Consider the following 111,573-nt stretch of genomic DNA (forward strand, 5'->3'; position numbering starts at 1 on the left):
ATTGATGCTGGCAACGTATCGCTTGCTTTAAAACAATTAATAGTTGCTTGATCAAACGTCTGCAAGATGGACAATCATCCTTCCTGCAGGCGCCTTCACAAGATACCTGCGCATACTTTCAAAGATCCGGGGAAGTGGCCTCAGCGCCGTTCCCGTGTGCTGCGAAGTTTCCTTCGTAGCGAGCCGCCCATTATGCCAGACTTTTTCAGTCCGTCAACACCTTCGTTCGATCATCTCGTCCGGCGGTGGTGGGCGCCCTGTTGTCGCTGAAGCCCCTTGGCGGCGACCCCTGCGACGGGGGAGGAGAAGTATGTCCCCATTCCCATCATTTGTGAAGGGGGTGTGGCGATTTTTTTCACCGGATGTTGCATCTGTTCATGCGCCGCGCTGCGGTAGGAACCCGTGAAGAGCAGCCGAGCGTGGGCTTGGCTCTACAAGAGCATAAGGAAGGGCCGGCTGGCGCCGGCCCTTCCTTGATGTCAGCCAGCGATCAGGCGTACGCGGGCGAAGGTGCGCTTGCCTACCTGCAGCAGGCCTTCGAAGCCCGGCTGCAGCACCTGCTGGCCGTCTTCGACCACTTCGCCATCCACCTTCACCGCACGCTCCTTGAGCTTGCGGTTCGCTTCGGAGTTGCTCGGAGTCAGGCCGGCCGCGGTCAGCAACGCGGCGATGCGCAGGCCCTCGGCCGGAATCGCCACCTCCTGCAGCGGCAGCTGGGTGATGTCGCCCTGCCCGGTCACCGCCGCTTCCCAACCGGCGATCGCCTGTTCGGCCGCCGCGGCGTCATGGAAGCGGGTGGCCAGTTCACGCGCCAGGCGCAGCTTGACCACGCGCGGGTTCAGGCCGCCATTGGCCACCTGCTCGCGCAGCTGCACGGCCTCGGCCTGGCCGATGTCGAAGGACAGCAGCTCGATCCAGCGCCACATCAGGGTGTCGTCCACCTTCATTGTCTTGGTGACGATGTCGATGGCCGGCTCGCTGATGCCAATGTAGTTGCCCAGCGACTTGGACATCTTGTTGACGCCGTCCAGGCCTTCCAGCAGCGGCATGGTCAGCACCACCTGCGGCTTCTGGCCGTGGTGTTCCTGCAGGCCACGGCCCATCAGCAGGTTGAACTTCTGGTCGGTGCCGCCGAGTTCGACGTCGGCCTCCAGGGCCACCGAGTCGTAGCCCTGCACCAGCGGGTACAGGAACTCATGGATGGCGATGGACTGCTGGGCGGCATAGCGCTTGGCGAAATCGTCGCGCTCGAGCATGCGCGCCACGGTGTGCTGGCCGGCCAGACGGATCATGTCGGCCGCGCCCATCTTGCCGAACCACTCCGAGTTGAAGCGGACTTCGGTACGGCTGCGGTCCAGCACCTTGAAGACCTGCTCCTCGTAGGTGCGGGCGTTGGCCAGCACATCGTCGCGGCTGAGCGGCTTGCGGGTCAGGCTCTTGCCGGAAGGGTCGCCGATCATGCCGGTGAAGTCGCCGATCAGGAAAATGACCTGGTGGCCGAGGTCCTGGAACTGGCGCATCTTGTTCAGCAGCACCGTATGGCCCAGGTGCAGGTCGGGGGCGGTGGGGTCGAAGCCGGCCTTGATCCGTAGCGGGCGGCCTTCCTGCAGGCGCGCACGCAGATCCTCGAGCTTGAGGATCTCGTCGGCACCGCGGCCGATCAGGGCAAGGGCTTCTTCAATCGAGGACACGTGACTACTCCCGGCAACGCCGATTCTTGTGTGGGGTGTTAAAGCAAAGTTAACCCGATTGGCTTCACAAAAGCCAATGGGCACAAGGGTTTGACGCGCTTTTATCAGGTGTCTATGGTAACCGGCGATCAGGCCCGCGCTCCCGGGCTGCAAGGAAAGAACCGCCGATGCACAACTCCGAACAAGGGCGCGCACGCAAGCAGCGCTTCCAGGAACGCCTCCACGTCCTGCACGACAACGCCCTGCATCGGAAGCTCAGGCAACACCTTCCCGCGGCCTTCAATGAGCGCTGGACCCGCCGCCACTGGGTGCATGCCAGCCTGTTTGCCACCATCGGCGCCCTGGTGGCGACGATCGTGCCGGGCTTCTCGCACACCATCGACGCCCCCTTTGCCGACAGCCATACCAGCCTGGCACTGCCGTTGCCGCCGCTGACCATGGCCCGCCAGCAGCAGGTGCCGGGCGACAGCTGGCAGGTGCTGCGCGTGCAGCGTGGCCAGACCCTGAGCGACCTGTTCGACAAGGCCGGCATTCCGGCCACCACCCTGCACCGGGTACTGGACCACCCGGGGGCGCGCGAGGCGCTGACCAAGCTGCGCCCCGGTGCCGAGATAGCCTTCGACATGCCGCTGTCCGGCGACCTGCGCAGCATCCGTTTCGACCGCGATGCCGACAACCGGGTGGAACTGAGCCTGGTTGGCGATGACATCAAGGAGAAGGTGACCCGACGCGAGACCTCCACGCGCACCGTGGTCACCAGCGGCGAGATCACCAGTTCGCTGTATGCCGCGGCCCGGCGGGCCGGGCTGTCGCCCTCGGCGATCGCGACGATGACCGACGAGATCTTCAAGTACGACATCGACTTCTCCAAGGACCTGCAGCCGGGCGACCGCTTCAGCGTGGTGATGGATGAAACCTGGCGCGAAGGCGAGAAGGTGGACACCAGCAAGATCCTGGCAGCGACCTTCACCACCGGCGGCAAGACCTATTCCGGCTTCCGTTTCGACCGCAACGGCAAGGCCGAGTACTACGACATCAACGGCCGTTCGTTGAAGAAGAGCTTCATCCGCATGCCGATTCCGTTCGCGCGGCTGAGCTCGACCTTCGGCGCGCGCAAGCACCCGGTGCTGGGCAAGATGCGCATGCACAAGGGGGTGGACTACGCCGCGCGCACGGGCACCCCGATCATGGCCGCCGGCGACGCCCGCGTGCAGTTCGCCGGCGTGCAGCGCGGCTATGGCAACGTGGTGATCCTCGATCACGGCCGCGGCCATACCACCCTGTACGGGCACATGTCGCGCTTTGCGAACATCAGGACCGGCCAGCGCGTGGCCCAGGGCACGGTGATCGGCTACGTCGGCTCGACCGGCCTGGCGACCGGGCCGCACCTGCACTACGAATTCCGCGTCAACGGCGAACACCGCAACCCGCTGACCGTGACCATGCCGCCGCCGGAGCCGCTGAAGGGCGCCGAGCTGGTCGCCTTCCGCGCGCAGACCGCGCCAGCGATGGCCCGCATCCAGGGCATGGAGAAGCTGATCTACGCCGATGCCAGCCCGGCACCGACCAGCCGCGACGAGGCCGCCACCGAGGTGGCCAGCGCCAAGGACAAGCAGGCAACCGGCCGCAAACGCGGCTGAGCCCCTTCGTTGACGAAGAAGGACGCGGCAGCACAAGCTTGCCGCGTCCTTTTTTTATGCCTGCCATGAACACACCTGCCGACGCTGACGCCCCCCTGTATCTTGGCCTGATGTCGGGCACCAGCGCCGACGGCATCGATGCCGCGCTGGTGCAGTTTCCCGCGGGCGGTGGCTGCCGCTTCGTGCACGGCCTGACCGCACGCTGGGAACCGGTGCTGCGCGCGCGGCTGGTGGCGCTGGGCGAAGGTGGCCCGTTGGATTCGCTGGAGGAGCTGGGCGAACTGGACGCGCGGATTGCGATCAACTTCGCCGAGGCCGCCAACCAGCTGCTGGCCGAAGCCGGCGTGGACCGCAGCCAGGTGCGCGCGATCGGCTCGCACGGCCAGACCGTGCGACACCGCCCGCTGGCCGATCCGGCGTTCACTGTGCAGCTGGGCGACGGCAACCGCATCGCCGAACTGACCGGAATCACCACAGTATCCGACTTCCGCCGTCGCGACGTAGCGGCCGGGGGGCATGGTGCGCCGCTGATGCCGGCTTTCCACCTGGGCATGCTGGGTGCGGCCGATGAAGACCGCGCGGTGCTCAACCTGGGCGGCATCGCCAACCTGACCCTGATCCCGCGCGAAGGCGCGGTGCGTGGCTTCGATACCGGCCCGGCCAACGCGTTGATGGATGCCTGGTGCCAGCGCCATACCGGCCGCACCTTTGATGCCGACGGCGCCTACGCCGCCAGCGGCGCGGTGGACGAGGGCCTGCTTGCCGGCTGGCGTTCGGACCCGTGGTTCGCGCTGCCGCCGCCGAAGAGCACCGGGCGCGAGCAGTTCCACCTGACCTGGGCCGAGGCGCACATGGGGGAAGGCCAGTACGCCGCCGCCGATGTGCAGGCCACCCTGCTGGAGCTGACCGTGGCAACCGTGGCCGATGCGCTGCTGACGCAGCAGCCGCAGACCCGGCGCCTGCTGGTCTGTGGCGGCGGGGTACGCAACCGGCAGCTGATGACGCGCCTGGCGGCGCGGCTGCCGGGAGTGCAGGTGGAGTCCAGCGCGGTACACGGGCTGGACCCGGAATACGTGGAGGCGATGGGTTTTGCGTGGCTGGCGCAGCGGACCATGGAGGGACTGGCCGGCAACCTGCCGAGCGTGACCGGGGCCAAGGGGCCGCGGATCCTGGGGGCGATCCACCTGGCGTGAGGTGGCGCCATACACGCATGGCGTGGCTCTACCGGGCAGCCGCGCGTGGGCTCGGCTCTACAGCATTGCGGCGCGGCCGCTAATCGAAGCCCTGCCCTGCCGGCAGGGCCTGCAGGGCGGCGATGGCGTCGGAGAGTGCGTCCACTTCGGGATCGCCGAAGCCGGAGCGGACCTCCAGTTCACTGCTGAACAGGCCCTGCTCCAGCAAGGCGGCGCAGGTCTGTTCGTGAGTCCAGCCGCGGGCGACCGCGACGCGTTTGATGCGTTCCAGCAGCAGCGGGTCCAGGTCCCGCAGCACAACGTCGGCCATGCTCGCTTCCCCGTTCGCAAGGCACCGCCCCCTCGGCGCGTCGGGGCGATGATCCCGCAGACCGGACGGGCAGGCAATCAGGTCGAGCTGGCGGCCTGGCGACGACGCTGCTGCAGGATCAGCAGGGCGCACAGGATCACCACCGGGATCGCCACCAGCGCGGTACCGACGAAGAACAGCGCGTAGCCTTCCAGCAGCGTCCGGCCTTGTGCGAGCGCCTGTACCGACCACCCCGAGAGCCCCTTGAGCGCCTTGCCGGGCATCGCGTAGAACGAACTCAGCAGCGCGTACTGGGTTGCCGTGTATCCGATGCTGGTCAGGCTCGACATATAGGCGATCAGCGCCGTACCGGCGAAACCGCTGGCGAAGTTGTCGATGGCCATGGCCACGGCGAAATGGGTTGTGTCCGGGCCGGAATAGGCCAGCCAGGCAAACGCCAGGTTGGAGGCCGGCCCCAGCACGGCGCCCACCATCAGCGCCGCCAGCACGCCCCAGCGCACCGAAACCAGGCCCGCCGCAGCAATGCCGACGAAGGTCGCGACCAGGCCCACCGAGCCACGCACGGCGCCCACGGTGTCCTCGTCCAGGCCGAGATCGACATAGAAGGGGTTGGCCATCGGCCCCATGACGAAGTCGGCCATGCGATAGATGCTGATGGCCACCAGGATCAGGATCGCGCCGCTGCGGTGTTCGCGGACGAAGGCGATGAACGGCCCGGCCACGGCGTCGAACAGACCGCGTGGCGTCCACAGCGAGGTCGCCTGTGCCTGCACGGCAGCCACTTCCCGCGCGGGCTCGCGGGCCATGAGCACGGCCACCACGCCAAGCGCCATCAGCACGGCCATGATCTCGTAGGAGACCTGCCAGCCGACACGGGCCGCGATGATCAGGATCAGCGCATCGGTGACCAGCAAGGCAGTGCGGTAGCCCAGCGCCGAGGATGAGGTCAGCAGGCCGAGCTGCTCGCTGTTGTCAGCGCTTTCGATGCGCCAGGCATCGATGACGATGTCCTGGGTGGCCGAAGCAAACGCCACGATCACGGCCATCACGCCGAATACGACGATGTGCTGCCAGTCGACACCCAGGAACTGGATCTGGCCGCCCTTGGGCTGGACCAGTGCCATGCCGACCAGCCCCACCACCACGACCAGCTGCGACAGCAGCATCCAGCCGCAGCGGCGGCCGAAACGACCGAACAGAGGCACGTCGGTCTTGTCGACGATCGGCGCCCACAGGAACTTCATGGTGTAGGCCAACCCGACCCATGACAGGAAACCGATCGTGCTCAGCTCGATGCCTTCCTTGCGCATCCAGAAGCCGAGCGTGTTGCCCACCAGATAGATGGGCAGGCCCGAACTGAAACCGAGCAGCAGCATCGCCAGCACCTTGCGCTGGCTCAGGTTGGACAACACCTGCTGCCACGGTCGGCGCGGCTTGGCGGCCTCGGTCACAGGTCGTAGTCCACGGTGAACGGGGCGTGGTCGGAGAAGCGCTCGTCGCGGTAGATCGAACAGCTACGCAGTTTGTCGCGCAGGCCCGGGGTGATGAACTGGTAGTCGATACGCCAACCGACATTGTTGGCACGGGCGGCGCCGCGGTTGCTCCACCAGGTGTAATCCTCGCCGGTGGGGTTGAGCAGGCGGTAGGCATCGGCCCAGCCACGGCCGGCGGCGACATCGGTGGCCTGGCCATGGTCGGCGCACAGGGCGTTGAGCCAGTCGCGCTCCTCCGGCAGGCAGCCGGAATTCTTCTGGTTGGACTTCCAGTTCTTGATGTCCAGCGCCGAACGCACGATGTTCCAGTCGCCGCACAGCACGTAGTCGCGGCCGCTGCGCGCCCACTCCTCCAGGATCGGCCGCAGCCATTCCATCACTTCGAACTTGAAGCCCTGGCGCAGGTCGCCCGAGCTGCCGGACGGGATGTAGAAGGAGACCACGCTGAGGTTGCCGTAGCGTGCCTCGATATAGCGGCCTTCGTCGTCGAACGGGACCCAGCCCAGCGAGGTGATGACCTGGTCCGGTTCGCGCTTGCTGTAGATCGCCACGCCGCTGTAGCCCTTCTTGGTGATGGCATCGCGATAGAAGCAGTGGTGCCCGTCCGGACGGAACATCGGGTCGGTCAGCTGGTCTTCCTGGGCCTTGGTCTCCTGGATGCACAGGACGTCGGCGTCCTGGGCACGGAACCAGTCGAGGAAGCCCTTGGTCGCGGCGGAACGGATGCCATTGGCGTTGAAACTGATGATGCGAAAAGTCACAGCAACCTATTGTTCTTAAAGGAGGTCTATGGAGCTTCGTGCCTTCCGTACCAACACCAGTACCAACTATTTCAGGCGCTGCGTACCAACACATTGCGTCGGTAAGCCTACTTCCCACGAGCGCGCAGTGCCATACGCTCGCATGGCGATCGAGGACATGCGTGAACCCGCCTGGACTATGATCCGCCGATCAGACTTCCGAACCAATACGAGGGAACGAGATGGCAACAGAGGACGAGCCGGCGCCGGATTGGCTGAGCGGCGAAGGGCCTTGGTGGCTGACTGGATACACGTGGCCGGTTCTACCCGGCGTCAGCTGGCAGCCTGACCATTGGTGGCGCTACGCCAGCGGCTTCAGGGAGGCCGGGGACAGGCTTCTGAGCACCGTCCTCAATGATGGGCGGCGAGATGGCCTCGATATCCTGGTGATGCCGACGCTCTTCCTGTACCGCCACTACATCGAGCTAGCCCTGAAGGCCGCGGAGAGATCCATTGCTCAGTACCTGGGCGACGAACCTCCCACAAGCAAGAGGCCAGACCACGTTCTGCTGGAGCGCTGGGATCGAACATTCGAGAGTCTCGCAAGGCTACCAGGCGGCGAAGCACACAGGTTCCCGGAAGCCGACCGGGTCATAAGGGAGTTGGACCAGCATGATCGGCAGTCATTTGCCTTCCGCTACCCAGAGTCGCTCAAGGGCGAGCCCCATGCCCAGGCACTGCCATGGGTGAACTATGCCCGTCTGGATGAGGCGATGACGCACGTAAAGGAGGCGATCGACTACTTGGACGGCAGCATTTCATACGCCAACGACTGCCGGCCCTGAACAACCCGACGTCCATACCGTCCGCGCGGGCGTGCGGATCGCCCTACCCCATCCAGCCGAACGGCGGTTTCAGGTCGGCCTTGGCCAGCCGGTTGCCGCGGACCTTCTCCTGCCAGGCCAGGATAGTGGCCACATCCTCCCGCAGCCTGGCCTCGTGCCTGGTCACCCACAGTTCGGCCCCCACGCGGCCCTGCTCGTAGCTGCTGCACACGCGGAACGGACCGCCCGGGCCATGCCGATGCCGGTCCAGCGAGGCAATCCAGATGCCGTCGTTCACCCGACGGATCATGGCCACCACCCAGACGCTGTGGCAGGCGATCACGGTCAACGGGTCATCCGGGAGGCTTGCAGACCGAGTTGTCCAGCGAAAGTCAGGGGGCAGCGTCATGGCCGGCAGCATACGGCCGGTCGTCGCAAAGGCCGCGATCGCGTTGCCGGCCTGCCTGAATCGTTTGGGGAACGAGTTGTTAAGCGCTGCACCGGCGATTTGACGAAATCGTCAATTTGACCGAATTGCGGGGGTCGAGCCGGGCTCGCCCCCCGCACGTCCCTCAGGCAGCAAGGGCATATGGCTCGACCAACCCCGCCAAGAGATCCATAGCCGTCGGGTTAGGGTCTTCGGCGTCACCGCGCTGGTTGAACCTGGTCCAGTCTGCGCGGGCCAATCGCCGCAGCTCGTCCGATTCAACGGGTAGCCACTTCGTCGGCCAGAACGGCAGCCGACGCTGCCCCACCCTGCCCCTCTGCAGCTCGACAATACCGTTGTGGCTGCTGGCGCCAAGCACGCGGGAATAGGCCACTGACAGCCCGTCCTCGGGACCCTCCAAGTACTGGAGGAAGCGCTCGCCGTCGAAGAGAAGCACCCCCGTGACTCCAGCATCTCGGTTGAACCGGGCCGCGTCGTCCACAATCTGATCGAGCTTTCCATTGGACAGGCCCAGCTTGTCGCCGGCGATCTCCACGTCGGCGCCGCTCACGTACACGACTGCCTGGATAGGCATAGCCCACCTCCTTGATGAGCAGTAAACCGTAGCAGCCCTTAGCGAACGCGAGGGTGAGGATCAGCGCCGCGTGATGAACAGTTCATCGGCATCTGCAAATGAACAGGGCGACCCGTCACCCGGCCAACGCGACGGACCGCGCAAGATCGCGCCGACTTTGGAGGTTGCGGCTATGCCTGACACAGGAATGTTCTACGTGCTGGATATAGATGCGGTGCTCGATGAACAGGGGCGCATCGCATGCATCACGAGCCTGACCGTGCAATGCCCGCGCTGTACTCACGTCACACGCTCCGCGGGAGCGGACCTCGAGTCAACGCGCGGCGGCACCGTTCTGGCCTGTGGAAAGTGCGGCGCACGGCAGATGGTCAGCAATGCGCGCTTGGTCGAGTGTGATCACATCCTCAGTGACGGCGGTCCCGCTCCCCGCGCAGCTTGACCTTGGCCGCCTAAGCCGCCAGCCGGTGCTCGTAGAACGGGTGCCGCTTGTCATCGAAGATCCGGTAGAGCGCACCCAGATCGGATGGATCCGGGTTGAGCCAGGCATCCACGTGCTCGGGCTTGATGTTGATGATGGTCCGGTCGTGGCCGGCGGCGGCCACCTCGGGCTCGGGTTCGTCAGTGATGGCGGCGAACGACAGCAGATCCGGCTCTTTGCCGGCCGGATCCTCCCAGTGCGACCACAGGCACGCCACCAGCATCGGCTCGCCCGTGCGCGGGGTGAACTGCACCACCTGGTTCTTCCCGTCCGGCCCCTCGACGTTCTCGTAGAACGTGTCGACCACCATCAGGCCGTGGGTTTGTCCGAACGCCGGCGCCCAGAACTTCTCCAGGCTGTCGCGGCGAGCGTTGTAGGTGCCGGGAAAGCGCTGGTCGTAGTTGGCCGGCTTCCCCGCCAGGCGGCACTGGTAGCGCATCGGCTTGATGACCAGCTTTCCGCCCTCGGAGACGATCACCGGGGCATAGACGCCAGGGAAGATGCGACTGTCGCGGTCCTTGGGCTCGGTGCGCTTCAGGTCGGCCAGCTTGGCCAGGGCCCGCTCGATCTTGTTGCCGGCAATCCGCACGTCCTCGCGGGCCTTCTTCGTCTCCTTCACCTGCAGCGAGCGCTCAGCGTCAGCCAGCCGCTTGCGGTTGGCGAACAGCTCCTGCTCCAGTATCGCGGCCTCGGCCCGGTTCCACTGCTCAACCTCAGCCCACACCGCCAGCTCCGCCGGGCTCGTCCCGGCCCGGAACGCATCGTCCATCGCCTTCGGGGTCTTGGGCCGCTTCTTGCCCGGGTCGTGGGCGTAGAGCGCTGCGAACTCCTGCAGCGACAGCGTGGCGCCGGTCATCCGGACCAGCTTCTGATAGGCGGCGGTGATCTGGGCGGAATAGCACATGAGCGCAATCTGACACGCCCCGTCGTTCATTCACCGTGACGCTGCAGCTTAGTGGCCGGTCACGTCGATCAGCACGAAGTGGCCGGATGCACTGAACTGTGTGGCGTTGTCGGACTGCGGGATCAGGGCAGTCGCCCCGGCATAGTAAAAGCGTCCCGACCCCGCTGCGCCCGTTCCATCGCCCTGCGGCCCGGTCAAGCGGAAGCCCACGCCACGCTCAATCCGCTGACACGAACGAGACGAGATCACAGCGTAGCGCCGACCAGCCGGGACCTGAACGTACGCACCCTCGGCCGCCCCGAACGGGGCAGTTGTCACGCCTACGATCCGAAGGGGCTTTGCCCAAGAAGCAAAAGCCAGCTCGCCGGTGTGCTCTCGGTACACCTCGATGCCGGTCTTGCCCGGCGTTCCAGTCACAACCGAGTCGTATACCCACACCGTGCCGAACACAAACGATGAACCTGTGTAGGCTGACACGCGCCAGTTGTTGCCGCCGAGATTCGTCAGAATCACGCTGAGCCCGAAGTTGTTGTTCGGACCCGTGACGGCAACCACCGGGCTCTTGGCCTGGAAGTCACGCGTGACGTACCGGGTTACTACGATCCCCGACACCTGGTAGGCAACGGCGCCCGCCTCGTTGATATCGAACTTGTGGCGCAGGTGGAAGTTGAGCAGATCGCTGCGGACCTGCACTGTTCCAGATGGGGTGTACGCCTCAAAGCCTGCTGGCATATCAGTGCACTCCGTACAGCACAGTTGCAGGGACCAGGGAGAAGACTGGTTGCCCGTTGGCATCCACATCCGTTCCCCAGTAGACCCGGCCATCCGAGTACCAGACGGTTGGCGTGCGGCCAGGCTGCGCAGGCGGAGGCACCACGTAGAAGAGGAAGTCCCCTGGCGGCAGCGGCCCTACCCACGTCGAATTGCCGTGCACGGCGTCGGTCTGAACCGTGCCGATGAACAGCCCCAAGCGGGTCGTGTAATCAATCTCCAGTGACCCGTCGAGATTGAAGGTCTGGATGCCCGCAGGCATGCGCTCAACTCCTTTAATGATTGGCGGGAGGTTGTAGCCTCCCGCCCATTGCTATGCCCACCAGCCCATGCGCGTGGCGAGCTGCCCATTCGGGTAGTAGGTGCGCCAGTTCCCATCGCTGTACTCCGTACGCTGACCGGCGCCCGAAGACGACACCCTGAACATGTCGGCCACCACGTCGAAAGCACTGATGCCGTTGTTCGTCGCAAGCCTCACCCCCGCGACCTTGCCATCTGACCGAACGCTCACGTTCCAGGAAGCCTTCGATTCCATCCCGCCGATGTTGAACGCGCTCGGCCACGTCTGACCCGGCGTCGCCGCTTCCAGCTGCGGCTGCACGATGCGGATAAATCCTCCGGTCTCGCCAGGCCCCACCGAGTAAACAAAGTGCGGGCGAACCGCGACGGCGTCGCTTGGTGCCCTACCGCGAACCCAAAGCCGTGCATAGCCGGATAGAGTGTTACCGCCAGCTGGCAGCGGCTTCACCATAGGGCAGCGGGCCTCGCCGACACTATTGCCACTGGCGTTGAGGAACACCATCACCAGCTCTAGACCCCACATGCTCCCGCTACCATAGGTCGAGAATATGTAGTCCTTGCCAGCCTCGATCGGTACGTCCTGCTGCCACACCAGGGCGTTGCCGGCTCCGTTCGCACCCACGAAGATCAGCCCCCACATGCCCCACGGGATACCGCCGTCAGTGGTGAAGTGCGCCGCGTACTTCGCACCGATCCCGATGTTGCCAGGTGAGTACCATCCGTCCCAACCGTCAAAGCTGGTGAACCCAGCGTTGCGCAGTAAGTTGGGCGAGCCACCGGTGACCCCGATGCTCGCCTCCATCTGCTGCACCACCGTGGCGTCCGCTTTACCTCCGAGCGAGGTTTGGATGCCGGTGATCTGCTGCGCCTGCGACGCCTGCGTCTGACCCTGCTGCGTTACCTGCGTCTTCAGCTGGTTGAAGCCGCTGGCCGACACATCACCTACCTGCGTCTTCAGGCTCACCAGGTCCTGCGCAGTCGCATCCAGCTTGCTTCCCTGCTGGTTCACCGCCGTGGTGAGCCCGGCCGTCGCCGAAGCATTGGCGCTGATCAGTAGCTCGTCGGTCACGTCGTAGAACTCAATGCGATCGACAAGGACCGTTGCGTCGCCAGTTCCGCGGTTGGTGATCCAGACCTGGCTCATTACCTCAGTGCGAGCGTCGCCCACTGGGTGCTCCAGCACAAACCGCTGCCAGGCACTCGTGAGGTTCGGTGTGGTCTGGTCGTTGTTGCCCTCGCCTGTGGCATCCCGAGCCCGGCAGCGCGCGGTCAGCGTTGCACTACCGCCCACCACCTTGGCGACGACTACCGTACGCAGCTTGCGACCAGCGCGCCCCGTCTTCAGTGGAACCCAACGGCCGCCATTGGCGTAAACGAACGGCGAACCGGCTGCACCTGCCTTGTGCACCATCTGAATTGCGCTGCCCTGCTGTCCGCCACCAGAGACCCAGGTCACATCACCGTTCTGCTGATTGCTGTTCCCCTTGACGAACGGCGCCATGTCACCGTCGAACATCGCGTTGACGTTGAGGTTCTCGCCTCGGTTGAAGGATGCATTGAGCGTGCTGGACAGGACGGTCAGCTGCTCCGCCTGCGCCGCAGCCTTGTTCTCTGCGCCCGTAACACGGGTGGTCAGGCCGGTCACGGCATCTGCAGTGGCGTTGACCCCCTGCTGGGCGGTGTACGCGTCGGTTACATCGATGACGAACGCGTCGTCGTAGATCACGTCGCCGCTGGTCACCCCGCCGCGGATTGTGGCACGGACGATGAAGCTCCAAACGTCGTCCCCCACGGGCACGTACCCAGATAGTTTGGTCCATTCCGACCCCACGTTTTTTGCAGGAATCACCTGGACGTTCGGATAGGCCACCGTGCCATTGTTGCGGCGCACGGTGGCCTGCAGCCCGACAGTGCCGTCACCCGATCCGGTGGTCAGTGGGTTCGCGGGATCGTTGCGGACCCAGACTTCCGCGTAGAACACGCGGCTGCCGTTCGTACGGAACTCGATCAGGGACACGTCGCGGATCGCGCCCGTGGCGGTCAGGCTTAGAGCCTTGGTCCCGGAACGCGCGAACGTGTCCGTGATGCGCCCTATCCCATAGGCGTCACCCGCCTTACGCGTCTCAAAGCTCCCGTCCTGAATCAGGTTAGCGCCGCTGAGGATCGACGTAGACAGGTCACTCTGCAGCTTGGTGATGCTGGTCGAGGTGGAATCGATCTTGCCCTCGGCGGTAGTCACCCGGGTGGTCAGGTTCTGCAACGCGGATGCGTTGGCGTCCGTCTTGCCGGAAACGCTGGTCAGGTCGCTGCGAAGCGAAGTCAGCTGCCCAGCCTGGGAGGTGAGCGTGTCACCCAGCTGCGTCACGCTGGTGCTGAGGTCCGAGATCGCTTGGGCATTCGCCAGCAGCTCGGTCACTTCCTCCAGCACAACGTCGTCAACCCATAACGTACCAGCTGTGTGATCGCTGTTGACGTACACACGCAGTGCGCTGATGGTGGTTGCGGTGACGGTGGATTCCAGACGCGTCCACTCGGTACGATTGGCAGCGAACGCCAGCCCTGCGATCAGCCCATCATCCTGATTGGCGATACGAATCTTGCCGTTGCCGCTGGTCCCGTTGTACGCCGCATCGGTCTTGTAATAGGCGCTGATACGGTATTTCTTTCCTATTACGACCGGGATGTTGCGGTCCGTGGCACCGTTTGCGGTCATGCTGCGGCTACCGCTGGGTGCGGTGACCTTCAGGCACTTACCGTTTCGACCTTCAGCCACAATGCTGACGCCGCCCATGTTGCTGTACGACCAGCCCACGGTATTACCCTGATCCCAGCTGCCGTTCAGGACCATGTTGCTGCCCTGCGAGATCAGCGCCGGCAATGTGGCGTTGATCGTCGTGATCGACTGAGCCAGCGCGCTCGTGGTGGTGGCGGTCGCCTCCTGCAGCGCCGTAACCGATGCAGCAGTTGCCAGCGAACCGGCACCGGCCGGCATGCGGGCCTCCATCGTGCTGATGCGCTGCACCTGCGCCGAGTCCGCAGCCACACGGGCCTTCAGCTCCTCGTAGGCCAGCCCTGCAGTCAGCTGCAGCGGATCCGTTCCGGTGTAGTTGCCACGCATCTGAACGGCCAGCGTGTTGCGCTGGAGAGCCTCAGCGGCATCTGCGGTGATACGCGCTTGGGTTTCTTCCTGTACCAACGCCACCGACGCGCCGGGCTGCGGACGACCGACGGCGATGTAGTCGATCAGGTAGTAGTTGGCGACGGTCTGCGCCGCCCCCAGCTGCAGGCGAATCGCATCCACCGTGGCCGGCCACCACGCAATGTCCTGCACGTCGACGGTCGCCACGCCGTTCACGTCCCACGCCGGTTCCGGGATGGCCACACGCTTCTGCGTGTTCCATGCCTGGTCCGTGGTGGTGATCCACTGGAGGAATCCGTTCCACGTCGGCGAGCCAACGCGCTTCACGCGCAGCTTCACGAAGCGGTATGCGCTGCCGTCTACGGCCAAGGCCACCGGCGACTGCACCCAAGGCGCGGTGGCGTGGTTGGCGGGCCGCAGCCAGCCATCCACGAGGGTTGGCGCGCCGTTGCCCGTCCACCCTTCAATGGTCTGGTTGAACGGCCAGAGCTTGATGCTGTCGAACTGCGTCCCGCTGCCGGCCGCAACCTCCGACACCGCGCGCGCCAACGATTCGTCGGCGCTCTGCCGCAGCTGCTCCTCGCGGCTGATCGCTGCCTCGCGCGCCATCTTCTCGTTCAGGAGCGCATCGATCCGCGCCTGGGCCTCGGCGCTGATCGCCTGCATGGCTTCAGTCACGCCCTGCTGCCGCAGCAGCGCCTCGGCGACCAAGTCCTGTGCGGCCTGCGCCAGGCCGGCGGCGCGAGCAGCCGCCTCGTCTGCGATCGCTTGGATGCGGGCACTGATCTCCGCCGCCAGCTTGGCCTGCTGTTCGGCCAGGTCCTTCGAAGTGGTGGGCGGAACAACACCCACCACGGTTCCGGTGCCTGCCTTGCCGCGAACGGTCGGGGTGATCTGGAACCACCACGTCTTCCCGCTGCCGTCGCTGTAGACGTACCGCGTCTCGGTGGTGCGGTGGATCTCCGTCCAAGGGCCGTCCTGGCTCTCGCTGCGCGAGATGACGTAGATCACACCCTCCAGATCGACGGCGTCCCATTCGAGCACGACGCCGTCGGCTACCGGCGTGGGATTGACCCCGTTCGCCGGCGGCACGTCCGGCGCCTTGAAGGGCACCGGGAACCAGGTGGAAAAGCGCGGCGCCACCGGAGACGCGGACGGCAGCCCGCCCACGCCGATTTCTACCAGCGTGAGTTTCCTTGCTTGCATTGCTGATTACCTCGCGTTGAGTGCTTCGCGCAGCGCTGAACTGCTGGCGTTGCGTACGCCCTGGGTAGTGGTAGACACGAGCTGGCGTAGCAGCTGGTTCTGTTCGGCGAGCAGAGCGTTGCTCTGCTGTATGGCGGCGGTGGTCTGCGTCTGAGCTTCGTTGTTCACGACCAGGTCGAACACGGCCCGGCTGAAGTTGTCCGGCAACGCCTCGATGGCGTCGGCCAGCGCACCCATGCTGGTTCCGTCAGGCTGATTGAGATCTCCGACCTTCATGCCATCGATGAGGCCGGTGACCCGGCCATACAGGCTGTTGTAGTCCTGCCCGCTGGCGTACAGGTTCCGTCCGAAGCCCAGTGCGGCCTGAGCGGCCGCCTGCGCGGCGCTGGTGTCGCCACCGGACACCGCCCGCTCAAGCTCCTTCATCGCTTCGCCCAGCTTCTCCTGGTCCGTCAGCGGCGACAGGTCACTGATCGACAGGCCGTACTGCATGGCCTTCTTGTCCTTGTCGATCTGCGCCTGCAGCTTGCCCATGTTGGTGGCACGCAGCGCCTCGATCTTGGCCAGGTCCTCCGCCCGAGCGCCAGACAAGCCGAGCGCCTTGGCGTAGTCGTTGGCCGACTTCACCTGCTGCCGATACGTGCGCTCGATCGACAGTGCCTGCGACTGGTACTGCGTCAGGTTGGCCGTCATCAGCTGAGTGCTCACGTCGGCCATGAGGCTGGCGTAGTTCCCGAGCAGCCCGGTCACCTTCTGCACCTGGGTGGCCAGGTCCGTGCCGGCGACGGCGGCTAGATCCTGGAAGTAGTCGACTGCCTTGTTGACCTTGTCGACCTCCAGGCCATTGAGCGCCCGGCCCAACTCATCGGCGTTGCCAACGGCCAGCGCGATCGACGCACTGAGCGCGGTGAAGACGTCCGCCGATTCGAAGTAGCCGTCGAGCTGGCCACCGAACCCCGCCGCCTTGACCGCCTCGGTGTACAACCGATTGGTCATGTCGCTGAGGTATGCCTCCAGCTGCGCCTTGGCCTCAGTGGAGTCGGCCGACAACTGGAGCTTCCCCAGGTCCACCTTCACGCTGCCGAGCTTCTGGGTCAGATCCACACCCAGCTGCTTGGCCAGATCGGTTGCAGCGCCCCGGACCTGGCGCGCGGCCATATCGAACGTGCGATCGATGCCGGGGTCCAGCGCGCCGAACTGCGTCCACTTCTTGTCGCTGCGGAACAGACCGCCCTTGGCCTTGATATCGGCATAGCTCTGGCCATCGAATCCGCCGAAGCCATAGCTACCCGTGATGCCCTGCCCGGTGACCTTGGGAGCCTGCCGACCGAACAGCTTCGCGTGGATGCTGGAGCCGGACAGGATCGACGCGACTTTGTCGTTGAAGCCCAAGGCGCGGAACCCCTTGTCGGCCAAGCCGACAGCCCCGGCGGTGGCGATTTTGCCGGCCCAGCTCTCACCATTGGCGATGTTCCAGCCCTGGTCGAACAACTGGGCGTTCTTCATCATGCCGGCGACAATCCAGCCGATGATGGGGACCGCCGCCGCTGCCGAGCCAGCAGCGCCTGCACCCGCCGCACCTGCGCCGGCTCCTGCACTGCCACCCCCGATCAACCCGGAGAAGCTGGAACCGGTCATCCCGGCCATGCTGGTCACGTCGCCGAAGCCTGTCAGGGTTCCGGCTGCGGCCCCGGCGGAACGGCCGAACCCGAACAGTCCCTGGCCCTTGGAAAGCAGCCCGGCCACCGTGCTCACGTTCTGGCCGCCGGCCGCAGAGCCATTGCCGCCGAACAACCCCATCAGACTCTGCAGGTTCAAGCCACCGCCCTGCCCGTTCATCCCGTTGAGGATCTGCGTCTGGATCGGGATCACGATCTTCTGCTGCAGGAACTCACGCGCCAGGTCACGCAGCCCGCGCTTGGCGGCATCCTTCAGGTCGTCCCACAGGTTGTCGAAGTCCCGCATGCCGCCGGCAACGAAGTCGGCCATGGCGTCGGCGGCATCGCCCACGCCGTTGATAACCACGCCGGCCCACGCCTCAACGTTGGCAGCAGCCTCCTCCGCACGCAGCGACAGATCGGCCGATGCCCGGGCGGCGCCAAGCATGGACTGCTCGTACTGCTCGTAGCTCGCCGCCCCCTTGGACAGCGCCAGCGCCTCCTTGCCGCCAGCGGCCTCCACCGCCTTTTGCAGCTCCTGCCGCATGTCGCGCTCGTTCATCATCTCGCGCCGCGACAGCTCACGCGCACGGCCGACCTTGCCCAGCATGGCGACCTCGGCATCCATCGTCGCAAGGAGCGCCTCGGGGCTGGCTAGGGCCTTCTTGATCTCCGCGCTGGACTGCTCCAACGCCTTCTGCGACTCCAGGATCAGCGTGTTGTACGCGGCCCGCTCGATGCGCCCTTCCTTCAGCGCCTCCTTCAGCTTGTCCTCGAGCTGCTTCTGTCGCTCGGTGGCCTCGGCCAGTGGCCCGGCCATCGTTGCCGCGGCCATTGCAGCCTGCTCGTTGTAGCGCTTGATCGCTTCCGCGTCTGCCTTGCGATCCTTGGCGCCTGCGCGCTCAGCGGCTGCCGACGCCTTGCGCGACTCCGTGAAGTTCTTCTGCGCAGCGGCCAGCTCCGTCTGGAGCCGGATGTACTGTGCGCCCTGCTCGATGTACTGCTTGACCTTGGGGTCATCCCGCTTGGAGAAGTCGACGCCGCTGGCTTGGGCCTCCTTGAACCAGTCATTCACGTCCAGCTTTGCGACTTCGGCCGCACTCTTGCCGACGCGCGCGAGCTGACCCGGCAGCGACTGCATTGCCGATGCGATGCGCTTGCCTGCGGCGCCTGCCGAGTCGCCCAATACGTTGAAGGAGCCAGACAGGGCATCCGTCGCGCTCTTGGCCTGGGTGGTGGCGGCATTCAACGATTCAAGAACATTGCCCTGACGCTCAGTTTCACGTGCGAGCGTTGCGACGCTTGCGGTCTGTTCCACCATGCGACCGCGGAACCTTTCCGCGCCGGTCGCACCCTCGAGCACTTTGGCATTCGCCTGTTCAAGTCGTGCGCTGAACTCGTCAGCGCTGAGCTTGCCGGCCTTGAGTTCGTCGGCCAGACGCCGGATCGAAGCCGCGTATGCGTCCGAGTAGGAGTTCGTGATACTCCTCTGAGACTCCAGCGCCATGTCACGGATCGTTGCCGTGATCTCCTTGTAACCATCACCGATTTCCTTCTGCAGTCGCAGGATCTCGCCAGCCTGCTGCTGCCGGTTCAACTCCCGAAATTTCTCAATCGCCACATCGGCGGCGCCACCGAAGTCAATCAGCGCAGCTGATGCGGTGTTAGTGTTGTCTCGGAAGAGCAGCCAGCCGGCTGCCGCCGTAGCCAGCATCGTGACGATGCCCGCAGGGCCGCCCAGCACCGACAACGTGGCCGAGCCCGCGCGCGCCAGCCACCCAGCATTCGCCGCAGCGGCCTGAGTCTGAGCTTGCGCGAGCAGCAACGTCGCCTGCCTATGCTCCAGCGTCGCGGCTGCAGCCTTGGCACTTACCGAAACGCTTCCGCCGATCACCTGCATCCGACGCGCTTCGGCCTGAGCATCCAGCATTGCCGCTCGCGTCCGCAGCTCCAGCTGCTGAGCTGCTGCCAGACTCTGCGCAGCAGCCGCACGATCAGCGGCGACCGCGGCGTTTGCCGCCGCCACCCGCGACAGAAGCGCCTTCACCAATGGGCCGGAGGCCACTGCGGCGCTGGCAACGGCGACGGTCTGAAGGTTGCTGCCCAGAAGCCCAATACCAGCCGCAAGGGCTTGGGACGCACCAGTCGCATCATCCGCGCGTCCGATCATCTCCGAAAGATTGGTGTTGAGCAGGGTCAGTGACTGGCCAACGGTCGCGTCCATCTTGCCAAACGCCTCGTCAACCGCACCGGCCTGGCGCTGGAGGGCGCTGATTACCTGGTCAGCGCTCAACTTTCCGGCTTGCCCCAGCTCGCGCAGCTTGCCCATCGGGACGTTCAGCCCCTTGGCAATTTCTTGTGCGAGCGCAGGAGCGCCTTCCAACACTGAATTCAGTTCCTCGCCCCGCAGAGCGCCAGATGCGAACGCCTGCCCCAACTGAATCAGCGCGCCCTCGGCCGCTGCCGCGCTGCTGCCACTGATCACCATCGTTTTGCTGATGGTCTCGACGACTCGCGCAAGACCCGCGCCGGAAAGCCCCAGTGCGTCCTGATTCATTGCGATGCGCTGATACAGCTCGGCGGTCGCACCGAGCGGCTGCCGCGTAGCCTTGGCGATTTGCACAACGTCTTGCTGGGCTGCGACGAACGCCGCTTGGTCTTTGGTGACGAGACGAAGCCGGTTGTTCAGGTTGGTCCACTCATCGGCCTTCCCGATTACGGCTTTCACCGCCGCCAAGGCCGAGGTCATCCCAACAGCTTCGAAGGCCACGCGGCGGAATCCAGCAGACACCTCATCCGCGCCACGACGCGAAGCATCCGACATTGATGCCTGGATTGTCTCCATGTCGCGCTTTACAACACGCGCGGCCTTCCCGCTGTCTCTCTCGAACGAACCCGACTTCAGCAACAGGTCTACGGTAAGGGTGTAAAGGCTCATGCCGTCATCCACAAAAAAAGCCCGCACATGGCGGGCCGAGATGGGTACAAAAAAACCGCCCCATTGGGCGGCTTCTGTTGACGATCGCTCAATCGGAGGACGATCTTCGGATCACTTCGTCGTTGATCACCAGCTCCTTCAGGAAGTGGCCATCCAACGACATGGTGCATCGCGCGGTGGAGTCGACGTTTGCGCCGAAACCGTTCATCAGCGTCAGCCCCTCACCATGCTCCCACTGGACGATGATATGACCGCTGGCGCTGCGGACCGAGGCCGGTTGCGGGATCTTCGCCGAGGATGGGTTCTTTGCCGACTCTTTGACCCATTGCTGGCAATTCTTGCTCGCCTCGCGGTAGGCGCGTTGCTCTGGCGACGTGCCACCACAGGAGGCAAGGAGCATCCCCGAGGCCAGCACGACGGCAGCCGCTGTCAAAGCCATTGGATTTCTCATTGCGATCCCCGTGTCAGTCTTCCACGCCGATTCTCGCACTCTCTTAGGGCCTCAACAAACAGCTACGCCGGAACCTCTTCGAATTCCATGTATCCGGTGAAATACTGCCGGCTGATGTTCTCCGCCGATGGCAGCTGTGTCGGGTAGCCGTAGAGCGCCGACCGCGCCGCCAGCAGCGGGTCGAACGCCTTGCTGACCATGTCCCGGTACTGCGGCACGACGCAAGAGCGCCGGCGTCCCGCGATCGCGGCGGCCACCGTCTCCCAATCGGTTCCGCCCAGCCCACCGCCGCGCACAACCGGCGTGGAGCGGCCCGACAGCGTGCAGGTCAGGCGGCGGTACAGCGCCCCGGGAACCGTATTAACCTGGCCTCCCTTGGTCCGGGCATGAACGCTGGAGTCGATAGTGGCCACGGCCCAGCCGTCCTTGATACCAACGTCCACCGCCCGGAAGATTGCAATCTCGCCCACGTCCACGTTGGTGGCGGTGGTGGCGATCTCCACGGACACCACCGAGACCAAGGCGCTGGCCTGCGGGAACAGCCAGGCGCAGACGCTGCCGTCAGGCAAGCGCACAGTGGACCCAGTCGCGCCGGCAGCACTGACCTGGACGCCCGGCGGAATGTTCAGACCGAGAATCGCGATGATCCCCGGGACGACAGCGTCGGCCAGGGTGATGGTTATCGCCAGCGAGCCGGTTCGCCGGATCCGCGACGCCCTGCCAGGCTTTCCGTCGAAGAGCGCCGAGCCCTGGTCCGCACTCAACCACGTGCCACCGGTGAGGATCACCGTCGCGACTGCCGGCATGCCATATCCAATCAACACGTCATCATCCCCATACCGTCAGCACCACGTCCCCCGTGGCAGGGTTGCGCTCTACACGGCGCACCAGCACCGGCTTGCCGTCGTCGAGACCGTAACGTCCGTAGGTGATCCGGCCGATCTGCCCCGGCAGCGGCGCCAAGTCCTGATCACCACGCACCGCCAACTGGTAGAAGTGGCGCTGCACCCGGTACAGGCCGAGGACGCGATCAATCTCCTGCTGCGCGTCGGCCGCATGCCAGAACAAGGAGATCACCGGGTCAGCCGCCTCTGCCCGCTGGTAGTGGGCGTGCAGCGGACCAGCGCCATAGACCTGCCCCCGGTAGAGGCCGGTCAGCTCATCGCGCCGGGATTGCGGCACGTCGACAACGTCGGTGACCAGGTCCGATGCGCCCAGCGCCTGGCCGTTGGGACGGTAGGCCATGCGTCGAGTCAGGTTCGGAGCGTCATCGGGCACCATGACCAGGTCAGCGGCCAGATCATCCTCCGACAGATCGAAGGCGAACGCGCCGACATAGGTCTCGGGCGCGGTCACGCGGGCGAAGCGCAGCACCCCGGATGGATCCTGGTAGCAGCCGGCGCCGTAGCTGGGTAGGAGCGCATTCAGCGCAGCGCGGCCGGTGATGGCTGTTCCTGCGTAGTAGCCGATGCCCATATACCCCGTGGCTTGGTCGATACTCGCGCAGTCGCTGGCTGACCACGCCGCTCGCCCCAACCTGGCCATCACGTCCCCCACCGCCTGCTCCAACCGCGCCGGCAGCATGCCCGCTCCGATGCTGGAGGCGTCCGCCACCACCGGCGTTACCGGCGGCGACTTCATCAGCAGCTGCTGCCCATCCGGCGCTTGGCTGTAGGTTCCTGCCTCCATCAGGTCGCCGCGGTCCATCACGGCATCCACGTAGACCCGCCCGTCAGCAACGAACATCGAGGTCGCATCCGAGTTGGCGCCCATTGCCGGGACGCTGGCCACTGCCCCGATCACTACCGGCTGCGGCTTCCAGGCCAGCGAAGGGACGTTCGGCAGGAACACGCCCCGGTTGATGGTTTCATCCAGGTAGTCGTGCGCGTCACGCAGGTGCAGCGTCTTGGTGCCGTCGTCGTTGATCTCGATCTGCTCGATCGCGCACCGGAAGGCCGGGACCGCGTCGGCCCGCATCCCGTTTTCGGGCGCCAGCAGGATCTGCACCGAGCTGCCAGAGGCACCAGTGCCCGCCATCCCGTCCAGCAAACCTTCCGCATCGACCACGACGCACTCGGCGGCCGCAGCCTGGGACACCGGGTCACCGCCCCACGGCCAGAACGCCAGCTCTTGGATCAGGTTGACGCCCTCGGCCACCAACCCCTCGTAGCGAACGTTCGCCGGGCTATCGCCGGGCGCAGACAGCCAGTCCACGTCGGCCAGCCGGGTCGGGCTGACGGATGCAGCGGGCAACCGCCAGCCAGCGGCCGCCGCCTCGCTTCGCGGCCCCCACTGCCCTGCGTTGACCGCGAGGCACAGCCCGCCCGCCTTGGTTGCGGCCAGTGACGCGGCGAAGAACAGCGGCCCAGACAGCTGCAGCTCGCGCACCAGGATCTGCGCGCCGTTGAGGTAGAGCCGCAGCTGGCGAGGGTTCGAGAACACGACCTGCAGCCCGACAATATCGCCGTGGGTCACCGCCGGCAGGCCAGTGGCGATCGCTCCTCCAGCCTGCAGCAGGAGCCCGGCGGCGAGGTCCCAGCCGATGCTGGCGAGATCCGCACCCAGCGCCTTGTTCAGCGCTGCCGGGCCCGTGGCGAAGCCTACGAGGACTGCAAGGGCGTCATCGCCCCACACCGCGAACTCCACGCCCGCCGTCCCGGCATCAAGGCCGAAGTCGGAGCGCGCGTGGCCGGCCAACGTGGTGGCGCCGGTGGTGGCCAGGGTAAGCCCGCCATCTCGCGCAGCGAGCAACGGACCAATGGGCGTGGCGGCGAACCGCCCGAAAGTGTCGGTCATGGTCATCCCAGTCCATCGAACCAGTCCTGCGCCTCGTCCTCATCGGACCGTGGCACGAGAGCGTCGAGGTAGTGCTGAAAGGAGCGCTTTGTCCCGCCCTGGCTGTGCGAGGCGGTTATATACGCGGCGAAGGCAGCGGGCTTGATGTACAGGCTCACAGGGTCGATGGGGTTCCGCTTGTGGAACTCCCACCATTCCAGGAACTCCCGGCGCGACATGCTCGCCTGCAGCTCCGCCACCGTGCGATGCAGGTGGCCGGCGAGGACCTTCCAAAACCAGTCATCGCCGCGCTGCCTTAGCCGTTTCCCGCGTCAGCCTGGGCTTGCGCAGCATCCTCGCCGAAGCCGGAATGCTTCATGGCCACGCGCTGCAGCTCAGCGGCAACCAGCGGTTTGAGCTGGGCGGCCTGCTCCACGTTCATGACCGGCTTGCCGTCCTCGTCGCAGATGGTCGCTGCGATCAGCTTGGCGCGGTCGCCTTCACCCCACAGCTTGCGGAACTCCGCATCCGGCAGCTCGCGGACATGGAACTGCGCCTTGGCTCCGTTGGGCAGGGCGATCGTGTCGGCGTGCACGTCCTTGGACGCGAACATGCCCAGGTTGGTGAACGACTGCAGGACGCTCAGGGGCTGCTGCGGCTGGGCTTGGGGGGTGTCGTTGGTCTTGCTCATTGGCCGTTTCCTCGAATGGCGACAGGGCACGCGGGCCGCGCACGGCTAACACGCGGAGGATCCGCGCGCCCTGTCAGAGAGATGGCCCGCCGGAGCGGGCCTGGGTGTGCGCCGTTGGCGCGGCCTTACGGCGTCGGGCGGTGCGTGGTGACGGCGCCGGAGCCGCGGATGGTGATCGTCGCCTTCCAGACGTCGTTGTCCTGGCTGGTCACCGCGAAGTTCTGCACGAAGCCGTCGAACTGCTTGGACAGCACGGTGTCCGGCGGGGTGATCTTGCCGGCAACGGCGGTCGGCTTGGCCACGCCTTCGGTTTCCGACAGCGGCGCAGTCACCAGCCAGTTCACGACGGCACCGGTCTCATGCAGCTCTTCCAGCTTCTCGTGGTCGACGCTGTCGTAGATGATCTCGATGCTGGTGCTGCCGGTCTGCTTGCGACCGGCGACGAACTGGTCCCAGTCGTCGTCGTAGTCGGAGATATCGATCTCCGATGCTTGGCCATCGGGGAAGCCGACCGAACGCAGGCGGGTCACCTTGATGACCTCGGCCGCGCCGATGGCGACGAACAGCTGGGAGTGCTTCGACTTGATTACCTGTCCCATAGGGATTTCCTTGTGTTGCGCCCGTCGCCGGGCATGAAAAAGGCCCCTTGCGGGGCCAGTGGTTTGCCGTTGTGTGGTTCAGCGCAGTTGCAGGAGCCTGGCGTCGAAGGAGATGCCAAAGGCGTCCGTGCCGTCGCTGTCAGGCGTCGGGTTGTAAGACTCGATGCTGCCCACGCGCTCGATCGCGTCGCGGATGGCGACGGCCGCGCCGTTGGCCTGCGTCAGGGCTTTGCCCCACACGGTCAATCGGACTCGCCAGCCGTCGGCCGGCGGCGCATCGGACAGCATCGCGGTGGGCGATCCGCCGACCACCTCCCACGTCGCGTAGGGCAGTGCTGCATCCTGCGGCGCGGCTCCCGGCCACAACCGGATCGGGTCGCCCAGCACATGCCGAACCGCTGCATCACCCTGCAGCAGGGACTGGATCAGTGGAACCATCATCGCCAGCCATCCTTCTTCAGCTGCTTGTCGAGCGCCGCCCAGGTTTCATTGATGATCACCTGCGCCGCCTCCGGCCCCTTGGCCTCGCCTGCCGGCGTGAGGAACGGCTCGGCCCTCATCTTCCTGGTGCCGAATTCCTTGAAGCGCCAGTAATAGGCCCAGCCCGCCTCCTCATAGACCTTCCCAACGCGACCGCGGCGCCGGTTGCGCTTGGTGTTGGCGTACTTGCGGCGGCGACCGGTCTTAACCCCTACCGTGAAGTACTCGCCGTCTCGACCTACACCTGCGCGCTGCCGGCTCTTGGTGTTGGCCCGGCGGGTGACGATCTGCAAGGCCATGAACCCCGATGCTCTCGGGGCCCGGCGGCGAGCATCGTCACGGATGACGTTGCCACCCTTGCGCATACCGGCTTGCACGGCTCGCCCTTGAATCGCCTTGGGTGCCTCCCGCAGTGAACGCAGGAGGCCGTCCAGGCCGTCGATCTTCACCTGCTCAGCCATCGGACACCCCGGCATCGACCATCAGCGTGATATGCCCGCGTGCTGTCGCATCCGGCAGCACCGCACGAATCGCATACATCTGCCCGTCAAACACCACACGCATGGTCGGCACTACCCCGGGCAGGTAAGGGATCTCGATGCGTGCAGTCACCTGTCCATGCTCGGCCGAGGCCGCAGTGAACTCTCGACCCGAGAGCGGAACCACCTCTGCCGGCACGTCAGCCCGCCATCTACGCCACTGCTTCACGTCCCCGCCGAGCGGATCACGCACCGGACCGTAGTCCTGCAGCTCGATGCGATGCCGGTATTTGCCGGCCCGCCTCATGGCAGCACCCGCCGGTAGGGAAACATCAGCCGGTCCAGGGTCGGGTTCTCGGCCAACTGCGAGCCAGCCACCACCGCCTCGCGGTTGGCGTACAGGTCACCCAGCAACAGCAGTACGGCTGCGCGCAACGGCCCCGGAAGCGGGCCAGGTGTCGTCGTGAACTTGACCGGATAGGCGCCCGGCTCGCTGTCGAGCGCGGCCGGCTCAATCGGCAGCGGAGAGCGGCCCTCGCCGACCGGGGTCCACTCATAGGTCGCTGCTGCCAACGCATACCCCGTGGTGCGCTCCACCGACTCACGCGCGGCGGTGATGAAGGCGCCGATCAGCGCGTCGTCGGCATCGTGGATAACTACCAGGTGCGCCTTCGCTTCGCTCAGCGACACGGGTTCCTCTGCCGCCGGGGTCAACGTGCGCAGCATGGGTCATTCCTCCGGCGTGGCCGACTTAATGGCATTGGGGTGGGGGTCGATCAGCCCACCAAGGCGCAGCGCCTCAACGTGTGCCGCGTTGACCTGGATCACCTGGCCAACCTTCCCGAGGTGGTTGTTACTGAGCACCAGCGCCGGCACGGTTTCACCCTCCGGCGGAGCCGGTTCTTCATCCGGTGGCGGCAGGTCGTTGTCCGCCTCCACGGTTTCGGGCCTCTGGCTGTCGTGGCCCTCGTCCGTCTCCGGCTCACTGACGGCGGCTGCCGCGCCAGCGTCGGGGCTTTCGGCGTCCGGCTGCTCGCCCTGGCCAGCCGCTGCGTCCACTACCGCAGCGGGCGCTTCCTGCGCATCGGCCGGACGGCTGGCCGCCTGCGCGGAGGTGTTCTTCTGCTTTGCCATGATCGTCTCCGAGGGACGCCCGCGCTGGAGCGTCCCTCCGTTCGTGGGCCGAGGCGGTTAAGCCGCAGCGCCGTGCTTGAAGGTCTTCACCGCGCCGCCCACGTCAACCAGGTTGCCGCCAGAGCGCATCCAGGCCATGAAGCCGACCTGGCCCTTCTTCACGTAGGCCGAGTCGTTGAAGCGGAACAGGGTCACAGCCATCACGTCGCGGATCTTGTAGTAGCTGAAGTCGCCGAACGCGATCGAGGTGGCGCCCGCGGCCGGAGCCGGAGCGTGCTGGTTGATCTGGATATCGCGGTTCAGCAGACGATCCGGCGCACCGCCCGGATTGCCCTGCTCGTAGCCCGGCACGAAGATCGGCCGGCCCTGGTCGTCCTTCACCTTGCGGATCAGCTTCAGCATGTCGTCGTGGAACATCCACTTGGCCAGCTGGCGATACGCCGGATCGACGCTGTGCTCCAGGTCGACCAGGTCGTCGTAGGTGACGATCGGCAGCGCCGAGACAGCGCCGATCTTGCCCACCGTCGCGGCAGTAAAGGCGCCCATCGGCTGCCCAACGCCGGTGCCGACGGAGTAGTGGCGGTTGGTGACGCGGCCCAGGCGGGTCTGCAGGCGCTTCTCGATGAAGCCGGCGATATCGGCCGTGCTGTCCTGCAGCAGCTCCCACGGCACGGTCACCACCTTGGAGCTGTACTTGTACACCTGCAGGCCCTTGGTGCCGAAGGCCACGTCCTGGTCGTTCGCCGACTGGTTTTCAGCGACCAGTTCGCCCTCTTCGGAGGTGCCATCGCTGGTCGGGTACTGCATCGGCTCGCCGCCGGCAGTGCTGAACACATCAGCCACCTGGCGCATGCCGCCGAATGCCTTCAGGGCATCCAGGATCTTCTCGGCCAGCGTAGTCGGAACGGTGTAGCCACCCTGCTCCGGATTGACGGCCGGATTGCCCGACATGGCCGCGTTGACCTGCTTCCAGTCCTCGGCGCTCAGGGCGCTGTCACCGCCACGCGCCCAGCGGTCGAACAGGCGCTCCTCGTTGGAGAGGTCACGGCCGCAGCGGTTGGCAGTGTCGTGCTCACGCACGCCCTGTTCGCGCAGCGCCTCGTCGGCCGTCAGGTCCATGACCTTCTGATGACGCTCGATCGCCGCGTCGATGCGCTCGATCTCGGCGATGTTGTTGTCGTACTTGGCCTGGTTCTCAGGCGTCCACTTGTTGCCGTCACCGGTGCTGGTGTCGAGCAGGTTGCGGGTTTCCTTTGCCAGCGCGGTGCGGCGCTCCCGCTCGGCCTGAATGTTGAAGGGCATTGGTGATTTCCTCGTGTCGAAAAAAAACCGCCTTTCGGCGGTCGGGATGAACTGCGGGCGGGAGTCGCTTACGCAGCGGAGCGTTCCAGCAGCGCCAGACGGCGCGACAGGTTGGCCTTGTGGGCGGCGGCGGCGGCGCCGTCGTCGGGTTCGGGGGTACGGTTGGCCAGTGCGGCAGGTGCGTTGTCGTAGGCGGACAGATCCCAGGTGTTGGATGCCTTCTTCTTGCCGACGACCTCCACCACGCGATCAGCGAAACCGTGTTCCTTCGCTTCGTCGGCCGTGAACCAGGTCTCTTCGTCCATCCACTGGACAATCTGCGCTTCATCCTTGCCAGTGCGACGGGTGTAGTCCCCGGCCAGCCCGGTATCGATCTTGGCCAGCAGCTCACCGGTCTTGGTCATATCGGCCTTGTTGCCGATAGCGACCGTCCAGGCGTTGTGGATCATGAAACCGGCGCCCTGGCTGATCTCAACCTCATCGCAGGCCATGCAGATGCCGGTGGCAGCCGAGGCCGCCAGTCCATCCACGTGGGCGATCACGGTCGCCTTGTGCTGTGCGATGGCCGTCATCATCGATCGGGCCGCAAACACGTCACCGCCGGGCGAATCGATGCGCAGATGGATCACGTCCGCGTCGATGCCGGCCATAGCCTGGGCAAACATCGTCTCGTCAATGTCGCCCCACCACCCGCCGATGACGCCGTGCAGGTAGATCGTGGCCTCCTTGCCTTCGGTCTCCACCCGGATGGGCTTGGACTGGCCGGCGTTGTTCTTGGCCAGCTGCAGCAACTTAGGAATCGGCATCTTCAGGGTTCCTTTCAGGGTCGTCGCTGTCCGGCTTCGCCGGTGGCGCGGGGTCTTTCGGTTGGTAGAGCTTGTCGCCCCCCTCGATGGGAGGCAGGTTCTTGAGGCGGCGGACTTCGTTGACGACCATCCAGCCTTGGGTGCCAGGGCCACCCAACGCCTTGCTGAAGTACTCGGCCTGCGTCTTCGAGTCGCCGGCCATGAACATGTCCACGTTGTGCTCAACGAAGTAGCGCGGCGTGCGGAACAGCTTGCGGTTCAACTCGTCCTTGATCCGCTTCAGGTGCGGGCCCAGCGTGTACTTCACGAAGCCGATGCCCATGCTCTCGATGCCACTGCCCCAGCTGGTCGACTTGGTGGTTTCACCGATCATGTGGGGCGGCACACCGAAGGCGCGGGCTACGTCGATCACCTGCCACTGACGCGACTCCAGCAGCTGCTGGTCGACCGCTGACATGGTCAGTTCGTGAACCTCCAGCCCCTCGGTCAGAACCAGCGGAATGCGACGGTTACCCTGCACCCCGCCGTACTTCTTGACCCAGGCATCGCGGAAATCGTCCTGCTGCTCCTTGGTCATCTTGTTGGGCGTTCGGATGGCCACTTCGGGCTTGCCGCCCTCGCTGAAGAACTTGCCGGCGTGCTCGTCACCTTGGATGGCGATGCCGATGCCGTTCCGAGCGCCCCACTGGATCACCGACATGCCGTGCACGCCGTTGAAACCGAAGCCGGGGAAATGGAGCACGTCGTCCTGGTCGACGGTGAAGTACCCGTCCGCATCGTGGAACGTGTACTGCAGGCGTGTCGGCTCCCGTGGGCTGGTTTTCTCCTGCTTGAGGATCATCACCCTGTCGCGTGGCCAGGGGATCAACCCGGTCGCCACCCCGGCACGGTTGCGCGTCACGTACACCACGCCATCACCGCGCAGCAGCATCTGGCCGACGATGAACTCCCAGCCGGTGGCGCTCGACCAGCCGGAGGAGAACTGCTCGTTCAGCAGCCACCAGTAGTCATGCTCCGCCCGCTTGCGATGGCCGTCCACCCGCTCGAACACAGGCAGCGGCAGCTGGGCGATCGCGCCGGCCAGCAGCGAAACGGCAGCGAACACCGCCGAAACCCGCATCGCCGATTCCGGGCTGACCACGGCTCCGGAGGCCGTCGTCGGGTTCCCGAATACCTCGAACATGCCCATGCCGGAGGACTGGATCACCTCGCCGTCGACCAGGTTGCTGATCGTCGGCTCGATACGGTCGCGGGCATCGGCCCGCCGGTTCTTCTCGAATAGTCCGAACATCAGTCGATCACCACGAAGCCTTGTTGGGTTGTGCCGGTGTCCCGCGCCTGCATGGCGCGGCCCATGGCCATGATTAGCGCCACCGCGCCGTCGATCTTGCTTTCCATCTTTTCCTTGCGGGGATAGACGTGTTCCTTGGCATCCACGCGCGCCACTACGTTGCCCATCATCCAGGTCATGGCCGCGTTGCCGTCGTGCCACAGGCGCCGCGACAGGATGAGCGCCTCCACTTCTTTCATGGGCTCGGAGAGATTGCGCACCGACTGCGCCATCTCTACGGTCGGCAGCCCTTCCTGTTCAAGGCGCGTCATCAGGTACGCCGCTTGCGCCGGGTCAAAGGCAATGTCCCGCACGTCGACGCCCTGTGCCGCAAGCTCTTTCAGCTCCTCTTCGATGAACGCGTAGTCCGTCATGTTCCCGGGCGTGGACACGATCAGCTCGTCCAGCAGGAACTGCTGGTACTTCTCGTTTTCCTCCACGGCCGACTCCGGCACGTAGAACCGGGGAATGACGTAGTAGCTATCGCCCTTCTCGAACAGCAGCACCACGGCAGCCACGTCCAGCTTGGATGCCAGATCGACGCCCACCCAGCACGGACAGCCCGCAAAGTCCGACACCTCAAACCGTCGTTTCTGCCGCTGCCAAGCCAGCATGTTCATCCATGCCAGCTTGGCGCCGACCCAGTCATTCAGGTGCTTGGTACGGAACGCGCTTTGCTTGCTGGCCGACCGCTTTGCCTTGGCGAGCTGGTCGAGCAGGAACTGCTCGAACACGGAAACGCCATAGTTCGGGTTGGCCTTGCGCAGGCTCGCTGGATCATCCCAGCGGTCGCCCTCGTCTATGCAGTAAATCGCCGCGAAAACCGTCTCGTCGGTCACCTCACCGCGCAGGATGCGGATGGCATCGCCCCGCATCTCGAAGCATGGGCCCGACAGGTTCGTGCCTGCCGTGGTGATGATCGACAGCAGGGGTTGCTCGCGCGCGCCCATGCCGGTTTCCATGGCGTCGACCATGTGGTCATCGTCATGTTCGTGGTACTCGTCCACCAGCGCCGCGTGCGGGCTGGAACCGTCACCGGGCTTGCCGATCATGGTCTCGAACTTGGACATGTCCTCCATGACGAACAGCGGCCCCGGGTTCTTCGGGTTGCCCGCCTGTTCGATACCGAAGCGGGCGCGCAGCGCCGGCAGTTTCTGGACCATCTGCCAGGCCGGGCGGAACACCTCGTATGCCTGTTTCTCGCTCGTTGCGCCCGAGTAGACCTCCGCGCCCGCCTCGCCGTCAGCGCAGAACAGGTACAGGCCACGGGCAGCCAGTCGCAAGGACTTGCCGTTCTTGCGCGGGATCTCCTCATATGCACGACGGAAGCGCCGGTGACCGGTCTTCTTGTGGACCCAGCCGAACAGATTGCACTCGATGAAGTGCTGCCAGGGCTCCAGCACCAGCAGGCGCTTCTGTGCCGCCCACTTTCCTTTCGTGTGCGGCATCTTCTCCATGAACCGCACCGCGCGGTCCGCCTTCTCGGCGTCGTACTTGTAGGGCCAGTCGGCTCCCTTGCGCTTCAGGTCATCCAGGAACCGCTGGCACGCCAGACGGATGAACTCGCCGGCCGGGATCTTTCCTGACGTGACGCCCTTGGCGTATGCCTTGGCTGATTCGCTCGGCGTCATGGATCAGAACTCGTCGAATGGGTTGCCCTCCGGGGTCTTTTCGGTCCCCAGCTTCTGACGGTCAGCCGGGGTCAGGCCCAGGCGCGCCAGGCAGCCGATCAGGTGGGAGTACTTGGCCGCAACGAACTCGCCGCGGTTGGCACGGAACTCGGAAAGTAGCGATGACGCCACCTCCATGATGAAACGGTCGGCGCTGGTCAGGACGCCAGGCAGGGCGCACTTCTCCAGCTCCTTCCAGACCACTGCGACCTCGGTCGGAAGGTGTGCCGGTGCCTTGCCCAACGGAGCATTCGCCTTGGGCGCTTCCTTCTTGTAGCGCTGCGGATCCTTCTTGGTCGCGCCCTTCAGCTCGGCCAGTTCCCTCGGCTGTCGATGGCGAGCCATCGGACCTCCCATTTCTCAAATTCAAATTCTGCGGACGCGAGAAGAAAGGGGGGCGCGCGTATCGGGAGAGGAAGGCCCTCAACTTTGACCCTCCCCCCTCCCTTTCCGTTCAGCTTTCGGTGGATAACTCACTGGTCGCTCACCTCCGCGATGCTAGTGCGTGTCCCTGCCGAACCCGCCGTTTTCCCGCGCCGTCTTCGCGCTATGGCACGGCCGGCACAGTGGCTGCAGGTTGCTGTCGGCGTTGTTGGCGTCGTCCCCGTCAATGTGGTCGACCTCAGTGGCCGCCCGCACCCTGCCCTGCTCAGCACAGCACCTGCACAGGGGCTCACGGGCCAGCACCACCGCACGAATCCGGCGCCACAGCGAGCAGTTGGTGGGCAGCGCGCGGCGCGCCTGCCTCTTGCGGACCTGGGCGCTGGTCTCCTTGTAGGGGCGCCAGCCGGCAGCACGATGCTGCGGTGGCCTGGTGGGCATCAGTAGGGGTTCCCGTCCAGGTCGACGCGCGCAGGCTCGGCCCCTTCGTCCTGCACAGGTGCACCAGCCTCCTCGCCCAGCAGCTGGGCCACGGCCTGCACCAGCAGGCCCACATGCATGGCCAGCTCGGCGATCTGCTTGCCCTGCTGCTCGATGATCCCGACCAGTCGGTCGATGCGACTGTCGGTGCTTCCGTCAATGCGCGAGACCAAGGCGGCAATAGCAGCAGCGCGCGCAGCCCGCTCGGCATCCAGGTCAGCCGCCAGCGATTCAATCCGTGCAGCGTTCATCAGCAATCCTCGTTGTTTGCAGCACCAGGCCACGGCGTATCCACCGGTCGACCCGGCCCCAGTCCGGCTCCATCCCCGTTGCCCGGGCGAACCACATCACTGCGGCGAGGTAGCAGCGCAGCCACCACCGCATGCGTATCGACGCGCGCAATGTCGCAGTCATCAGAACTCCTCCACTGCCCAGCCACCGCCGTCCCGCTTGGGCCTGGCCTTCACCGCAATGAAGCGGAACGGGTACATGGCCGCTGCGATCTTGATCTTGGCCCGTGCATCGTCCTGCCAGTGCCCCTTGACCTCGTGGCACTCCATGACGCCATCGGCTGCCAGGACGGCGAAGTCCGGCGTGTAGAACGTGTTGTCCGCCAGCCGCAGCTTCAGTCCCTCGAACCGGTGCCACTGAATCTCGCCGGCAGCCTGCAGCGCGCGAAGCCGTTCGGCATACGCGGCCTCGGTCTTGTTCATCTCGCCGGCCTTGAGTCGGCCCAGCGCCAGCATGCGATTAGCGCTACCTGCCCGAGCCATCACCCACCACCAAACGTCAGGCTGAGCTGCGGGTCGAGCTGCTGCAGGCGCTGCAGGTGCTCAACCTTGCGGCGCTTCCACCGGTTCATGTCCTTGGCGCAGTTGGAGACGTGCTCTCGCTCCTGCCGGTACTCGATGTAGGCGACGTTCCAACGCTCCATGGCGCCCGATGCCTGTGTCCGGATGAACTCGGCCATGCGGTTGAAGGCACGGATGAATGCCCAGCGAACCTCCGCCGCCTTCTTGCCGGTAAAGGCCAATGCCACGGCCATGAAGCCGTCCTTCGTCATCAGGTAGTACCGCTGTGGCTTCCCGTTCTGTAAGTGATTGATTTCACGGCAAACCTCAAAATTGAGTTTTGCTGATTCGTCAGGCGCTTCCTCGACAGCCTTGTGGATCGTGCGCAGCACGTTGTCGTGCCGCTTCCCGAAGTACTTCGCAATACGCCTGCTGTCGGTCATTGGCTGCCCGCCGGCCAGCATCACCATGTCTTGAATGGAGTCGATGTTCATTGCCTGCTCCTTCTGAATCTGCCTGAAAAGAAAGCGCGGCCAGCCTGTCGGGCAGGACAACAGACGTTCGGTAGCGAACCTAGGCCGCGCTGCAAACGTTGAGGCCCCGCCGGATCGCGTCCGGACGGGGCCTCGTTAGGTTTGACTTCCCTGGCTCCAATGTCTTGGTAACCAGTTTCAAAGACTTTCTCTCGCAGATGTGATAGGCGCTGAGCGCGCTCAATCACCCTGCAACTGCCGGATCTCGCCCAGCTGTTTGTTGCACTGCTGCAGGCTCAGAATGTTGGCGTTGTAAGCCGACACCACCTGCTCGACAGTTCGATCCTGTGCCCGTGTGATCGGGCACTGCTGGGTCAACGCAGCGGGCGGCGCGACCGGCTTCTCCACCGTCACGTAGACCACCTTGGGCATATCCGGCTTCCGGGCTTTGCTGCAGCTGCCAAACCCGCACAGCGGCAACACGGCAGCCAGGGTCAAAGCAGCGGTATGTCGGCGCACAGGGCCATCTCCAGTTGGGACCGGCATGCGGGCTTGGTCTTTGCGGCCTGCAACGCACGCTCGGCTGCCGTCGCTCGGCGCTGGCTCTCTGCTGCTGCCGCCTGAGCCCGACGCGCGGCCTCGTCGGCTGCCGCCTTCTGCCGAACCGAAGCATCGATCGATGCCTGTGTCTGCCGGTTCACTTCCTCCAGCAGCAACCCGCAGGCATTGGCCGCACGCAGGTTCTCGGCGGCGTCAGCCTCTGCTGCAGCGCGCGCCTTATCGGCCTTGGTGATGCTGACCTGATCCTTGGCGGCTCGGCGCTCGTCGCCGTGCTGACAGCCGGTCACGAACAAGCCGCTCGCCAGCGCCAGGACCGCCAGTAGTTTCAGCAGGTCGGCATATGGGCGTAATGGGTCCAGCATTGGGCACCTACATGAAGGGTTACCCTCCTTGGGGTACGCTGCGCGTGCTATCGACACAGCCTAAGGAGGGCAACATGGAAGCGGGACTATTGGAAGACATTAGGGCGCTGCTAATAGGCAGACGAGCAACGCAAGTTCGGATCAACTTGAGCCGGGCCGAATCCGAGGCAGACATTGAGGAAGTGGAGGTCGATGGCGAGGTGCATCGGGTTCTTACTCGGGCAGCAGCCTTGCGCTCAACAGTTCGAGAACTAGAGTCCGACAAGGCACTCATTGCTGAATTGCTTCGAGAGTGATTAGGAGGCCAAGGGGCTGTTCAAGGCAGGGAAGTCAACTGCTTGCGCAGCTCCTTGGCACGCGCAACCTTCTCCGCGCGCTCCGCAGCAGCAATCAAAGCTGGGAGTTCAGGCACCAACCATCGGCGCAGCCAGAACCGCGGATTCCATTTGTCGTTCATTCCGAACCTCCTGCCTTGATGGTGTCGCTCTCAGGGTCAAAAGGCGGTGGCTCAATGCCAGCCGCACGCATCAATCCTTCGAGCCGGTAGATGTGGCGGATCAAGCGCAGCTCCCTGGCCTCCATCCGCCCAACCCGTTCACCCAGCCGGGTCACTTCCTCGCGCATCAACTGGATCACGTTGACCTCGGCCCCTTCCCTGGCTGTCTCTACGAACTGCTTTCGCCACCACAGCGCTACACCGCCGGCGCCTACCATCAGGCCGCCAACTGCCGTGCCAATGGCCTGCCAGTCCACGTCGACCCCGATCATGGCGCCACCGTCCCGCCGGCCTTGCGGTACACGGCCAGCAAGTCGGCAAGCTCCTGTTCGTGCTGGCCGTAGCCTGCGCCGGGCAGGCTCGCCCAGATGTTGCTGACCGCCTTGATTGCCTCCGGGATCTTGCCCGCCTGGATCAGCGGCAGCGCGCGACGCTCCCGGATCTGCTGCAGCGCGATAAGGTCCTGGCTCAGCGGCGAGAAATCCTTCAGGCCGAGTGTCTTCTTGTAGGCGTCGAAATAGCGGCGCAGCAGCTGGTAGCGGCCTGCCGCGGTGGACTGGATCTTGAGCCTCGGAAGGTCCACCAGCACGCGCGGATGGTCGGCGTAGCTCTTGAACAACTGCCCGCCAACGATCACGTCATAGCCGCGGTCCTTGGTGGCCTGCTTGCCGTTGTCCGTACCTTCGGACCAAGCCAGCATGTCAAGGAAGGCCACGACGTTCACGCCGCCAGCCTGTTGGGGAGTGATCTGCGCCATGGCGTCTCCGGAAATAAAGAAGCCCCGGGAGACCGGGGCTTTTTCGAAACTTGGGTTTAGTGCACTTCTATGATCGGTGTATCCGATCCGCGAGGTAATGAATGCCAAATAGCGTGATGGAGATCATCTGCCAGAGGACAAACTGGTAAACGAAGTATCCAAGCGCCTTTAGCCAGCGAGCCACCTCCGGGCTGGCCAACTTCACTGCTTCCTGGGGAAGATTGCGGAAGAGCATCGCGACAAGCATCGCCATGCTCAACACGGCCAAGTACCCAAAAAGATAGCCGAGGAGCTTTCGTCTTTTTATCTTCTCCCCGTCCAACGTCATGCGATGAACGTCATTCTCAAGCGACAGAGTGGGGAAAGTGGCAATTGCTGCTAACGCGGCCACATAGAAGCCAACCAAGATCTGCATCACAGCACCAACACCAACAAGGAGGCCGCTACCTCCGCCCAGCGGTACGAGCGAGGGCCAGTTCCACCAAATGGTGGTTACGCCCGCAGCCAGCATGCCGGGCAGAAGCCAATCGATCATGACTTTGCCCCAGCCTTCGGCGCTAATGCGCAGATAGGCAAGCGGTGTGATCAACTGACGTAGCGCTTTCCACATGTCTAGTCGCCTTTTTCCTCAGCGAGTTTGGTTGCCATCTGCTTTGCAAAAGTCGTCACAACCTCAGTGTGATCCCAATTCATCGCTTCGGGCAGCTCAATCTTGCAGGACCTGGATACAAGCTTCTCGAGCTCTTCGCCCGGATCTACCGCATCCTCGGGAACGTCAAGCACAGCTTGCTTATGCTTACCCGTCCCCTCTTCCTTATAGTGAATTCGCACTTGCTCATAGTTTTCGCCGAACGCGATCTGGCGCGCCCGGGCAATGACGGCGGAGACTCGCCCCTCTTCGGGATCTTGCCGGACGTCGAGGCATAGGATCTGCCTACGGCGTACCAACTCCTCTGGCTCGTCCAAGCCTTGGTCTTGCAACTCTTCCTTCACGAGGTCGAAAGACATCAACTCGCCCTTCTCAATCTCCTCGATCAAGCTCCTGCTCAGAAGGCCGTCGAGCGAAACAACAGGGAACCAGTTATGCGTGTCATTGCCTTCCTTAAGTTCCCGCTCGCCAGCCTTGTGCAATGGATGGTTAAGTCGACTGAGAACGACTGACGGACCCAGTCCCGGCGATTCCTCGAGCGCGCAGGGATACACTTGGGTAGTGCCCTGGAGAGTGTAGGAAAGGTCGATGACGAGATGCGCCTCGGTGCGGTATCCCTCTCCATCGTCCTTGGCAAACGTACGCGCTGCTCCCGTCTGCATGTTTTCGTAGCTGGCATCGATATATCCAGCGTCAGCCATGACAAAGAGAACAGCCGCGTAGGGCCGGCCATTCTCCTCAAAGAACTCACAGTGCTTGATGCGCACAACCTTCTTTGCACCATCCCTAACAGCTCGCTGATAAAAGCCGTTACCCGCGGCCGTCCTCAGCATTGCGGGCAAATCCCACGCTTCCCGTGTCTTTGCACCGGTTCCGTGCGAGATCTTAATTTCAAGGAAACGCATTACGCGACTGCTACTCGACTTCATTGGCTACCCCTGTGATCTTCCGTGAACGGACAAGGATTGCATAAAACTCAGTCGGCCAGGGCTTGCATCGATGACCAGGCCAGCAACCTGTCACGCAAACGGCCCGCCGAGTGGCGAGCCGTCTGGGCGGGACTCCCCCACCTTGCCTAGAACAGTACCATAACGTTGGCAACGGTCAATACCACCTCGCCCGCTTCTTCCTCTTCGGAGTCGCGCGCAAGAGCCTGAGAGCGTCCTTGCCAAGTTTTTCCCATTGAGGGGCGCCGCCTACCTCCTCCCTGAACGCCTGATCCAGCTCATCACGGAACACCCGCCCCTCTAGGGCATAGTCGAATCGGTAGCCTTCGCCAAGAACATACCGGGCGCCCCATTGCCGGCGAAGCCTTCTGACCAGCAGCTTTGCCCTAGATTCGCTGCCAATCCACGCCCACTGGGCGGCCCCAACCCGCTCCCGACGCCTCAAGCTTCCCTCGGGATCCCGGGTTGCCCCGATTCTGACAATTCCATCCTCACCGCAGGCAACACAAATGTAGACGGCGTTGTTAGCAACGTAGCCCATGCTGTAGCCAGTCATACGCGACGGGCCTCCATAAACGCCATCCCCTTGTCCAGCTCCTTCCGGTACTGCCACTTGGTGAACGTGCCGCCCAGCTTCTTGGCGACGGCTGCGGCCCGCTGCGCCTGGCTACCCCGCCCTGTGAATTCTTCCAGCACCACCAGCGCGCGTACCATGTTCTGCCGGTAGAGGTCGGACAGCGCGCGGTCGATCCATCGATACTCGTCTGGCGAACCAACCATCACGGCGGCGGTGGCTGATCGGGAGACCAGCGTGCGGGTCTCAGTGCATGGGATCGGATCAACCGCCCAGGGCGCGACGGGCAGCACTGCCCCGTTGCGATTCACCCGGCCGGCGCCGGCCCCCAGCAGCATGCGCCGGTCGTGTCCGTCACGGAGCAATGGTGGACGTTCACGCTTCGTGCCCTGAGCGAACTGCTGAGCCCGGGCCAGCGGGTGTTCGTCCCTGCTCGGCGCCTCCTCCGGGGCGAGCGGTGCGCAGAACCGATGTTCCTGGTAATGGCCCCAGTGTTTCAGCTGCTCCTTCAGCGACAGGCTCATTTCCCGCCTCCAGCGCGCGCAGCGGCCAGCCTCTCCATCTGCTCCAACTTCACCGCCTGCTGCCGTGCCAGCGATGCCGACGTGCGGTATGCCTCAGCAGTCGTAGACCGCTGTCCCCGATCCCGCCACAACAGGCGGTCGAGCCGGTCCGCCTGCTTGTCGAGCGTGTCGGCGAAGTGCCTGAGCGCTTGGGACCCCGTTGGGACGAAGCTCATCGGATCCCCCCCGCGTAGGTCTTGCGGCCTGGGCCATAGCTTGTCCGGCGCCGCGGTTGGTCGTCGTTCGCGGCCTCTGGCTTGCGCGGCAGCGGGCCGTCCCAGTTGTCGATGCGCATCTGATCGAAACGGTTCTGCAAGCTGATCCGCTCACCAGCGCGGATGTTGCGCCCCTTTGCAAAGTGCATCTCCACGACGCCCTGGAGATGAGTCTGCTGTTCGGGCGTGTCGTAGTAGTCCTCACGGTGCAGCAGCACGACGACGTCGGCCTTCTGCTCGAGCTCTCCGGACTCGCGCAGGTCGGATAGGGTCGGGCGTCTGTCAGTGCGCCCCGTGACACTCCGGTTCAACTGAGCCAGGGCCACCAGCGGGATTTTCCATTCCTTCGCCAGGTCCTTCCCCTTCTGCAGGATGCGACCGTACTCAAAGCGGGCCATTCGCGGGTCCACGTCGAAGTCGTGGATGTGGTCGATCACAAGCAGCTGCAACGGCTTGCGTTGATGCATGCGCCTTGCACGCGCCTCGAACTGGCGGACGTTCAAGGAGGCGGTGTCATCGATGTACAGGGGCGCTGCCTTGAGGTCTCGAATCGTGGGGGTCATGCGGCTTTGGTAGATCTCGCTGTCCTCGCCGGAATGCCTTGGCCTCGTGACCCACTCGTGGGGGATATGACCAACGGAAGCGACGTTGCGGTCGTGGCAGTCATCGATGCTCATCTCGAGACTGAAGAGCCCGACTGTGAGGCCCTTTAGGGCACTGAACACAGCGACATTCAAGGCAGCAATGCTCTTGCCCATGCTGGGTCGGCCAGCGATCAGGTACGCCGTAGATGGCTGCAGCCCGTGGGTCACGCGGTTGAATTCAGCCCAAGGCGTTTCTAGGCCGGTCAGCCCGCCGCACGAGTGGTATCGCTCTTCCCACCGCTCGTACCACCCGTACATGGTCTCCCCGGCAAGGCGAAGCCCGCCACGCTGGGCTGGCTGCAGCCCTGCAATGTCCTGCGTCAGCTCCGCCAGTAGCTCCGGGAACTCTCGCCCGTCCTGCTGCCGAGCGGATTCCACCGCCTTGCGGCCAACGTCAGCCAACCGGCGCCGACCGGCGTACTGCATGACGATCTCCGCGTACGCGACCACGTTGGCAGCCGAGGGCGTCGTGCTGGCCAGCTCCGTGATGTACGTGCCGTCGCCCACCAGTTCCAGCTTCCCCCGCGATTCAAACCACTCGCCAATGGTCACCGCATCGAACGGACGCTGCTTCTCCGCCAGCGTCCGGATCGATTCGAAGATCAGCTGGTGATCGTGCCGATAGAAGTCCTCAGCAGACAGCGTGTCCGACACAAGCGGCCAAGCTTCCGGGGCCAGCATCAGGCCACCCAGGACAGCCTGCTCCGCCTCAACGCTGTGAGGCGGAAGATTGGGGTCAAAGCGCATCAGCCCTGCCCCCCGTTACGGTTGTTGTGGTAGGTGCCTTCGATGACCTTCAGCAGGTTCTCTTCGGACTTGATCAGCCAGGGCAGGGACACTTGGAAGCTGTTCACCTTGCCCATGAGGTAGTCGCTGCCTCGCATCCACTCGAACAGACCGCGCCACCATTCCACCGACTGCCTCGATGTGTCGGCTTTCCAGCGCGCGCGCAGGTGCTTCTGCCGGCTGTCACTCCACCCCTGGACGACAGGACAATTCGGCAGCTCCCGGTGGTAGGCGGCGATGATCTCCTCGTGGGGGCAGCCGGTGCACGCTTTGCCACCAAGCAGATCGTCCTGCTCAGCCGCCTCATCACCAGCCCCATCGTCACCGGCAGGTGACCCATGGGTTTCTTCTTGATGGTTATATGACGGTTTGGGTGCACGGCGTGCACCCCGTTCGGTCGTGGCGTGCACCCCGTTGGTGTCGTGGCGTGCACCCCGTTCCCCCTCACGGGGTGCATGTGGTGCACCCCGTGACATGACGAGGTCATAGCAAACGGGACGGCGATCGGCAGCCGGGATGTGGGCGGCCACGATTATCTGATTGCCCTTCTTGATGATGCCCGCTTCCAGCAGTTGGGCGAGCCGGACACGCACCGTGCGAACCGCCAAGCCGGTGTCCTGCGCGAGCGTGGATGCCGACGGGAATGCGTTCTTGCCGTCCTTGTCCGCATAGTTGGCGAGGCAGAGCAACACGTGCCGGGAAATCGAGTCGGTCACGTCCTGCTGGTCCAGCGCCCATGTCATTGCCTGAACACTCACGCCGATGCCCCCGAGACTTCCGGGAATGCGGCAATCATCAACGTGGCGAAGGCGCCCAAGTGCTCTGCGGTGATCCAGCGCTTGCTGGACATTTGCTGGATCCACTCCAGCGCCTGCTGCGGGCCGGAACAGTAGAAGTCGTAGGTAGGTTCGTCGCCCGGGCGAGTCCGGTCGTAGATCTCTACCGCGATTCGGCCGTCGGGAAGGCGCTCCTGCAGCTTGACCAAGGGCCTGGCATGGCGCTCCTGGATGCGAGTAAGCGCTTCCTGCATGACTTCGCCATAGGGACGCGGTCCCTGGCCATGCAGGTTTGCATCGGATTCGTGGTGTGGCATAGTGGCCTCGCTCTGAACGAAGCCTCCGCGCATGTCTGCCCGACAGCGGGGGCTTCGTCGTATCTGGACGTTGGGTTCTCGCGCCAGACACCCGAGCGGCCACTACCACGCCAGGGATGCACGCTTTCCTTCACTGCGCCCGGGCCGTTCCGTCGACCTCAGCAGAGTTGATTACCCAGCCGCGACTGGGGCAGCCCCGGCTACGACATTGCCATCGGCGTCGAATTTGTCGGGGAACTTGGCTTGGAAGAACAGCGCCCAGGGCCGGGGAATACCCCGCCTGCGCCACTGGCTGATTGAAGGGGCTCTGACGGAGCACAAGGCAGCGACTCGCTTCGTGCCCCCGAGGGAATCGATCAGTTGCGATGCCTGTACGGGATCGCTGATCGCGGAAACGTGGGTAGTCGTGGTCATGGCGAAGGAAATTAGCAGTTCCTAATTTACTTTACAACGACTTCGTGCGTAACATTGCCTAATTCCATTCACAGACCCTAACCATGGATCTCTCAACCCGGCTTCGCACGGCGCTGGCGCGCGCAGGCGTCTCTCAACTTGAACTGGCCAAGGCCGTTGGGGTTTCCGCCCCGAGTGTGAGCGGCTGGCTGAGCGGGAAATCGCAGTCGATCAGGGGGGATGCCTTGGTCAAGGCTGCGCGCGTCCTTGGGGTTCCGGCCTTGTGGCTTGCAACAGGCGAGGGCTCTATCGACGACGCTCCGGACGCGCCGCCGCTCTCCGTCCGTGAGACACCCCCCGGATACCTTCGGCTCGAGCTACTAGATGGAGCAGCAGGCATGGGCGCAGGGGTCGTGAATGAGGAATTCCCGGAAGTTATTCGGAGCATGGATTACGCCGAATGGGATATCCGGCAACGCCTGGGCTATCTGCCGAAACCAGGCCGACTCAAGCTCATCACTGGTCGGGGCCCGTCGATGGCGCCGATCATCAACAACGGCGACGTAGTCATGGTCGACACCGCCGTCGACTACTTCGATGGCGACGCCATCTACGTGATCAATATTGGCGGCGAAACTCAGATCAAGGGGCTGCAGCGCCGGTCCGACGGCGTGTACATCGTTAGTGCCAACCCGCTCTTCCCGCCCTACGCGGCGCCGGAAGACTTGTTCATCGCGGGCAAGGCGGTGGTCCAGTACAGCGCGCGTCAGATCGCCTAATGCGGATTTCTGAACAAGTTTAGAAATTAGTCAAAGTAAATTAGCTATCCCTATTGCATGTCCGATTAGCAATGCCTAATCTAGCCCTGTCGCCGCAACCCGCGGTTGATGGGAGCCACAGAGATGCACGCAACAAGGGACCTCTGGCGCAGTAAGCACAGACTGGTGCGCCAACTGAACACTCTTCGGAAGCGCTATGAGAGCCGTCTTCCGAACCGAGGCTTCAGCCTTCTCGATCATGCCGACCAGGCGACTGTCTTGGTCGCATTCCCGGACGTCGATCCCCTACTGCTGCCGGTTGAGCATCGTCTCCGCTGCTTTCGAGGCGGATTCGGCTATCGCCTCGGGACGCGCTCGAGGTTGCCGGGATGAACTCCAACTGCCGCTGCATTCAAGCCAGTTACGCCCACGGATCGGACCGGAAGGTCTCTACGCTGATTCGCGTGGGTTGGGTCCTGGTTGCCCTCGCCGCGTCGGTCGTCGTCCCACTGCGAGTCGCAGAGATCGTTGCCGCGAACCACCCCAGCGCCGTTTTTTGCGTTGCCGCACCGAGTGACGCATCTATCCCGACTTTTGCAGTTTCTCACGCCAACCAGAACCAAGGAAACCTGAAAAGTGAGTAGGAAATCCCTGACAGATCAGCAGAGCAGCGATCGCCCTGTCGCCGGCTGCCGAGTGATCAAGCAGTACGAGGAGGGCGAGATCCACATCGGCGACAGCATCCACCTTGTCGTTCTCGCAGCGCGCGACGGGAAAGCCCGTATCGGCATCCAGGCGCCGCGCCATTTGGAAATCACCGCACCAAAACAGTGACGGCCCGAGCGCGTCAACGCCCGAGCCGTCAGCCACGCCGCCCCGCAATCGACCAGATCAAGGAAGCACACATGGCGAAGACCAGTGTACCCCCGGCAGCGCCTGCCGAAGCCCCACGCCTCGCAGACGGTGAGCACTACCTCACCTCCATGTGGCGGGACAACCCACTCTCCGAATTCCTGACGAATAGGCTCGTGAGGGTAGACCGGAACACCAAGGCATCCGTAGCCATCATGGCGGTCCTGCGCCGCGACTTCACGGCCAGCCAGGATGCTCGGGATACCTGCCCTGAAGACGAGCCAGTCCTTCACGACAAGCTGAGTGAGCACATCGTGGATGGGCTGATGCTGGCCGTCGAAAGCCTGCTGGACGAAACCGAAGCCTTGCTCGACTACGTCCGCGAGAACCAGAGCGACGTCTGCCGCCACCCCTTGAAGAAGGAGAACGCCCGTGTCTGAGATGACCGTCACCAAGGAAGAAGCGTTCAGCCTGATCCCGGTGCAGGAAAATGCGCCACTTTTCAAGGTATGCGCCGGGATCGACACCGCTCATAGCGACCTGAAGGCCAGCATCTACTTCGACTACGTCCGGCGGCAACTGAGCAACCTGGGCAGCGACATGGTCACTGACGACGACATGTTCGTTCTCGCTGACCTCCTCGAAATGTGCAAAGCGCTTCGATGCGCGGGGGGTGCCCGGTGAGCGGCGCGGTGGAAGCAGCGAAGACCACTGAGATGGCGATTCCAAACTCGCCGCTCGTAGTTGCCGCTGGCTGTGACCTGGATCTGGCATTGAGCAAGGCAAGGCTGCTCACCGACCACGTGCAGGAGCTGCTCTGGCAGGGCATGCGGCAGGCCGATGGGAAAGACGTTTCCTTCGGCTACGACACGGTCGTGACGATGGATTTCCTTCTCGACATTGTGACTGGCCTGTATCGGGCCGCGGGAGCAGAAGCATGAGCATGTTCGATGATCTGCTGGATATGACTCACGTGGAGCAGGAGCCGGACTTCCTGATTGACGCCAAGGGCGTGCGTTGCCTTCGCCGGGCGATCACGTTCGGACTCCACGCACTGGTGCAAGTCCAGAGGGCCAAAGAGGCGGTGAGCGCTGCCGATGGCAACGGCCAGCAATGGCCGGACGATATTCGGCTCGCGATGCCTGGCGAGTCGTTTGCCTCGAGCATCGAAGAACTGGCCGACGCCCTGCTCTGGATCGAGTACGCCAGCCACGTGAAGGAGGTGCGTAATGACGCTGCAGCTGATCACTGAACTGCGGTCCGCCGCTGCCACCCTTCGCCGCCCCGGTGGCTCGACCACCGACCGGATCAGCGCCGAGCTGCTTGAACGGGCGGCCCAGACCATCGCGGTGCTGCAGCGCGCGCCGCTGCCGGCCACCACCGTCACGGATCTGCTACCGATCTTGCAGGACGGTTGGACGCTGGAGGACTACGGGACCTGGGCGATTCGTGCGGCCGAGCGTGCACACGGAATCGGCACCAATGTCCCGCACCCACCGCCGCCCGCCTGGTCCGAGGCCCCGGACGGCTACAACTACCGGGCGATGGACAGCGATGGCCGCTGGTGCTGGTTCAAGCGCCGACCCTATACCGAGACGTTTGGCAGCTATGACGGCTGGGACTGCGACGAAGGCATCCGCGAGGCTCGCGGGCTGAGCTTCTTCCCACGCTGGGCCGAGACGGTGGAAGAACGTTCGGAGGTGGCCTGATGGGCAGCTTGGATTGGGTCGAGATTGCGGATGGCCTACCCGACGACGAGGAGACGGTGGTCGTGCACGTAGTAATGGCAGCTGGAAGCGCGCACGCGAAGAGAGTTGGGGCGGAGGAAGGATGGCAGGGGTTCGGCATAGGCACCTTCTGGACTGGCAGCGACGAGCAGTGGGAGGTCTACGGGATCGCTGGTGAGGTCACTCGGTGGGCGAGAATTTCGCGCCCTGCGCTTGCCGTGAGGGGTGAGCCGTGGGTATGACCGGTAATCGAGCGAGGGAGCGATCAGCCAAGCAGCTCAAGCCGAACCTCACACAGGCTCAAACCAACCACCTGCGCAGGCTGCTGGCATGGGTTCGCGGCGAAGTCGGGCAGACGCCGCAGGAGATGGTCGAAACGCTCAGGGGACTCGGGCCGATGCCTGAGCCCAGCGCCGAGGCAAAGACGCGCCTGGTGGACAGTTACAAGCGGGCCGAAGCGGTGCCTAAGTACGTGCGGGCCGCAGTGAAGGCGTTGGAGAAGCTGCTGGTCAAGCAGGAGGGCGCCATCGTGGACGTTGAAGCAGGCCCCGGCTTCGGTGCAGGGTTCGAAATCGACGCCACGCGCCACGTCCTGCTGCCGGTCGTGCGCCGAGCAGGGCCGGCTGCAGCGCCGCCGCCTGTCCTCTCGTCTCCGCAGCCGTGGACGGATCAGGCGCCGACGGAACCGGGCTGGTACAGATTCACCTGCGAGGAAATTGATGGCGCGATCGAGCGCGTGCTGGTGGTGGCCGAACGCCTCACTGGTCAGCTGCTCGCCGTGGACACCGAGATGGGAACGCTGGCCTTACAGCATTACCACGACGGCCTGACCAATCCGCGCTGGAAGAAGGTGGGGGGGCCGACCAATGGCATGGATTGACCGACTTGTCTGGCGCATCACCGCGCGCAACTGGCTCAGCTGGCCGACGGAGCGCCGCCACCGGCTGACCGGCCGCTACCAGCACATTCGCTACAACGAGAACGGCCGTTGGAAGGACGGCCGGCTACCGAAAGAAGGAGGCCCGCATGGCCGCTGATACGATCGACCCCATCCTCAAAATGCCCGCGGTGGTGAAGATCACTGCTCTGTCCGAATCCTCGATCCGCCGGGGCATGCGCAATGGCACGTTCCCGGCGTGCAAACGACTCGGGCCGCGTGCGATCGGCTGGCCAGAATCGGTGATCAGGGCTTGGGTTGCCGGGACTGGCGCTGCTTCTGCTTCGCCAAGTGATCAGCCCACCGGTCCATCATCTTGATCCGATCGGCCAGAAACTCGGCGTGGTTGTAGGCCGCGCCGGTCTTGTTCGTCTTGGCGTGCGCCAACTGCATGTCCACCACGGCCGACGGGTAGCCGGCCTCATGAAGCCAGGTCGACGCGGTCGCGCGGAAGTCGTGGCCAGAGATCTCATCCATACCAAGGTACTTCAGGCCCATGTTCACCGCCTCGCGTGACATGGGCTTCTTCGGATCCCGCTGATTGGGGAACAGGTAGGTTCCGGCGCCGGTGATCCCCTGCAGTTCACGGAGGAGCGCGACAGCGCGCGGGGCCAGCGGCACCCAGTGCTTGCGGCGCTTCTTCATCTCGCCGGCATCGATCTTCAGCAGCGGCGGCTCAGCTTCCCAGTCAATGTTCACCCACTTGGCGGTCCGCAGCTCCTTGGTGCGGACGAAGGTGAGCGCCAGTAGCTCAATCGCAATGGCCGTCTCACGGTTCCCGGGGTACGTCTCCAGGCCAGCGAGCAGCTTGCCCATTGTTGCGGCGGAGTGCGCCACAGCGTGTGTCACGGGCGGCTTCTTGATCGCGCGGCGCACGGGGTGAGTCGGGTCCGCGTCGGCGCGCAGGTTGACGATCGCATGCTCGAACACGGAGGACAGTGTCTGCCGGGTAACGATGGCCACGTGGGGACCGGCTTTCTCGGCCTTTCGCAGCAGCTTCAACACATCAGCAGGCGTCACCTCACGGATCGGCCACTTGCCAATGTCCGGCAGGATCCGCTGGTCCAGGTAGCGCCTTGCCCGGTCTCTGTGCGAGGCTGACCAACCCTTCTCCGCGCTCGAATACCATTCCTCGGCGTTCTCAGCGACCGTGTTGAGCGCGTTCTCTTCGCTGCGGGCCTTGGCGATCTTCCGTTGCAGCACTGGATCCTGCCCAAGCTTCACCTGCGACTTGGCCTGGCGCATCGCAGCGCGCGCGTCCGCCAAGCTCACGTCCCGCAGGCTACCGATGGCCAGCAGCCTCTGCTTGGAATCGAGGCGATAGGCGTACCGCCACAGCTTCGATCCGTTGGGCCGGATTTCGAGGAACAGCCCACCACCATCGCTCAGTCGGTAGGGCTTCTCTGCCGGCTTTGCGCCGCGAATCTTGAAGTCTGTAAGAGCCATCGAACGTCGTCCGTCCCTGTACGCATTGTGGGTCAGATGATACCAACATCCGTACCAACAATTTCGTGCACTCTTATGACGGCTCGTGATCCTTGCTGAATGCAAAATCCAGCCGAAATGGCCGAAAACAAGGCAGTTTCAGCAAGTCGATGACAGCTTGTGATTTCTCATGATTGCCGTGACCACATTCAAACTGATGATGCGCATGCAAGGGACCTACGACAGGAAACCGGGCAAGCATACCGGTTGCCCGCGGGGCTGCGCAGTCTGCCCGGCCAGGCCGCGACGCCCTTCACACGGGTCCGGACGAGCGCGAAACGCCCAGCTGGATTAGGATTTATGCTCCAAATGAAGATGAATCGAGTTTTGATGAGCGACCACCGCCACCGTTTCCTGCAGCTGGCCCTGACCGCCGACGCCCTGCGCTTCGGCCAGTTCACCCTCAAGTCCGGCCGGCTGAGCCCCTATTTCTTCAACGCCGGTCGTTTCGACTCCGGTTCGCTGCTGTCGCAGCTCGGCGCCTGCTACGCCGATGCCATCGATGCCAGCGGGATCAAGTACGACGTGGTGTTCGGCCCGGCCTACAAGGGCATTCCGCTGGCCACCGCGATGGCCTGCGAGCTGGCCCAGCGTGGCCGTGACCTGCCGCTGTCGTTCAACCGCAAGGAAGCCAAGGACCATGGCGAAGGCGGCCAGCTGATCGGCGCGGACATGAATGGCAAGCGCGTGCTGATCGTCGATGACGTGATCACCGCCGGTACCGCGATCCGCGAAGCGCTGGGCATCATCCGCGCCGCCGGTGGCACCCCGGCCGGCATCGTGGTGGCGCTTGACCGCCAGGAGATCGCTTCGGAAACCGATCGCCGTTCGGCGGCGCAGTCGGTGGCCGAAGAGGCCGGCATTCCGGTGATTGCCGTGGCATCGCTGGCCGATCTGCTTGATTTCGCCTCCGGCAACCCGGAACTTGTGGGTTACCGTCAGCCGCTGGAAGCCTACCGGGCCCAGTACGGCGTTCGTTCGATCCGCTGACCGACCAGGGGAAAGGTCATGTCCCGAGTTCCTGCTGTTCTCCTTGCCGGCCTGCTGCTGGCCATGCCGTTCACGCTGCCGGCGCAGTCGCGGGGTGGAGACAAGGTGGAGAAGAAGCTGTACTGCTGGAACGAGGGCAAGGAGCGGATCTGCAGTGATTCGCTGCCGGCCGATGCGGTGAACCATGCCCGCGAGGAATTCAACGCGAAAAGTGGCCTGCGCAATGCGCAGGTCCAGCGCGCGTTGACCGACGAAGAGCGTGCCGCCGCCAGCACGGTGGCCGCGCAGCAGCAGCTGGACCTGATGGCTGCGCAGACCCGCCAGCGCACCGAGCAGGCGATGCTGACCACCTATGGCAGCGAGGACGACCTGCGCCGGGTGTTCGCCGAACGCCAGGAAGTGCTGGACAACAACCTGAAGACAGCCGAGTACAACGTCACCAGCCTGCGCGAATCGCTGGTGGCGCTGCTGTCGGCCGCCGGTGACCGCGAACTGGCCGGTGGCAAGGTGGCCGACAAGCAGGCCGAGGCGATCCGCCAGCGGCATGTACAACTGCAGTCGCAGCAGCGCCTGCAGGCCGGGTTCCTGCAGCAGCAGCAGGCGTTGAAGGCCGAAATTGAAAGCACCCTCCAGCGCTATCGCGAGCTGAAGGGCGTGGCGCCGGCGAGCCAGGCCCCGTGATTCGCTTGTAGAGCCGAGCCCATGCTCGGCTCCGCGTGACCTTGGGAAAGAGCAGCCGAGCATGGGCTCGGCTCTACAGTAGTCGGCACCTGGTTACGGCTTGGCCCACGAAATTTATGCACTCTTTACGCGTCGGCCCGGTCCGGCGCGTAGTGCGTTTATGGGCGGCAGGACGACGATGGCGGCCTGAGGTGGAGGGGTTCCACCAGGACGCTATTGCAATGTCCCCCTGGCTGTCGTTGTTGTGTGGCGTGCTGGTGCTGGTCGCCGCCGCCTATCTTCTTTATGTCGTGCTGCGGCCCGAGTCGTTCTGAGCGGAGCCGGCCATGACTGAGATGCTTGTGATTATTGCCGCCAGCCTGCTGCTGGCGTGGCCGCTGGGCCTGTACCTGGCCCGCGTGATGCGTGGCACGCCGATGAAGGTCGACGTGCTGTTCCACTGGATCGAGAAGCCGCTGTACCGGATGTTCGGTGTTGATCCGGTACGTTCGATGTCCTGGCGCGGCTACGTGCTGGCCTTCGTGCTGAGCAACGTGGTGGTCGCGGTACTGACCCAGGCGGTGTTCATGACCCAGGCCTGGCTGCCGCTGAATCCGGACCAGATCCCGAACATGCGCTGGGACACCGCGCTGCATACGATGATCTCGTTCCTGACCAACACCAACCAGCAGCACTATTCTGGCCAGGCGCAGCTGTCCTACCTCTCGCAGATGACCGGCATCACCGGCCTGCAGGTGGTGACGCCGATGATGGGCCTGGCGCTGGCGGTGGCCACGCTGCGCGCGTTGTTCTCGCGCGCGCCGCAGGCTGCGGCGGCCACCGGTGCCGGCGACGACCGCCAGGTGGCGGTGGGCAACTACTATGTGGATGTGGTGCGCCTGTGCGTGCGCTTCCTGTTGCCGCTGTGCCTGGTGTGGACGCTGCTGCTGACCAGCCAGGGCGTGCCCTCGACGATGGCCGGTGGGCCGCAGGCCTCGCCGATCGATGCCAGCGCCGGCATGGCCCAGCAGAAACTGCCGCTGGGCCCGGTGGCAGCGATGGTCGCGGCAAAGCAGCTTGGCGCCAACGGTGGCGGCTGGTACGGCCCGAACAGCAGCTTCCCGCTGGAGAACCCCACCCCGCTGTCGAACGCGCTGGAGATCGTCGGCATCCTGCTGGTGCCGATGGCGGTGATCTTCATGATCGGTGCGTTCACCGGCCGGCGCCGGTTCGGCGCCCTGGTGTTCAGCTGCATGCTGGGCATGTCGCTGCTGTCCACCGGCGCGATGATGTGGAGTGAAGGGCACAGTGCCAGCGCCGCCACGCCGCTGCTGATGGAAGGCAAGGAGGTGCGCTTCGGCGCCGACGGCACGGCGCTGTGGGCCGCGGTGACCACCCAGGTTTCCAACGGCTCGGTCAACGGCATGCATGACTCGCTGGCGCCGCTGAGTGGCGGCATCGCGATGGTCAACATGCTGGTCAGCGCGATCTGGGGCGGCATCGGCTGTGGCCTGCAGCAGTTCATCGTGTACCTGCTGCTTGGCGTGTTCCTGGCCGGGTTGATGACCGGGCGTACGCCGGAACTGTTCGGCCGCAAGCTGGAAACGCCACAGGTACGCCTGCTGGCCCTGCTGGTGTTGCTGCAGCCGATCACCCTGCTGGTGTTCACCGCGATCACCCTGGCCGTGCCCGGGCTGGCCGCTACCTCCAACCCGGGCTTCCATGGCATCAGCCAGGTGTTCTACGAGTACGTCTCGGCCTACGCCAACAACGGCTCGGGCTTCGAGGGGCTGGGCGACGCCACGCTGTGGTGGAACCTGAGCTGCTCGCTGGTGCTGCTGCTGGGCCGCTTCCCGCTGCTGATCATCCCGCTGGTGGTGGCCGCACAGCTGGCCGCCAAGCGCCAGGCGCCGGAGTCTGCCGGCAGCCTGCAGATCGAAACCCCGACCTTCGCCCTGACCCTGGTCTCGGTGATCGTCATCCTGACCGTGCTGCAGTTCATGCCGGCGCTGGTACTCGGCCCGATCGCCGACCACCTCAGCCTGGGACTGCACTAAGGACACCCCGATGAGTACCCACGCAAGTTCCACCCGTAGTTCCCTTGCCCCGCGCCCTGCGCTGCTTGATGGCGCCGGCCTGCGCCGTGCGCTGGTCGAAGCAGTACGCAAGCTCTCGCCGATGCACCTGGTGCGCAGCCCGGTGATGGCGGTGGTGATGGCTGGCACGATCGTCGCGGCCATCGTCACACTGACCGGTAATGCGCCGCTGGGCTTCGGCCTGGCAGTGACCGCGATCCTGCTGGTGACCGTGTTGTTCGGCAATTTCGCCGAAGCAGTGGCCGAGGCGCGTGGCCGTGGCCAGGCCGCGTCACTGCGCCGTGCCCGCCAGGACCTGGTGGCACGCCGGCTGGCGGCGCCGCAGCCGGGTGCCGCAGAAGCCCAGGTGCCGGCCGCCGAACTGCGCCCGGGCGACCATGTGATCGTCAGTGCCGGTGAGCTGGTGCCGGCCGATGGCGAGATCGTGCAGGGCCTGGCCACCATCAACGAGGCGGCGGTGACCGGCGAATCCGCCCCGGTGCTGCGCGAGGCCGGTACCGACCGTTCCGGCGTGATCGGCGGCACCAAGGTGCTGTCCGACCAGATCATCGTGCGGGTGACCGCCGAGCCGGGGCACAGCTTCCTGGACCGGATGATTGCCCTGGTGGAGGGTGCCAACCGGCAGAAGACGCCGAACGAGATCGCGCTGACCCTGCTGCTGGCGGCGATGACGCTGACCTTCCTGGTGGTGGTGGCGACGCTGCCGGCGATCGGCGCGGCGGTAGGCGTGCAGGTCGATCCGCTGCTGCTGATCGCGCTGCTGGTATGCCTGATCCCGACCACCATCGGCGGCCTGCTGCCGGCCATCGGCATCGCCGGCATGAACCGTGCGCTGGCTGCCAACGTGCTGGCCAAGTCGGGCAAGGCGGTGGAAGTGGCCGGCGACGTCGACGTGCTGCTGCTGGACAAGACCGGCACCATCACCTACGGCGACCGCCAGGCCAGCCACTTCCATCCGTTGGCCGGCATCGACGCCAGCCAGCTGCGTGAAGCGGCGCTGCTGTCCTCGCTGGCCGACCCGACCCCGGAAGGCAAGTCGATCGTACGCCTGGCGCGCGAGCAGGGTTGCGCCACCGCCGAGCCGGACCATGCCGAGTACCTAGCGTTCAGTGCACAGACCCGCATGTCCGGCGTGGACCTGGAACATGGCCGGCAGATCCGCAAGGGTGCCGCCGATGCGATCCGCGCCCACGTACAGGCGCTGGGCGGCAACGTGCCGGCGGAACTGGCCGGTCGCGTCGAGCAGGTGGCGCGCAATGGCGCCACCCCGCTGGTGGTGGCCGAGGGTCGCCACGTGCTGGGCGTGATCGAGCTGTCGGACGTGGTCAAGCACGGCATGCGCGAGAAGTTCGCGCAGCTGCGCGCGATGGGCATCCGCACGGTGATGATCACCGGCGACAACCCGCTGACCGCCGCTGCCATCGCTGCCGAAGCCGGCGTCGATGACTACATCGCCGAGGCCCGCCCCGAGGACAAACTGGCGCGCATCCGCCAGGAGCAGGCCGGCGGCCGGCTCGTGGCGATGGTCGGCGACGGCACCAACGACGCCCCGGCACTGGCCCAGGCCGACATCGGCCTGGCGATGAACTCCGGTACGCAGGCGGCGAAGGAGGCCGGCAACATGGTCGACCTCGATTCGGACCCGGCCAAGCTGCTGGCGGTGGTGGAAGTGGGCAAGCAGCAGCTGATCACCCGCGGCGCGCTGACCACCTTCTCGCTGGCCAACGACGTCTCCAAGTACTTCGCGATCCTGCCGGCGCTGTTCGCCGCTGCCGTGCCGACCATGGCCGCACTGAACGTGATGCAGCTGTCGAGCCCGCGCAACGCAGTGCTGGCGGCACTGATCTTCAACGCCCTGGTGATTCCCGCCCTGATTCCGCTCGCCCTGCGTGGCGTGCGCTTCCGCCCGGCCACCGCAACGGCGCTGCTGCGCCGGAACATGCTGGTGTACGGCCTCGGCGGCGTGCTGCTGCCGTTCGCGGCGATCAAGGCGATCGACCTCCTTCTTGTCCTGGTATTCGGCGCATGAACCGTACTGTTTCCACTTCGTCTTCCCTTCCCCGCGGACAGAAAGCCGAGGCCCGCGTGGCGAGCCTGCAGGATGGCGCAAGCTGGCGCCCGGCGATCGGCCTGGGCCTGGCCACCCTGCTGCTGGCCGGCGCGGTCTACGCCGGCGTCGCCACCGGCTTCGCCGGCCTGGCCTACCCGACCCAGGCCGAGGGCAGCCTGCTGCGCGACGGCAACGGCCAGGTGCGCGGCTCGGCGTGGCTGGCGCAGCCGTTCACCGGTGATGGCTACTTCCAGGCGCGTCCGTCGGCGGCCAACTACGACCCGATGGCCGCGGCCGGTTCCAACATGGCGCGCAGCAATCCCGCGCTGGCCGAGCGCGTCGCTGCCAGCACCGCTGCGGTGGCTGCACGGGAAGGTGTCGCGCCAGCGCAGGTTCCGGCCGAGCTGGTAACCCAGTCCGGCGGCGGTCTCGATCCGCAGTTGTCGCCGGCCGCCGCACAGCTGCAGGTGTCGCGCGTAGCGCGTGCCCGTGGCCTGCCGGTGGAGCGCGTGCAGGCACTGGTGAAGGCCCATACCGAAGGGCGCCAGTGGGGCCTGTTCGGCCAGCCACGGGTGAACGTGGTGACGCTGAACTTCGCGCTGGACCATGCAGCCAAGGCACCGTGATGCCGGCCTGCACCGGCTGCGCGCACAATGGCAGCCATGACAGCGGCCCCCATGACTGATGCACGTACCCGCCAGGCCGATGCCCTGGTTGAAGGCCTGCAACGCGAAGCCGGCGGCAAGCTGACCGTGTTCCTCGGTGCGGCGCCGGGCGTGGGCAAGACCTACACCATGCTGACCCGCGCGCAGGAACAGCTGCGCCGCGGCGTCGACCTGGTGGTGGGCCTGGTGGAAACCCATGGACGCACCGATACCCAGGCCCTGCTGGAGGGCCTGCCGCAGCTGCCGCTGAAGGACGTGGCCTATCACGGCCATGCCCTGCAGGAGATGGACCTGGACGCCGTGCTGGCACGGCATCCGGCGCTGGTGCTGGTGGATGAACTGGCCCATCGCAACGCGCCGGGCAGCCGCCATGAGCGGCGCTGGCAGGATGTGATGGAGCTGCTGGACGCCGGCATCGACGTCTGGACCACGGTCAACATCCAGCATCTGGAAAGCCTCAACGACGTGGTGATGCGGATCACCGGCGTGCGCGTCAGCGAGACCGTGCCCGACGGCGTGCTCGACCGCCTGCACGACATCGTGCTGGTCGATCTGCCGCCGCGCGAACTGATCGCTCGCCTGCAGCAGGGCAAGGTCTATGTGCCCGAACAGGCCGCTCAGGCCCTGCAGGCGTTCTTCTCGCCGGCCAACCTGACCGCGCTGCGCGAACTGGCGATGCAGGAAGCCGCCGACCGCGTCGACAGCAGCCTGCGCGAAACCCGCGCCGCGCGTGGCGAAGGCAATCTGCCCCTCCGTCGCGGCGTTCTGGTGGCCATCGACGGGGGCGGCCAGAGCGAATACCTGGTGCGGGTGGCGCGGCGCATCGCAGAGCGCCGCGACGCACCGTGGACGGTAGTGACCGTGCAGGGCCGGCGCCAGGACGAGGCGACCCGGCGCGAGATCGATGCGGCCTTTGCGCTGGCAAGGCGGCTGGGCGGCGACGCCGAACTGCTGCATGGATCGAGCATTGCCGATGCCCTGCTCGACCACGCCGCACACAACGGCGTGTCGACCCTGGTGCTGGGCCGTACCCGCGAACGTCCACTGGCACGGATGTTCAACCGCACCCTGACCCAGCAGCTGATCCAGCGTGGCGCGCATTACGAGATCACCATCATCAGCACGCCGCAGGCACGCGCACGCTCGCGCCGCGAGAGCCTGCTGCCGCCGATGCGCGGCATCAGCTACGAGCCTGCACAAGCCCTGATCGCGACCGCATTGGCCTGTGCGGTGGCGTGGCTGGCCGAACACTGGGTGGGCATGGCCGACCTGTCGATGGTGTTCATCGTGGCGGTGGTGCTGGTGGCCGCACGCACGCGCGCCAGCGTGGCGGTGATGGCGGCGATCCTGTGCTTCCTCGCCTACAACTTCCTGTTCATCGCGCCCCGCTTCACCTTCGCCATCGGTGCACGCCAGGGTGTGATCACCGTGTTCCTGTTCCTGGCCGCGGCACTGGTGGCCGGGCGCCTGGCCTCGCGCCTGCGCATGCAGGTCATCGCGCTGCGTGCGGCCAACCGGCATGCGCGTGCGCGCCAGCAGCTGGGGCGGCAGCTGGCCAGTGCGGCCGGCAATGGCGAGGTGGCACAGGCGGGTCGGCACGCACTGGAACAGGCCATGGACGTACCTGCGTGGCTGCGGATCGGCGCCGATACCGCAACCGGTGGCCGTTCGCAGCCGGGCGATACCGATCTGGCCGCCGCCGACTGGGCCCTGCGCCACGGCCAGCCCAGCGGCCGCTTCACCGACACCCTGGCCGGTGCGCAGTGGTGGTTCCTGCCCCTGCTGGATGGCGAAGACCGCGCCATCGGCGTGGCTGGCCTGTACCTGCCCGGCGCGCAGGCGCGCCTGCTGCCCGAACAACGGCAGCTGGCCGAGGCGATGGTGGATGACATCGCGCAGGCCGCATTGCGCACCCGCCTGGTGGCCGAACTGGAGCAGGCGCATGTCAGCAACGAAACCGAGCGGCTGCGCTCGGCCCTGCTCTCTTCGGTGTCGCACGACCTGCGCTCGCCGCTGGCGGCGATGATCGGTTCGGCCGACAGCCTGGCCAGCTATGGCGCGGCGATGGATACGGCCGATCGCCGTGCTCTGCTGGACACCATACTGATAGAAGGCGAACGGCTGGATCGCTACATCCAGAACCTGCTGGACATGACCCGCCTCGGCCACGAAGGGCTGAAAATCAACCGCGACTGGATCGGCGTGGACGAACTGATCGGCTCGGCGGCGCGGCGCCTGCAGCGCTACCAGCCAAAGGTGCGGCTGGAGCTGGACATTCCAGCCACGCTGGCACCGATCTGGGTGCACCCGGCGCTGGTCGAACAGGCCGTGTTCAACGTGATGGAGAACGCGGCCAAGTTCTCGCCGCCCGACGCCGCAGTGCAGGTACAGGCGCGCGAGCTGGACGGCCAGCTGCGCATCGACGTGATCGACGCCGGCCCCGGCATTCCCGATGACGAGCGCGCGCGCATCTTCGACATGTTCTACAGCGTCGAGCGCGGTGACCGAGGCCGCCACGGCACCGGCCTGGGCCTGACCATCTGCCAGGGCATGATCGGTGCGCATGGCGGCAGCGTGCAGGCGCTGCCCGGACGCGACGGTCGCGGTACCCTGATCCGCATCACCCTGCCCCTGCTCAAGCCAGCCTCCCACGATGAGCCCGACCCCGATTGATGCCAGCGTGCCGGCCGCACGCGTGCTGGTGATCGATGATGAAACCCAGATCCGCCGGTTCCTGGACATCAGCCTGCGCGCGCAAGGCTACCAGGTGCGGCAGGCCGCCACCGGCCAGGAAGGCCTGCAGCTGGCCGCCAGCGAGGACATGGACCTGGTGATCCTGGATATCGGCCTGCCGGACATGGAAGGCCACGAGGTCCTGGAACAGCTGCGCCAGTGGAGCCAGGTGCCGGTGATCATGCTGACCGTGCGCGCCGGCGAAGCCGAGAAGGTGCGCGCACTGGATACCGGCGCCAACGACTACGTGACCAAGCCGTTCGGCACGCAGGAACTGATGGCGCGCGTGCGGGCGCTGCTGCGCACGCGCAGCGTGCCGACCGATGGCACACCGCCGGTGTTCGACGATGGCCATCTGCATGTGGACCTGGTGCGCCGTGAAGTGGCACTCGATGGTGAACCGGTGGCGCTGACCCGCAAGGAATACGCGCTGCTGTCGCTGCTGCTGCGCAATGCCGGGCGCGTGGTGACCCAGCCGCAGATCCTGCAGGAGATCTGGGGGCCGACCCACCAGCACGACACCCATTACCTGCGCATCCTGGTCGGCAAACTGCGGCACAAGCTGGGTGATTCAGCGCTGGATTCGCGCTACCTGTTCACCGAGCCGGGCGTGGGATTGCGGTTCAAGGGGTGAAAGCGTGCCGACCAGCGGTCGGCACCCACCATGCGTGGATGAACATCCAGCGAAGAGCATCCACGCATGGCGTGGATCTACCGCGTCGACCAAGGTCGGCACCTACCAACAGCCGCCGGAATCTGTCAGAGGTGGGGCGGTGTCGGAGTGCGGGGTGTCAGCCGCATGGGCCCGAGGCATGCCTCGGGCGGGTTGGGCAGGACGCCCAACCCCGGGCTTGCCGTGTGCGCAGGACAGCGCACACGAGCAAGCGGCGACCGAGCTTACATGGACGTACTTGCAGCGTCCCCCGTAACCGGACCCACCCCGCATCCTACGGATAGCCGGCCTTTGACGTTGACGTTGATTCGGCGGGTGCCGGGCGCCGCCCGGCCCCACCTCAGAACCCCAGCGGGGTGTCGCCCAGCACCGGCTGCAGCTGGCTGCGGAACAGCGCCTGGATGCGTTCCAGTGCGGCCTCGTCGTTGCCCTCGAAGCGCAGCACCAGCACCGGCGTGGTGTTGGAGGCCCGCACCAGGCCCCAGCCATCGGGGAAGTCCACGCGCAGGCCGTCGATGGTCGACAGTCGGCCGCCGACATACGGGTTGTCCGGCGACTGCGCCGCCGCCACCAGCATTGCCACCAGCGCATGCGGCGTGCCGTCGGCCACCGGCACCTTCAGCTCCGGCGTGGCGACCATCTCCGGCAGCTCTGCCAGTACCTCATCCGGGGTCTCCTCGCGCTGGGCCAGGATCTCCAGCAGGCGCGCCGCCGCATACAGGCCATCGTCGAAACCGAACCAGCGCTCCTTGAAGAAGAAGTGGCCGCTCATCTCGCCAGCCAGTTCGGCATCGGTCTCGCGCATCTTCGCCTTCATCAGCGAATGCCCGGTCTTCCACATCAGCGGGCTGCCACCATTGCGCAGCACGTGGTCGGACAGCTTTCCGGTGCACTTCACGTCGTAGATCACCATCGCGCCGGGGTTGCGCATCAGCACGTCGGCGGCGAACAGCATCAGCAGACGGTCGGCATAGATGATTTTGCCGTCAGCACTGACCACGCCCAACCGGTCGCCATCGCCATCGAAGGCGACGCCGAGGTCGGCCCCGAAGCGCTTGACCGTCTGCACCAGGTCTTCCAGGTTGGCCGGTTCGCTCGGGTCGGGATGATGGTTGGGGAAGGTACCGTCGACATCGCAGTACAGCGGAATGACTTCAGCACCGATGGCTTCCAGCAGTTGCGGTGCCAGTGCGCCGGCCACGCCGTTGCCGGCATCGGCCACGACCTTCAGCGGACGGTCCAGCTGCACGTCGTCGGCGATGCGCTGGATGTAGTCGGCACTGACATCGCGCTGCTGGTAATCGCCCGGCTCCGCAGCCTGTACCAGGCGGCCCTCGACGATGCGCGCGTAGAGATCGGTGATGGCATCGCCGGACAGCGTCTCGCCGCCGATGACAACCTTGAAACCGTTGTACTCGGGCGGGTTATGACTGCCGGTCACCGCCACGCAGGTGCCGGTACGCAGGTGGAAGGCGGCGTAGTACACCACCGGAGTCGGCGCCAGGCCGATGTCGATCACCGCACAACCGGCGCGGCGCAGGCCCTCGGCCAATCCTGCGGCCAGTTCCGGGCCGGACAGGCGGCCATCGCGACCGATCACCACCTCGCGCAGGCCCTGCTCCAGTGCCACGGTACCGATGGCCTGGCCGATCAGCGCGGCGGTCTTCGGCGTCAGTTGGCTGCCCACCACGCCGCGGATGTCGTAGGCGCGGAAGATACCGGCCGCCAGTTCCTCGGCCGGAACCGGCGGCGGGGGCGGCGGTGCACTTTCAGTGGTGCTGGCCCCGGCCACCGGCGGCGGCGCCATCTGCAGGCTCTCGCTCAGGGTCGGGCCATGATCCGCTTCCGCCACGGCCGCACGCCGCGGCAGCGGCAGCGTCTTCGGCAGGCGGCCGCGACCCACCACCAGCAGCACGGCGATGAACGCCAGCAGCAGCGCAACGATGGCGCTGGCCAGCGAACCCAGGCCCAGCGGACCGGGTTCGATATTGGGTACCGCGGCCACCAGCCGCAACGGGGTACCCGGGATCGGCCGCGCCAGGACTTCGGCACTTTCGGCCAGGCTGGCATCGCCCAGGGCGACGAGGTCATGCGCGCCCTGGCGCAGGCCAAGGAAACCGGCCGATGGCGCACTCACCTGGTCCAGCGGCGAGGTCAGGCGCAGCAATGGCTGGCGCACGTAGAGCACTGCCGGGCCCAGGCTGCCCAGCGGCACCGGTGCCGCCAGGCCAAGACGATTGCCACCCCCATCGCGGACCACGCGCAGGCTGGGGCCGGCCTCGGCAAGCGCTCCTTCCAGCAACGCCAGGCGGGCATAGCCGAACGTGGCCGGGTCGGCGTAGGCATTGGCCAGATCGGCGGTCAGCACTTCAGCATGCTCGACGCCGGTCCAGCTCTCGCGGACCGCGAGTGCCGCCGCAGCGGCATCGCCGGCCTGCAGCGCCTGCTGCACGCGCTCGTTCTTCAGCTGCTGCTGCAGCTGCTTCAGCTGGCCGGCGGCGGCCTCCTGCAGGCCCTGCACAGCCTGGTCGCGCGCAGCTTCCAGCGCCTGGCCGTTGGCCTCCTGGCGCCATTGCTGCACCGCGCTCCATCCGAACCAGCCGGCCAGCAGGACCAGCAGCACCCCCAGTAGTGGTGCACTGCGTCCCAACGACCGTCCCCGCTGTCCTTCCCCGATGCCGCTCATCGATGTCCCCTGTCAACGCACCCCGGTATGGCCGAATCCACCCGTTCCGCGCACGCTGTCGGTGAAAGTATCCACCACCTGCAGGCTGACGCGGGCAATCGGCACCACCACCAGCTGCGCGATGCGATCACCCGGCTCGATGGTGAACGCCTCGCGGCCGCGGTTCCAGACGCTGATCAGCAGCGGTCCCTGGTAGTCGGCGTCGATCAGGCCGGTGCCATTGCCGAGCACGATGCCGTGGCGGTGGCCGAGCCCCGAACGCGGCAGGATCAACGCGCACAGGTGCGGGTCGGCGATGTGGATGGCCAGGCCACTGGGCACCAGCGCGGTGTCGCCCGGCTGCAGGGTCAGCGCGGTATCCAGCGCCGCGCGCAGGTCCATGCCGGCGCTGGCTTCGGTGGCGTAGGCCGGCAGCGGCCAGCTGTCGCCAAAGCGCGGATCGAGCAGCTTGACCTGCAGGGGTTGGGAAGTGAAAGCCTGGGTCATGCCTGGAGTCTCCGCGCGATCAGCGCCAGCAGTTGTTCGGCCAGCTCGCGCTTGGAGGTGGCCGGGAATACCTGTTCACCGTCCTGCCAGAAGGCAGTGGCTGCATTGTTGTCGCTCTCGAAACCACCGCCGCTGATGCCGACCTGGTTGGCGATCACCAGGTCAAGGCGCTTGTCGACCAGCTTGCCACGCGCATACTTCTCCACGTCGTGGGTTTCGGCGGCAAAGCCGACCACCAGCTTCAGCGACTGCGTCTGCGCGGCAACTTCGGCCAGGATGTCCGGCGTGCGCACCAGCTCGATCACCAGCGACTGGCTCTCGGCGGTCTTCTTCAGCTTCTGCGGTGCAACCTGGCGCGGTGTGTAGTCGGACACCGCAGCGGCACCGATATAGATGTCGGCCGGCAACGACTTCAGCACGGCATCACGCATCTGCGCGGCCGAGCGCACGTCCACACGCTGCACGCCGGGAGGCGTCGGCAGCTGCACCGGGCCGCTGACCAGCACCACCTGGGCGCCCATCGTCGCGGCGGCCGCAGCCAGGGCAAAGCCCATCTTGCCGCTGCTGCGGTTGCCGACGTAGCGCACCGGATCGATGTCTTCATAGGTCGGGCCAGCGCTGATCAGCAGGCGCAGGCCCTGCAGCGCGTGGGTTTCCGGTGCGGCAACCGCCGCTGCAGCACTGCCATTGGCCGCCAGCGCGGCGACGATGTCGCCGGGCTCGGCCAGACGACCCGGACCGGATTCGCCTTCGGCCAGCGGACCGTCGACCGGGCCGATCACCTGCGCGCCGCGCTGGCGCAGCAGGGCGATGTTGGCCTGGGTGGCCGGATGCAGCCACATGCGGTGGTTCATCGCCGGGCAGATCGTCAGCGGCGCGGTGCTGGCCAGGCACAGGGTGCTGACCAGGTCATCGGCGTGGCCCTGGGCCAGCCGCGCGAGCAGATCGGCGGTACCTGGGGCGACCACGATGCGATCGGCCCAGCGCGCCAGTTCGATATGGCCCATGGCCTGTTCGGCGGCGCTGTCCCACAGCGTGGTGCGGGTCGGCTGCCCGGACAGCGCCTGGAAGCTGAGCGGAGTGACGAACTGCTGGGCACCGGCAGTCATCGCCACCTGCACCTGGGCACCGGCGTCGCGCAGGCGCCGCACCAGTTCCAAGGCCTTGTAGGCCGCGATCCCGCCTCCGACGCACAACAGCAGTTTCTGACCTTCCAGCGCGCGGGCCGGCGCGGGAGAAGCGTTGGGGGAGTCAGCCACCTGGAATTCCTGTGCAAACGAGGGCGCTAGCTTACCCGAAGGTCGGTAATGTCCCGGTGCCCGGTGCACATAGCGGGCGGCTATCAGCAGATGGAGCCCGCCTGCATTGACCCGGCATTCACCCGGTATCGGTTTCGGACCTTTCCTATACCTCCAGGGGCCTGCGCTTTTGCAGAATCAGGCATTGGCTGCCGCCCGCCGTGGCCTGTTCGATCTTCGAGGAACCGCGTGCGTCCACGCATCATCATTGCCGACGACCATCCCGTGGTCCTGCATGGCATCGCCATCGTGCTGCAGACCTACCTGATGGACATCGTCGGCAGTGCGCGTGACGGCGCCCAGCTGCTGGACCTGGTGGACCGCCACGACTGCGATGCAGTCCTGACCGACCTGTCGATGCCGGGTGCCGGCCCGGACGGTCCGGAGCTGATCGACGCGCTGCGCGTGCGTCGCCCTGGCCTGCCGGTGGTGGTGCTCACCGGCGCCCGCCATCCCGGCCTGCTGGACGGCCTGCTGCGGGAGGGCATCAGTGGCCTGGTCGACAAGTGCGCCGATTTTGCCGAGCTGCCCCAGGCGCTGAACGCCGCATTGGCCGGGCACGTATTCGTCTCCCAGCAGCTGCGCCATCACCTGCAGGCCCGCGACCTGCTGTTCCCGCGCGAACCGGCACCGCTGTCGGCACGCGAGAAGGAAGTGCTGGATCTGCTGGCGATCGGCCTCAACGTGAACGAAGTCGCCAAGCGTTGTGGGCGCAGCCCGAAGACCATCAGCCGGCAGAAGGCCGAAGCCAAGCGCAAGCTGGGGCTGCAGAACAACCAGGAACTGTTCGACTACCTGCAGACCCGGCGCGACTGAGGTATCGACCGACCCGGGCCCGCGGCAAGCCCCGATGGGAGACGCCGCCGAAGCTGGCGATGATGCAGGCATGCCCATCCATGACTGGCCCGAACAGGAACGCCCTCGCGAGAAGCTGATCGCGCGCGGGCCCACGGCACTTTCCGACGCCGAGCTGCTGGCCCTGTTCCTCGGCTCCGGCTTCGGCGGCCGTGATGCCGTGCAGACCGCGCGCGACCTGCTGCAGGCGCATGGCCCCTTGCGGGTGCTGCTCGACCGTCCCGCGGGCGAACTGGCCCGCTTGCCCGGGCTGGGCCCGGCGCGCAGCTGTACGCTGGCTGCCGGGCTGGAACTGGCCCATCGCTACCTGGCGGCTGAGCTGGAGCACGGCGAGGCGGTTGGCAACAATCCGGCGGCGGTCGGCCGCTATCTGCAGCACCGCCTGCGAGGGCAGGCACGGGAGATCTTCATGGCCCTGTTCCTGGACAACCGCCACCGCCTGATCGCCTGCGAAGAGCTGTTCCACGGCACCATCAACGCCGCGCCGGTCTACCCCCGCGAGGTGGTCCGGCGTGCCCTGCTGCACAACGCGGCGGCGGTAATCCTCAGCCACAACCATCCTTCGGGCGACCCTGAACCGTCCAGCGCCGATACCCGCATCACCGATGAACTGCAGCAGGCGCTGGCGATGGTGGACGTGCGCCTGCTGGACCACTTCGTGGTCGGCGAGGGCCGTCCCGTTTCATTTGCTGAACGGGGCCTGCTGTCCCCGCCCCAGCCTCGGCTGTTCGGCTGAGCGCGCCCCCTTCAGGCGCCACCGGCCGCCCCCGCAGGCATGTTCTGGTCAGCGTGGGCGCGGGTACATGCGCTAAAATGGGCGATTCCGCCGCTCATTCTCACAGCAGGCCTCGTGAAAAATCTCCTCCGCGCCCTGATCAGCCAAGGCATCGAAGCCTTGCGCGCCAATGGCACCCTGCCCGCCGACTCCCTGCCGCCGGACTTCGTGGTCGAGCGCCCGAAGACCCGCGACCACGGCGACTTCGCCACCAACGCCGCGATGCTGCTGGCCAAGGCCGCGCGCAGCAATCCGCGCGCACTGGCGCAGGCGCTGGTCGAGGCGCTGCCGCGCAGCGAGGACGTCAGCAAGGTCGAGATCGCCGGCCCCGGCTTCATCAACTTCCACCTGGCCCCGGCCGCGTACCAGCGTGAAGCCGCGTCGGTCATCAAGGAAGCCCACGACTACGGCCGCAACCTGTCCGGCAATGGCCGCACGGTGGGCGTGGAGTACGTGTCGGCCAACCCGACCGGCCCGCTGCATGTCGGCCATGGCCGCGCGGCGGCGATCGGCGACTGCGTGGCGCGAGTGCTCGATGCCAACGGCTGGAACGCCAAGCGTGAGTTCTACTACAACGACGCCGGCGTGCAGATCGAGAACCTGGCGCTGTCCACCCAGGCACGGATCAAGGGCATCGCGCCGGACCAGGACGGCTGGCCGGAAGGTGGCTACCGCGGTGAGTACATCGCCGACGTCGCACGCGCCTACATGGCCGGCGCCAGCGTCGACCTGGAAGGCAGCACCGTGGTCGGCGCCAAGGACCCGGACGACATGCAGGCGATCCGTCGCTTCGCCGTGGCTTACCTGCGCAACGAGCAGAACCTGGACCTGGCTGCCTTCGGCGTCGACTTCGACATCTATTTCCTGGAAAGCTCGCTGTACGCCGACGGCAAGGTGGCAGAAGCGGTGGCCAAGCTGCAGGCGTCGGGGCATACCTACGAGGAGGGCGGCGCGCTGTGGCTGCGCAGCACCGACTTCGGTGACGACAAGGACCGCGTGATGCGCAAGTCCGACGGCACCTTCACCTACTTCGTGCCGGACGTGGCCTACCACCTGTCCAAGTGGCAGCGCGGCTACGAGCGCGCGATCACCGAACTCGGTGCCGACCACCACGGCTCGCTGGCGCGTGTGCGCGCCGGCCTGCAGGCGATGGAAGTGGGCATTCCGCAGGGCTGGCCGGAGTACGTGCTGCACCAGATGGTCACCGTCATGCGTGGCGGCGAGGAAGTGAAGCTGTCCAAGCGTGCCGGCAGCTACTTCACCCTGCGTGACCTGATCGAGGAAGCCGGCCGCGATGCCACCCGCTGGTTCCTGATCGCGCGCAAGCCCGATTCGCAGCTGACCTTCGACATCGACCTGGCCCGCCAGCAGAGCAACGACAACCCGGTGTTCTACGTGCAGTACGCGCATGCCCGCGTCTGCAGCCTGCTGCGCCAGGCGCAGGAGAAGGGGCTGGTGTATGAACAGGCTGATGGCCTGGCCAACCTCGGCCGCCTGGCCGACGACGCTTCGCTGCTGCTGATGAACGAGATCTCGCGGTACCCGGAAGTGGTGGAGGCGGCCGGCGTGGCGCTGGAGCCGCATCTGGTGGCGCAGTACCTGCGTGAATTGGCGCACGCGTTCCACACGTGGTATCACGGGACGCCGGTACTGGTGGAAGATGCCGCCGATCGCAACGCCAAGCTGACCCTGGCCTGCGCTGCCCGCCAGGTGCTGGCCAACGGCCTCGACCTCCTGGGCGTCAGCGCCCCGGAAAAAATGTAAGCATCAGGAGACGCAGTACCCATGGCAGCACGACGCGGCAAAAACCAGGCACGACGCAACAGCAGCAGCCAGGGCACACCCGGATGGGTGTGGCTGGTCGCTGGCGTGGCGATTGCGGCCGTGGTGTTCCTGGCGGCGCCGAACCTGTTCAAGGGCGAAGGCGATGGCTTCCTTCGCGCCGGACCGCAGCCGAACCCGAACGCGCAACCGGCCCCGGTCGCTGACGCCGACAGCGATGTCGGCACCCAGCCGGCCGCACAGCCGGCTACGCCGAAGCCGGCCGAGCCGGAAAAGCCGGCCGCGACCCAGTACGACTTCTACACCCTGCTGCCGGGCAAGGAAGTTGAAATGTCCGACGCCGAACTGGCCGCCAGCGCGCGTGCCGAAGACCAGCGCCGGGCCAGGGCCGAAGCGCAGCGCGCGCAGGCTGCACTGGAAGGCAAGCCGGTTCCGCCGCCCGCGGCGCCAGCACCCACAGCCACGGCCAGCGTGGCCAGCACCGCCCCGGTGACCGCGACCAGCCGTCCGCTGCCGGCACCGCTGAGCGAACGCCCGGCGGCGGCAACGCCTGCAGCCGGCACCCCAACGGCGTCGACCAGCAACGCCGCGGCCACGCCTGCAGCACGTGCGGAAGCCGCACCGGCAGCGACCGGTACTCCGGCAGCTGCTGCACCGGCTGCCGCCGACAACGCCCGCTACATCCTGCAGGCCGGTGCGTTCGGTGCCTCCGGCGATGCCGAGGCGACCAAGGCCAAGCTGGCGATGATGGGCCTGGCGGCACGCGTGGAATCGGCGCAGATCAACGGCAAGACCGTGTACCGCGTGCGTATGGGACCGTATGGGAGCGCCGGCGAACTGTCCGAGGCCAAGCAGAAGCTGGATGGCACTGGCCTGCAGGCGATGGCGATCAAGGCACAATAAGCCTCCCGCTGAACGAAAAAGCCGGGCAATGCCCGGCTTTTTCGTTTCTGTAGAGTCGAGCATGGCTCGACTCTACAGACGACCGTCAGCCTTCGCGGGCGACCTGGAAACCGGCGAAGGACTGGCTGACCGGCATCAGCTCCAGGCGATTGATGTTCAGGTGCGGCGGCAGGCTGGCCACCCAGAAGATCTGTTCGGCGATGTCTTCAGCGGTCATCGGGTTGGCGCCGGTATAGAGCTTGTCCGATGCCGCCTGGTCGCCATGGGTACGCACCACGGTGAACTCGGTTTCAGCCATACCCGGCTCGATCGTGGTCACGCGCACGCCGGTGCCGTGCAGGTCCGAACGCAGGCCCAGCGAGAACTGGCTGACGAAGGCCTTGGTGCCACCGTAGGCGTTGCCACCCGGGTACGGGTAGACGCCGGCCACCGACGAGATGTTGATGATCGCGCCCTTGCGCTCCACCAGCTGCGGCAGCAGGCGATGGGTCAAGGTCACCAGCGCGGTGATGTTGGTGTCGATCATCGTGGTCCAGTCCGACAGCTTGGCGCTCTGTGCCGGCGCGGTGCCCTGTGCCAGGCCCGCGTTGTTGACCAGCAGATCGATCTGGCCGAACGCAGGCGGCAGTGCCAGCAGGGCCGCCTCCATTGCCACCGGATCGCGGATGTCGAAGGCGGCGGCGTGAACCACGTCCTTGCCGTAGCGCTCGACCAGCGGCTGCAGGCGTTCGCCGCGGCGGCCGGTGGCGATCACCTTCCACCCGGCCTGGGCGAAGCGGTGGACGGCGGCGGCGCCGAAGCCGGACGTGGCGCCGGTAATCAGGACAGTGCGGGTCATCAGGCAACTCCAGGGGGAAAAACCGGACGCCCATTCTGGCACCGTCGGCCCGCCCCTGCGTTGCCGATGCCGGCTGACCACGCCCGGGGCGTGCGCGGCTCAGCGCACGCGGAATACCCGGGCCTTGGGCAGGTCTTCGTCGACCTGCAGGAACCAGCGCCCGGCGATTCCTGGAACAACGGCGATCTGCGGCGAGTGCAGCACCTTGCGCAGCTTCATCTGCCCCTTCATCACCTGCCATTGCTGGCCGTTATCAAGGGTGAACAGCGTGCCTGGCTGCCAGCCTGCGACCTCTCCGACCACGCGTGCATTGACCGGTCCTTCTTCCAGGCCCAGATGCATTGCTGCCGGTGCCGGCACATTGGCAGGCAGCGGCGCAGCGGCGGGGGCCACCGCTGCCGTCGGCCCGGTGGCCGCGCGCTCTGCCTCGCGCAGTACCCGGTTCAGTGCCTGCAACTGCGCTGGATTGAGCCCGACCTCGGCCAGTTGGGATGCACTGAGGCGCCGCTCGACGGGTACGAAGCGGTCCTGGGCGAAGGCAGCGAAGCTGCTGGCGAGCAGCAGTGCGGAAAACAGATACCGGCGCATGCAAGGGTCTCAGCGAACGAGTGCCCACGATGCTGCAGTTCGATGACACTCCGGTGACACGCCAGGGGCCGCTACAATTGGACCATGATCAACAATGATGTCCTGCGCAGCGTGCGCTACTCCCTGGACCTGGGCGACCACCACGTGGTGGCCCTGTGCCAGATGGCCGACCCGGCCTTCGCCGTGGAGACCGAGCAGGTGAAGGCCTGGTTGCGCCGCGAGGACGAAGCCGGTTTCGAGGCGATGAGCGACAGCGCGCTGGCGCACTTCCTCGATGGCCTGATCGTGCACCTGCGCGGTCGCGACGAGAACCAGCCGCAGCGCGCGGTGGAGACCCGCATCGACAACAACCTGGTGCTGAAGAAGCTGCGCGTGGCGTTCCAGCTGCGCGACGTCGATCTGATGGAGATCTTCGCCAGCGCCGGTTTCAATGTCTCCAAGTCGGAAGTGGGCGCACTGTTCCGCCAACCCGGGCACGCCAACTACCGGCGTTGCCTGGACCAGATGCTGCGCAACTTCCTCAAGGGCCTGAGCCTGCGCCTGCGCGGCTGAGCACGGCCTCGACGAACGCCCGCGCCGCCGGTGTCGGCAGCCGCTGCCAGACCAGGTGCACGCGGCGGGTCGGGGTCGGCTGCAGCGGAATCCGCACCACGCCTTCAAAGCCTTCGGCGATCAACGCCGGCACGATGCCGACCGCCAGCCCATGGCGGACGAAGCGCTCGACCAGTTCCATCAGGTTGACCTCGAAGCGGACCGTGTGCGGCAGGCCGGCGGCGGCGAAGGCATCGTCGGTCTGCCGCCGCGCACCGGTGCCGCGCGGGAAGTCGACCAGCGCTTCATCCTGCAGTTCGGTCAAGGGCAGCCACTTGCGCCGGGCCAAGCGGTGCGACGGCGCCAGCACCGCCACCAGGTCTTCTTCCTGCAGCATCTGGTGGCAGACCCCGTCCAGGCCGGCCGAGGGCGCCAACCCCACCAGTGCCACGTCCAATTCACGCGACTGCACCTGCGCGATCAGATCCTCGCTCTTGTCCACCCGCAGCTGGAACTCCACCTGCGGGTGCGCCTGCTGGAAGGCTGCCAGCATCGCCACCACGTCGATGCCGGTCAGCGAGGAAATCTGCCCGATCGCCAGCAGGCCACGCACCTCGCCACTCACCGCGGCCACGTCAGCGCGCAGGTGGCGCAGGCTGGCCAGCACCTGGCGTGCGTGCACCAGCAGCGCCTCACCGGCCGCCGTCGCCCGTACCTGGCGCGGCAGGCGTTCAAACAGCGGCGTGCCCAGTTCCTGCTCCAGGTAGGCAATCTGGTGGCTCAACGCGGACTGCACCACGTGGCAGCGTTCGGCGGCACGGGTGAAATTGCCCTCTTCGGCCAGGGCGACGGCAAATTCAAGCTGCTTGAGATTCATCCAGCTATCTCGTTTCCAGATGGCATGGATGATGATGATTCATTTCCATCATGGTCGCAGCAGGCGGACACTGTGCACCCCGCTTTGTGGAATACCGCGTGAGTCCGTCCCTCCCCCCCCTGCACCGCTGGCAGGTGCTGCTGATGTCGGTCGCCACCGGCGTGGCCGTGGCCAGCAACTACTATGCGCAGCCACTGCTGCATACCATTGCCGATGCCTTCGGTGTGCCGTTCGGCCAGGTCGGCATGGTGGTCACCGCCGCGCAGCTGAGCTATGCCGCCGGACTGATCCTGCTGGTGCCGCTGGGAGACCTGTTCGAACGCCGGCGCCTGATCGTGGTGATGAGCCTGTTGTCCGCCGGCGGGCTGGTGATCAGTGCCTGTGCGCCGTCGCTGGCCTGGCTGCTGGCGGGCACCGCCATCACCGGCCTGTTCTCCGTGGTCGCCCAGGTGCTGGTGCCGTTCGCGGCCACGCTGGCCGCGCCGGAACATCGCGGTCGCGTGGTCGGCACGCTGATGAGTGGCCTGCTGCTGGGCATCCTGCTGGCGCGCACCGTGGCCGGCCTGCTTTCCAGCCTGGGCGACTGGCGCCTGGTGTACGCGATCGCCGCTGCCACCCTGGTGCTGACCGCACTGGCATTGCAGCGCGGCCTGCCGCGATTCCACCACAGCGCCGGCCTTGGCTACTTCGCATTGCTGCGCTCGATCGGCGTGCTGTTCGTGCAGGAACCGGTGCTGCGCCAGCGCACCCTGCTGGGGGCCTGCAGCTTCGCCATGTTCGCGATCTTCTGGACGCCACTGGCGTTCCTGCTGGCACAGCCGCCGTATGCCTACAGCGACGCCACCATCGGCCTGTTCGGGCTGGTCGGCGCGGCCGGCACGCTGGCGGCCGGCCTGGCCGGCCGCATGTCCGACCGTGGCCAGACCGGGCGTGCCACCGCCATCGCGCTGGCGCTGCTGCTGCTCTCGTGGCTGCCACTGGGGCTGTCGGCCCACTCGTTGCTGGCGCTGCTGGTCGGCGTGGTGGTGCTGGACCTGGCCGCGCAGCTGCTGCACGTCAGTAACCAGAACCTGATCTATGCACTGCAACCGGCAGGGCGCAACCGCCTCAATGCCGGCTACATGACCGGCTACTTCATCGGCGGTTCGCTGGGTTCGCTGCTGTCGGCGCAGGTCTACCAGCGCTTCGGCTGGACCGGCGTCTGCGTGGCCGGTGCTGCGGTGGCGGTGCTGGCCCTGCTGCTGTGGCTGCCCGGCGCGCTGCGTGCGCGCCAGGCCTCGGTGGCCGACTAGAAACTGCCCTGCAGCGCCAGCTCCCATCGTCCACCGGCATTGCCCGGGAACAGGCGCTTGGCCGCACTGTCGGTGTCATGCACGGTGGCACGCAGCTCCCATGCCGGGGCCAGCGTGGCAATGGCACTGAGCTGCCCATGCAGGTAGTCCGGGCCCTGCGCGGTGGCCAGCCAGTACTGGCCCACCGCCGCTTCCAGGCGGACGCGTTCGTGCAGCGGCACACGCACACCCAGCTGGGCGTAGGTACCGCGATGGCCACCGGCCAACGCATCGTTGGAATGGGCGACCTGCAACCAGGCGCGCTGCTTCCAGCTCACCGTGGTGTTGAGTTCGGTCCAGTCCAGCGCGCGGCCGGTGCCCGGGTACATGTAGCGGGTCAGGTTGGCATCCAGTGTCCAGTCCGGGGCCAGCGCACCGGACCAGCCCGCCACCAGGTCGAACTCGCTGCGCGCACCATTGTCCGGCTTGAACGAAACGTTGGAGCCCCACACGCTGGCGTACCAGCCCGATGGGATCGAAACCTTCGCGCCCGCCTGCACCGCCGGGTCGCCGTCGCTCTGCGAGCTGCCACGCCACACGTAGTCGCTGGTCAATGCCGCACTGCCACTGGCCTGCACCTGTGCCTGCGCGCTGCCGATCCCGAGCAGCCCTGCCAGGGCGGCCACCACCGCCGCCATCATCCCCTTGCTGTTCACTGCACTGTGTTCCTCGTCGAAGGCGGTTATGCCGCCGGGAACGCAGTGTCGAGGCGGTGGCCGTAACGGATCGAGGGTGCTGCCGGGGCCGTCGCGCAAATTCGGCGTAAATCCCGTGAATCGGGGCCACATGCCGGCAGCGCGGTATCATGGTGCCCTGTTTCCAGAGAACCAACCGCGTGGACGCCATCCTGACCCCGGTATCGATCGGCGAGCTGATCGACAAGATCACCATTCTCGAGATCAAGGCCGAACGCATCGACGATGCGGCCAAGCTGAGCAACGTGCGCACCGAGCTGGACGGCCTGCTGCCGTTGCTGCAGCAGCAGCTGCAGGGTCAGCCGGCGCTGGCCGTGCTGAAGCAGCAGTTGAAGGCAATCAACGAGCGCATGTGGGACATCCAGGACCAGCTGCGCGACAAGGAAGCGGCCCAGGTGTTCGACGATGGCTTCATCCAGCTGGCACGCGGTGTCTACGGCACCAATGGCGAGCGCGTGCAGGTGAAGAACGAGATCAACCGCGTGGCCGGTTCGGCCCTGGTGGAAGAGAAGCAGTACCAGGGCGAGTAAGCCCGCTCATCCGCATTCGAGCAGGTGCCGGATGCGGAACAGCTCACCATCGCTGTGGATGCCCAGCTTCTCGTACGCCGTCCGCTTCTGCGTGCTGACCGTACTGGCCGTGCGCCCGAAGCGCCGCGCCACCTCCCCGGTGGTGCAGCCCTGCAGGACCAGCCGGAGCACCTCGCGCTCACGTCGGCTCAAGGGCGTCAGCACCGGCGCCGGTGTGCGCCGCATGCGTGATCGGTTCAACTGCGTGCGCAGCTCCGGGGGCACGAAGCGGCCGCCACGGGCCAGTACCTCCACCGCGCGCCGCAGCATCGCCGGCGTGGTTCCCTTTGACAGGAAGCCGCGCGCGCCGGCCTGCATCGCCATGGTCACCATGCTGGCATTGCAGTGCGCAGACAGCACCAGCACCGGCAACAGCGGCCAGCGCCGCGACAACAGCCGCAACAGGGACAGGCCCTGTTCGGGACCATAGGGTGCCAGCAGGTCGATCAGCAGCAGGTCGATGCCATCCGGCTGGCGCTGCAGCAGATCGAGCAGATCAGCTTCGCGGGTGAAGCTGCCACAGACCTGCACGCCACCGTGCTGGCAAAGCACCACCTCCACCCCCAGACGCAGCACGGGATGCGGCGCCAGCATTGCCAGGCGGCGGGGCCGATCGAGGGGCAGAGCGGGAACGGCAGGCGGCATCACATGGATCCGACGATACGAAGTGCCCACCGTAGGGCCGCGCCGGGAGCAGCGGAATCCAATTTATTGCAACGCAGCAGCGGCCTCGGAACATGCTCAGCTGCGGTTTCGGGTCGTCACAACGCAACAGGCCCGGCATGAGCCGGGCCTGTCGAGGCATCTTCAGCGCGCAGGCGCGCCGAGGAAGCAATTACCAGCTGAAGCGCGGGCCGACGGTGTATTCCTTGTCGCCGTCGCGGTTCATCTTCAGCTCGCCGTTCAGGCCCCAGTTCTGGTTCAGCTTGACCTGACCACCCAGGCGGCCGTACCACTGGCCTTCCGGATTGATGCCGTGCTTCTTCGAGAAATCTTCGTAGCCGACCATGCCGTAGACTTCGGCGTGGGCACCGAAGGCGGTGCGGATACCGGCTTCAGCGCTGTAGCCGTTGAAGTCCAGGCCGTGCTTCTGGTCGCGCTTCTGGTAGGCAACGCGAGCGACGAAGTCGGTGGTCGGGGCGATTTCAACGTTGTAGCCGGCGCCGATCTTCCACTGGTCCAGCTTGATGTTGGTGTGGTCGATTTCCTGGCGGCTGTAATCACCGAAAGCGTGGAAGTTCGGCAGGAAGCCGTACGAGCCCTTCACGCCCCAGCCGTCGGCCTTGAACGCATCGATGTCGGTCTTGGCGTAGTCGGCTTCGGCATAGTTGTACGACAGGTTCTCAGCAGCCGAGGCGGTGAACGGCAGGGCAGCGGCCAGGGCCAGAGCAATCAGCGAATTCTTCATGGGGGTACACCTTTACTTTCTTATGGTGTGCAGCAGCGCCAAGGCGCCATCGCATCGGGAATGTAAATTCTCCGTTATTCGCCACAACGCTCCCTGAAAACAGCGGTCTTCGCATTGCTGAATTTTCTGGCTTGATTCAGGCTGTTTCTGGCATACGCGCGCGGCGCGCGTGCATTTGTGATTCGTCACCGACTGCAACAGGAGGTTGCCTTGCACGTTTCCGATCCGCTGCTGATGCCTGTTCGCGCCGCCCTCTTGGCCTGCGCTTCCCTGTTTCCGATCCATGCTGCGCACGCGCTGCAGGCGGCTGACTACCAGCGCGCCGAACGCGTGCATGACAGTCATCTGCGCGGTGCGCTGCGCAATGCATCGGTCCTGCCCCACTGGCTGGCCGATGGGCGCTTCTGGTACGAACGCGAAGACACACAGGGCCGGCGCCAGGCGATACTGGTCAATCCAATCCAGGCTACGCGCCAGATCCTGTTCGAACCCGATGCGCTGGACGCCGCAGTTGCACCTCTGGGTGCCAGCGGGCCACGCCTGCGCTTGAACAACATGCAGGTACTGGATGATGGCCTGCGCCTGCAGTTCAACGGCGAGGCGGAGATCAACTGCCAATGGCCACGCCTGCAGTGCACGGCCGCACAACACGCGTTGCCGCCGGCTGATGCACTGCCGTCGCCCGGCGGTGATGCCTGGCTGCAGGTACGCGACCACAACCTGTGGCTGCAGCGCTCTGGAGCGGCGCCGCAGCGACTGACCCAGGGCGGTGAAGCTGGGCATGGCTATGGCGTACTGCCGGACTTCACCCTGCGCGGCATTCCACGCCGTCTGGGCCGGATGCCGGCACGACCGTTTGCGGTGAGCTGGTCACCCGATGGCCGTTACGCAGCCGGCATCCGCTACGACGAACGCGCGCTGCAGGACTATCCCTATCTGGAAAGCAGCCCGACCCACAGCGCGCGGCCGCGCGTGCATACCGTGAAGCTGGGGGTACTGGGCGATGCACAGCAGGTATGCGACAGCCTGTATGTGATCGATATCCCCAGCGGCAGGCAGCATGACATCGCGCTGCCCGAGGGCTGGAACACGCTCAGTGAGGCCGGCATCCTGGGTTGGGACGGCGATCGGTTGTATGCCGTGATCGCGCACTTCGGCACGCCGCGCAGGCTGCGCCTGGTGGAGATCGATGCCAACAGCGGTGCATTGCGCACGGTTGTGGAAGAAGCCAGCGACACTCGCCTCCAGCTCAACGTGTATTCCTACAACCGGCCCGCGGTGGCCATCCTGCCCGGGCAGGACACCGCCGTGTGGTTCTCGCAGCGCGATGGCTGGGGCCATCTGTACCGGGTGCGCCTGTCCGATGGCAAGGTGCTGCGCCAGCTCACCCGCGGCAAATGGGTGGTGCGTGACCTGCTGGGTGTGGACGCTGCGGGTGGCTGGGCGTACTTCAGCGCCGGTGGCGTCGACGGTGGCGACCCCTACGTGCGCGGCCTGTACCGGGTATCGCTGCAGGGCGGTCCGATCCAGCGCCTGGCCGCCGATGGCAACGACCACATGGCCGATGCCGGTACCGGCGCGCTGTTCGGGGGGCGCGCTCCCCAGGCGCTGTCGCCTGGCGGTGGGTATCTGGTGGATACCGTTTCCCGTCTCGACCAGCCACCACGCACCGTGCTGCGGGCCAGCGATGACGGACGTGAAGTGATGGTGCTGGAAACAGCCGATGACAGCGCGATCGTTGCTGCCGGCTGGCGCGCACCACGGCGCGAACGGCTGCTGGCCGCCGATGGACGCACGCCGATCTTCGCCACCGTCTACCTGCCCCGCGACTATCGCGATGATGGCAGCTTCCCGGTGATCGACGCGATGTACGGTGGTTCCTTCATCAGCAATGCGCCGGTGACCTACGCCGAGGCGGTGTCTGCCCTGAATCCGGTATCCCGCGCCAGCCTGGCCGAACTCGGCTTCATGGTGGTCAGCATCGATGCGCGCGGCACCGGTGGCCGCAACAAGGCGTTCCATGACAGCAGCTTCCTGCGCGCCGCCGATGTGCAGCTGGATGACCATGTGGCTGCGCTGCGCCAGCTGGGCGAACGCTACCCGGGCATCGACCTGGAGCGGGTCGGCATCTACGGGCATTCGTTCGGCGGCTATAGTGCAGCGCGCGCCCTGCTGCGCTATCCCACGTTCTACAAGGTGGGCGTGGCCTCGGCTGGCAGCCACAATTTCCAGGGTATGTACGGCGGCGCCCTGCACGGCATGGACCGGCTGTTCGGTGGGGTGCTGCCGGCCACGCCCAATGCCGAAGGCGTGCCGGCGCCCTTTGCCGGGCTCGACAATGCAGCACTGGCCGGCAACCTGCGCGGGCATCTGCTGCTGGTCTATGGCGAACTGGACGAGAACGCGCCACCGGCGCTGACCCTGCAGCTGGCCGCCGCCCTGAACAAGGCCCAGCGCAGCTACGACCTGCTGTACCTGGCCCGGCAGGACCACGAACTGTTCCGCAACGACGCCACCTACACGCACCGCATGTGGGACTACTTCGTGCGCCACCTGGCCGGCCAGCAGCCACCGGATACGGTGCTGGCGCCGCTGCCCGGTGGCCCGGGCTGAACAGGCGCACACAGGATGTCGATCCACGACGCCCTGGTTCGTCGGGTACTTGAAGGCCGTGCATGCGGCACGGTCCATCCGGAGGCAGGCAATGAGCTACATCGATGGTTTCGTCCTGGCGGTGCCCACCGCCAACAAGGAGAAGTTCCTCGCCCACGCACGCACAGGAGATCCCGTTTTCATCGAATACGGCGCGCTGCGCGTGGTCGAGTGCTGGGGCGATGACGTGCCGCACGGCAAGACCACCGACTTCTTCGGCGCGGTGAAAGCCACGCCGGATGAGACGGTGGTGTTTTCCTGGATCGAATGGCCGGACAAGCCGACCCGCGACGCCGGCATGAAGAAGATGATGGAAGACCCAAGGTTTGATCCGGCGACGAATCCGATGCCGTTCGACGGCGCGCGGATGATCTACGGCGGCTTCGTGCCGATCTACGAACTGACGCGCTGAACCGGGCGGACGTGCTCAGCGCGCGTCCGTTTCATCGCTGGCAGCGGCATGGCCAGCGCCCCGTGCGGCGCCAGCGCCGAGGCCCACACCGCCCATCCCAGCGCCCATTCCGCCACCGCCACCTCCTCCACCCGCACGACCGCCCTTGGCATCGCCCTTGCCGCCGACACTGGCGCCACCCGGCCGGGTCGGCCCCTGCGGCGGTATCTGCAGGTCGGTCGGAATCGGCGCCAGATCCAGCGCTTCGCGCACGAAGTCGCGCAGCGAGATCACCAGTTCGTGGGTATGTACCGGCCGCCCCTGTGCCAGTTCATTGGCGGCACGCGCGGCCAGCCGCACCTGTTCGTCAGTGCCCAGCAGCAGGATGTCCGACAACGCCGCTTCCACGGCATCACGGATGCGGCGCGCGCGATCCGAGCGGGGCTCGGCGATGCCTTCGGCATCTTCGCGCTGGCGAAGGTCACGGCGATGGCTGGGATCCACACCCAGTTCGCCGGTGAACGAACCGCCCAGGGTCTTGTAGGCCGCCATCAGCGTGCGCAGCCGTTCGTTGATCTGCCGGTTCTCGCGCTCGCGGCGCTGCTGCAGGGTCTGCATCACCAGCAGGCGGATGCCCACGCCCAGCAGGGTGATCAGGACCAGGCCGGCCAAGGTGGACAGCACGCCCTGCCAGGAACTGAAGTCAATACCGCGCATGCCCGGGGCTCCAGCAGGAAGAACCTGCATCTTGCTCCAGACCGCGTCCCTGAAACGCGAAAGGCCCCACCACCCGGGGTGGCAGGGCCTTCGGTCACGGCGCGATTACTTGCGCTTGGCGACCTTGCGCACGGCCTTCTTGGCCGGAGCCTTCTTGGCGGCGACCTTCTTCAGCGGCGCAGCCTTCTTGGCAACCGTCTTGCGGGTGGCGGCAACCTTCTTGCCCACTGCCTTCTTGGCAACGGCGGTCTTCTTGCCGACAACCTTCTTGGCAGCGGCGGTCTTCTTGCCGACGGCCTTCTTGGCGACGGCAGCCTTCTTGCCGACAGCCTTCTTGGCGGCCGTGGTCTTCCTGGTGGCGACCTTCCTGGTGGCGGCAACCTTCTTGCCGACGACCTTCTTCGCAGCCACGGCCTTCTTGCCAGCAACCTTCTTGGCGGCGACGGTCTTCTTGGCCACGGCCTTCTTGGCGGTAGCGACCTTCTTGCCAACTGCCTTCTTGGCAACAGCGGTCTTCTTGCCGACGGCCTTCTTGGCGACGGCAGCCTTCTTGGTGGCGGCCTTCTTCGCGGTGGCGACCTTCTTGCCGGCAGCCTTGGTGGCGGCCTTGGTGGTCTTCTTGGCAGCGGCGGCCTTCTTGGTCACAGCCTTGCCTGCAGCCGCCTTCTTCTTGGCCACTTCATTCTTCAGCGCAGCGGCTTCGGCCTTGGCGTTCTTCTTGGCGGCTTCCAGCTTCTTCTTGGCGTTGGCAACAGTCTTGCCGACCGACTTGGCAGCCTTCTCGGCCTTCTTGGCAACGGTCTTCTCGACCTTGGCCACGGCCTTCTTGGCCTTGGCAACGCGGGTACCGGCAGCCTTGGTGGCGCGCTTGACGGTCTTCTTGACCGACTGCACTGCGTCTTCGGCAGCGTGGGCGATGGTCTCGCCAACGTTGGTGGCGGTTTCTTTGACGTTCTCGACGGCGTCGGTCACGACCGACACACCATTACCGTTGCTCATGTTGCCCTCCTGGGGGCCTTAAGTATCAAAACGGGGCGATGCTATACCGACATTGACGATCGTGGAACGGGGCACGCACGAGCAATCGCATCTGATGCGACGGCAATGGTGTAGTCGGGTACCCTCGCGAGTACGATGTGTTGACGGGAAACCCCTTTTTTTCAGTGCTGCGCCGCACGATGCGGGCAGCGGCAGGGGCTGCGTGCGCCCCCCCCGCCCGGACGTAGCGAAAGGCATGCGATATGGCGCATCGCGGCATCGGGATGCGCAGAACTGCGCAAGCATCGGCCTGCATACCCACGCGCTTGGGCAGACGTCGGCACAGTGCGAGGAACCTCCGGCGTTGCCGCCTGCGGCCCACGGTAGCGATGCTGGACCGGGTTCCGGGCATGGCGTTTTCATGGCGCATTTATCCATATCGCGACACACTCATTCAGCTTGTTCTACCGTAGCGCCGTACCGCCCCCACCCACGCCAGCGAACCGACTCCCATGCGACCGCTTCCTACCCTGCTCACGCTCGCAATCGCCGCCGCCTTCGGTGGCTTCGTTGCCACCGGCATCAATGCCCACATGGACAACCGTGCCGACGCCGCGCCGCTGCCGGCGGTGTTGCCGACCACGGCGGCCTTGCCGGCTTCGGTGGCCGGTCAGGCGGTACCGTCGCTGGCACCGATGCTGGAAAAGGCAATGCCGGCGGTGGTCAGTGTCAACACCAAGCAGGTGGTGCGCGTGCGCAACCCCTTCTTCAACGACCCGTTCTTCCGCCGCCTGTTCCCGGACATCCCACAGGAACGCATCAACGAATCGCTGGGCTCGGGCGTGATCATCGACGCCAAGGAGGGGCTGGTGCTGACCAACCACCATGTCATCGACAACGCCGATGACGTACAGGTGACACTGGCGGACGGGCGCACGGTCAAGGCCGAGTTCCTCGGCTCGGACCGTGACACCGACATCGCGCTGATCCGCATCCCGGCGCAGAACCTGACCGACATCAAGCTCGGCAACAGCGACCAGCTGCGCGTAGGCGACTTCGTGGTGGCCATCGGCAACCCGTTCGGCTTCAGCCAGACCGTTACCTCGGGCATCGTTTCGGCGGTGGGCCGCAGCGGCATCCGCGGGCTGGGCTACCAGAACTTCATCCAGACCGATGCGTCGATCAATCCGGGCAACTCCGGTGGCGCGCTGGTCGACCTGCAGGGCCAGCTGGTCGGCATCAATACCGCCAGCTTCAACCCGCAGGGCAGCATGGCCGGCAACATCGGCCTGGGCCTGGCGATTCCTTCCAACCTGGCGCGCAGCGTGGTCGACCAGCTGGTCAAGCACGGCGTGGTGGTGCGCGGCACGCTGGGCGTGGAAAGCCAGAACCTGACCGCGCAGATCGCGCAGGGCCTGGGCCTGGGCGAAACCCGCGGTGCGCTGATCACCCGCGTGCTGGCCGGCTCGGCCGCCGCCGCAGCCGGGCTGAAGCCGGGCGACGTGGTGGTGTCGGCCAACGGCCAGCGCGTGGACAGCGCCGAGGCCCTGCACAACGTGGAAGGCCTGGCGGCCGTCGGCAGCGCGATGACGCTGGACGTACGCCGCGAAGGCAAGCCACTGCAGATCAAGGCGACACTGAAGGAACAGGCGCGCGCGGTCACCGGTGAGAGCCTGGACCCGCGCCTGACCGGTGCGACCTTCGTCGACCTGCCCGAGTCACTGCGCCAATCCGGTGTCGGCGGCGTGCTGGTCAGCGAGGTCAAGCGCGGCAGCCGCGCTGCCAGCAACGGCCTGCAGCAGGGCGACATCATCACCGACGCCACCGTGGGCGAATTCGCCGACCTGGCCAGTTGGCGCGCCAACTTCCAGCAACGCCCGCCGACCCTGGTGGTGCGCGTGCTGCGCAACAACGGCCAGCAGCAGGGCCAGCTCGTGATGCGCTGATCGCCCTGCCGTAACACCCCCTATACCCCGGCAATGCTATTGCTGTCAGTCCAGGTCGGCACCGCCGACGCCGTTCCCCCATCGCAACAGGAGTGATTCGATGAGCCCCACCAATACCGAGAACCTGAAGGAACACCTGGGTGAAGCCGGTTCCCACCTGAAGCAGGCCGCCAGCGCCGCCGGCGGTGCGATCAAGGGCGCCACCGGTGCCGCGACCGACGAACTGCGCATCGGCAAGGCCAACGTCAAGGCTGAACTGTCCGACAGCGCACTGTCCGGCCTGGCCGCTGCCGAGTTTGGTGGTGCCGCCGCCAAGGAGCAGGTCGATGCGCTGATGGACAAGGGCAAGGACCTGATCGACAGCGCCGCCGAATTGATCCGTGAGCGTCCGCTGGCCTCGTTCGGTGTTGCCTTCGCGGCCGGCTGGATCATCGCCAAGCTGGCCCGCGGCAGCAGCGACAAGTAAGCCGCGGCGTGAGCGAAGACAACGCGCAAGCCCCTGATCCGGCGGCTACCCCGCCGCTGGATGAGAGCATCCGCCAGGTCGGCGCGGCCGGTCGTGCCGCTGCCGACTCGGCCAAGCACTCGCTGCGTTCGCTGCGCCGGTTGGCCTCGGCCGACTTCGCGCTGGCACGCAGTGCCTTCGGCCGCGCGCTGGCTTGGGCCGGCGTAGCGATCGTATTTGGTGCGTCGGCCTGGCTGCTGATGGCCGCCACCCTTATCGCGCTGCTGCAAAGCTGGGGCCTGAGCTGGCTGCAGGCACTGCTGATCACCTCGCTGCTGAGCCTGGCCGTCACCGGTTATGCGATCTGGCGGGTGTCCTACTTCTTCCACCACACCGGCATGCACGCCACCCGGCGCCAGCTGTCCCGCCTGGGCCTGTTCGACGAGCCCAGCGAAGACGACCCCGATGCCGATGTGGAGCTGCCAGAGGGCAAGCCATGAAGTTCGGTGCGCTGCAGCGTCGGGTGAAGCGCTGCGAACAGGTGGTAACCGTGCGTCTGGTCGAGACCCAGGACCACTGGTCCACGCTCGGCCAGGTCTGGCGCCAGGGCTGGTCGCCACTACGCATCGTGGTAGTGGGCCTGGCCGGTGGCTTCATTGCCGGCAAGCTGGAAATGCCGGGCAAGGTCAACGGTGCGCGCTGGCTGCAGATGGTGGGTTCGGTCTCGAACCTGTTCGCCAGTGCGCAGGCGGCGTTCGCCACGGCGATGGCGGCGCAGGCGGCGGCCACCGCCGACGATGCGGCCGAAGAAGCCGGCGATGCCAGCGAACAGGCACACGCAGCGGCCTCCGCCGCTGAAGCACGGCCCGCAGCGGCAGCGCGAGCTGTGCCGGAGCCGGAGCCGGAACCGGACCTGCGCGGACCGCGCCCGGCCGAGGCGGCCACCGAGCTGTCCGAACGTTGATCCCTGGAATCCGCCGCGCCGGTCGCGGCCGGCGGATAATGCGCTCCCCTTTCCGGCTGATGCGTCGATGAGCGAGTCCTCCCTGTCCCCGTCACCGGCCGGCCACGACGCATCCGAGGCACCGCTGCCGCCCCCGTCGCGCCCACGCGGACCGATGTCGCTGGTGGTGCTGGCGACCCTGGCCGTGGGCTATACGCTATGGGCGGCGCAGGACATCATCCTGCCGGTGCTGCTTGCGATGTTCTTCGCGCTGGTCGGCAATCCCATCCTGCGCCTGCTGCAGAAGCTGTGGATCCCGCGCGCGCTGGGCGCGCTGTTGATCCTCGGTGCGGGCCTGGGCGTGACCGGTTCGCTGGCCGTGCAGCTGATCGGACCGGCGATGGAATGGGCGCAGGAAGCACCGCAGCAGCTGCGCAAGGTCGCCCGCCAGGTGCAGAACCTGACCAAGCCGGTGCAGCAGGCCAACCAGGCGGCGGAAAACTTCGCCCGTGTGGCCGGCGGTGACAGCAACCACAAGGTGCAGGTGATCCGCACCCAGCTCGACGACCCCTACCGCATGCTGACCCGTGCACCGCGGCTGGCTGCCTCGGTGTTGGCCGTGGTGCTGCTGACGCTGTTCTTCATGATCTACGGGCAGAGCCTGCAGCGCGCGGCGATCGCCCTGTTCCCCAACCGCCAGCAGCAGCGCTTCACTACGGACATCCTGCGTTCGATCGAACGCGAGGTCTCGCGTTACGTGCTGACCATCAGCGTGATCAACACCTTGGTCGGGCTGGTGTTCGCCGGCGTGCTGATGCTGCTCGGTATCGGCCTGCAGGAAGCGCTGCTGTGGGGCACGGTGGCCGCGCTGCTGAATTTTGCGCCGTATGTGGGTCCGCTGATCGGCGTGGCGCTGATGCTGTTGATGGGCTTCGTCGAGTTCCGCGACCCGCTGCAGGCCCTGCTGCCCGCAGCCGCCTACCTGGGCCTGCACACACTGGAAGGGCAGATGGTGACCCCGATCGTGCTGGGCCGTCGGATGAAGCTGTCGCCGCTGGTGCTGATCCTGGCGCTGATGGTGTTCGGCTGGGCCTGGGGCATGATCGGGCTGCTGCTGGCGGTGCCGCTGCTGGTGTGCATCAAGCTGGTGCTGGCACGCCTGGACGGCATGCAGGGCTGGGCACGCCTGCTGGAATGAAAGCCCGCGCGGGCAGGGGTAGAATGGCGGGGTGAATTTCCCCGTCCAAGCCATCACCCTCGACCTTGACGACACGCTGTGGCCGTTCGCTCCGATCGGCGCCCGCATCGAACAGGTCCTGCACACCTGGATGTGCGAACACAGCCCCGCTACCGCCGCGATGTATCCGGTGGAGGCGATGCGCGAACTGCGCGAGCGGCTGTACCACGCCCATCCGCACCTCCACCACGACCTGAGTGCGCTGCGCCGGCTGACCCTGCACGAAGCACTGCACACCAGCGGTGCCAGCCTCGATCTGCTGGAGCCTGCGTATGAAGTGTTCTACGCCGCACGCAACCAGGTGGAGTGCTATCCCGATGCGATCGATGCACTGGCACGGATTGCCGCGCGGGTTCCGGTGGCGGCGCTGAGCAATGGCAATGCCGACCTGGAACGGGTCGGCCTGGCCCATCATTTCGCCTTCCAGCTGGGTGCGCGCGAGCACGGCGCGGCCAAGCCCGAAGCCAGCATCTTCCACGCTGCCTGCACCCGACTGGGTGTCGCGCCGGCACAGGTACTGCATGTCGGCGATCATGCCGACATGGACGTGGCCGGGGCGATTGCCGCCGGCCTGCGCGGGTGCTGGATCAACCGCGAGGCAGCCACCTGGACCCATCCGCAGCTGCAGCCGGACCTGCAGTTCGACACCCTCACCGGCCTGGCCGACTGGTTGGATGCCAACCTCGACGCCGCCGCACTCCGGAGTACCTGACGCATGAGCGAGATCACTGGTTTCACTGCCGACACCGCCGCAGCGCTGCCGCTGTACGTGCTGGACCGCGAGCAGTTCGCCGCCTGGAAGGACGGCCAACCGGCCGCCACCCAGGCCTGGCTGGCATCGCAGGGCTTCACCGCCGGTGCCTTCACCACGGCGTTGCTGCCCGGCGCCGATGGCCTGTCCGGAGCGGTGATCGGTGTGGGTGATCGCGCCGATGCCTACAGCTATTCGCATGCCCCGCACGCCCTGCCGGAAGGCAGCGTGTGGCAGCTGGCCAACGAACTGCCGGCCGCCGAACAGGCGCTGCTGCAGCTGGGCTGGGGCTTGGGCAGCTACCGCTTCGACCGCTACCGCAAGCGCCACCGCGCACCGGCGCAACTGGTAGCCGCGCCGACCGGCGAGGTGGCCGACCTGATCACCGCCAGCCTGCGCGTGCGCGACTGGGTCAACACTCCCACCGAAGATATGGGCCCGCAGCAGCTGGAAGACGCTGCCCGCGCCCTGGCCGCTGCGCACGGCGCGCAGGTCGAGGCGATCACCGGTGACGAACTGCTGAAGCACAACTTCCCGGCCATCCACGCCGTGGGCCGCGCATCGCACCGCGCGCCGCGTCTGGTGGTGCTGCGCTGGGGCAAGGACACCGATCCGTCGCTGGTGCTGGTCGGCAAGGGCGTCTGCTTCGACACCGGCGGCCTGGACATCAAGCCGGCCGACGGCATGCGCAACATGAAGAAGGACATGGGCGGCGCCGCGCATGCGCTGGCCCTGGCCGGCCTGGTGATGGCACGCGGGCTGCCGGTACGTTTGACCCTGCTGGTGCCGGCGGTGGAAAACGCGATCGGTCCGGAGGCGTTCCGCCCGGGTGAAGTGATCGCCACCCGCAAGGGCCTGAGCGTGGAGATCGACAACACCGACGCCGAAGGCCGCGTGATCCTGTGCGACGCATTGACCTTCGCCGGTGAGCAGAAGCCGGACCTGGTGCTGGACTTCGCCACCCTCACCGGTGCCGCGCGCATCGCACTGGGCCCGGATCTGCCAGCGCTCTTCAGCAACGATGACACGGTGGCCCAGCAGTGGCTGCAGGCCGGTGACGCGACCCGCGACCCGGTCTGGCGCATGCCGCTGTGGCGCCCTTACCTGCGCTACCTGAGCAGCGGCATTGCCGACCTGGCCAACGCCGGTTCGCGCATGGCCGGCTCGGTGACCGCCGCGCTGTACCTGGAGCGCTTCCTGGAAGACGGCCAACGCTGGGCGCATCTGGACGTGTACGCCTGGAACGACGGCGAACGCCCGGGCCGTCCGGCCGGTGGCGAAGCGCTGGCGTTGCGCTCGGCGTGGGCGATGCTGAAGGCGCGCTACAGCTGATCGGGTGGGTGCCGACCTTGGTCGGCACGCCGTCCCCGGCAAACTTGACGAAAATTTGAATACCGGGCCTGGAAGGGTTCTGCGAGGATGTGTGGGTCGACCACCCACACGCTCCGTGAAGGCAGGACTCCGACCATGTCGCTCTTCCGCTACACCCGTGCCGGCCAGACGGCGGGCGCACCGCGCAGGCATTCGCCGCTGCTCTGGATCGCACTGATCGCGCTCATTCTGGGTGCCGTCGCGCTGGCCTTCGCCTGGCTGGCCGGCTGGATTGGAAACCGCCTCACCGCGCAGCGCTTCACCGATACCATCGAGGCCACCGGCCCGGCCCACCCGGGCTTCCGCCGCGCGCACAGCAAGGGCATCTGCGTGAGCGGCTGGTTCGAACCCAGTGCGCAGGCCCGCACCCTGTCCAGTGCACGGGTGTTCTCGCAGCGCCGCGTGCCGGTGATGGGCCGCCTGTCGATCGGCGGCGGCGACCCGTACGGCGCCGACAACACTGCACGCGTGCGCAGCCTCGCGGTGCAGATGGTCAGCGATGATGGGCAGGAATGGCGCATGGCGATGAACAGCTTCCCGTTCTTCGCGGTGCCCAGCGCCGAGGCGTTCTACGAGCAGACCCGCGCTTCCATTCCCGACCCGGCCACCGGCAAGCCCGACCCGCAGAAGATGGCTGCGGTTCTGGCGAAGTACCCCAGTGCGCAGGCCTTCCAGCAGTGGGCCAAGACGGCGCCGTGGACCAGCAGCTGGGCCGACACCACCTTCAACAGCGTCAACAGCTTCTGGTTCACCAATGCGCAGGGCCAGAAGCGCGCGGTGCGCTGGCGCTGGCAGCCGCAGGCGCCGGTGGTGGAGATGGATGCGGAAACGCGCAAGCAGGCCAGCGTCGATTTCCTCAGCCAGGAACTGCAGCAGCGCCTGGCCAACGGCCCGGTGCGCTGGAACCTGGTCGTGACCACCGCCGAGCCCGGCGATGCCATCGATGATCCGTCGGTGCCATGGCCCGAGTCGCGTGACCAGGTAGTGGCGGGCGTACTCAGCGTGGACCGCATGCAGTCGCAGGAACAGGGTGCCTGCGGTCAGATCAACTTCGATCCGCTGATCCTGCCCAGCGGCGTGCGCGGCAGTGACGATCCGATCCTGGCCGCCCGCTCGGCGGTGTATTCGCAGTCCTTCAACCGCCGCGAACGCGAGCGCGCCACCGGCAACGTCGAACAACCGAAGGAGGCCGCACGATGAGCATCGGCAACGGCCACTTCAACCTGCTGGCGCGGGTGCTGCACTGGTCCATGGCACTGATGATCATCGCCATGCTGTTCATCGGCGTGACCATGGTCGCCTCACTGCACCTGCGGCCAATGCTGATCGACCTGCACCGCCCGCTGGGCGTGGCGATCCTGCTGCTGGTACTCCTGCGCCTGTACAACCGCCTGCGCCATCGCCCGCCGCCGCTGCCTTCCGACCTGCCCGCCTGGCAGGTGCTGGCGGCCAAGGCCTCGCACTGGATGTTGTATGCGCTGATGCTGGCGATGCCGTTGATCGGCTGGGCGATGCTGTCGGCAGGCGGTTACCCGATCGTGCTGTGGGGCGGCCTGCACCTGCCGCCGATCGTGCCGCATACCCCGGCGCTGTATGCCGCGTTGCGTAATGCGCACAGTCTGTTGGCGTATGTGTTGTTCGCCACGGTGCTGATGCACGTGGGTGCGGCGCTGTTCCACCTGTGGGTGCGGCGCGATGGGGTGTTCCAGGCGATGGCGCGCGGGAAGGATTGATCGGGTTCGCCGGGAATTCCCGGCGGATCGTTTCCGCGACCGCGGGGGGTGTCACTTTTCTTTTCGCGCGAAAAGAAAAGTAACCAAAAGAAACGCGCCGCCAGAGCGCGAGCCGGTGCTGCGCACCGGTGCCCTGTGCTTCTCGGTGAATCAGGGGACGGCGCCGAACTCGCTACGCTCAAACACCGGCGCCTCTTCGCCCCTGATTCCCCTGCGATGCTCGGCTCGCTCAAGGCGGACCCAACATCAAGAGCGACAGCTGCACCCAGTAGATCCACGCCATGCGTGGATGCTGTTGATCTTGACCTTCCAGTCCGCCTTGAGCGAGCCGAGCACCGCAGGTCCGGCGAGGGCGAAGAGGTGCGGGTGTTTGAGCGCAGCGAGTTCCCGCGCCGTCCCTCGACGGACCGAGGAGCGCAGGGCACCGGCGTGCGAAGCACGCCGGCTCGCGGCCGGCGGAGCGTTTCTTTGGTTACTTTCTTTGCGCGCAAAGAAAGTGACACCCCTCCGCGGTCGCGGAAATGATCCGCCGGGCAGCGCCCGGCGCTACCAGTGCGGCGGCGCACGCCCCTACAACCACCCCTTCTGCCGCGCCAGCCGATACGCCTCGATCCGGTTGGCCACGCCCAGCTTGCCGATGCACTCGGACAGGTAATTGCGCACCGTACCGTGCGACAACCCCAGCTGCTCGGCAATCTCGCTGGCGGTTCGGCCCTCCCCTGCCAGACGCAGCACACGGCGCTCGCGGTCGGTCAGCGGATCGGCCTGCGACCACGCATCCAGCGCCAGCTGCGGGTCGATCGCACGGATGCCCTGTTTCACCTTGCGCAGTGCATCGGCCAGGTTCTCGGCCGGTGCGTCCTTCAGCAGGTAGCCCAGCACGCCCGCCTCCAGCGCGCGGCGCAGGAAACCGGCGCGGGCGAAGGTGGTCACGATCACCACCTTGATCGGCAGCTCGTGACGCGCGATGCGCTGGGCAAGCTCGAGCCCGGACAGGCCCGGCATCTCGATGTCGGTGACCAGGATGTCAGGCTGCAGCTGCTGCAGCATGCGCCACGCGGTTTCGCCGTCGGCGGCGCTGCCCAGCACCTCGATATCCGGCTCCAGGCCCAGCAACGCCGACAGTGCACCGCGCACCATCGCCTGGTCCTCGGCCAGCAGGATGCGGATCATGCGGCACCGTCCTGCACCAGCGACGACGGCGTGCCTGGCGGCAACGGTGTGGTCGCGGCAGCCAGTGGCACGCGCACGGTCAGCAGCGTGCCCTCGCCCTTTGCGGACTGAACCTGAAGGTTGCCCCCCAGGGCGGCCACGCGTTCGCGCATGCCGCACAACCCGTTGCCCTCGGCCTGCACGCCGCCACGACCATCATCGCGGATCTGCATCGCCAGCATGCGTCCTTCCAGCATGAATTCCACCCGTGCCTGTGTCGCCTGTGCATGGCGCACGATGTTGGTCGCGGCCTCGCGCAGCACCAGCGCCAGACCGCGTTCGACATCCACCGGCATCGCCGGTGGTGGTGCGTATTGAAGGTGGACCTGCTGGCACTCCAGCAGCAGCCGCGCCGACGCCAGCTCACCGGCCAGGTCACTGGCGCGGATACCGGTGACCGCGCTGCGCACCTGCGCCAGCGCTTCGCGGGCAATGTCCTCGGCTTCGCCGATTTCCTGCCGCGCCCGCGCGTCGCCACGATCGTGCAGCTTGCGGGCCAGTTCCAGCTTCAACGTGATCAACGACAGGGTGTGGCCGAGCAGGTCGTGCAGGTCGCGGCCGATGCGTTCGCGCTCGGCGGTGGCTGCGAGCCGCCGCACCTCGTCCTGCGACAGCTGCAGTGCCGCATCCTTCTGCTGGTTGAGTGCCTCCACGTTCACGACCAACCCGACGATATAGGACACGGCGGGGATCCAGACCAGGCTCTGCCACGGGTACTGGAACAGCAGTGCGAGGCCGCAGAACAGGAGGTTCAGGCCAGTGAGCTGCAGCAGGTACTGCCACCAGCCACCGCGTCCGCTCACCCGCAGCAGCACGCAGCCGAACACGAAGTAGGTCAACCCGGACGGGTACCACGGCAGCAGCACCAGCGACATCCCGATCAGGCCCAGGGCATAGCGCGGCGCGTGATGGCGTGGCGCCACCATCACCTTGGCGTACAGCAGCAGGAACACCGGATAGCTGGCCACTGTAAGCAGCAGCCAGCGCAGGGTGAAGCCATGGCCGAGCAAGGGCGTCAGGAAGATCCACACCGACCACAGCAGGTGGATCGCCTCGCTCCAGGGTGATTTTCCCCGGCGCAGCGTCTCGGCCACCGCCGAGTCCGGCGCGGGGCGCAGCAGGGAGGCAAGCCAGGTGGACGGCACAGGCGGTTCCAGGCGGGGATGATCGCCGCCGATCATGCCAGTTCGGCTGGCTGCGCGCAGGCGCCACCGCCGGCAAGATGGCACCGGCGCAACCCGCCGCAGATCACGGTACGCTTGGCGGTACCGCTGCAGCGGGCCAGCGATGGGGTGGTCGGATCCATGAGCGGTACCGGCAGCGGGGACGTTGCCATCCTGTGCCGCCGCGGTCACATTTCGCAGTTGCCGCCGTCAGTGTCATCGGGTGACAGCTGTCACTGCCGTCATCGCTGTGCCTGCCTTCATGCTGTGCCGCACGCTCCACCGCCGGAACCGCCGCCGTCCGCGCTTCCGGCCACACCCGCCCGAACGCCTGTGATGGAACGAATGAACGCTTCTGCCGAGCTGTTGAAGGAACTCCGTATCGACCGCAAGTCGCCGCCGCCCGCCTCCGGCGGCAGTGGCGGTGGCCGCCGCTGGCTGTGGATCGCGATCATCGTGGTCGTGTTGTTGCTGGCCGCTGTCGGCTTCGCCCTGTTCGGGCGTACGCCGGCAGTGGACGTGGAAACCGCCCCCGCCGTGGCCATCCAGCAGGGCAGCGCCAGCAGTTCGGTGCTCGACGCCAGTGGCTACGTGGTCGCCCGGCGCATGGCCACGGTCTCGGCCAAGATCACCGGCAAGGTGCGCGAGGTGATGATCGAGGAAGGCATGCGGGTCGAGGCTGGCCAGGTGATGGCCACGCTGGACCCGATCGATGCCGACGCGCAGCGCAGCCTGTACGCCTCGCAACTGCAGGCCGCACGCAGCCAGGTGGCCGGGCTGGAAGCGCAGCAGAAGCAGGCGGCCGCTGAAGCCAGCCGCCTGCAGGCACTGGTCGGCCAGCAGCTGGTGTCGCGCTCGCAGTACGACCAGGCGGTGGCCCAGCGTGACAGCCTGCGTGCACAGCTGGACACCGCACAGCGCAACGTCAAGGTGGCCAACGACCAGTTGGCCATCGCCGATCTGGGCGTGGACAACAACATCGTGCGCGCGCCGTTCTCCGGCGTGGTCACTGCCAAGGCCGCGCAGCCCGGCGAAATCGTCTCGCCGCTGTCGGCGGGCGGTGGGTTCACCCGTACCGGCATCGGCACCATCGTCGACATGGACTCGCTGGAGATAGAAGTCGAGGTCGGCGAGGCCTTCATCGGCCGCGTGCAACCGAAGATGCCGGTGGAAGCCACGCTCAACGCCTACCCCGAATGGAAGATTCCCGGCGAGGTGATCGCCATCATCCCCACCGCCGACCGCGGCAAGGCCACGGTGAAGGTGCGCGTGGCGCTGAAGGTGAAGGACCCGCGCATCGTGCCGGAAATGGGCGTGCGGGTCAGCTTCCTGGAACAGGCACAGCCGCAGGCCACAACCAAACCGCAGGGCGTGCGCGTACCGGCTGGCGCCGTGGTCCAGCGCGAGGGCGCCTCGGTGGCCTTCGTACTGGGTGACGAGAACCGCGTGCAGCAGCGCACGGTCGAGGCTGGCCAGGCGATGGGCAAGGACCGCCAGATCCTCAAGGGCGTGAGCGCAGGTGAATCGGTGGTGCTGAACCCGCCGGACACCCTGCGCGATGGCGCCAAGGTGCAACAGAAACAAGCGCAGTAGCGGCCTGGCGCCCACGGGCGCCGCCGGCAGCACCGCTCGACGCACGCCTGCGGCCCCCTGCCGTGGCGCTTCCCCGTTTCCCGCCTTCCGTGGAGAACCACCCATGTCGACCCTGGTTTCACTGCGCAACATCACCAAGACCTACCAGCGTGGCCCCGAGAAAGTGCAGGTGCTGCACGGCATCGACCTGGACATCGCCAGCGGCGACTTCGTCGCGCTGATGGGTCCGTCCGGCTCGGGCAAGACCACCCTGCTCAACCTGATCGGCGGCCTGGACAACCCCAGCGGCGGCGAGATCAGCATCGAAGGCGAGCGCATCGACCAGATGAGCGGCGGCCAGCTGTCGACCTGGCGCAGCCACCACGTCGGCTTCGTGTTCCAGTTCTACAACCTGATGCCGATGCTGACCGCGCAGAAGAACGTGGAGCTGCCGCTGCTGCTGACCCATCTCAATGCCGCGCAGCGCCGCCGCAATGCCGAGATCGCGCTGACCCTGGTCGGCCTGGCTGACCGCCGCAGCCATCGCCCCAATGAACTGTCCGGCGGCCAGCAGCAGCGCGTGGCGATCGCGCGGGCGATCGTCTCCGACCCGACCTTCCTGATCTGCGACGAACCCACCGGCGACCTCGACCGCCAGTCGGCCGAGGAGATCCTCGGCCTGCTGCAGCAGCTCAACCGCGAACACGGCAAGACCATCATCATGGTCACCCATGACCCGAAGGCCGCCGAGTACGCCACGCACACGGTGCACCTGGACAAGGGCGAGCTGGCCGACGCGCCGCTGGCCCACTGACGGAGGCCACGGCGATGAAATACTTCTCGTTGGTGTGGGCGCAGCTGTTCCGCAGCCGTACCCGCACGTTGCTGACCCTGCTCTCCGTGGTGGCCGCGTTCCTGCTGTTCGGCATGCTCGATTCGGTGCGCGTGGCATTCACCTCCGGCGGCAGCGTGGAAGGCGCCAACCGCCTGGTGGTCGCATCGCGGCTGTCGATCACCCAGTCGCTGCCGATCCGCCTGGAAACCCAGGTCCGCCAGGTGGCCGGCGTGCGCGACGTGGCCTATGGCATGTGGTTCGGCGGCATCTACCAGGACCCGAAGAACTTCTTCCCGAACTTCTCGGTGTCCCCCAACTACTTCGATGTCTACCGCGAGCTTCAGATCGACCCGGCACAGCTGGAAGACTGGAAGCAGACCCGTACCGGCGCCATCGTCGGCGAAACCCTGGCCAAGCAGTTCGGCTGGAAGATCGGCGACACCATCCCGCTGCAGGCCACGATCTTCCCGCGTGGCGGCAGCAACGACTGGCCGCTGGTGCTCAAGGGCATCTACCGTTCCAAGGACCGTGCGCTGGCCGCCAACGAAGAACGCCAGCTGATGATGAACTGGAAGTACTTCGATGAATCCAACGACTACATCAAGAACCAGGTGAGCTGGTACACGGTGACGCTGGACAACCCGGACCACTCTTCGCGGGTGGCGCAGGCGATCGACGCGATCTCGGCCAACTCCGACCACGAGACCAAGACCCAGACCGAATCGGCGTTCCAGCAGGCCTTCGTCAAGCAGTTCGCGGATATCGGCATGATCGTCACCTCGATCATGGGTGCGGTGTTCTTCACCCTGCTGCTGTTGACCGGCAACACCATGGCGCAGGCGGTGCGTGAGCGCGTGCCGGAGCTGGCCACGCTGAAAACGCTGGGCTTCAAGGACGGCACCGTGCTGACCCTGGTGATGGTGGAGTCGGTGCTGCTGATCGGCCTGGGCGGCCTGATCGGCATGGGCCTGGCCGCCCTGATCCTGCCGGCGATCGGCCCGAAGAGCATGGGCATGCTGCCGCCGCACGTGCCGACGCCAACCTGGCTGATGGGGCTGGGCCTGATCGTGGTGATCGGCATCATCGTCGGCCTGTTGCCGGCGCTGCGTGCCAAGCGCCTGAAGATCGTCGACGCACTGGCCGGTCGCTGAGGAGAACACAGACATGTTCAAGAGCAAACTCAAGAAGTGGCTGGGCAACGGCATAACCGTGCTGCTGCTTGTGATCGGCCTGGTGCTGTGGATCAGCCTGCCGTGGATCGGCGTGCTGGCCGTGGCCGTGCTGGTGGCGCTGTGGCTGCTGCTGACCCGCGGCGGACGGCTGGCGTTGGCCGCCACCCGCATCGGCGTGGCCAGCCTGCCGCAACGCTGGGGCGCATCGTCGGTGATCGTGGTCGGCATTGCCGGCGTGGTCGGCGTGCTGGTGGCGATGCTGGCGATGGGCGAAGGCTTCCAGGCCACGCTCAACAACACCGGCGATGACACCACAGCCATCGTGCTGCGCGGTGGCTCGCAGGCCGAGACCAACTCGGTGATCACCCGCGAGCAGGTACCGATGCTGTCCACCCTGCCCGGCATTAGCCGCGATGCGCAGGGCCGGCCGTTGCTGTCACCGGAACTGTCGCAGGTGGTCAACCTGGTGTCCAAGTCCGACGGCACCGACGTCAACGCGCAGTTCCGCGGCGTCGGTCCGCAGGCCTGGGCCGTGCATGACAAGGTCAAGATCATCGAAGGCCGCAGGTTCGCAACCGGCCTGCGCGAGATCGTGGTCGGCCAGGGTGCCAAGGGCCAGTTCCGCGACATGGACGTGGGCAGGACGCTGACCCTGGGGAATCAGACCTGGACCGTGGTGGGTGTGTTCGCCACCGGCGATGCGCACGATTCGGAGCTGTGGACCGACGCCGATACACTGGCCACCACCTACCAGCGCAGCGCCTGGCAGTCGATCAGCGTGCGTACCGAGGGCAAGGCCGGCTTCGAGCAGTTCAAGGCAGCAGTCGCCGCCGACCCACGCCTGAAGCTTGACGTGGAAACCACCCGTGTCTACTACAGCAAGCAGGGCGGTGGGCTGACCAAGCTGATCGACATCCTCGGCAAGGTGATCGGCACGATCATGGCGGTGGGTGCCGTGTTCGGCGCACTCAACACCATGTATGCGGCAGTGGCCACCCGTGCGCGCGAGATCGCCACCATGCGCGCGATCGGTTTCCGCGGCCTGCCGGTGGTGACGGCGGTGATGCTGGAAACCATGCTGCTGGCGCTGCTGGGTGGCCTGCTCGGCTGTGCGGTGGCGTGGCTGGTGTTCAACGGCTACAGCGTGTCCACCATCGGCAGCAACTTCAGCGCGGTGGTGTTCAAGTTCCATGTATCGCCGGAACTGCTGTGGACCGGACTGAAATGGGCGCTGGGCATCGGCCTGGTCGGCGGCCTGTTCCCGGCGCTGCGCGCGGCACGTTTGCCGATCACCACGGCGCTGCGCGAAACCTGAGCATCACGCAGCGGCATTTCGCGCATCCTGCAGGGACGGAGCGAAGGCTCCGTCCCTTTCAGGTTGCCGAACTCAGACATCCGCCGCCGCAGCATCAAACGGCGGGGCCGCGCGCGGCCAGATGCTGGCGAAGGACTTCCTCGGGCGGATACGCCGTGCCCAGCGCGTGCTGCTCGCCTGTGTGCCGGTCGACGAAGATCGGCCCATTGCCGGCCAATGCATCCGAGATTTCGCCGGATTGCAGGTAGCGCAGCGACTGGAAGCAGAACAGCCAGCCTTCGACCACTTCGTGCTCATGCGTGATGGCAACCGGCTCATCGTCGCTGGCAAGTGCAGCCTCCACGCGACGGCGTGCTTCTTCAAGCTGGATCATTCCTTCATCTCCTGCCTTCGATGACGAGGCGAAGAGCATTTCATGCGGGCAGATGCATCACAACGACTGCGCGCCTGCATACAAGCGCGTACTGCGACGCGTTGTCGCAACCACTCAAGCGTGCCAGCTTCGTGCCGCTATCGATGCCTCTGCCCATCGCAAACGCAGCGCGCGTGACGCCGTGCACAGCGCATCTGTGGATTGTTGGTTGCGATTCATGTTCACGCACATTCCGCAGCATCGCGACAAACAGTTGCGAATGAAAACACTCTAGAATCCGGCCCCCCCACGTTGGTTTGCAGCACCCCACGCGCCCACAGAACGGGCGCATGTTTTTTCTGAAACACGAGATTTCACGGATGTCCCTGAAGACCACCCCGCTGCGCAACGCGATCGTCATCGCGCTGGCCGCCAGCTGCACTACCCCCGCCTTCGCACAGGATGCGGGCGACAACACCACCAACCTCGACCGCATCGAAATCACCGGCTCGCGCATCCGCCAGGCCAGTGTCGAAACTGCCCAGCCGGTGGTCGCACTCAACCGCGCCGAGATCGAGAAGAAGGGCTACGTCAACGTCGCCGACATCCTGCAGGATGTCACCGCTGCCGGCTCGCCAAGCATGAGCCGCGCGTCGTCGCTGACCTCATCGCGCGATTTCGGCGGAATGTATGTCAGCCTGCGCAACCTGGGCCCGGAACGCAGCCTGGTGCTGATCGACGGCCGCCGCATGGGCGTCAGCGCCGGCGGTTATTCCGACCTGGCCTCGATCCCGTCGGCCATCGTCGAGCGCGTGGAAGTGCTGACTGACGGTGCTTCGGCCCTGTACGGCTCGGACGCCATCGCCGGTGTGGTCAACATCATCACCCGCAAGAACTTCGATGGTGGCGAAGCCAGCGTCTACGTCGGCCAGTACGGTGAAGGCGACGGCCAGAAGCGCTCCTACAGTGCCACTTTCGGCAAGACCTTCGACCGCGGTTGGTTCAGCGTTGGCGCCGAGCGCACCAAGGAAGACGAAGTGATGGGCGGCGCGCGCGAGTTCAGCCGCTACGTCAACGGTCCGCGCCATCCGAACGATGGCCTCAACGGCACCACGCCGTGGGGCAGCGTCACCGTCGGCGGCAAGCCGCTGACCGTCGGTCCGGGCGGCGACCCGACCAGCGCCGGCAACTTCCACGCGCCGAACCCGGCCGATGGTGCCAACACCAAGACCAACATGAGCCTGCTGACCGGCCTGGAGCGCACCTCGGTGTTCGCCAACGGCGGCTTCTCGATCACCGATGACCTGCGCATCGTTGCCGATGCCATGTACAGCAAGCGCGAATCGACCAAGCACCTGGCCGGCTACCCGTACTCGGTCACCGCCACACAGGCGCGCAACGGCAGCCGCGCCGCCCTGTCCAAGGACAGCGCGTTCAACCTGTGGCAGCAGGACGTGCTGTTCTCGCACCGCACCGAAGAAATGCTGCGTGGCACCGAGAACACCCTGGAAACCAAGCGCGGCAGCCTGGGCCTGGAAGGCAGCTTCGAAACCGGCTCGCGCTACTGGGACTGGAACGTCAGCTACACCTACAACCGCAATGAAGGCGAGCGCGTTGGTACCGGCAGCATGTACCAGCCGAACGTCAACCTGGCCGTCGGCCCGTCCTTCATCGAGAACGGCGTGGCCTACTGCGGTACCCGCGATGCGGTGATCGCCGGCTGCGTGCCGTGGAACCCGGCCGCGCCGATGGGCTACACCGGCCCGGGCTCGCTGAGCAACCAGGACGTGCAGGACTACCTGTTCGCCCGCTACGTGGACAAGAGCCAGACCACCACCAAGGTGGCCAGCGCCAACATCTCCGGCTCGCTGTTCTCGCTGCCGGCCGGCGACGTCATGGCCGCGATGGGCTTCGAGCACCGCAGTGAAGAAGCGCGCTACACCCCGGACCTGATGGTGCAGGACGGCCAGATCGCCGGCACCACCGGCAAGCCGACCCAGGGTGACTACTCGCTCAACGAGGTCTACCTGGAAATGCAGGTGCCGCTGCTGGCCGACATGGCCTTCGCCCGCGAGCTTTCGCTGGACGTTGCCGGTCGCTACTCGGACTACAACAATTTCGGTTCCACCACCAACAGCAAGTTCGGCGTGAAGTGGAAGCCGATCGACAGCCTGCTGGTGCGCGCCACCTACGGCACCGGCTTCCGTGCGCCGACCGTGGACGACCTGTACGGCGGCACTGTCAGCAGCCGTGACTCGTTCACCGACCCGTGCGATACCTCGTTCGGCACTGCCGCCACCAGCGCCGCCGTTGCCGCACGCTGCAAGGCCCTGAAGGTGCCGGCCAACTTCCGCCAGCTCAACAGCGACGGCAGCGTGGCCAGCAAGCCGGGCCAGCAGGCCACCACCGATTTCAACTCCGGTTCCAACCCGAACCTGAAGCCGGAAACCGCCAAGACCTGGACCGTGGGCCTGGTCTACAGCCCCGACTTCGTGCAGGGCCTGGACGTCAGCCTGGACTGGTGGAAGATCCGCATCGACAACGCCATCGTTGGCGAGTCGGCCACCAACATCCTGGAACAGTGCTACGTGCAGGGCTCGGACGCCGCCTGCGGCCGCTTCACCCGTGGCAGCAACGGCCAGGTCAACACGCTGGACCGTTCGCTGGTCAACGCCGGCTACCGCGAAACCGCCGGCTATGACATCAGCGCGCGCTACCGCCTGCCAGAAACCGCGTTCGGCAAGTTCGTCGTTACCTGGAACACCACCTATACCGACTATCTGGAGCAGCGCAACGACAACGCCGCGACCACGCCGGTGGAACAGCTGACCAGCTGGGGTGGCAACTTCCGTGTGCGCTCTACCCTCAACCTGGACTGGCAGTACGGCAACCTGGGCATCGGCTGGACTGCACGCTACTACTCCAGCATGAAGGAGAAGTGCTCCTACATGGACGAGTGCAACATGCCGGGCTTCAGCTCGGCCTACACCGATGCCTCGCCGACCAACAAGGTGGGTTCGAACACCTTCCACGACCTGCAGGTGCGTTACGCCCTGCCGTGGGACGGCACTGTCTCGCTGGGCCTGAACAACGTGTTCGACCACCAGGGTCCGATCATGTACAGCCAGCCCAACAGCAGCTTCGTCTACTACGGCGGCTTCGACATCGGTCGTTTCATGTACATGAAGTACCAGCAGCGCTTCTGAGCCTGCACCCGCGTTCCCGCCACCGCCATCTCTCTCCTGGCGGTGGATGGAAGCAGGGCGGCGCCCCCCGGGGCGCCGCTCTTTTTTTCATGCGTGCCAGTCGATCCGGCCCGGTGCTACCGCTTGGCGCGCATCGTGCGGATGTTGTCGCCGACGAACAGGATCAGGCCGGCCCAGATCGCGGCAAAGCCAATCGCCTTGCCGGCGTCGAAGGCTTCGTGGAAGAAGAACACGCCCAGCAGCAGCTGCAGGCTCGGCGCGATGTACTGCAGGATGCCGACCAGTGACAACGGAATGCGCTTCACGCCGTAGGCAAAGCCAATCAACGGTACCGCCGTCACCACACCGCCGAAGATCAGCAGCAGGTCGTTGCGCCAGCCCCAGCCGTGGAAGAACGCGCCACCATGACCATTTTCGGCCCAGATCGCGAAGCCCAGCGCCGGCAGGAACAGGTACATGCTCTCCACGCCAAGGCCCGCCACCGGATCGACCGAAACCAGCTTGCGCAGCAGGCCGTACAGGCCGAACGAACAGGCCAGGCCCAGCGCGATCCATGGTGGTGTGCCGGCATCGATGGTCAGCCAGGCCACGCCCACTGCCGCCATCGCCACCGCCACCCATTGCAGGCGGCGCAGCCGCTCCTTCAGCACCAGCACGCCCAGCAGCACGTTCACCAGCGGGTTGATGAAATAGCCCAGGCTGGTCTCGATCACATGGCCGGCGTTGACCGCCCAGATGTACAGGCCCCAGTTGAAGGCGATGGTCAGGCTCGAGACCAGCAGAATCGGCAGCGCGCGCGGCTGCGCAGCGATCTTCCGCCACCAGCCCAGGCGTGCGCTGAGCAGCAGCCAGCCCAGCACCAGCACGGTGCTCCAGATGATGCGGTGGGCGATGATCTGGAACGATGGCACCTCATTGAGCAGGTGCCAGTACACCGGCACCAGACCCCAGATGACGAAGGTGGAAGCCGTGACCAGCAGGCCACGGCGCTGTTCTTTCTCGTCCATGCTCATTTCTTGCGCGTCCTTGCCATTGTCAGTACCACCACACCCAGGAGAATCACCGCCATCGCCAGCAGGTCGCGCCAGCCGAAGCGCTCACCGTTGAGCAGCGCGCCCAGCAGCACCGCAATGACCGGATTGACGTATGCATAGCTGCCAGCCAGCGCCGGGCGCACGTTCTGCAGCAGCCACACGTAGGCGGTGAACGCGACGATGGAGCCGAACACGCACAGGTAGGCCATCGCCAGCAGGCCACCGGTATCGGGCAGCGTGGTCGGGCGCTCGCCGACCGCCAGGCCGATCAGCACCAGCAGCACACCGCCACAGATCATCTGCCCGGCGGCGGTCATGAACGGGCCCGGCAGGTCCAGTCCGCGTGCCCACACCGAGCCGAATGCCCAGCCGACCGGCGCGATCAGCAGCAGCACCAGCCCGGTCGGCGAGGCGGTCAGGCTGCTGCCTGCGTTGAGCCAGACCACGCCGAGGAAGCCGATGGCGATGCCCAGCCACTCACCGCGGCTGGCGTGCTGGCCGCGCAGCGCCGAGAACAGCGCCATCCACAGCGGCACCGAGGCCACCGCAGTGGCTGCCAGTCCCGAGGACACCTCGCGCTCGGCCAGCACCACCATGCCGTTGCCCAGCACCAGCATGGTCACGCCCATGATGCCCAGGTTGCGCCACTGCCGCAGGGTCGGGTTCGGCATCTTCCAGAACAGGCGCAAGGCCAGGAACATCAGGCCACCGGCAATGATGAACCGGCTGCCGGACACCATCGTCAGCGGCAGCGCGCCGCCGTGCAGGGCCTTGGCGATGCCCAGGTAGGTCGAGCCCCAGACCACGTAGACCAGCAGCAATGCCAGCGCAACAAGGCCACCCCGGGGGGCAGCCGCAGACGAATAGGGGGGAGCCGACATGACACACCAGGGAGCCGGGGGAAGGCGGATTCTAGGACGTTTTGAGTATGGTCCGGGACCCCATACGGTGGCACGCTGTCATCCATCCATGCACCCTGCTCTGGTCTGCTACCCCGTGTTGACGGCCCATGCAGTACCAAGAGGGCTGTCCGGCCGCGCCGCCCCAAGGCCGGGCGCCGTTTTCCCTGCGCACGGACGCGCCGCATCGAGGATTCCCACCCAGATGAGCACCACGTCCCATCCTGCCGTACCCGCGAACGACCGTGCCGCCCTGCGGCGTTCGATCTCCAACACCCTCAAAGGCTCCGCCGGCAACCTGGTGGAGTGGTACGACGTCTACGTGTACTCGGTGTTCGCCGTGTACTTCGAATCGCAGTTCTTCTCGCCGGACGACAAGAACTCCACCCTGTACGTGTGGGCGATCTTCGCCGCGACCTTCCTGATGCGCCCGATTGGTGCCTGGTTCTTCGGCCGCTTCGCCGACCGCCATGGCCGTCGCCTGGCGCTGACGGTCTCGGTCACGCTGATGGCACTGTGCTCGTTCCTCATCGCCATCACCCCCACCGCCGCCAGCATCGGCATCTGGGCCGCCGTGATCCTGCTGTTCGCGCGCCTGCTGCAGGGCTTCGCCACCGGCGGCGAATATGGCGCCAGCGCCACCTACATGTCCGAGGCCGCCATCCCGGGCCGCCGCGGCTTCCTGTCCTCCTTCCACTACGTCACCCTGGTCGGCGGCCATGTGCTGGCCCAGCTGACCCTGCTGCTGATGCTGACCTTCTGGGGCAAGCCGGAGATCTCCGAGTGGGGCTGGCGCATCGCATTCGGCATCGGCGGCATCGCCGCGGTGGTGGTGTTCTGGCTGCGCCGTGGCATGGACGAGTCGCTGTCGGAGTCGTCCATCGAGGCCGCGCGCGAGGGCAAGGCACAGAAATCCGGTTCGATGTACGAACTGTTCGTGCACCAGTGGCGGCCGCTGCTGCTGTGCTTCCTGATCACCGCCGGTGGCACCGTGGCCTTCTACACCTACTCGGTGAACGGCCCGAAGATGATCCAGAGCGCCTTCGCCGGCAACGATCCGATGACCGGCACCCTGATCAACCTGGGCGTGCTGGCGTTCCTGATGGTGCTGCAGCCGGTCGGCGGCTGGCTGTCTGACATCATCGGCCGCAAGACCCTGCTGGTGTTCTTCGGCGCCGGCGGTGTGCTGTACAGCTGGTACCTGATCACCCAGCTGCCGCACCAGCATGACGCCACCCTGGCCTTCCTGACCCTGGCACTGGGCTTCGTCATCCTCACCGGCTACACGTCCATCAACGCGGTGGTGAAGGCCGAGCTGTTCCCCACCCACGTGCGTGCGCTGGGCGTAGGCCTGGGTTACGCGCTGGCCAACTCGCTGTTCGGCGGCACCGCCCCGCTGCTGTACCAGGGCGCGCTGAAGACCGGCCACGTCGACTGGTTCGCCCTCTACGTGACTGCCACGATCGCGGTATCGTTGGTGGTCTATGTGTTCTTCCTTACCAACAAGGGCCCCAACTGGCTCGACGGCACCCGCAAGTAAGCGCGTTGCCCTGATCGCGGCCACCGGTGCACTGCCGGTGGCCGCTGCGTCTCCCGCTCCTCCACTGATGTGGATCGCGGCGGCGCTGGCCGCAGCCACGGCACTGGCCTGGCTGCTGCGCCGCCCCAGCGCACAGGCCGCATGGCCACGCATCGGTTTCGGGGTCGCCCTGCTGCTGTTCTGCGCCGCACTGGCGCTGCAGCTGGCAGTGGACCTGGGCAGCGGCCACAGCTCGCTGCAGCTGCGCCTGCATCGCGGCGTCAACGGCGGATCGCTGGTCGGCCTGCGCACGATGGTGGCGTGCTATCTGGCCGCGCTCGCGGCTGGTGGCTGGGGCGCGTGGGCGCTGTTGCGCCGGCGCAGGTAGTGCCGGCCGCTGATCGGCAATCGGCAATCGGTAGAGTCGACTGTTAGTCGACTGCTCTCTCGGTCGGCACCGAAAAACCCGCGCTGCGCGCGATAGTCGACTATCAGTCGACTCTACCCGCCGCGGAATGACATGACACCCCGCCGATTCCGATCCTCAGCGGCGGGCCGCTTCGCTCTTGTCACGCGCGCTGCGGAACTCCGATTCCTTTTCCCACGTGGGCCAGCGGCGGCTGTTGGCCAGCTCGGCGCCCAGGTCGTAGACCAGCAGCGTGTCGGCAGCGTGGCCGCTCGGGTCCCAGCTCGGCGTCCAGGCATCGCAGGCCTGGTGGTAGCAGTCGGCGAAGTACTTCTCGCGCAGCGCGCGCCCGGCTTCAACCCCACCGTCCAGCTTGTCCAGGCCCGGGCCGATGGTGATCGCTGGCACGCCCAGGCGGGCAAAGGCGAAGTGGTCGGCGCGGTAGAAGAAGCCGGCTTCCAGGTTCGGATCCGGGCTGTAGCTGCGGCCGCGGGCCTTGGCCACGCGTTCCAGGTCGCCTTCCAGCGACACCCGGCCCTTGCCCCACGAGGCGATGTCGCGGGTCGCGCCATCCGGGCTGAACATCTCGATGTTCAGCACCGCAGCGGTCTTGTCCAGCGGCGCCAGCGGATGCGCGGCGTAGTAGCTGGCGCCCAGCAGGCCCTTCTCTTCGGCGGTCAGTGCCACGAAGTACAGCGTGCGCTGCGGCTGCGGGCCAGCGGCGAACACGCGGCCCAGTTCCAGCACCGTGGCCACGCCGGTGGCATTGTCGATCGCACCACGGCGGATGCGGTCACCCTTGGCGTCGGGCTGGCCGATACCGAACGCATCCCAGTGCGCGGAGAAGATCACCGCCTCGTCGGCATGCTCGCCACCGGGCAGCTTGGCCACCACGTTGCGGGTGACCACCTGTTCGCGCTTGAGCGCGAAGTCCACGCTCAGCTTGGCGTTGTCCAGCGCCACCGGGCGGAAGTCGGCACGCATCGCCTTGCGCTTCTCCGCATCGAAGTCGAGGCCGGCGTCGGCGAAGATCGCCTCGGCCAGCTCGCGCTGCATCCAGCCGCGCAGCGGCGTGTGCTGCGCCATCGCTTCGGCCTGGCCGCGCTCGATGTCGAACAGCGGCGAGGTGCCCGAGCTCTTCACCGTGGCCCAGCCATAGGCGGCCGGCGCGGTCTCGTGCACGATCAGCACGCCCTCGGCGCCACGGCGTGCGGCTTCCTCGAACTTGTAGGTCCAGCGGCCGTAGTAGGTCACCGCCTTGCCGTCGAACGAGCCCGGCGCATCGGCTTCGAAATCGGCGTCGTTGATCAGCACCACGGCGATCTTGCCGTGCAGGTCCACGTCCTTGTAGTCGTTCCAGTGGCGTTCCGGCGCATCAATGCCGTAACCGACGAACACCAACGGTGCATTCTTGATCTGCACGCGCTTGCGCGGCTGCAGGCTCTGCAGGGTTACGTCCACGCCATTGGCCAGCGCACGCTTGCCCTGCTTCAGCGACAGGCTGGCCTTGGCCGCGCCCTCCAGCTGCGCGCGCACCAGCGGTACCGGCTGCACCCAGCTGCCGTCCACGCCGCCCGGCTGCAGGCCATAGCTGCGGAACTGCTCGATCAGGTACTGCACCGTGCGCTCTTCGCCCTCGGTGGCCGGTGCGCGGCCCTCGAACTCATCCGACGCCAGCACGCGCACGTGGCGCGACAGTGCCTGCGGATCGATGCCGCCACCGGGAAGGTCATTGGCCGCATGGGCCAGGCCACCGACGAACAGGCAGGACGACAGCAGCAACACGCGCATCGGATTCACGGCAGTACCACGGCTAGCTTGGAAGTCACCAGAGTGTAACGTGGTCGTGACATCACGGCGCAGCGTTGGCCCACCTCATCCACGCATGGCGTGGCTTTACGGGCGGATGCGGTCCAGCCAGCAGGCCAGGCCTTGCGCGTTGAGTTCGATGTCCATCGCCAGCACCGCAATCACCGCCGCATCGTCCAGCGCACAGCCATGCAGCTGTGCACGTTCCAGGTAGAGTGCCTGCAACGCGGCCAGCAGGCAGCGGTGGCGGTCCGGACGGCCATCGCATTGGCGGCCGATGGCCGCCATCGCATCGATCTGTTCGAACAGGTCGTCGGCCAGTTTCTCCACCTGTCCCACGCGCCCATAGTGGGTCAGGTACATCGCCTGCGGCGCGTAGCCCAGCATGCGCCGGATCGAGGCCTTCATCGCCTCCGGGTCGAACTGCACCGGCGAGGAGGTGGGGAAGATGAAAGCGCCCTGCGCGCTGTCCAGCTCGCGGTAGGAGATGCCAAACGTATCGCCGGTGAACCAGCTGCGGCTGCGCGCATCCCACACGCAGTAGTGGTGCAGCGCATGGCCCGGCGTGTGCAGCAGCACCAGCTCGCGACCGGCCAGGTCGATGCGGTGGCCATCTTCAGCCACCACGACGCGCTGCGCGGGAATCGGTTCGATGCGGCCATAGCTGCGCGCGATTTCCTCGGCGCCGTACACCGCCGTGGCACCGGCGATCAGCCGGGTCGGGTCGATCATGTGCGGCGCACCGCGCGGGTGCAGCACCGCTTTCGCGTTCGGCAGCTGCTGCATCAGCAGGCCCGCACCGCCGGCGTGGTCCAGGTGCACGTGCGTGAGCAGCAGCCAGTCCACCGCATCCACGCCCAGGCCGGCGTCGGCCAGCGCCTGCAGCATGGCCGGCACTGACAGCCCGGTGCCGCAGTCGACGAACGCGGCGCGGCCGTTTTCAACGATCAGGTAGGCCGCGTCGAAGTCGGGGCGCTGGAAACCGGTATCGATGGTATGGATGCTGGGGTCGGCGGTCATCGGCACGCACCTGGCAGTCTCGGAAACAGAAGCCCATGGTAGGCGCGCAGGCAACCCGGGTTCGATGCGGCTTTGGTCGGAGGGGCGCTTCTGTAGAGCCGAGCCCACGCTCGGCTGCCATTCTGTCAGGCATCAGCCGAGCATAGGCTCGGCTCTACAGCGGCACGCGAAGTCGAGCATGGCTCGACTCTACAAAGGCGGGACTACCGGTCCAACCAGCGCGGCCGCACCAGCAGCGCCAGCACCAGCACCGCCAGGAACGCGCCGTAGGCGTAAAGCACCGCCAGTACCTGCGGCCAGATGGGGCCGGCACCAAGCTGTGCCATGCCGATGCGATACCCCCACAGCATCGACGCGATGCTCAGCGCGAAGGCCAGCAACAGGGTGGTGCCATCGAACAGGCGCCGCCGCGCGGTGCGCGGCTGGCGCGGGAACAGCCAGTACAGGCTGCCCAGCAGCAGGAACCAGGGCAGGAACAGCAGCAGCGACAACCAGGCCATTGCAGACTCCATGTCATCGCGCCGGAGGCGCGCGGACATCATGCCACGGCTGCTGTGCTCCCCTGTAGAGCCGAGCCATGCTCGGCTGGGCAGCAACGCAGCCGAGCATGGGCTCGGCTCTGCAACAGCCTCCGGTCAGGCCGCTTCGCGCAGCGCAGCCAGGGCGGTCAGCACGGCGTCCACCTCGGCTTCCAGCTTGAACAGCTCGCTCTGCAGCTGGTCGCCCTGCTCGGCCTGCTTGATCACGGCAATCAACTGCCCGGCATCACGCGGCGAATCGAAGCCTTCGCTCTGGATCAGCAGCGTGCCGTCACCGGCGGTCAGCTTGAAGTAGAACCGGCCGTCCTTCTCACGGTACTGCTTGAACTGCGGCGGCGCCACGCGGGCCACGCCGGCATCTTCGCTGGCGATGTCGCCCGCCGTGGACAGGTCGCGCAGGCCCACGGCGTGGCGCAGTTCTTCCAGCAGCGGTGCCGCCAACTGCTCGCGCAGCTGCTGGCCACGGCGCTTGAGCAGCGCTTCGATTTTCTCCGGCTCGGCCATCAGCGCGTTGTAGCGCTCGCGCAGCGGCGACAGTTCGCTGTCGATGCGCTCGAACAGCTGCTGCTTGGCATCGCCCCAGCTGATGCCCGCAGCGAACGCCTTCGCGAATTCCGCGGTCTGTTCCGGGGTGGCGAACGCCTGGTACATCTGGAACAGTGCCGAGCCCTCGGTGTCCTTCGGCTCACCCGGTGCGCGCGAATCGGTCAGGATCGAGAACACCAGCTTCTTCAGCTCTTCGCGCGGCACGAACAGCGGAATGGTGTTGTGGTAGCTCTTGCTCATCTTGCGGCCATCCAGGCCCGCCAGCGTCGCTACCTGCTCGTCGATCACCACGTCCGGCAGCGGGAAATACTCTTTGCCGTACACGTGGTTGAAGCGCTGGGCGAAGTCGCGCGCCATCTCGATGTGCTGGATCTGGTCGCGGCCCACCGGCACCTGGTTGGCCTTGAAGATCAGGATGTCGGCGGCCATCAGCACCGGGTACATGAACAGGCCGGCGCTGACGCCTGCGTCCTCGTCCACGCCTTCCTCGCGGTTCTTGTCCACCGCCGCCTTGTAGGCGTGCGCGCGATTGAGGATGCCCTTGCTGGCGATGGCGGTGAGGAACCACATCAGCTCGGTGGTCTCGCGGATGTCGCTCTGCCGGTAGAACCACACGTGTTCCGGGTCCAGGCCGCAGGCCAGCCAGCTGGCCGCGATCTCCAGGGTCGCGCGCTGGGTGCGCTGCGGGTCCTGTGACTTGATCAGGCTGTGCAGGTCGGCCAGGAAGAAGAAGCTCTCGATCCCCGGGGCGCGGCTGGCCGCGATGGCCGGGCGGATGGCGCCAACGTAGTTGCCCAGGTGGGGCGTGCCGGAGGGAGTGATGCCGGTAAGGACTCGGGTGGTCATGACTGCGTGGGGTAACCTTCGATGAACGGGGCCAGTTTACCTTGCACGCCACCAACCCCGTCAGGGCCCGCGGCGCGTTCATTCACGCAACCCCGCTGGAGACGCCCGATGAAACGCCTGCTGCCCCTGCTGCTTATCCTGCCTCTGGCCGGCTTCCGCCCGGCCCCGATGCCGCCGCCGGTCTACGAGGGCGGCCCCGTGCGCATGGCCCTGGTCGACCGCGACCGCGGCACCGAACTGCGCAGCTACCCCGCCGAGGGCCAGCGCTGGGTGGCCGGTGAGCGCGGTCACCGCTACGCCGTGCGCCTGTACAACGACAGCCCCCGCCGGGTGCTGGTGGTGCTGTCGGTGGACGGCGTCAACGCCATCTCCGGCGAAGATGCCGATCCCTCGCAGACCGGTTACGTGCTCAACCCCGGACAGCGCGCCGACATCACCGGCTGGCGCAAGAGCCAGGACGAAGTGGCGCAGTTCGTCTTCAGCAGCCCCAGCGGCAGCTATGCCAGCCGCACCGGCCGCCCCGACAACATCGGCGTGGTGGGCGTGGCCGTGTTCGAGGAAGCGCGCCGCTGGCGCCCTGAGCCGATCCTGCGCCGGGGCCTGCCACCGCCGGCCCCGGCTGCACAGGCCGAAGCGGCCGCCGATGCCAGCGCCAGCCGCATCGAGGGCTACGCCAGCAAGCCGCAGGCGCCGGCGCTGGGCACCGGCCACGGCGCGCGCGAGCAGTCCTCGGTGCGCGATACCGAGTTCGAGCGCGCCAGCCGCAGCCCGGCGCAGGTGTTGCAGCTGCGCTACGACAGCGCCCGCAACCTGCGCGCGCGCGGCATCCTGGTCGATTCGCCGTCACGCCTGCCGCGCGAACCGCAGGCGTTCCCCAACCGCTACGTGCCGGACCCGCCGGCACGCTGATCCTCCGCGCAGACAACACAACGCCCGCAACCTTTCGGCGCGGGCGTTGTGTCGTGGGGGAAACCCGGGGGCTTACTTGTAATCCGGGTAATCCTTGCGCACGCTGTCTTCGAAATCCCGGACTTCCTTCTCGGCGCGGTCCTTGGCCCAGCCATAACGCTCCTGCAGGCGACCGGCCAGGTATTCGGCATTGCCTTCGGCCACATCGAAATCGTCGTTGGTCAGATCGCCCCACTTGGCCTGGGCCTTGCCCTTCAGCTGCGACCACTTGCCGGAAATGATGTCTTTGTTCATTGCTGGGAGTCCTTGGTTGCAACGGCGTTCTTACCGTGGTTCCAGCTTCGCGCAGTCGCTGTTGAGTACCGGTCAACCAGCAATGAAATGCGTGCTCACCTGCTTGAATGGTTCACTCCGCTTGCACAGCCGTGCGTGGCAGCGTGCAAGAAAAAGGCCGGGGATGATCCCCGGCCTTTTTCTTCCGTTCCGCGCCGGGCTCAGTTGCCCTTGGCGGCATCCTCAACCTTCTCACCGGCCTTCTGCACGTCCTTGCCGGCACCGGCCACAGTGTTGCAACCGGCCAGCAGGGCCACCGAGAACATCGACAACAGCATCAGGGCAACTACGCGCTTCATGGGCTTCTCCTTGGGTTTGCCGCTACACCGCTTCATTCGCGGATGGGATTCTTTCGCTCAGCGGGAGAAGGCCAATGCCCGCCGCCGCCGCGTGAAGTGCAATCTGGCGGCAGGGGCGTGGAGCGGGTGTGAACGGATCGGCGATCCGTTCAGGCGGTTGCCTTAGTCGCGCATCAGGGTGGACTTGCCGAACAGGCTCTCGACCAGGTCCACGGCCAGTTCGGCGGTGGCATTCTGCTTGTCCAGCAAGGGGTTGAGCTCGACGATGTCCAGCGACCCCATGCACCCGGTGTCAGCGATCATCTCCATCACCAACTGCGCCTCGCGGTAGTTCACCCCACCCGGCACCGTGGTGCCCACGCCCGGCGCGATGCTCGGGTCGAGGAAGTCGACGTCGAAGCTGACATGCAGGTGGGTGTTCTCGTCGATGCCCGCCAGTGCTGCTTCGACCGTGCGCTTCATGCCGTTCTCGTCGATGTAGCGCATGTCGTAGACATCCACCTTGTGGGTCTTGATCAGGCGCTTCTCTTCCGGGTCCACCGAACGGATGCCGATCTGGTGCACCTGGGTGGGAGTGATCGCCGGTGCGCTGCCGCCGAGGTGGGTCAGCGCCTCCGGGCCGAGGCCGCACAGGCAGGCCACCGGCATGCCGTGGATGTTGCCCGAGGGGGTGACATCGCTGGTATTGAAATCGGAATGTGCATCCAGCCACAGCACGCGCAGGGTCTTGCCCTGCTCGCGGCACCAGCGTGCCACGGCAGTGATCGAACCGATTCCCAGGCAGTGGTCGCCGCCGAGCATGATCGGCATGCGGCCGGCCTGCAGTTCGGCATAGCTGGCTTCCATCAGTGCATGGTTCCACGCCACCACTTCCTCCAGATGGCGGTAGCCCTGCACCGGCGCGGTCCACGGGTTGCGCGGGCCATCCAGGTTGCCCAGGTCGCGCACGTCCACGCCGCGCGCTTCCAGCGCCTCCGGCAGGCCCGCCACGCGCAGCGCTTCCGGCCCCAGCCGTGCACCGCGATGGCCCGCACCGACATCGGTGGGAACGCCGATCAGGGATACGGAAATGGGATGGGCCATGGGTGCCTCCTTGCGGGGGAAAAAGAAGCACAGTCTAGCCAGAGCTGTGTGACACCACTCGCGGCGGTGCAGCAGGGCATTGGCGCCGCCATGGCGCAAATGGACAACAGGCAGCCATGCGTAGGGATTCCCCGGCCTTATGGATCAGAAATTCTTCCGCCTGTGATGGGGTTCTCCACAGTGACGGATACGGCTCTATCGCTTTCCCTTCAGTGCAGCGAAGGTTCTCGCCCAAATTGGAGGCTCGGATGTTCCCGCATTGAATCGAAGTAGACTCCCAGCCGGCTTCTTGGCGCCACTCAGCAAGCACCTGTGTATCGGCACGCTCACGGTGTTGACCGCGTCCTGCTCGGTATCCGGCGCCGATACCTCCTCGGCAGAGCACGCGCCACTTCTGGCGTCGGTGGATGAAGCTTCAACCCATGAAATAGCCGTTCCGCGTACGGCAAGGACCGCTGCACAGCGATCCACCGCGACGGTCAATGCGCGCATCGCGTTGGGACCCAAAGCTTTCCTGATCGACATCAGGCCTCCCGAATACAGAGGCGATGCCACGAACTACATCGACCAGAGAATGCAGCGATCAAAATCTGGCGACGGCCAAGCAAGCTACGAAATACACTCGAGGCTTGCCAGCTGCAAACGAGCCCTCGATCCGGGCGACGACAGTGAGTACAAGGTGTACTCATCCATGGGACTTGCCGAGCAGTTCTCGAGGCGTATCGAAGAAGAAATCGAGAACTGCAAGGCGATTGCCCAACGAACCGACATCACGGGAGAAAACTGGCTGTCACTGGCAGCCGCTCAAGGGTCCATTGAAGCCCGACTGATTTACGCCCAGAACCCTCGCGCCGCCATCGGCAATCTCACCGAAGTCCTCTCTGATCCCAGCAGGTTGATCGACTTTCGCCGGAACGCTGTGGAGTATCTGGACGAATCTGTTTCTTCAGGAAACCTGGATTCCATCGAAGCGCTCGCAAACATCTATGACAGAGGAATAGTCGCCGAGCGCTCCTACACCAGGAGCCTCGGCTACTGGATGGCCCTGCACCGCGTGCATCCAAGCCAGTACTCGGCGGAATCGATAAGTCGCCTGTCCAGCAGCATGCAGGCAGAGCAGATCATTCGTGCGCAGGAAATCTCAAGAGAAATCTACCAATCATGCTGCCATGACGTTCGATTGGTAATCCTGCAAACCAAAAATAGACAAACGGCTTAATAATATGAGAACAAAGATAATTATTGCGGCAATCGTGGTCCTGGCAGCATTCGCCGCACTTCCATTCGCGCATGCAACCTGGCCTTTCGGCAACCCTTCAACCGTGTTCGGCCCAGCGTCCTGCACACCGTGTCGTGGGCAGACCCCACTTCCAGACACAGCTACCAGAGCGTTCCTGACCAGATACACGCAGGTGACGAACAAGAAAAATTCCGGAACCTTCAATGAGTCCATCCAACCAGGATCCAAGGTCATCGTCTGCAACGCGTCCCACTGCGTGACCTACCAAATGACCGATAGCCAGGACTGGAATGGGACTTCGCGTGAGCCCATCACAACGAGCCCTCCCCCTCGCGGCGGCGGGAATGGCAATGGCGGTGGCGGCGGCGGCGGCGGTTACACCGGGCCCATCAGCGGCGGCAGCTACGGTGGAGGCGGCGGCGGAGGCTCCGGCAAAGTCACAGTCGGGCCGGCCAAGCCGTCCCTCCCCACCCAGGAGGATTGATGGCACCACGTGATAGCACCATTGGCGTGCTTCTGCAGGTCAATTCACACGCGAGCAACCACATGCCATCATGGGACACAGACTCAGCGCCGCTTGATCGGCGTCACGCAGTTGAGCCAGCTTCACCACGTGGGTCGTGATGGGCAGCGCGATAGCGAAGACGGCGCCGGATTCGCGGTGGAGTGCAGCCCCGCTCTATATGTCGCTTCTGGCATTGCGATGCTCGAAACGGGCCAAACGCGATAATTCACTTTTCCTTTCAGATCACCCGATGCCATCGAAACAAACGACTGGCAGGCGGGGATTTCGCGTGCGCATGATGAATCGCCACCTGCAAAGGTGTTCGGGACTTCCAAGCCCGTTTAGTCGAAGATGTATACGCTTGCCAGCCGGCGCCGTCTTCCCAAAAGCGGCGCCGGCTGGCAATCCGTTCGCCGATCGACGGCGGGCGGTGCGTGGGGACCCTGTGCCCGCCGGCTCATCGATTTCCGGTCTTGGAAGCCACGCATCGCCCGGCACCCTCTTCGGGTGGCACCTCTGTTCCCGACGAGGACGCCATGCAACGCCTATTGATCGCAGACGAAGCGTATTCAATGGGCTGGATCACCGTCCAAGAAGGCCGGTACAGGTACATGGCCATTGGAGCAGAAGCCGTCATGATCCGAGGCGTTCTAAGCGAGTACTTAGGCTATGAGGTGATCTGGGAGAACTGACGGTCCGCCCGAGTTTGGTGCCGCTTGTCCGAATCGAACGGACGACCTACTGATTACAAATCAGTTGCTCTACCGACTGAGCTAAAGCGGCGATGTCGTACTTCTCTTGCTCAAACCGTGTCCGGCTTGCCCCACAGTCTACGCGCTGGCGGGCCTAAAGCCTTACCGCGCTTAGCCTTCCTGCCTGCCGCCACAACAACCGCGCCCGAGTTACAAGACAGTTGCTCTACCAACTGAGCTAAAGCGGCATGGGTGGTGCACCGGCGGCAGCGCCGCGGTCCGGGGATTCTAGCGCAACCGCGTGCATTCCAGCGACCGGCTCTGTGCGGCCCCGCTGCGCTGCTGGGCCTGGGCCGGCTGCGTGCCCGCCGCCAGTTGCGCTTCCAGCCACCACTGGCCGGAGTCGCCGCTGGCCACCAGGCGCGGCTGGAAGCCGGCGGCCTGCACCGCCGCCATGCGCCGCTCG

117 protein-coding genes and 1 tRNA gene (1 of these 118 only partly in view) are annotated in these 111,573 nt (G+C 66.0%); 48 read left to right on the plus strand and 70 right to left on the minus strand.

The annotated features are described in order from the left end of the window. Window positions 1-479: 479 nt before the first annotated feature. The gene (gene tyrS / locus VG543_RS15930) at window positions 480-1,691 is read right to left on the minus strand and encodes a tyrosine--tRNA ligase (RefSeq protein WP_021203122.1); all 1,212 of its coding nucleotides are present in this window, start codon (window positions 1,689-1,691) and stop codon (window positions 480-482) included. A gap of 167 nt (window positions 1,692-1,858) precedes the next feature. Here tyrS and VG543_RS15935 point away from each other — a divergent pair, with 167 nt between their 5' ends. Beyond that, window positions 1,859-3,331: a M23 family metallopeptidase gene (locus VG543_RS15935; RefSeq protein ID WP_346470144.1), complete on the plus strand. Its 1,473-nt coding sequence runs from the start codon at window positions 1,859-1,861 to the stop codon at window positions 3,329-3,331. 65 nt (window positions 3,332-3,396) lie between these two features. Further along, complete coding sequence (locus VG543_RS15940) at window positions 3,397-4,524, plus strand: anhydro-N-acetylmuramic acid kinase (RefSeq protein ID WP_164144508.1); 1,128 nt, start codon at window positions 3,397-3,399, stop codon at window positions 4,522-4,524. 79 nt (window positions 4,525-4,603) lie between these two features. Here VG543_RS15940 and VG543_RS15945 read toward each other — a convergent pair whose 3' ends face one another. The 3 genes from VG543_RS15945 to VG543_RS15955 all read right to left on the minus strand — a co-directional run bounded on the left by VG543_RS15945 (window position 4,604) and on the right by VG543_RS15955 (window position 7,088). After that, window positions 4,604-4,834 (minus strand): hypothetical protein, encoded by a 231-nt coding sequence (locus tag VG543_RS15945; RefSeq protein ID WP_005407775.1) that lies wholly within the window; start codon window positions 4,832-4,834, stop codon window positions 4,604-4,606. 77 nt (window positions 4,835-4,911) lie between these two features. Further along, complete coding sequence (locus VG543_RS15950; RefSeq protein WP_423178823.1) at window positions 4,912-6,285, minus strand: AmpG family muropeptide MFS transporter; 1,374 nt, start codon at window positions 6,283-6,285, stop codon at window positions 4,912-4,914. Then, window positions 6,282-7,088: an exodeoxyribonuclease III gene (locus VG543_RS15955; protein WP_423178822.1), complete on the minus strand. Its 807-nt coding sequence runs from the start codon at window positions 7,086-7,088 to the stop codon at window positions 6,282-6,284. The genes VG543_RS15950 and VG543_RS15955 overlap by 4 nt, the downstream gene beginning before the upstream one ends. A 221-nt stretch (window positions 7,089-7,309) precedes the next feature. On the opposite strand from VG543_RS15955, the gene VG543_RS15960 reads away from it, so the two are divergent. Then, the gene (locus VG543_RS15960) at window positions 7,310-7,912 is read left to right on the plus strand and encodes a hypothetical protein (RefSeq protein ID WP_423178821.1); all 603 of its coding nucleotides are present in this window, start codon (window positions 7,310-7,312) and stop codon (window positions 7,910-7,912) included. A 43-nt stretch (window positions 7,913-7,955) separates the two neighbouring features. Here VG543_RS15960 and VG543_RS15965 read toward each other — a convergent pair whose 3' ends face one another. Continuing rightward, a complete protein-coding gene (locus VG543_RS15965) occupies window positions 7,956-8,240 on the minus strand; it encodes a hypothetical protein (protein WP_021203825.1) in 285 nt (94 codons plus the stop codon). A gap of 223 nt (window positions 8,241-8,463) precedes the next feature. Next, complete coding sequence (locus VG543_RS15970) at window positions 8,464-8,913, minus strand: BLUF domain-containing protein (protein ID WP_423178820.1); 450 nt, start codon at window positions 8,911-8,913, stop codon at window positions 8,464-8,466. A 73-nt stretch (window positions 8,914-8,986) separates the two neighbouring features. Between VG543_RS15970 and VG543_RS15975 the strand changes: the two genes are divergently transcribed. Then, complete coding sequence (locus VG543_RS15975) at window positions 8,987-9,352, plus strand: hypothetical protein (RefSeq protein WP_423181121.1); 366 nt, start codon at window positions 8,987-8,989, stop codon at window positions 9,350-9,352. A 10-nt stretch (window positions 9,353-9,362) separates the two neighbouring features. Here VG543_RS15975 and VG543_RS15980 read toward each other — a convergent pair whose 3' ends face one another. The 37 genes from VG543_RS15980 to VG543_RS16160 form a co-directional block, all read right to left on the minus strand. After that, a complete protein-coding gene (locus VG543_RS15980; protein WP_423178827.1) occupies window positions 9,363-10,295 on the minus strand; it encodes an SOS response-associated peptidase family protein in 933 nt (310 codons plus the stop codon). A gap of 48 nt (window positions 10,296-10,343) precedes the next feature. Next, complete coding sequence (locus VG543_RS15985) at window positions 10,344-10,988, minus strand: hypothetical protein (RefSeq protein ID WP_021203818.1); 645 nt, start codon at window positions 10,986-10,988, stop codon at window positions 10,344-10,346. Between the two features lie 40 nt (window positions 10,989-11,028). After that, complete coding sequence (locus VG543_RS15990; protein ID WP_423178819.1) at window positions 11,029-11,328, minus strand: hypothetical protein; 300 nt, start codon at window positions 11,326-11,328, stop codon at window positions 11,029-11,031. A gap of 51 nt (window positions 11,329-11,379) precedes the next feature. Beyond that, window positions 11,380-15,711 (minus strand): hypothetical protein, encoded by a 4,332-nt coding sequence (locus tag VG543_RS15995; RefSeq protein WP_423178818.1) that lies wholly within the window; start codon window positions 15,709-15,711, stop codon window positions 11,380-11,382. A 6-nt stretch (window positions 15,712-15,717) separates the two neighbouring features. Then, window positions 15,718-20,307 (minus strand): tape measure protein, encoded by a 4,590-nt coding sequence (locus VG543_RS16000; RefSeq protein ID WP_423178817.1) that lies wholly within the window; start codon window positions 20,305-20,307, stop codon window positions 15,718-15,720. Window positions 20,308-20,395: 88 nt separating this feature from the next. Beyond that, entirely contained in the window at window positions 20,396-20,746 is a 351-nt protein-coding gene (locus tag VG543_RS16005) for a hypothetical protein (RefSeq protein ID WP_100438262.1), read from the minus strand. Window positions 20,747-20,820: 74 nt separating this feature from the next. Continuing rightward, a complete protein-coding gene (locus tag VG543_RS16010) occupies window positions 20,821-21,564 on the minus strand; it encodes a hypothetical protein (protein ID WP_180874376.1) in 744 nt (247 codons plus the stop codon). A 22-nt stretch (window positions 21,565-21,586) separates the two neighbouring features. Next, window positions 21,587-23,554: a hypothetical protein gene (locus VG543_RS16015; protein ID WP_423178815.1), complete on the minus strand. Its 1,968-nt coding sequence runs from the start codon at window positions 23,552-23,554 to the stop codon at window positions 21,587-21,589. 2 nt (window positions 23,555-23,556) lie between these two features. Beyond that, on the minus strand, window positions 23,557-23,793 hold the full coding sequence (locus VG543_RS16020) for a hypothetical protein (protein WP_232282028.1): 237 nt from the start codon (window positions 23,791-23,793) through the stop codon (window positions 23,557-23,559). Between the two features lie 56 nt (window positions 23,794-23,849). Further along, on the minus strand, window positions 23,850-24,224 hold the full coding sequence (locus VG543_RS16025) for a hypothetical protein (RefSeq protein WP_423178814.1): 375 nt from the start codon (window positions 24,222-24,224) through the stop codon (window positions 23,850-23,852). 125 nt (window positions 24,225-24,349) lie between these two features. Beyond that, complete coding sequence (locus VG543_RS16030) at window positions 24,350-24,823, minus strand: phage tail tube protein (protein WP_021203809.1); 474 nt, start codon at window positions 24,821-24,823, stop codon at window positions 24,350-24,352. A gap of 78 nt (window positions 24,824-24,901) precedes the next feature. Beyond that, on the minus strand, window positions 24,902-25,264 hold the full coding sequence (gene gp17 / locus VG543_RS16035) for a tail completion protein gp17 (protein WP_134729608.1): 363 nt from the start codon (window positions 25,262-25,264) through the stop codon (window positions 24,902-24,904). Beyond that, window positions 25,261-25,764, minus strand: coding sequence for an HK97-gp10 family putative phage morphogenesis protein (locus tag VG543_RS16040; RefSeq protein ID WP_423178813.1), 504 nt, complete (start codon window positions 25,762-25,764; stop codon window positions 25,261-25,263). The genes gp17 and VG543_RS16040 overlap by 4 nt, the downstream gene beginning before the upstream one ends. After that, the gene (locus VG543_RS16045) at window positions 25,757-26,089 is read right to left on the minus strand and encodes a phage head closure protein (RefSeq protein WP_049450657.1); all 333 of its coding nucleotides are present in this window, start codon (window positions 26,087-26,089) and stop codon (window positions 25,757-25,759) included. Before VG543_RS16045 ends, VG543_RS16040 begins: the two co-directional genes overlap by 8 nt. Further along, window positions 26,086-26,508: a head-tail connector protein gene (locus VG543_RS16050; RefSeq protein ID WP_049450655.1), complete on the minus strand. Its 423-nt coding sequence runs from the start codon at window positions 26,506-26,508 to the stop codon at window positions 26,086-26,088. Before VG543_RS16050 ends, VG543_RS16045 begins: the two co-directional genes overlap by 4 nt. 3 nt (window positions 26,509-26,511) lie before the next feature. Further along, window positions 26,512-26,916 (minus strand): hypothetical protein, encoded by a 405-nt coding sequence (locus VG543_RS16055; protein WP_329761836.1) that lies wholly within the window; start codon window positions 26,914-26,916, stop codon window positions 26,512-26,514. A 57-nt stretch (window positions 26,917-26,973) separates the two neighbouring features. Continuing rightward, the gene (locus tag VG543_RS16060) at window positions 26,974-28,218 is read right to left on the minus strand and encodes a phage major capsid protein (RefSeq protein ID WP_423178812.1); all 1,245 of its coding nucleotides are present in this window, start codon (window positions 28,216-28,218) and stop codon (window positions 26,974-26,976) included. Between the two features lie 68 nt (window positions 28,219-28,286). Next, window positions 28,287-29,024, minus strand: a complete 738-nt coding sequence (locus VG543_RS16065) for a head maturation protease, ClpP-related (protein ID WP_423178811.1) — start codon at window positions 29,022-29,024, stop codon at window positions 28,287-28,289. Then, on the minus strand, window positions 29,011-30,315 hold the full coding sequence (locus VG543_RS16070) for a phage portal protein (RefSeq protein ID WP_423178810.1): 1,305 nt from the start codon (window positions 30,313-30,315) through the stop codon (window positions 29,011-29,013). The genes VG543_RS16065 and VG543_RS16070 overlap by 14 nt, the downstream gene beginning before the upstream one ends. Next, entirely contained in the window at window positions 30,315-31,985 is a 1,671-nt protein-coding gene (locus tag VG543_RS16075) for a terminase large subunit (RefSeq protein ID WP_049431057.1), read from the minus strand. Before VG543_RS16075 ends, VG543_RS16070 begins: the two co-directional genes overlap by 1 nt. A 3-nt stretch (window positions 31,986-31,988) precedes the next feature. Next, entirely contained in the window at window positions 31,989-32,369 is a 381-nt protein-coding gene (locus VG543_RS16080) for a hypothetical protein (protein WP_065179332.1), read from the minus strand. 153 nt (window positions 32,370-32,522) lie between these two features. Then, window positions 32,523-32,846, minus strand: a complete 324-nt coding sequence (locus VG543_RS16085) for an HNH endonuclease signature motif containing protein (RefSeq protein WP_423178809.1) — start codon at window positions 32,844-32,846, stop codon at window positions 32,523-32,525. Then, a complete protein-coding gene (locus VG543_RS16090; RefSeq protein ID WP_188250154.1) occupies window positions 32,846-33,136 on the minus strand; it encodes a hypothetical protein in 291 nt (96 codons plus the stop codon). The genes VG543_RS16085 and VG543_RS16090 overlap by 1 nt, the downstream gene beginning before the upstream one ends. Window positions 33,137-33,298: 162 nt before the next feature. After that, a complete protein-coding gene (locus VG543_RS16095; protein ID WP_423178808.1) occupies window positions 33,299-33,631 on the minus strand; it encodes a DUF1064 domain-containing protein in 333 nt (110 codons plus the stop codon). A 26-nt stretch (window positions 33,632-33,657) separates the two neighbouring features. Beyond that, complete coding sequence (locus VG543_RS16100) at window positions 33,658-34,170, minus strand: Rha family transcriptional regulator (RefSeq protein WP_088470382.1); 513 nt, start codon at window positions 34,168-34,170, stop codon at window positions 33,658-33,660. A gap of 219 nt (window positions 34,171-34,389) precedes the next feature. Continuing rightward, window positions 34,390-34,695, minus strand: coding sequence for an Rz1-like lysis system protein LysC (gene lysC, locus VG543_RS16105; RefSeq protein WP_088470383.1), 306 nt, complete (start codon window positions 34,693-34,695; stop codon window positions 34,390-34,392). Continuing rightward, on the minus strand, window positions 34,644-35,072 hold the full coding sequence (locus VG543_RS16110) for a hypothetical protein (protein ID WP_423178807.1): 429 nt from the start codon (window positions 35,070-35,072) through the stop codon (window positions 34,644-34,646). The genes lysC and VG543_RS16110 overlap by 52 nt, the downstream gene beginning before the upstream one ends. 316 nt (window positions 35,073-35,388) lie before the next feature. Further along, window positions 35,389-35,529: a hypothetical protein gene (locus VG543_RS16115; RefSeq protein WP_423178806.1), complete on the minus strand. Its 141-nt coding sequence runs from the start codon at window positions 35,527-35,529 to the stop codon at window positions 35,389-35,391. Beyond that, entirely contained in the window at window positions 35,526-35,840 is a 315-nt protein-coding gene (locus tag VG543_RS16120) for a hypothetical protein (RefSeq protein WP_423178805.1), read from the minus strand. Before VG543_RS16120 ends, VG543_RS16115 begins: the two co-directional genes overlap by 4 nt. Next, the gene (locus VG543_RS16125; protein ID WP_423178804.1) at window positions 35,837-36,325 is read right to left on the minus strand and encodes a lysozyme; all 489 of its coding nucleotides are present in this window, start codon (window positions 36,323-36,325) and stop codon (window positions 35,837-35,839) included. The genes VG543_RS16120 and VG543_RS16125 overlap by 4 nt, the downstream gene beginning before the upstream one ends. 67 nt (window positions 36,326-36,392) lie before the next feature. After that, a complete protein-coding gene (locus VG543_RS16130; protein WP_262231565.1) occupies window positions 36,393-36,935 on the minus strand; it encodes a hypothetical protein in 543 nt (180 codons plus the stop codon). Window positions 36,936-36,937: 2 nt separating this feature from the next. Further along, on the minus strand, window positions 36,938-37,879 hold the full coding sequence (locus VG543_RS16135; protein WP_262231566.1) for a hypothetical protein: 942 nt from the start codon (window positions 37,877-37,879) through the stop codon (window positions 36,938-36,940). 199 nt (window positions 37,880-38,078) lie between these two features. Beyond that, entirely contained in the window at window positions 38,079-38,477 is a 399-nt protein-coding gene (locus VG543_RS16140; protein WP_100438245.1) for a hypothetical protein, read from the minus strand. Beyond that, window positions 38,474-39,019, minus strand: coding sequence for a hypothetical protein (locus tag VG543_RS16145; RefSeq protein WP_100438244.1), 546 nt, complete (start codon window positions 39,017-39,019; stop codon window positions 38,474-38,476). Before VG543_RS16145 ends, VG543_RS16140 begins: the two co-directional genes overlap by 4 nt. 211 nt (window positions 39,020-39,230) lie before the next feature. Further along, window positions 39,231-40,664, minus strand: coding sequence for a replicative DNA helicase (locus VG543_RS16150; protein WP_423178803.1), 1,434 nt, complete (start codon window positions 40,662-40,664; stop codon window positions 39,231-39,233). Then, complete coding sequence (locus VG543_RS16155; protein ID WP_423178802.1) at window positions 40,664-41,419, minus strand: helix-turn-helix domain-containing protein; 756 nt, start codon at window positions 41,417-41,419, stop codon at window positions 40,664-40,666. The genes VG543_RS16150 and VG543_RS16155 overlap by 1 nt, the downstream gene beginning before the upstream one ends. 38 nt (window positions 41,420-41,457) lie before the next feature. Next, on the minus strand, window positions 41,458-41,796 hold the full coding sequence (locus tag VG543_RS16160) for a hypothetical protein (protein WP_251103574.1): 339 nt from the start codon (window positions 41,794-41,796) through the stop codon (window positions 41,458-41,460). 497 nt (window positions 41,797-42,293) lie between these two features. Here VG543_RS16160 and VG543_RS16165 point away from each other — a divergent pair, with 497 nt between their 5' ends. The 9 genes from VG543_RS16165 (at window position 42,294) to VG543_RS16205 (ending at window position 46,783) form a co-directional block, all read left to right on the plus strand. After that, on the plus strand, window positions 42,294-42,968 hold the full coding sequence (locus VG543_RS16165) for a LexA family transcriptional regulator (protein WP_088470394.1): 675 nt from the start codon (window positions 42,294-42,296) through the stop codon (window positions 42,966-42,968). A gap of 675 nt (window positions 42,969-43,643) precedes the next feature. Beyond that, window positions 43,644-43,781 (plus strand): carbon storage regulator, encoded by a 138-nt coding sequence (locus VG543_RS16170; protein WP_111172627.1) that lies wholly within the window; start codon window positions 43,644-43,646, stop codon window positions 43,779-43,781. A 71-nt stretch (window positions 43,782-43,852) separates the two neighbouring features. Further along, entirely contained in the window at window positions 43,853-44,239 is a 387-nt protein-coding gene (locus VG543_RS16175) for a hypothetical protein (RefSeq protein WP_423178800.1), read from the plus strand. Window position 44,240: 1 nt separating this feature from the next. Then, entirely contained in the window at window positions 44,241-44,483 is a 243-nt protein-coding gene (locus VG543_RS16180) for a hypothetical protein (RefSeq protein WP_100438235.1), read from the plus strand. Between the two features lie 8 nt (window positions 44,484-44,491). Beyond that, on the plus strand, window positions 44,492-44,740 hold the full coding sequence (locus tag VG543_RS16185) for a hypothetical protein (protein WP_238379401.1): 249 nt from the start codon (window positions 44,492-44,494) through the stop codon (window positions 44,738-44,740). Continuing rightward, window positions 44,737-45,051, plus strand: coding sequence for a hypothetical protein (locus tag VG543_RS16190; RefSeq protein WP_238379400.1), 315 nt, complete (start codon window positions 44,737-44,739; stop codon window positions 45,049-45,051). Before VG543_RS16185 ends, VG543_RS16190 begins: the two co-directional genes overlap by 4 nt. Then, entirely contained in the window at window positions 45,029-45,508 is a 480-nt protein-coding gene (locus tag VG543_RS16195; RefSeq protein WP_189720430.1) for a hypothetical protein, read from the plus strand. Before VG543_RS16190 ends, VG543_RS16195 begins: the two co-directional genes overlap by 23 nt. Before the next feature lie 256 nt (window positions 45,509-45,764). Then, complete coding sequence (locus tag VG543_RS16200) at window positions 45,765-46,406, plus strand: hypothetical protein (RefSeq protein WP_423178799.1); 642 nt, start codon at window positions 45,765-45,767, stop codon at window positions 46,404-46,406. A gap of 179 nt (window positions 46,407-46,585) precedes the next feature. Continuing rightward, on the plus strand, window positions 46,586-46,783 hold the full coding sequence (locus VG543_RS16205) for a helix-turn-helix transcriptional regulator (RefSeq protein ID WP_414616877.1): 198 nt from the start codon (window positions 46,586-46,588) through the stop codon (window positions 46,781-46,783). Here VG543_RS16205 and VG543_RS16210 read toward each other — a convergent pair. After that, window positions 46,710-47,909, minus strand: coding sequence for a tyrosine-type recombinase/integrase (locus VG543_RS16210; protein WP_423178798.1), 1,200 nt, complete (start codon window positions 47,907-47,909; stop codon window positions 46,710-46,712). The genes VG543_RS16205 and VG543_RS16210 overlap by 74 nt on opposite strands. Before the next feature lie 369 nt (window positions 47,910-48,278). Here VG543_RS16210 and pyrE point away from each other — a divergent pair, with 369 nt between their 5' ends. The 8 genes from pyrE (at window position 48,279) to VG543_RS16250 (ending at window position 57,776) form a co-directional block, all read left to right on the plus strand. After that, on the plus strand, window positions 48,279-48,938 hold the full coding sequence (pyrE, locus tag VG543_RS16215; RefSeq protein ID WP_005420471.1) for an orotate phosphoribosyltransferase: 660 nt from the start codon (window positions 48,279-48,281) through the stop codon (window positions 48,936-48,938). 18 nt (window positions 48,939-48,956) lie between these two features. Next, window positions 48,957-49,619, plus strand: coding sequence for a hypothetical protein (locus VG543_RS16220; protein ID WP_155028836.1), 663 nt, complete (start codon window positions 48,957-48,959; stop codon window positions 49,617-49,619). 221 nt (window positions 49,620-49,840) lie between these two features. Continuing rightward, window positions 49,841-49,933, plus strand: coding sequence for a potassium-transporting ATPase subunit F (locus VG543_RS16225; protein ID WP_005407770.1), 93 nt, complete (start codon window positions 49,841-49,843; stop codon window positions 49,931-49,933). A 12-nt stretch (window positions 49,934-49,945) separates the two neighbouring features. Beyond that, window positions 49,946-51,655, plus strand: coding sequence for a potassium-transporting ATPase subunit KdpA (gene kdpA, locus VG543_RS16230; RefSeq protein WP_134735225.1), 1,710 nt, complete (start codon window positions 49,946-49,948; stop codon window positions 51,653-51,655). Between the two features lie 10 nt (window positions 51,656-51,665). Further along, window positions 51,666-53,723 carry a potassium-transporting ATPase subunit KdpB gene (gene kdpB / locus VG543_RS16235; protein WP_423178797.1) on the plus strand — a complete coding sequence of 686 codons (2,058 nt, stop codon included), beginning with the start codon at window positions 51,666-51,668 and terminating at the stop codon, window positions 53,721-53,723. Continuing rightward, window positions 53,720-54,370, plus strand: coding sequence for a potassium-transporting ATPase subunit KdpC (gene kdpC / locus VG543_RS16240; protein ID WP_423178796.1), 651 nt, complete (start codon window positions 53,720-53,722; stop codon window positions 54,368-54,370). The genes kdpB and kdpC overlap by 4 nt, the downstream gene beginning before the upstream one ends. Before the next feature lie 51 nt (window positions 54,371-54,421). Beyond that, window positions 54,422-57,082, plus strand: coding sequence for an ATP-binding protein (locus VG543_RS16245; protein ID WP_423178795.1), 2,661 nt, complete (start codon window positions 54,422-54,424; stop codon window positions 57,080-57,082). Beyond that, on the plus strand, window positions 57,063-57,776 hold the full coding sequence (locus VG543_RS16250) for a response regulator transcription factor (RefSeq protein ID WP_312543257.1): 714 nt from the start codon (window positions 57,063-57,065) through the stop codon (window positions 57,774-57,776). The genes VG543_RS16245 and VG543_RS16250 overlap by 20 nt, the downstream gene beginning before the upstream one ends. 379 nt (window positions 57,777-58,155) lie before the next feature. Here VG543_RS16250 and VG543_RS16255 read toward each other — a convergent pair whose 3' ends face one another. Genes VG543_RS16255 through coaBC form a run of 3 tightly spaced genes read right to left on the minus strand, consistent with a single transcriptional unit; the run spans window position 58,156 to window position 62,246 of the window. Beyond that, on the minus strand, window positions 58,156-60,501 hold the full coding sequence (locus tag VG543_RS16255; RefSeq protein ID WP_032955505.1) for a phosphomannomutase/phosphoglucomutase: 2,346 nt from the start codon (window positions 60,499-60,501) through the stop codon (window positions 58,156-58,158). A gap of 12 nt (window positions 60,502-60,513) precedes the next feature. Next, the gene (gene dut, locus VG543_RS16260) at window positions 60,514-60,987 is read right to left on the minus strand and encodes a dUTP diphosphatase (protein ID WP_423178794.1); all 474 of its coding nucleotides are present in this window, start codon (window positions 60,985-60,987) and stop codon (window positions 60,514-60,516) included. Continuing rightward, the gene (gene coaBC, locus VG543_RS16265) at window positions 60,984-62,246 is read right to left on the minus strand and encodes a bifunctional phosphopantothenoylcysteine decarboxylase/phosphopantothenate--cysteine ligase CoaBC (protein WP_111097663.1); all 1,263 of its coding nucleotides are present in this window, start codon (window positions 62,244-62,246) and stop codon (window positions 60,984-60,986) included. The genes dut and coaBC overlap by 4 nt, the downstream gene beginning before the upstream one ends. A gap of 228 nt (window positions 62,247-62,474) precedes the next feature. Between coaBC and VG543_RS16270 the strand changes: the two genes are divergently transcribed. The 4 genes from VG543_RS16270 (at window position 62,475) to VG543_RS16285 (ending at window position 66,600) form a co-directional block, all read left to right on the plus strand. Further along, entirely contained in the window at window positions 62,475-63,101 is a 627-nt protein-coding gene (locus VG543_RS16270) for a response regulator transcription factor (protein ID WP_021204749.1), read from the plus strand. Between the two features lie 70 nt (window positions 63,102-63,171). After that, the gene (gene radC / locus VG543_RS16275) at window positions 63,172-63,876 is read left to right on the plus strand and encodes a RadC family protein (protein WP_026347232.1); all 705 of its coding nucleotides are present in this window, start codon (window positions 63,172-63,174) and stop codon (window positions 63,874-63,876) included. Between the two features lie 114 nt (window positions 63,877-63,990). Continuing rightward, the gene (argS, locus tag VG543_RS16280; RefSeq protein ID WP_134735231.1) at window positions 63,991-65,679 is read left to right on the plus strand and encodes an arginine--tRNA ligase; all 1,689 of its coding nucleotides are present in this window, start codon (window positions 63,991-63,993) and stop codon (window positions 65,677-65,679) included. A 21-nt stretch (window positions 65,680-65,700) separates the two neighbouring features. Continuing rightward, a complete protein-coding gene (locus VG543_RS16285; protein WP_021204747.1) occupies window positions 65,701-66,600 on the plus strand; it encodes an SPOR domain-containing protein in 900 nt (299 codons plus the stop codon). Between the two features lie 85 nt (window positions 66,601-66,685). On the opposite strand, the gene VG543_RS16290 is transcribed toward VG543_RS16285, so the two are convergent. Both VG543_RS16290 and VG543_RS16295 read right to left on the minus strand, forming a co-directional pair. Next, a complete protein-coding gene (locus VG543_RS16290; RefSeq protein ID WP_021204746.1) occupies window positions 66,686-67,438 on the minus strand; it encodes an SDR family NAD(P)-dependent oxidoreductase in 753 nt (250 codons plus the stop codon). Window positions 67,439-67,537: 99 nt separating this feature from the next. Then, window positions 67,538-68,026: a hypothetical protein gene (locus tag VG543_RS16295; protein WP_423178793.1), complete on the minus strand. Its 489-nt coding sequence runs from the start codon at window positions 68,024-68,026 to the stop codon at window positions 67,538-67,540. 84 nt (window positions 68,027-68,110) lie between these two features. Here VG543_RS16295 and VG543_RS16300 point away from each other — a divergent pair, with 84 nt between their 5' ends. Further along, a complete protein-coding gene (locus tag VG543_RS16300; RefSeq protein WP_019661796.1) occupies window positions 68,111-68,578 on the plus strand; it encodes a DUF1456 family protein in 468 nt (155 codons plus the stop codon). Here the strand turns inward: VG543_RS16300 and VG543_RS16305 are convergent. Further along, a complete protein-coding gene (locus VG543_RS16305) occupies window positions 68,547-69,434 on the minus strand; it encodes a LysR family transcriptional regulator (RefSeq protein ID WP_423178792.1) in 888 nt (295 codons plus the stop codon). The genes VG543_RS16300 and VG543_RS16305 overlap by 32 nt on opposite strands. Window positions 69,435-69,577: 143 nt before the next feature. Here VG543_RS16305 and VG543_RS16310 point away from each other — a divergent pair, with 143 nt between their 5' ends. Then, entirely contained in the window at window positions 69,578-70,726 is a 1,149-nt protein-coding gene (locus VG543_RS16310; RefSeq protein WP_423178826.1) for an MFS transporter, read from the plus strand. Here VG543_RS16310 and VG543_RS16315 read toward each other — a convergent pair. Continuing rightward, window positions 70,723-71,421 (minus strand): TorF family putative porin, encoded by a 699-nt coding sequence (locus VG543_RS16315; protein WP_423178791.1) that lies wholly within the window; start codon window positions 71,419-71,421, stop codon window positions 70,723-70,725. The genes VG543_RS16310 and VG543_RS16315 overlap by 4 nt on opposite strands. A gap of 179 nt (window positions 71,422-71,600) precedes the next feature. Between VG543_RS16315 and VG543_RS16320 the strand changes: the two genes are divergently transcribed. Further along, complete coding sequence (locus VG543_RS16320; RefSeq protein WP_423178790.1) at window positions 71,601-71,990, plus strand: DUF6165 family protein; 390 nt, start codon at window positions 71,601-71,603, stop codon at window positions 71,988-71,990. A 6-nt stretch (window positions 71,991-71,996) separates the two neighbouring features. On the opposite strand, the gene VG543_RS16325 is transcribed toward VG543_RS16320, so the two are convergent. Both VG543_RS16325 and VG543_RS16330 read right to left on the minus strand, forming a co-directional pair. Beyond that, window positions 71,997-72,674, minus strand: coding sequence for a response regulator transcription factor (locus VG543_RS16325; protein WP_021204740.1), 678 nt, complete (start codon window positions 72,672-72,674; stop codon window positions 71,997-71,999). 190 nt (window positions 72,675-72,864) lie between these two features. After that, entirely contained in the window at window positions 72,865-73,437 is a 573-nt protein-coding gene (locus tag VG543_RS16330) for an Ax21 family protein (RefSeq protein ID WP_021204739.1), read from the minus strand. A 210-nt stretch (window positions 73,438-73,647) separates the two neighbouring features. Here VG543_RS16330 and VG543_RS16335 point away from each other — a divergent pair, with 210 nt between their 5' ends. Together VG543_RS16335 and VG543_RS16340 are read left to right on the plus strand one after the other, a co-directional pair. Then, window positions 73,648-76,050, plus strand: a complete 2,403-nt coding sequence (locus tag VG543_RS16335) for a DPP IV N-terminal domain-containing protein (RefSeq protein ID WP_423178789.1) — start codon at window positions 73,648-73,650, stop codon at window positions 76,048-76,050. A gap of 91 nt (window positions 76,051-76,141) precedes the next feature. Further along, window positions 76,142-76,501 carry a DUF1428 domain-containing protein gene (locus VG543_RS16340; RefSeq protein ID WP_005407745.1) on the plus strand — a complete coding sequence of 120 codons (360 nt, stop codon included), beginning with the start codon at window positions 76,142-76,144 and terminating at the stop codon, window positions 76,499-76,501. A gap of 15 nt (window positions 76,502-76,516) precedes the next feature. Here the strand turns inward: VG543_RS16340 and VG543_RS16345 are convergent, their stop codons facing one another. Both VG543_RS16345 and VG543_RS16350 read right to left on the minus strand, forming a co-directional pair. Continuing rightward, on the minus strand, window positions 76,517-77,197 hold the full coding sequence (locus VG543_RS16345) for a hypothetical protein (protein WP_423178788.1): 681 nt from the start codon (window positions 77,195-77,197) through the stop codon (window positions 76,517-76,519). Between the two features lie 105 nt (window positions 77,198-77,302). Then, window positions 77,303-78,196 carry a histone gene (locus VG543_RS16350; RefSeq protein WP_155028826.1) on the minus strand — a complete coding sequence of 298 codons (894 nt, stop codon included), beginning with the start codon at window positions 78,194-78,196 and terminating at the stop codon, window positions 77,303-77,305. Window positions 78,197-78,687: 491 nt separating this feature from the next. On the opposite strand from VG543_RS16350, the gene VG543_RS16355 reads away from it, so the two are divergent. The 9 genes from VG543_RS16355 to VG543_RS16395 all read left to right on the plus strand — a co-directional run bounded on the left by VG543_RS16355 (window position 78,688) and on the right by VG543_RS16395 (window position 86,601). Beyond that, entirely contained in the window at window positions 78,688-80,121 is a 1,434-nt protein-coding gene (locus VG543_RS16355; RefSeq protein WP_019661805.1) for a Do family serine endopeptidase, read from the plus strand. Window positions 80,122-80,221: 100 nt separating this feature from the next. Next, complete coding sequence (locus VG543_RS16360; RefSeq protein ID WP_010486932.1) at window positions 80,222-80,587, plus strand: hypothetical protein; 366 nt, start codon at window positions 80,222-80,224, stop codon at window positions 80,585-80,587. An 8-nt stretch (window positions 80,588-80,595) separates the two neighbouring features. Beyond that, window positions 80,596-81,066: a phage holin family protein gene (locus VG543_RS16365; RefSeq protein WP_019661806.1), complete on the plus strand. Its 471-nt coding sequence runs from the start codon at window positions 80,596-80,598 to the stop codon at window positions 81,064-81,066. After that, window positions 81,063-81,530, plus strand: a complete 468-nt coding sequence (locus VG543_RS16370; RefSeq protein WP_312543237.1) for a protein sip-5 — start codon at window positions 81,063-81,065, stop codon at window positions 81,528-81,530. Before VG543_RS16365 ends, VG543_RS16370 begins: the two co-directional genes overlap by 4 nt. Window positions 81,531-81,597: 67 nt before the next feature. After that, on the plus strand, window positions 81,598-82,707 hold the full coding sequence (locus VG543_RS16375) for an AI-2E family transporter (protein WP_019661808.1): 1,110 nt from the start codon (window positions 81,598-81,600) through the stop codon (window positions 82,705-82,707). A gap of 31 nt (window positions 82,708-82,738) precedes the next feature. Then, the gene (locus tag VG543_RS16380) at window positions 82,739-83,458 is read left to right on the plus strand and encodes an HAD family hydrolase (RefSeq protein ID WP_111101779.1); all 720 of its coding nucleotides are present in this window, start codon (window positions 82,739-82,741) and stop codon (window positions 83,456-83,458) included. 3 nt (window positions 83,459-83,461) lie between these two features. Beyond that, a complete protein-coding gene (locus tag VG543_RS16385) occupies window positions 83,462-84,829 on the plus strand; it encodes a leucyl aminopeptidase family protein (protein WP_021204734.1) in 1,368 nt (455 codons plus the stop codon). A 135-nt stretch (window positions 84,830-84,964) separates the two neighbouring features. Further along, on the plus strand, window positions 84,965-86,068 hold the full coding sequence (locus VG543_RS16390; RefSeq protein WP_021204733.1) for a catalase family peroxidase: 1,104 nt from the start codon (window positions 84,965-84,967) through the stop codon (window positions 86,066-86,068). Then, the gene (locus VG543_RS16395) at window positions 86,065-86,601 is read left to right on the plus strand and encodes a cytochrome b (RefSeq protein ID WP_227845054.1); all 537 of its coding nucleotides are present in this window, start codon (window positions 86,065-86,067) and stop codon (window positions 86,599-86,601) included. The genes VG543_RS16390 and VG543_RS16395 overlap by 4 nt, the downstream gene beginning before the upstream one ends. Window positions 86,602-87,171: 570 nt before the next feature. Here VG543_RS16395 and VG543_RS16400 read toward each other — a convergent pair. The 3 genes from VG543_RS16400 to VG543_RS16410 are packed head-to-tail and all read right to left on the minus strand — an operon-like array spanning window position 87,172 to window position 89,119. Then, window positions 87,172-87,774 (minus strand): response regulator transcription factor, encoded by a 603-nt coding sequence (locus VG543_RS16400; RefSeq protein WP_014645643.1) that lies wholly within the window; start codon window positions 87,772-87,774, stop codon window positions 87,172-87,174. Beyond that, window positions 87,771-88,994 (minus strand): sensor histidine kinase, encoded by a 1,224-nt coding sequence (locus VG543_RS16405; protein WP_021203849.1) that lies wholly within the window; start codon window positions 88,992-88,994, stop codon window positions 87,771-87,773. Before VG543_RS16405 ends, VG543_RS16400 begins: the two co-directional genes overlap by 4 nt. Next, window positions 88,991-89,119, minus strand: coding sequence for a hypothetical protein (locus VG543_RS16410; protein ID WP_021203848.1), 129 nt, complete (start codon window positions 89,117-89,119; stop codon window positions 88,991-88,993). Before VG543_RS16410 ends, VG543_RS16405 begins: the two co-directional genes overlap by 4 nt. 202 nt (window positions 89,120-89,321) lie before the next feature. On the opposite strand from VG543_RS16410, the gene VG543_RS16415 reads away from it, so the two are divergent. The 4 genes from VG543_RS16415 to VG543_RS16430 all read left to right on the plus strand — a co-directional run bounded on the left by VG543_RS16415 (window position 89,322) and on the right by VG543_RS16430 (window position 93,870). Continuing rightward, window positions 89,322-90,569, plus strand: a complete 1,248-nt coding sequence (locus tag VG543_RS16415) for an efflux RND transporter periplasmic adaptor subunit (RefSeq protein ID WP_423178787.1) — start codon at window positions 89,322-89,324, stop codon at window positions 90,567-90,569. Window positions 90,570-90,672: 103 nt separating this feature from the next. Continuing rightward, window positions 90,673-91,362: an ABC transporter ATP-binding protein gene (locus VG543_RS16420; RefSeq protein WP_004137569.1), complete on the plus strand. Its 690-nt coding sequence runs from the start codon at window positions 90,673-90,675 to the stop codon at window positions 91,360-91,362. A 14-nt stretch (window positions 91,363-91,376) separates the two neighbouring features. Beyond that, window positions 91,377-92,534, plus strand: a complete 1,158-nt coding sequence (locus tag VG543_RS16425; protein WP_019661818.1) for an ABC transporter permease — start codon at window positions 91,377-91,379, stop codon at window positions 92,532-92,534. 13 nt (window positions 92,535-92,547) lie between these two features. After that, window positions 92,548-93,870 (plus strand): ABC transporter permease, encoded by a 1,323-nt coding sequence (locus VG543_RS16430; RefSeq protein ID WP_423178786.1) that lies wholly within the window; start codon window positions 92,548-92,550, stop codon window positions 93,868-93,870. A gap of 94 nt (window positions 93,871-93,964) precedes the next feature. Here the strand turns inward: VG543_RS16430 and VG543_RS16435 are convergent, their stop codons facing one another. Continuing rightward, window positions 93,965-94,243, minus strand: coding sequence for a YrhB domain-containing protein (locus tag VG543_RS16435; RefSeq protein ID WP_019661820.1), 279 nt, complete (start codon window positions 94,241-94,243; stop codon window positions 93,965-93,967). A gap of 359 nt (window positions 94,244-94,602) precedes the next feature. On the opposite strand from VG543_RS16435, the gene VG543_RS16440 reads away from it, so the two are divergent. Beyond that, window positions 94,603-97,428 carry a TonB-dependent receptor plug domain-containing protein gene (locus tag VG543_RS16440; protein WP_423178785.1) on the plus strand — a complete coding sequence of 942 codons (2,826 nt, stop codon included), beginning with the start codon at window positions 94,603-94,605 and terminating at the stop codon, window positions 97,426-97,428. Between the two features lie 116 nt (window positions 97,429-97,544). Here VG543_RS16440 and rarD read toward each other — a convergent pair whose 3' ends face one another. Together rarD and yedA are read right to left on the minus strand one after the other, a co-directional pair. After that, complete coding sequence (gene rarD / locus VG543_RS16445) at window positions 97,545-98,441, minus strand: EamA family transporter RarD (protein ID WP_019661822.1); 897 nt, start codon at window positions 98,439-98,441, stop codon at window positions 97,545-97,547. Further along, window positions 98,438-99,343: a drug/metabolite exporter YedA gene (gene yedA / locus VG543_RS16450; RefSeq protein WP_423178783.1), complete on the minus strand. Its 906-nt coding sequence runs from the start codon at window positions 99,341-99,343 to the stop codon at window positions 98,438-98,440. Before yedA ends, rarD begins: the two co-directional genes overlap by 4 nt. A gap of 223 nt (window positions 99,344-99,566) precedes the next feature. Here yedA and VG543_RS16455 point away from each other — a divergent pair, with 223 nt between their 5' ends. Next, window positions 99,567-100,901: an MFS transporter gene (locus VG543_RS16455; protein WP_171953278.1), complete on the plus strand. Its 1,335-nt coding sequence runs from the start codon at window positions 99,567-99,569 to the stop codon at window positions 100,899-100,901. A gap of 67 nt (window positions 100,902-100,968) precedes the next feature. Further along, window positions 100,969-101,268 (plus strand): hypothetical protein, encoded by a 300-nt coding sequence (locus VG543_RS16460; protein WP_423178825.1) that lies wholly within the window; start codon window positions 100,969-100,971, stop codon window positions 101,266-101,268. A gap of 156 nt (window positions 101,269-101,424) precedes the next feature. On the opposite strand, the gene VG543_RS16465 is transcribed toward VG543_RS16460, so the two are convergent. The 4 genes from VG543_RS16465 to VG543_RS16480 all read right to left on the minus strand — a co-directional run bounded on the left by VG543_RS16465 (window position 101,425) and on the right by VG543_RS16480 (window position 106,046). Continuing rightward, window positions 101,425-103,077 (minus strand): M28 family metallopeptidase, encoded by a 1,653-nt coding sequence (locus VG543_RS16465; RefSeq protein ID WP_423178824.1) that lies wholly within the window; start codon window positions 103,075-103,077, stop codon window positions 101,425-101,427. Between the two features lie 105 nt (window positions 103,078-103,182). After that, complete coding sequence (locus tag VG543_RS16470; protein WP_346469535.1) at window positions 103,183-104,115, minus strand: MBL fold metallo-hydrolase; 933 nt, start codon at window positions 104,113-104,115, stop codon at window positions 103,183-103,185. Between the two features lie 203 nt (window positions 104,116-104,318). After that, window positions 104,319-104,615, minus strand: a complete 297-nt coding sequence (locus VG543_RS16475; protein ID WP_019661828.1) for a hypothetical protein — start codon at window positions 104,613-104,615, stop codon at window positions 104,319-104,321. 135 nt (window positions 104,616-104,750) lie between these two features. Next, window positions 104,751-106,046: a tryptophan--tRNA ligase gene (locus tag VG543_RS16480; RefSeq protein ID WP_423178781.1), complete on the minus strand. Its 1,296-nt coding sequence runs from the start codon at window positions 106,044-106,046 to the stop codon at window positions 104,751-104,753. A 108-nt stretch (window positions 106,047-106,154) separates the two neighbouring features. Here VG543_RS16480 and VG543_RS16485 point away from each other — a divergent pair, with 108 nt between their 5' ends. Next, on the plus strand, window positions 106,155-106,955 hold the full coding sequence (locus VG543_RS16485; protein WP_019661830.1) for a hypothetical protein: 801 nt from the start codon (window positions 106,155-106,157) through the stop codon (window positions 106,953-106,955). Window positions 106,956-107,027: 72 nt separating this feature from the next. Here the strand turns inward: VG543_RS16485 and VG543_RS16490 are convergent, their stop codons facing one another. From VG543_RS16490 to rocF, 3 genes are all read right to left on the minus strand, one after another. After that, complete coding sequence (locus tag VG543_RS16490; protein WP_019661831.1) at window positions 107,028-107,249, minus strand: CsbD family protein; 222 nt, start codon at window positions 107,247-107,249, stop codon at window positions 107,028-107,030. Between the two features lie 200 nt (window positions 107,250-107,449). Next, window positions 107,450-107,587 carry an entericidin A/B family lipoprotein gene (locus VG543_RS16495; RefSeq protein WP_019661832.1) on the minus strand — a complete coding sequence of 46 codons (138 nt, stop codon included), beginning with the start codon at window positions 107,585-107,587 and terminating at the stop codon, window positions 107,450-107,452. A gap of 162 nt (window positions 107,588-107,749) precedes the next feature. Beyond that, window positions 107,750-108,670, minus strand: a complete 921-nt coding sequence (rocF, locus tag VG543_RS16500) for an arginase (RefSeq protein ID WP_111097684.1) — start codon at window positions 108,668-108,670, stop codon at window positions 107,750-107,752. Between the two features lie 289 nt (window positions 108,671-108,959). Here rocF and VG543_RS16505 point away from each other — a divergent pair, with 289 nt between their 5' ends. Next, on the plus strand, window positions 108,960-109,889 hold the full coding sequence (locus VG543_RS16505; RefSeq protein WP_423178779.1) for a hypothetical protein: 930 nt from the start codon (window positions 108,960-108,962) through the stop codon (window positions 109,887-109,889). Window positions 109,890-111,122: 1,233 nt separating this feature from the next. Here VG543_RS16505 and VG543_RS16510 read toward each other — a convergent pair. Together VG543_RS16510 and VG543_RS16515 are read right to left on the minus strand one after the other, a co-directional pair. Further along, a tRNA-Thr gene (locus VG543_RS16510) sits at window positions 111,123-111,198 on the minus strand. A 197-nt stretch (window positions 111,199-111,395) separates the two neighbouring features. Beyond that, window positions 111,396-111,573: the 3' end of an SPOR domain-containing protein gene (locus VG543_RS16515; protein ID WP_423178778.1), read on the minus strand. It continues 677 nt past the right edge of the window; only the last 178 of its 855 coding nucleotides appear in the window; its start codon lies beyond the right edge, outside the window; its stop codon occupies window positions 111,396-111,398.

Origin of the sequence: Stenotrophomonas sp. CASM101, from assembly GCF_049384845.1 — a bacterium.
Classification (GTDB): Bacteria; Pseudomonadota; Gammaproteobacteria; order Xanthomonadales; family Xanthomonadaceae; genus Stenotrophomonas; species Stenotrophomonas hibiscicola.

Coding starts and splice junctions, on each gene's coding strand:
- VG543_RS16200 (WP_423178799.1), top strand. CDS start 45,765: ATGACCGGTAATCGAGCGAGGGAGCGATCAGCCAAGCAGCTCAAGCCG.
- yedA (WP_423178783.1), bottom strand. CDS start 99,343: ATGTCGGCTCCCCCCTATTCGTCTGCGGCTGCCCCCCGGGGTGGCCTT.
- VG543_RS16045 (WP_049450657.1), bottom strand. CDS start 26,089: ATGAGGCGGGCCGGCAAATACCGGCATCGCATCGAGCTGCAGGACTAC.
- VG543_RS16405 (WP_021203849.1), bottom strand. CDS start 88,994: ATGATCGGCGGCGATCATCCCCGCCTGGAACCGCCTGTGCCGTCCACC.
- VG543_RS15935 (WP_346470144.1), top strand. CDS start 1,859: ATGCACAACTCCGAACAAGGGCGCGCACGCAAGCAGCGCTTCCAGGAA.
- rarD (WP_019661822.1), bottom strand. CDS start 98,441: ATGAGCATGGACGAGAAAGAACAGCGCCGTGGCCTGCTGGTCACGGCT.
- VG543_RS16465 (WP_423178824.1), bottom strand. CDS start 103,077: ATGCGCGTGTTGCTGCTGTCGTCCTGCCTGTTCGTCGGTGGCCTGGCC.
- dut (WP_423178794.1), bottom strand. CDS start 60,987: ATGACCCAGGCTTTCACTTCCCAACCCCTGCAGGTCAAGCTGCTCGAT.
- VG543_RS16140 (WP_100438245.1), bottom strand. CDS start 38,477: ATGACTGGCTACAGCATGGGCTACGTTGCTAACAACGCCGTCTACATT.
- VG543_RS16400 (WP_014645643.1), bottom strand. CDS start 87,774: ATGATCCGCATCCTGCTGGCCGAGGACCAGGCGATGGTGCGCGGTGCA.
- VG543_RS16305 (WP_423178792.1), bottom strand. CDS start 69,434: ATGAATCTCAAGCAGCTTGAATTTGCCGTCGCCCTGGCCGAAGAGGGC.
- VG543_RS16110 (WP_423178807.1), bottom strand. CDS start 35,072: ATGCTGGACCCATTACGCCCATATGCCGACCTGCTGAAACTACTGGCG.
- VG543_RS16220 (WP_155028836.1), top strand. CDS start 48,957: ATGTCCCGAGTTCCTGCTGTTCTCCTTGCCGGCCTGCTGCTGGCCATG.
- VG543_RS16495 (WP_019661832.1), bottom strand. CDS start 107,587: ATGAAGCGCGTAGTTGCCCTGATGCTGTTGTCGATGTTCTCGGTGGCC.
- VG543_RS16360 (WP_010486932.1), top strand. CDS start 80,222: ATGAGCCCCACCAATACCGAGAACCTGAAGGAACACCTGGGTGAAGCC.
- VG543_RS15990 (WP_423178819.1), bottom strand. CDS start 11,328: ATGCCTGCGGGCATCCAGACCTTCAATCTCGACGGGTCACTGGAGATT.
- VG543_RS16340 (WP_005407745.1), top strand. CDS start 76,142: ATGAGCTACATCGATGGTTTCGTCCTGGCGGTGCCCACCGCCAACAAG.
- VG543_RS16050 (WP_049450655.1), bottom strand. CDS start 26,508: ATGCTGCGCACGTTGACCCCGGCGGCAGAGGAACCCGTGTCGCTGAGC.
- VG543_RS16070 (WP_423178810.1), bottom strand. CDS start 30,315: ATGTTCGGACTATTCGAGAAGAACCGGCGGGCCGATGCCCGCGACCGT.
- VG543_RS16175 (WP_423178800.1), top strand. CDS start 43,853: ATGGCGAAGACCAGTGTACCCCCGGCAGCGCCTGCCGAAGCCCCACGC.
- VG543_RS16480 (WP_423178781.1), bottom strand. CDS start 106,046: ATGACCACCCGAGTCCTTACCGGCATCACTCCCTCCGGCACGCCCCAC.
- VG543_RS16425 (WP_019661818.1), top strand. CDS start 91,377: ATGAAATACTTCTCGTTGGTGTGGGCGCAGCTGTTCCGCAGCCGTACC.
- VG543_RS16025 (WP_423178814.1), bottom strand. CDS start 24,224: ATGAGCAAGACCAACGACACCCCCCAAGCCCAGCCGCAGCAGCCCCTG.
- VG543_RS16085 (WP_423178809.1), bottom strand. CDS start 32,846: ATGCCCACCAGGCCACCGCAGCATCGTGCTGCCGGCTGGCGCCCCTAC.
- VG543_RS16095 (WP_423178808.1), bottom strand. CDS start 33,631: ATGCTGGCGCTGGGCCGACTCAAGGCCGGCGAGATGAACAAGACCGAG.
- VG543_RS16160 (WP_251103574.1), bottom strand. CDS start 41,796: ATGCCACACCACGAATCCGATGCAAACCTGCATGGCCAGGGACCGCGT.
- VG543_RS16420 (WP_004137569.1), top strand. CDS start 90,673: ATGTCGACCCTGGTTTCACTGCGCAACATCACCAAGACCTACCAGCGT.
- VG543_RS16150 (WP_423178803.1), bottom strand. CDS start 40,664: ATGCGCTTTGACCCCAATCTTCCGCCTCACAGCGTTGAGGCGGAGCAG.
- VG543_RS16005 (WP_100438262.1), bottom strand. CDS start 20,746: ATGGCTTTGACAGCGGCTGCCGTCGTGCTGGCCTCGGGGATGCTCCTT.
- VG543_RS15960 (WP_423178821.1), top strand. CDS start 7,310: ATGGCAACAGAGGACGAGCCGGCGCCGGATTGGCTGAGCGGCGAAGGG.
- VG543_RS16100 (WP_088470382.1), bottom strand. CDS start 34,170: ATGAACATCGACTCCATTCAAGACATGGTGATGCTGGCCGGCGGGCAG.
- pyrE (WP_005420471.1), top strand. CDS start 48,279: ATGAGCGACCACCGCCACCGTTTCCTGCAGCTGGCCCTGACCGCCGAC.
- VG543_RS16065 (WP_423178811.1), bottom strand. CDS start 29,024: ATGCCGATTCCTAAGTTGCTGCAGCTGGCCAAGAACAACGCCGGCCAG.
- VG543_RS16435 (WP_019661820.1), bottom strand. CDS start 94,243: ATGATCCAGCTTGAAGAAGCACGCCGTCGCGTGGAGGCTGCACTTGCC.
- VG543_RS16345 (WP_423178788.1), bottom strand. CDS start 77,197: ATGCGCGGTATTGACTTCAGTTCCTGGCAGGGCGTGCTGTCCACCTTG.
- VG543_RS16460 (WP_423178825.1), top strand. CDS start 100,969: ATGTGGATCGCGGCGGCGCTGGCCGCAGCCACGGCACTGGCCTGGCTG.
- VG543_RS16395 (WP_227845054.1), top strand. CDS start 86,065: ATGAGCATCGGCAACGGCCACTTCAACCTGCTGGCGCGGGTGCTGCAC.
- VG543_RS16205 (WP_414616877.1), top strand. CDS start 46,586: ATGCCCGCGGTGGTGAAGATCACTGCTCTGTCCGAATCCTCGATCCGC.
- VG543_RS15980 (WP_423178827.1), bottom strand. CDS start 10,295: ATGTGCTATTCCGCCCAGATCACCGCCGCCTATCAGAAGCTGGTCCGG.
- lysC (WP_088470383.1), bottom strand. CDS start 34,695: ATGCCGGTCCCAACTGGAGATGGCCCTGTGCGCCGACATACCGCTGCT.
- VG543_RS16250 (WP_312543257.1), top strand. CDS start 57,063: ATGAGCCCGACCCCGATTGATGCCAGCGTGCCGGCCGCACGCGTGCTG.
- VG543_RS16470 (WP_346469535.1), bottom strand. CDS start 104,115: ATGACCGCCGACCCCAGCATCCATACCATCGATACCGGTTTCCAGCGC.
- VG543_RS15995 (WP_423178818.1), bottom strand. CDS start 15,711: ATGCAAGCAAGGAAACTCACGCTGGTAGAAATCGGCGTGGGCGGGCTG.
- VG543_RS16010 (WP_180874376.1), bottom strand. CDS start 21,564: ATGCCGGCAGTCGCGACGGTGATCCTCACCGGTGGCACGTGGTTGAGT.
- VG543_RS16120 (WP_423178805.1), bottom strand. CDS start 35,840: ATGATCGGGGTCGACGTGGACTGGCAGGCCATTGGCACGGCAGTTGGC.
- VG543_RS16375 (WP_019661808.1), top strand. CDS start 81,598: ATGAGCGAGTCCTCCCTGTCCCCGTCACCGGCCGGCCACGACGCATCC.
- VG543_RS16080 (WP_065179332.1), bottom strand. CDS start 32,369: ATGGCTCGCCATCGACAGCCGAGGGAACTGGCCGAGCTGAAGGGCGCG.
- VG543_RS16455 (WP_171953278.1), top strand. CDS start 99,567: ATGAGCACCACGTCCCATCCTGCCGTACCCGCGAACGACCGTGCCGCC.
- VG543_RS16475 (WP_019661828.1), bottom strand. CDS start 104,615: ATGGCCTGGTTGTCGCTGCTGCTGTTCCTGCCCTGGTTCCTGCTGCTG.
- VG543_RS16195 (WP_189720430.1), top strand. CDS start 45,029: ATGACGCTGCAGCTGATCACTGAACTGCGGTCCGCCGCTGCCACCCTT.
- VG543_RS16295 (WP_423178793.1), bottom strand. CDS start 68,026: ATGCGCCGGTATCTGTTTTCCGCACTGCTGCTCGCCAGCAGCTTCGCT.
- VG543_RS16090 (WP_188250154.1), bottom strand. CDS start 33,136: ATGAACGCTGCACGGATTGAATCGCTGGCGGCTGACCTGGATGCCGAG.
- kdpA (WP_134735225.1), top strand. CDS start 49,946: ATGACTGAGATGCTTGTGATTATTGCCGCCAGCCTGCTGCTGGCGTGG.
- kdpC (WP_423178796.1), top strand. CDS start 53,720: ATGAACCGTACTGTTTCCACTTCGTCTTCCCTTCCCCGCGGACAGAAA.
- VG543_RS16255 (WP_032955505.1), bottom strand. CDS start 60,501: ATGAGCGGCATCGGGGAAGGACAGCGGGGACGGTCGTTGGGACGCAGT.
- VG543_RS16485 (WP_019661830.1), top strand. CDS start 106,155: ATGAAACGCCTGCTGCCCCTGCTGCTTATCCTGCCTCTGGCCGGCTTC.
- gp17 (WP_134729608.1), bottom strand. CDS start 25,264: ATGATGGTTCCACTGATCCAGTCCCTGCTGCAGGGTGATGCAGCGGTT.
- VG543_RS15970 (WP_423178820.1), bottom strand. CDS start 8,913: ATGCCTATCCAGGCAGTCGTGTACGTGAGCGGCGCCGACGTGGAGATC.
- VG543_RS16350 (WP_155028826.1), bottom strand. CDS start 78,196: ATGAGCAACGGTAATGGTGTGTCGGTCGTGACCGACGCCGTCGAGAAC.
- VG543_RS16225 (WP_005407770.1), top strand. CDS start 49,841: ATGTCCCCCTGGCTGTCGTTGTTGTGTGGCGTGCTGGTGCTGGTCGCC.
- VG543_RS16440 (WP_423178785.1), top strand. CDS start 94,603: ATGTCCCTGAAGACCACCCCGCTGCGCAACGCGATCGTCATCGCGCTG.
- VG543_RS16040 (WP_423178813.1), bottom strand. CDS start 25,764: ATGGCTGAGCAGGTGAAGATCGACGGCCTGGACGGCCTCCTGCGTTCA.
- rocF (WP_111097684.1), bottom strand. CDS start 108,670: ATGGCCCATCCCATTTCCGTATCCCTGATCGGCGTTCCCACCGATGTC.
- VG543_RS16285 (WP_021204747.1), top strand. CDS start 65,701: ATGGCAGCACGACGCGGCAAAAACCAGGCACGACGCAACAGCAGCAGC.
- VG543_RS16330 (WP_021204739.1), bottom strand. CDS start 73,437: ATGAAGAATTCGCTGATTGCTCTGGCCCTGGCCGCTGCCCTGCCGTTC.
- VG543_RS16370 (WP_312543237.1), top strand. CDS start 81,063: ATGAAGTTCGGTGCGCTGCAGCGTCGGGTGAAGCGCTGCGAACAGGTG.
- VG543_RS16190 (WP_238379400.1), top strand. CDS start 44,737: ATGAGCATGTTCGATGATCTGCTGGATATGACTCACGTGGAGCAGGAG.
- VG543_RS16125 (WP_423178804.1), bottom strand. CDS start 36,325: ATGGCGCAGATCACTCCCCAACAGGCTGGCGGCGTGAACGTCGTGGCC.
- VG543_RS16015 (WP_423178815.1), bottom strand. CDS start 23,554: ATGACCGACACTTTCGGGCGGTTCGCCGCCACGCCCATTGGTCCGTTG.
- VG543_RS16430 (WP_423178786.1), top strand. CDS start 92,548: ATGTTCAAGAGCAAACTCAAGAAGTGGCTGGGCAACGGCATAACCGTG.
- VG543_RS16410 (WP_021203848.1), bottom strand. CDS start 89,119: ATGGATCCGACCACCCCATCGCTGGCCCGCTGCAGCGGTACCGCCAAG.
- VG543_RS16245 (WP_423178795.1), top strand. CDS start 54,422: ATGACTGATGCACGTACCCGCCAGGCCGATGCCCTGGTTGAAGGCCTG.
- VG543_RS15940 (WP_164144508.1), top strand. CDS start 3,397: ATGAACACACCTGCCGACGCTGACGCCCCCCTGTATCTTGGCCTGATG.
- VG543_RS16300 (WP_019661796.1), top strand. CDS start 68,111: ATGATCAACAATGATGTCCTGCGCAGCGTGCGCTACTCCCTGGACCTG.
- VG543_RS16180 (WP_100438235.1), top strand. CDS start 44,241: ATGACCGTCACCAAGGAAGAAGCGTTCAGCCTGATCCCGGTGCAGGAA.
- VG543_RS16415 (WP_423178787.1), top strand. CDS start 89,322: ATGAACGCTTCTGCCGAGCTGTTGAAGGAACTCCGTATCGACCGCAAG.
- VG543_RS16135 (WP_262231566.1), bottom strand. CDS start 37,879: ATGCGTTTCCTTGAAATTAAGATCTCGCACGGAACCGGTGCAAAGACA.
- VG543_RS16210 (WP_423178798.1), bottom strand. CDS start 47,909: ATGGCTCTTACAGACTTCAAGATTCGCGGCGCAAAGCCGGCAGAGAAG.
- VG543_RS16290 (WP_021204746.1), bottom strand. CDS start 67,438: ATGACCCGCACTGTCCTGATTACCGGCGCCACGTCCGGCTTCGGCGCC.
- kdpB (WP_423178797.1), top strand. CDS start 51,666: ATGAGTACCCACGCAAGTTCCACCCGTAGTTCCCTTGCCCCGCGCCCT.
- VG543_RS16355 (WP_019661805.1), top strand. CDS start 78,688: ATGCGACCGCTTCCTACCCTGCTCACGCTCGCAATCGCCGCCGCCTTC.
- VG543_RS16325 (WP_021204740.1), bottom strand. CDS start 72,674: ATGCCGCCTGCCGTTCCCGCTCTGCCCCTCGATCGGCCCCGCCGCCTG.
- VG543_RS16055 (WP_329761836.1), bottom strand. CDS start 26,916: ATGGCAAAGCAGAAGAACACCTCCGCGCAGGCGGCCAGCCGTCCGGCC.
- VG543_RS16145 (WP_100438244.1), bottom strand. CDS start 39,019: ATGAGCCTGTCGCTGAAGGAGCAGCTGAAACACTGGGGCCATTACCAG.
- VG543_RS16030 (WP_021203809.1), bottom strand. CDS start 24,823: ATGGGACAGGTAATCAAGTCGAAGCACTCCCAGCTGTTCGTCGCCATC.
- VG543_RS16310 (WP_423178826.1), top strand. CDS start 69,578: ATGTCGGTCGCCACCGGCGTGGCCGTGGCCAGCAACTACTATGCGCAG.
- VG543_RS15975 (WP_423181121.1), top strand. CDS start 8,987: ATGAACAGTTCATCGGCATCTGCAAATGAACAGGGCGACCCGTCACCC.
- VG543_RS16115 (WP_423178806.1), bottom strand. CDS start 35,529: ATGAACGACAAATGGAATCCGCGGTTCTGGCTGCGCCGATGGTTGGTG.
- VG543_RS16075 (WP_049431057.1), bottom strand. CDS start 31,985: ATGACGCCGAGCGAATCAGCCAAGGCATACGCCAAGGGCGTCACGTCA.
- VG543_RS16000 (WP_423178817.1), bottom strand. CDS start 20,307: ATGAGCCTTTACACCCTTACCGTAGACCTGTTGCTGAAGTCGGGTTCG.
- VG543_RS16130 (WP_262231565.1), bottom strand. CDS start 36,935: ATGTGGAAAGCGCTACGTCAGTTGATCACACCGCTTGCCTATCTGCGC.
- VG543_RS16385 (WP_021204734.1), top strand. CDS start 83,462: ATGAGCGAGATCACTGGTTTCACTGCCGACACCGCCGCAGCGCTGCCG.
- VG543_RS16390 (WP_021204733.1), top strand. CDS start 84,965: ATGTCGCTCTTCCGCTACACCCGTGCCGGCCAGACGGCGGGCGCACCG.
- VG543_RS15945 (WP_005407775.1), bottom strand. CDS start 4,834: ATGGCCGACGTTGTGCTGCGGGACCTGGACCCGCTGCTGCTGGAACGC.
- VG543_RS16165 (WP_088470394.1), top strand. CDS start 42,294: ATGGATCTCTCAACCCGGCTTCGCACGGCGCTGGCGCGCGCAGGCGTC.
- radC (WP_026347232.1), top strand. CDS start 63,172: ATGCCCATCCATGACTGGCCCGAACAGGAACGCCCTCGCGAGAAGCTG.
- VG543_RS16490 (WP_019661831.1), bottom strand. CDS start 107,249: ATGAACAAAGACATCATTTCCGGCAAGTGGTCGCAGCTGAAGGGCAAG.
- VG543_RS16060 (WP_423178812.1), bottom strand. CDS start 28,218: ATGCCCTTCAACATTCAGGCCGAGCGGGAGCGCCGCACCGCGCTGGCA.